At 72.6% G+C, this 115343-nt stretch carries 95 protein-coding genes, 1 tRNA gene and 2 pseudogenes (1 of these 98 running past the window's edge); 40 read left to right on the top strand and 58 right to left on the bottom strand.

What is annotated here, in order from left to right; all coding sequences use genetic code 11:
• The 6 genes from metG to ACWCQK_RS06135 all read right to left on the bottom strand — a co-directional run.
• Window positions 1–1496: the 5' portion of a methionine--tRNA ligase gene (gene metG, locus ACWCQK_RS06160; RefSeq protein ID WP_451152422.1), read on the bottom strand. It extends 232 nt beyond the left edge of the window; 1496 of the gene's 1728 nt are visible here — the first part of the coding sequence; it begins with the start codon at window positions 1494–1496; the stop codon falls past the left edge of the window.
• 149 nt (window positions 1497–1645) lie between these two features.
• Complete coding sequence (locus ACWCQK_RS06155) at window positions 1646–3334, bottom strand: VWA domain-containing protein (RefSeq protein WP_451152420.1); 1689 nt, start codon at window positions 3332–3334, stop codon at window positions 1646–1648.
• A 147-nt stretch (window positions 3335–3481) separates the two neighbouring features.
• Entirely contained in the window at window positions 3482–5425 is a 1944-nt protein-coding gene (locus ACWCQK_RS06150; RefSeq protein ID WP_451152418.1) for an FUSC family protein, read from the bottom strand.
• A 28-nt stretch (window positions 5426–5453) separates the two neighbouring features.
• A complete protein-coding gene (locus ACWCQK_RS06145) occupies window positions 5454–6452 on the bottom strand; it encodes an endonuclease/exonuclease/phosphatase family protein (protein WP_451152416.1) in 999 nt (332 codons plus the stop codon).
• A gap of 79 nt (window positions 6453–6531) precedes the next feature.
• Window positions 6532–7446, bottom strand: coding sequence for a hypothetical protein (locus ACWCQK_RS06140; protein ID WP_451152414.1), 915 nt, complete (start codon window positions 7444–7446; stop codon window positions 6532–6534).
• A gap of 186 nt (window positions 7447–7632) precedes the next feature.
• Window positions 7633–8058 (bottom strand): hypothetical protein, encoded by a 426-nt coding sequence (locus ACWCQK_RS06135; RefSeq protein ID WP_451152412.1) that lies wholly within the window; start codon window positions 8056–8058, stop codon window positions 7633–7635.
• A gap of 73 nt (window positions 8059–8131) precedes the next feature.
• Here ACWCQK_RS06135 and ACWCQK_RS06130 point away from each other — a divergent pair, with 73 nt between their 5' ends.
• Both ACWCQK_RS06130 and ACWCQK_RS06125 read left to right on the top strand, forming a co-directional pair.
• A complete protein-coding gene (locus tag ACWCQK_RS06130; protein ID WP_451152968.1) occupies window positions 8132–9379 on the top strand; it encodes a PP2C family protein-serine/threonine phosphatase in 1248 nt (415 codons plus the stop codon).
• 63 nt (window positions 9380–9442) lie between these two features.
• Window positions 9443–10504 (top strand): hypothetical protein, encoded by a 1062-nt coding sequence (locus ACWCQK_RS06125; protein WP_451152410.1) that lies wholly within the window; start codon window positions 9443–9445, stop codon window positions 10502–10504.
• 37 nt (window positions 10505–10541) lie between these two features.
• Here the strand turns inward: ACWCQK_RS06125 and ACWCQK_RS06120 are convergent, their stop codons facing one another.
• Window positions 10542–12542: an Ig-like domain repeat protein gene (locus ACWCQK_RS06120; protein WP_451152408.1), complete on the bottom strand. Its 2001-nt coding sequence runs from the start codon at window positions 12540–12542 to the stop codon at window positions 10542–10544.
• Between the two features lie 380 nt (window positions 12543–12922).
• On the opposite strand from ACWCQK_RS06120, the gene ACWCQK_RS06115 reads away from it, so the two are divergent.
• Entirely contained in the window at window positions 12923–14266 is a 1344-nt protein-coding gene (locus tag ACWCQK_RS06115) for a helix-turn-helix domain-containing protein (protein WP_451152406.1), read from the top strand.
• A 22-nt stretch (window positions 14267–14288) separates the two neighbouring features.
• On the opposite strand, the gene ACWCQK_RS06110 is transcribed toward ACWCQK_RS06115, so the two are convergent.
• Window positions 14289–15077, bottom strand: coding sequence for a hypothetical protein (locus ACWCQK_RS06110; protein WP_451152404.1), 789 nt, complete (start codon window positions 15075–15077; stop codon window positions 14289–14291).
• A gap of 290 nt (window positions 15078–15367) precedes the next feature.
• On the opposite strand from ACWCQK_RS06110, the gene ACWCQK_RS06105 reads away from it, so the two are divergent.
• The gene (locus tag ACWCQK_RS06105) at window positions 15368–16357 is read left to right on the top strand and encodes a nucleoside hydrolase (RefSeq protein WP_451152402.1); all 990 of its coding nucleotides are present in this window, start codon (window positions 15368–15370) and stop codon (window positions 16355–16357) included.
• 139 nt (window positions 16358–16496) lie between these two features.
• Here the strand turns inward: ACWCQK_RS06105 and ACWCQK_RS06100 are convergent, their stop codons facing one another.
• The gene (locus ACWCQK_RS06100) at window positions 16497–17423 is read right to left on the bottom strand and encodes an LAETG motif-containing sortase-dependent surface protein (RefSeq protein ID WP_451152400.1); all 927 of its coding nucleotides are present in this window, start codon (window positions 17421–17423) and stop codon (window positions 16497–16499) included.
• Between the two features lie 316 nt (window positions 17424–17739).
• Here ACWCQK_RS06100 and ACWCQK_RS06095 point away from each other — a divergent pair, with 316 nt between their 5' ends.
• On the top strand, window positions 17740–19389 hold the full coding sequence (locus ACWCQK_RS06095; protein ID WP_451152966.1) for a glycoside hydrolase family 13 protein: 1650 nt from the start codon (window positions 17740–17742) through the stop codon (window positions 19387–19389).
• Between the two features lie 27 nt (window positions 19390–19416).
• Here the strand turns inward: ACWCQK_RS06095 and ACWCQK_RS06090 are convergent, their stop codons facing one another.
• Window positions 19417–20127 (bottom strand): DUF4142 domain-containing protein, encoded by a 711-nt coding sequence (locus tag ACWCQK_RS06090; protein WP_451152964.1) that lies wholly within the window; start codon window positions 20125–20127, stop codon window positions 19417–19419.
• 260 nt (window positions 20128–20387) lie between these two features.
• Between ACWCQK_RS06090 and ACWCQK_RS06085 the strand changes: the two genes are divergently transcribed.
• Window positions 20388–21071, top strand: a complete 684-nt coding sequence (locus ACWCQK_RS06085; RefSeq protein WP_451152398.1) for a DUF6445 family protein — start codon at window positions 20388–20390, stop codon at window positions 21069–21071.
• Window positions 21072–21079: 8 nt separating this feature from the next.
• Here the strand turns inward: ACWCQK_RS06085 and ACWCQK_RS06080 are convergent, their stop codons facing one another.
• Window positions 21080–21595, bottom strand: coding sequence for a hypothetical protein (locus ACWCQK_RS06080; protein ID WP_451152396.1), 516 nt, complete (start codon window positions 21593–21595; stop codon window positions 21080–21082).
• Window positions 21596–21720: 125 nt separating this feature from the next.
• Window positions 21721–22176: a DUF7144 family membrane protein gene (locus ACWCQK_RS06075; RefSeq protein WP_451152394.1), complete on the bottom strand. Its 456-nt coding sequence runs from the start codon at window positions 22174–22176 to the stop codon at window positions 21721–21723.
• 188 nt (window positions 22177–22364) lie between these two features.
• Between ACWCQK_RS06075 and ACWCQK_RS06070 the strand changes: the two genes are divergently transcribed.
• The gene (locus tag ACWCQK_RS06070) at window positions 22365–23363 is read left to right on the top strand and encodes a M23 family metallopeptidase (RefSeq protein WP_451152392.1); all 999 of its coding nucleotides are present in this window, start codon (window positions 22365–22367) and stop codon (window positions 23361–23363) included.
• Window positions 23364–23396: 33 nt separating this feature from the next.
• Here the strand turns inward: ACWCQK_RS06070 and ACWCQK_RS06065 are convergent, their stop codons facing one another.
• The 3 genes from ACWCQK_RS06065 to ACWCQK_RS06055 form a co-directional block, all read right to left on the bottom strand.
• A complete protein-coding gene (locus ACWCQK_RS06065; RefSeq protein ID WP_451152962.1) occupies window positions 23397–24398 on the bottom strand; it encodes a glycoside hydrolase family 26 protein in 1002 nt (333 codons plus the stop codon).
• A gap of 176 nt (window positions 24399–24574) precedes the next feature.
• Window positions 24575–25948, bottom strand: a complete 1374-nt coding sequence (locus ACWCQK_RS06060; RefSeq protein WP_451152390.1) for a right-handed parallel beta-helix repeat-containing protein — start codon at window positions 25946–25948, stop codon at window positions 24575–24577.
• A gap of 90 nt (window positions 25949–26038) precedes the next feature.
• The gene (locus ACWCQK_RS06055) at window positions 26039–26368 is read right to left on the bottom strand and encodes a hypothetical protein (RefSeq protein ID WP_451152388.1); all 330 of its coding nucleotides are present in this window, start codon (window positions 26366–26368) and stop codon (window positions 26039–26041) included.
• A 209-nt stretch (window positions 26369–26577) separates the two neighbouring features.
• On the opposite strand from ACWCQK_RS06055, the gene ACWCQK_RS06050 reads away from it, so the two are divergent.
• On the top strand, window positions 26578–27198 hold the full coding sequence (locus ACWCQK_RS06050; RefSeq protein ID WP_451152386.1) for a hypothetical protein: 621 nt from the start codon (window positions 26578–26580) through the stop codon (window positions 27196–27198).
• A gap of 58 nt (window positions 27199–27256) precedes the next feature.
• Here the strand turns inward: ACWCQK_RS06050 and ACWCQK_RS06045 are convergent, their stop codons facing one another.
• From ACWCQK_RS06045 to ACWCQK_RS05965, 17 genes are all read right to left on the bottom strand, one after another.
• Entirely contained in the window at window positions 27257–27637 is a 381-nt protein-coding gene (locus ACWCQK_RS06045; protein ID WP_451152384.1) for a hypothetical protein, read from the bottom strand.
• 119 nt (window positions 27638–27756) lie between these two features.
• Window positions 27757–28008 carry an SCO5918 family protein gene (locus ACWCQK_RS06040; protein WP_385786204.1) on the bottom strand — a complete coding sequence of 84 codons (252 nt, stop codon included), beginning with the start codon at window positions 28006–28008 and terminating at the stop codon, window positions 27757–27759.
• 77 nt (window positions 28009–28085) lie between these two features.
• Window positions 28086–29690 carry a DEAD/DEAH box helicase gene (locus ACWCQK_RS06035; protein WP_451152382.1) on the bottom strand — a complete coding sequence of 535 codons (1605 nt, stop codon included), beginning with the start codon at window positions 29688–29690 and terminating at the stop codon, window positions 28086–28088.
• Between the two features lie 151 nt (window positions 29691–29841).
• Window positions 29842–30045 carry a cold-shock protein gene (locus tag ACWCQK_RS06030; RefSeq protein ID WP_385786210.1) on the bottom strand — a complete coding sequence of 68 codons (204 nt, stop codon included), beginning with the start codon at window positions 30043–30045 and terminating at the stop codon, window positions 29842–29844.
• Window positions 30046–30281: 236 nt separating this feature from the next.
• Window positions 30282–30629 (bottom strand): helix-turn-helix domain-containing protein, encoded by a 348-nt coding sequence (locus ACWCQK_RS06025; protein ID WP_451152380.1) that lies wholly within the window; start codon window positions 30627–30629, stop codon window positions 30282–30284.
• Between the two features lie 217 nt (window positions 30630–30846).
• A complete protein-coding gene (locus ACWCQK_RS06020) occupies window positions 30847–32247 on the bottom strand; it encodes an NADase-type glycan-binding domain-containing protein (RefSeq protein ID WP_451152378.1) in 1401 nt (466 codons plus the stop codon).
• Window positions 32244–32801, bottom strand: a complete 558-nt coding sequence (locus ACWCQK_RS06015; protein ID WP_451152376.1) for a phage tail protein — start codon at window positions 32799–32801, stop codon at window positions 32244–32246. The genes ACWCQK_RS06020 and ACWCQK_RS06015 overlap by 4 nt, the downstream gene beginning before the upstream one ends.
• Window positions 32798–34756 carry a putative baseplate assembly protein gene (locus tag ACWCQK_RS06010; RefSeq protein ID WP_451152374.1) on the bottom strand — a complete coding sequence of 653 codons (1959 nt, stop codon included), beginning with the start codon at window positions 34754–34756 and terminating at the stop codon, window positions 32798–32800. The genes ACWCQK_RS06015 and ACWCQK_RS06010 overlap by 4 nt, the downstream gene beginning before the upstream one ends.
• A complete protein-coding gene (locus ACWCQK_RS06005) occupies window positions 34756–35208 on the bottom strand; it encodes a GPW/gp25 family protein (RefSeq protein WP_451152372.1) in 453 nt (150 codons plus the stop codon). The genes ACWCQK_RS06010 and ACWCQK_RS06005 overlap by 1 nt, the downstream gene beginning before the upstream one ends.
• Window positions 35209–35245: 37 nt before the next feature.
• Window positions 35246–37147 carry a VgrG-related protein gene (locus ACWCQK_RS06000; protein ID WP_451152370.1) on the bottom strand — a complete coding sequence of 634 codons (1902 nt, stop codon included), beginning with the start codon at window positions 37145–37147 and terminating at the stop codon, window positions 35246–35248.
• Window positions 37147–37872, bottom strand: coding sequence for a CIS tube protein (locus tag ACWCQK_RS05995; RefSeq protein ID WP_451152368.1), 726 nt, complete (start codon window positions 37870–37872; stop codon window positions 37147–37149). Before ACWCQK_RS05995 ends, ACWCQK_RS06000 begins: the two co-directional genes overlap by 1 nt.
• Window positions 37873–37902: 30 nt before the next feature.
• Entirely contained in the window at window positions 37903–38328 is a 426-nt protein-coding gene (locus tag ACWCQK_RS05990) for a phage tail protein (RefSeq protein ID WP_385786234.1), read from the bottom strand.
• Between the two features lie 126 nt (window positions 38329–38454).
• Window positions 38455–42018 carry a hypothetical protein gene (locus tag ACWCQK_RS05985; protein WP_451152366.1) on the bottom strand — a complete coding sequence of 1188 codons (3564 nt, stop codon included), beginning with the start codon at window positions 42016–42018 and terminating at the stop codon, window positions 38455–38457.
• Between the two features lie 3 nt (window positions 42019–42021).
• Window positions 42022–42180, bottom strand: a complete 159-nt coding sequence (locus ACWCQK_RS05980) for a DUF6760 family protein (protein WP_451152364.1) — start codon at window positions 42178–42180, stop codon at window positions 42022–42024.
• Window positions 42177–42659 carry a hypothetical protein gene (locus ACWCQK_RS05975; protein ID WP_451152362.1) on the bottom strand — a complete coding sequence of 161 codons (483 nt, stop codon included), beginning with the start codon at window positions 42657–42659 and terminating at the stop codon, window positions 42177–42179. Before ACWCQK_RS05975 ends, ACWCQK_RS05980 begins: the two co-directional genes overlap by 4 nt.
• Window positions 42659–43102 (bottom strand): phage tail protein, encoded by a 444-nt coding sequence (locus tag ACWCQK_RS05970; protein WP_189715094.1) that lies wholly within the window; start codon window positions 43100–43102, stop codon window positions 42659–42661. Before ACWCQK_RS05970 ends, ACWCQK_RS05975 begins: the two co-directional genes overlap by 1 nt.
• Before the next feature lie 57 nt (window positions 43103–43159).
• Window positions 43160–44752: a phage tail sheath family protein gene (locus ACWCQK_RS05965; protein ID WP_451152360.1), complete on the bottom strand. Its 1593-nt coding sequence runs from the start codon at window positions 44750–44752 to the stop codon at window positions 43160–43162.
• Between the two features lie 222 nt (window positions 44753–44974).
• On the opposite strand from ACWCQK_RS05965, the gene ACWCQK_RS05960 reads away from it, so the two are divergent.
• Window positions 44975–46792, top strand: a complete 1818-nt coding sequence (locus ACWCQK_RS05960) for an eCIS core domain-containing protein (protein WP_451152358.1) — start codon at window positions 44975–44977, stop codon at window positions 46790–46792.
• A 160-nt stretch (window positions 46793–46952) separates the two neighbouring features.
• On the top strand, window positions 46953–48353 hold the full coding sequence (locus ACWCQK_RS05955) for a hydrolase (protein ID WP_451152356.1): 1401 nt from the start codon (window positions 46953–46955) through the stop codon (window positions 48351–48353).
• 42 nt (window positions 48354–48395) lie between these two features.
• On the opposite strand, the gene ACWCQK_RS05950 is transcribed toward ACWCQK_RS05955, so the two are convergent.
• The 3 genes from ACWCQK_RS05950 to ACWCQK_RS05940 form a co-directional block, all read right to left on the bottom strand.
• Window positions 48396–50426 (bottom strand): ATP-binding protein, encoded by a 2031-nt coding sequence (locus tag ACWCQK_RS05950; protein WP_451152354.1) that lies wholly within the window; start codon window positions 50424–50426, stop codon window positions 48396–48398.
• Entirely contained in the window at window positions 50423–51088 is a 666-nt protein-coding gene (locus ACWCQK_RS05945; protein ID WP_451152352.1) for a DUF4255 domain-containing protein, read from the bottom strand. Before ACWCQK_RS05945 ends, ACWCQK_RS05950 begins: the two co-directional genes overlap by 4 nt.
• Window positions 51089–51242: 154 nt before the next feature.
• The gene (locus ACWCQK_RS05940) at window positions 51243–51905 is read right to left on the bottom strand and encodes a helix-turn-helix transcriptional regulator (RefSeq protein WP_451152350.1); all 663 of its coding nucleotides are present in this window, start codon (window positions 51903–51905) and stop codon (window positions 51243–51245) included.
• 389 nt (window positions 51906–52294) lie between these two features.
• Here ACWCQK_RS05940 and ACWCQK_RS05935 point away from each other — a divergent pair, with 389 nt between their 5' ends.
• The 4 genes from ACWCQK_RS05935 (at window position 52295) to ACWCQK_RS05920 (ending at window position 56541) form a co-directional block, all read left to right on the top strand.
• Complete coding sequence (locus tag ACWCQK_RS05935) at window positions 52295–55120, top strand: AAA family ATPase (RefSeq protein WP_451152348.1); 2826 nt, start codon at window positions 52295–52297, stop codon at window positions 55118–55120.
• A gap of 258 nt (window positions 55121–55378) precedes the next feature.
• On the top strand, window positions 55379–55582 hold the full coding sequence (locus ACWCQK_RS05930) for a cold-shock protein (RefSeq protein WP_037915390.1): 204 nt from the start codon (window positions 55379–55381) through the stop codon (window positions 55580–55582).
• 381 nt (window positions 55583–55963) lie between these two features.
• The gene (locus tag ACWCQK_RS05925) at window positions 55964–56320 is read left to right on the top strand and encodes a PRC-barrel domain-containing protein (protein ID WP_451152345.1); all 357 of its coding nucleotides are present in this window, start codon (window positions 55964–55966) and stop codon (window positions 56318–56320) included.
• A gap of 47 nt (window positions 56321–56367) precedes the next feature.
• The gene (locus tag ACWCQK_RS05920; RefSeq protein WP_451152343.1) at window positions 56368–56541 is read left to right on the top strand and encodes a hypothetical protein; all 174 of its coding nucleotides are present in this window, start codon (window positions 56368–56370) and stop codon (window positions 56539–56541) included.
• 45 nt (window positions 56542–56586) lie between these two features.
• On the opposite strand, the gene ACWCQK_RS05915 is transcribed toward ACWCQK_RS05920, so the two are convergent.
• Complete coding sequence (locus ACWCQK_RS05915; RefSeq protein ID WP_451152341.1) at window positions 56587–57951, bottom strand: hypothetical protein; 1365 nt, start codon at window positions 57949–57951, stop codon at window positions 56587–56589.
• A gap of 114 nt (window positions 57952–58065) precedes the next feature.
• Between ACWCQK_RS05915 and ACWCQK_RS05910 the strand changes: the two genes are divergently transcribed.
• Window positions 58066–59370, top strand: a complete 1305-nt coding sequence (locus tag ACWCQK_RS05910; RefSeq protein ID WP_451152339.1) for a molybdopterin-dependent oxidoreductase — start codon at window positions 58066–58068, stop codon at window positions 59368–59370.
• Between the two features lie 319 nt (window positions 59371–59689).
• Here the strand turns inward: ACWCQK_RS05910 and ACWCQK_RS05905 are convergent, their stop codons facing one another.
• Genes ACWCQK_RS05905 through ACWCQK_RS05895 form a run of 3 tightly spaced genes read right to left on the bottom strand, consistent with a single transcriptional unit; the run spans window position 59690 to window position 61913 of the window.
• Complete coding sequence (locus ACWCQK_RS05905; protein ID WP_451152337.1) at window positions 59690–60544, bottom strand: class I SAM-dependent methyltransferase; 855 nt, start codon at window positions 60542–60544, stop codon at window positions 59690–59692.
• The gene (locus tag ACWCQK_RS05900) at window positions 60541–61158 is read right to left on the bottom strand and encodes a TIGR04282 family arsenosugar biosynthesis glycosyltransferase (RefSeq protein WP_451152335.1); all 618 of its coding nucleotides are present in this window, start codon (window positions 61156–61158) and stop codon (window positions 60541–60543) included. The genes ACWCQK_RS05905 and ACWCQK_RS05900 overlap by 4 nt, the downstream gene beginning before the upstream one ends.
• Window positions 61155–61913 carry a glycosyltransferase family 2 protein gene (locus ACWCQK_RS05895; protein ID WP_451152333.1) on the bottom strand — a complete coding sequence of 253 codons (759 nt, stop codon included), beginning with the start codon at window positions 61911–61913 and terminating at the stop codon, window positions 61155–61157. Before ACWCQK_RS05895 ends, ACWCQK_RS05900 begins: the two co-directional genes overlap by 4 nt.
• Before the next feature lie 112 nt (window positions 61914–62025).
• Here ACWCQK_RS05895 and ACWCQK_RS05890 point away from each other — a divergent pair, with 112 nt between their 5' ends.
• Window positions 62026–62871 (top strand): response regulator transcription factor, encoded by an 846-nt coding sequence (locus tag ACWCQK_RS05890; RefSeq protein ID WP_451152331.1) that lies wholly within the window; start codon window positions 62026–62028, stop codon window positions 62869–62871.
• 2 nt (window positions 62872–62873) lie between these two features.
• Complete coding sequence (locus ACWCQK_RS05885) at window positions 62874–63986, top strand: sensor histidine kinase (RefSeq protein WP_451152329.1); 1113 nt, start codon at window positions 62874–62876, stop codon at window positions 63984–63986.
• A gap of 146 nt (window positions 63987–64132) precedes the next feature.
• Here ACWCQK_RS05885 and ACWCQK_RS05880 read toward each other — a convergent pair whose 3' ends face one another.
• The 4 genes from ACWCQK_RS05880 to ACWCQK_RS05865 all read right to left on the bottom strand — a co-directional run bounded on the left by ACWCQK_RS05880 (window position 64133) and on the right by ACWCQK_RS05865 (window position 70106).
• Window positions 64133–65521: a TerD family protein gene (locus tag ACWCQK_RS05880; RefSeq protein ID WP_451152327.1), complete on the bottom strand. Its 1389-nt coding sequence runs from the start codon at window positions 65519–65521 to the stop codon at window positions 64133–64135.
• Between the two features lie 186 nt (window positions 65522–65707).
• Entirely contained in the window at window positions 65708–66799 is a 1092-nt protein-coding gene (locus ACWCQK_RS05875; protein WP_451152325.1) for a CU044_5270 family protein, read from the bottom strand.
• The gene (locus ACWCQK_RS05870) at window positions 66796–67485 is read right to left on the bottom strand and encodes an RNA polymerase sigma factor (RefSeq protein WP_451152323.1); all 690 of its coding nucleotides are present in this window, start codon (window positions 67483–67485) and stop codon (window positions 66796–66798) included. Before ACWCQK_RS05870 ends, ACWCQK_RS05875 begins: the two co-directional genes overlap by 4 nt.
• Before the next feature lie 230 nt (window positions 67486–67715).
• Window positions 67716–70106 (bottom strand): excinuclease ABC subunit UvrA, encoded by a 2391-nt coding sequence (locus tag ACWCQK_RS05865; RefSeq protein ID WP_451152321.1) that lies wholly within the window; start codon window positions 70104–70106, stop codon window positions 67716–67718.
• Between the two features lie 372 nt (window positions 70107–70478).
• Here ACWCQK_RS05865 and ACWCQK_RS05860 point away from each other — a divergent pair, with 372 nt between their 5' ends.
• Window positions 70479–71477, top strand: coding sequence for a sporulation protein (locus ACWCQK_RS05860; RefSeq protein ID WP_451152319.1), 999 nt, complete (start codon window positions 70479–70481; stop codon window positions 71475–71477).
• A gap of 31 nt (window positions 71478–71508) precedes the next feature.
• On the opposite strand, the gene ACWCQK_RS05855 is transcribed toward ACWCQK_RS05860, so the two are convergent.
• Window positions 71509–72561 (bottom strand): M48 family metalloprotease, encoded by a 1053-nt coding sequence (locus ACWCQK_RS05855; protein WP_451152317.1) that lies wholly within the window; start codon window positions 72559–72561, stop codon window positions 71509–71511.
• A gap of 138 nt (window positions 72562–72699) precedes the next feature.
• Window positions 72700–73068: pseudogene (locus tag ACWCQK_RS05850) on the bottom strand (BlaI/MecI/CopY family transcriptional regulator); the annotation flags it as partial.
• 364 nt (window positions 73069–73432) lie between these two features.
• Between ACWCQK_RS05850 and pstC the strand changes: the two are divergent.
• The 7 genes from pstC (at window position 73433) to pstB (ending at window position 84450) form a co-directional block, all read left to right on the top strand.
• Window positions 73433–74482: a phosphate ABC transporter permease subunit PstC gene (pstC, locus tag ACWCQK_RS05845; RefSeq protein ID WP_451152315.1), complete on the top strand. Its 1050-nt coding sequence runs from the start codon at window positions 73433–73435 to the stop codon at window positions 74480–74482.
• Between the two features lie 10 nt (window positions 74483–74492).
• The gene (gene pstA / locus ACWCQK_RS05840) at window positions 74493–75983 is read left to right on the top strand and encodes a phosphate ABC transporter permease PstA (RefSeq protein ID WP_451152313.1); all 1491 of its coding nucleotides are present in this window, start codon (window positions 74493–74495) and stop codon (window positions 75981–75983) included.
• Window positions 75983–77698, top strand: a complete 1716-nt coding sequence (gene pstS, locus ACWCQK_RS05835) for a phosphate ABC transporter substrate-binding protein PstS (RefSeq protein ID WP_451152311.1) — start codon at window positions 75983–75985, stop codon at window positions 77696–77698. Before pstA ends, pstS begins: the two co-directional genes overlap by 1 nt.
• The gene (locus ACWCQK_RS05830) at window positions 77695–80307 is read left to right on the top strand and encodes a hypothetical protein (protein WP_451152309.1); all 2613 of its coding nucleotides are present in this window, start codon (window positions 77695–77697) and stop codon (window positions 80305–80307) included. The genes pstS and ACWCQK_RS05830 overlap by 4 nt, the downstream gene beginning before the upstream one ends.
• 157 nt (window positions 80308–80464) lie before the next feature.
• Window positions 80465–82459, top strand: a complete 1995-nt coding sequence (locus tag ACWCQK_RS05825; protein WP_451152307.1) for an Ig-like domain repeat protein — start codon at window positions 80465–80467, stop codon at window positions 82457–82459.
• A gap of 189 nt (window positions 82460–82648) precedes the next feature.
• Window positions 82649–83557 carry a sortase gene (locus tag ACWCQK_RS05820; RefSeq protein WP_451152305.1) on the top strand — a complete coding sequence of 303 codons (909 nt, stop codon included), beginning with the start codon at window positions 82649–82651 and terminating at the stop codon, window positions 83555–83557.
• A gap of 98 nt (window positions 83558–83655) precedes the next feature.
• Window positions 83656–84450 carry a phosphate ABC transporter ATP-binding protein PstB gene (gene pstB, locus ACWCQK_RS05815; RefSeq protein ID WP_451152960.1) on the top strand — a complete coding sequence of 265 codons (795 nt, stop codon included), beginning with the start codon at window positions 83656–83658 and terminating at the stop codon, window positions 84448–84450.
• Window positions 84451–84516: 66 nt separating this feature from the next.
• On the opposite strand, the gene ACWCQK_RS05810 is transcribed toward pstB, so the two are convergent.
• A complete protein-coding gene (locus ACWCQK_RS05810) occupies window positions 84517–85206 on the bottom strand; it encodes a FadR/GntR family transcriptional regulator (protein ID WP_451152303.1) in 690 nt (229 codons plus the stop codon).
• A gap of 141 nt (window positions 85207–85347) precedes the next feature.
• On the opposite strand from ACWCQK_RS05810, the gene ACWCQK_RS05805 reads away from it, so the two are divergent.
• The 3 genes from ACWCQK_RS05805 to ACWCQK_RS05795 all read left to right on the top strand — a co-directional run bounded on the left by ACWCQK_RS05805 (window position 85348) and on the right by ACWCQK_RS05795 (window position 88497).
• Window positions 85348–86157, top strand: coding sequence for an ABC transporter ATP-binding protein (locus ACWCQK_RS05805; protein WP_451152301.1), 810 nt, complete (start codon window positions 85348–85350; stop codon window positions 86155–86157).
• 176 nt (window positions 86158–86333) lie between these two features.
• Entirely contained in the window at window positions 86334–87392 is a 1059-nt protein-coding gene (locus ACWCQK_RS05800) for a PucR family transcriptional regulator (protein ID WP_451152299.1), read from the top strand.
• Window positions 87393–87489: 97 nt separating this feature from the next.
• Complete coding sequence (locus ACWCQK_RS05795) at window positions 87490–88497, top strand: NAD-dependent epimerase/dehydratase family protein (RefSeq protein WP_451152297.1); 1008 nt, start codon at window positions 87490–87492, stop codon at window positions 88495–88497.
• Window positions 88498–88616: 119 nt separating this feature from the next.
• On the opposite strand, the gene ACWCQK_RS05790 is transcribed toward ACWCQK_RS05795, so the two are convergent.
• The 5 genes from ACWCQK_RS05790 to ACWCQK_RS05770 all read right to left on the bottom strand — a co-directional run bounded on the left by ACWCQK_RS05790 (window position 88617) and on the right by ACWCQK_RS05770 (window position 92540).
• Window positions 88617–89489, bottom strand: coding sequence for a hypothetical protein (locus ACWCQK_RS05790; protein ID WP_451152295.1), 873 nt, complete (start codon window positions 89487–89489; stop codon window positions 88617–88619).
• Between the two features lie 9 nt (window positions 89490–89498).
• Window positions 89499–90032 carry a SigE family RNA polymerase sigma factor gene (locus tag ACWCQK_RS05785; protein WP_451152293.1) on the bottom strand — a complete coding sequence of 178 codons (534 nt, stop codon included), beginning with the start codon at window positions 90030–90032 and terminating at the stop codon, window positions 89499–89501.
• A gap of 235 nt (window positions 90033–90267) precedes the next feature.
• Window positions 90268–91098 (bottom strand): hypothetical protein, encoded by an 831-nt coding sequence (locus tag ACWCQK_RS05780; protein ID WP_451152291.1) that lies wholly within the window; start codon window positions 91096–91098, stop codon window positions 90268–90270.
• A 303-nt stretch (window positions 91099–91401) separates the two neighbouring features.
• On the bottom strand, window positions 91402–92175 hold the full coding sequence (locus tag ACWCQK_RS05775) for a polysaccharide deacetylase family protein (protein ID WP_451152289.1): 774 nt from the start codon (window positions 92173–92175) through the stop codon (window positions 91402–91404).
• 92 nt (window positions 92176–92267) lie between these two features.
• The gene (locus ACWCQK_RS05770; protein WP_451152287.1) at window positions 92268–92540 is read right to left on the bottom strand and encodes a hypothetical protein; all 273 of its coding nucleotides are present in this window, start codon (window positions 92538–92540) and stop codon (window positions 92268–92270) included.
• Window positions 92541–92628: 88 nt separating this feature from the next.
• Here ACWCQK_RS05770 and ACWCQK_RS05765 point away from each other — a divergent pair, with 88 nt between their 5' ends.
• From ACWCQK_RS05765 to ACWCQK_RS05755, 3 genes are all read left to right on the top strand, one after another.
• Complete coding sequence (locus ACWCQK_RS05765) at window positions 92629–93099, top strand: VOC family protein (RefSeq protein ID WP_451152285.1); 471 nt, start codon at window positions 92629–92631, stop codon at window positions 93097–93099.
• A gap of 139 nt (window positions 93100–93238) precedes the next feature.
• Window positions 93239–94804, top strand: a complete 1566-nt coding sequence (locus ACWCQK_RS05760) for a hypothetical protein (RefSeq protein ID WP_451152283.1) — start codon at window positions 93239–93241, stop codon at window positions 94802–94804.
• A gap of 778 nt (window positions 94805–95582) precedes the next feature.
• Window positions 95583–95948 (top strand): hypothetical protein, encoded by a 366-nt coding sequence (locus ACWCQK_RS05755; protein WP_451152281.1) that lies wholly within the window; start codon window positions 95583–95585, stop codon window positions 95946–95948.
• A 104-nt stretch (window positions 95949–96052) separates the two neighbouring features.
• Here the strand turns inward: ACWCQK_RS05755 and ACWCQK_RS05750 are convergent, their stop codons facing one another.
• Complete coding sequence (locus ACWCQK_RS05750; protein ID WP_451152279.1) at window positions 96053–96352, bottom strand: hypothetical protein; 300 nt, start codon at window positions 96350–96352, stop codon at window positions 96053–96055.
• A 657-nt stretch (window positions 96353–97009) separates the two neighbouring features.
• Window positions 97010–97897, bottom strand: a complete 888-nt coding sequence (locus ACWCQK_RS05745) for a prohibitin family protein (RefSeq protein ID WP_451152277.1) — start codon at window positions 97895–97897, stop codon at window positions 97010–97012.
• A gap of 364 nt (window positions 97898–98261) precedes the next feature.
• Between ACWCQK_RS05745 and ACWCQK_RS05740 the strand changes: the two are divergent.
• A pseudogene (locus ACWCQK_RS05740) lies at window positions 98262–98471 on the top strand (tyrosine-type recombinase/integrase); the annotation flags it as partial.
• 49 nt (window positions 98472–98520) lie between these two features.
• Here the strand turns inward: ACWCQK_RS05740 and ACWCQK_RS05735 are convergent.
• A tRNA-Gly gene (locus ACWCQK_RS05735) sits at window positions 98521–98594 on the bottom strand.
• A gap of 582 nt (window positions 98595–99176) precedes the next feature.
• Between ACWCQK_RS05735 and dcd the strand changes: the two genes are divergently transcribed.
• Together dcd and ACWCQK_RS05725 are read left to right on the top strand one after the other, a co-directional pair.
• Window positions 99177–99752, top strand: a complete 576-nt coding sequence (dcd, locus tag ACWCQK_RS05730) for a dCTP deaminase (RefSeq protein ID WP_451152275.1) — start codon at window positions 99177–99179, stop codon at window positions 99750–99752.
• Window positions 99749–100264 carry a phosphoribosyltransferase gene (locus tag ACWCQK_RS05725; protein WP_451152273.1) on the top strand — a complete coding sequence of 172 codons (516 nt, stop codon included), beginning with the start codon at window positions 99749–99751 and terminating at the stop codon, window positions 100262–100264. Before dcd ends, ACWCQK_RS05725 begins: the two co-directional genes overlap by 4 nt.
• 105 nt (window positions 100265–100369) lie before the next feature.
• On the opposite strand, the gene ACWCQK_RS05720 is transcribed toward ACWCQK_RS05725, so the two are convergent.
• Both ACWCQK_RS05720 and ACWCQK_RS05715 read right to left on the bottom strand, forming a co-directional pair.
• A complete protein-coding gene (locus tag ACWCQK_RS05720) occupies window positions 100370–101407 on the bottom strand; it encodes a Yip1 family protein (protein WP_451152271.1) in 1038 nt (345 codons plus the stop codon).
• A 309-nt stretch (window positions 101408–101716) separates the two neighbouring features.
• Complete coding sequence (locus ACWCQK_RS05715) at window positions 101717–104008, bottom strand: (Fe-S)-binding protein (RefSeq protein WP_451152269.1); 2292 nt, start codon at window positions 104006–104008, stop codon at window positions 101717–101719.
• 195 nt (window positions 104009–104203) lie between these two features.
• On the opposite strand from ACWCQK_RS05715, the gene ACWCQK_RS05710 reads away from it, so the two are divergent.
• The 5 genes from ACWCQK_RS05710 to ACWCQK_RS05690 all read left to right on the top strand — a co-directional run bounded on the left by ACWCQK_RS05710 (window position 104204) and on the right by ACWCQK_RS05690 (window position 109491).
• Window positions 104204–105223 carry an MraY family glycosyltransferase gene (locus ACWCQK_RS05710; RefSeq protein ID WP_451152267.1) on the top strand — a complete coding sequence of 340 codons (1020 nt, stop codon included), beginning with the start codon at window positions 104204–104206 and terminating at the stop codon, window positions 105221–105223.
• A 94-nt stretch (window positions 105224–105317) separates the two neighbouring features.
• Window positions 105318–107162, top strand: coding sequence for a molecular chaperone DnaK (gene dnaK, locus ACWCQK_RS05705; protein WP_451152265.1), 1845 nt, complete (start codon window positions 105318–105320; stop codon window positions 107160–107162).
• Window positions 107159–107815 carry a nucleotide exchange factor GrpE gene (gene grpE, locus ACWCQK_RS05700; RefSeq protein ID WP_451152263.1) on the top strand — a complete coding sequence of 219 codons (657 nt, stop codon included), beginning with the start codon at window positions 107159–107161 and terminating at the stop codon, window positions 107813–107815. The genes dnaK and grpE overlap by 4 nt, the downstream gene beginning before the upstream one ends.
• Window positions 107816–107851: 36 nt before the next feature.
• Window positions 107852–109036, top strand: a complete 1185-nt coding sequence (gene dnaJ, locus ACWCQK_RS05695) for a molecular chaperone DnaJ (protein ID WP_451152261.1) — start codon at window positions 107852–107854, stop codon at window positions 109034–109036.
• Window positions 109037–109041: 5 nt separating this feature from the next.
• A complete protein-coding gene (locus tag ACWCQK_RS05690) occupies window positions 109042–109491 on the top strand; it encodes a heat shock protein transcriptional repressor HspR (protein ID WP_451152259.1) in 450 nt (149 codons plus the stop codon).
• Between the two features lie 85 nt (window positions 109492–109576).
• On the opposite strand, the gene ACWCQK_RS05685 is transcribed toward ACWCQK_RS05690, so the two are convergent.
• Both ACWCQK_RS05685 and ACWCQK_RS05680 read right to left on the bottom strand, forming a co-directional pair.
• Window positions 109577–111244: a fibronectin type III domain-containing protein gene (locus tag ACWCQK_RS05685; RefSeq protein ID WP_451152257.1), complete on the bottom strand. Its 1668-nt coding sequence runs from the start codon at window positions 111242–111244 to the stop codon at window positions 109577–109579.
• A gap of 44 nt (window positions 111245–111288) precedes the next feature.
• Entirely contained in the window at window positions 111289–113328 is a 2040-nt protein-coding gene (locus ACWCQK_RS05680) for a PA14 domain-containing protein (RefSeq protein ID WP_451152255.1), read from the bottom strand.
• Between the two features lie 306 nt (window positions 113329–113634).
• Here ACWCQK_RS05680 and ACWCQK_RS05675 point away from each other — a divergent pair, with 306 nt between their 5' ends.
• On the top strand, window positions 113635–114729 hold the full coding sequence (locus ACWCQK_RS05675) for a sugar ABC transporter substrate-binding protein (protein WP_451152253.1): 1095 nt from the start codon (window positions 113635–113637) through the stop codon (window positions 114727–114729).
• Window positions 114730–115343: the final 614 nt, after the last annotated feature.

Genomic DNA, 115343 nt, shown 5'->3' with positions numbered 1-115343 from the left:
ATCAGGTTCATCGCCGTGCGCAGCGTGAGGGCAGCGCCGTCCTTGTCCGTCTTGATCTCCAGCCAGGGGGCCTTCTCCTCCAGGTAGGAGTTGCCCGCCGACCACAGCGCACGCAGGGCGGCGGCGGCCTTGCGGAACTGGAGGGCCTCCATCTGGGTCTCGTACTCGGCCAGCAGACCCGCGATCTCCTCGCCGAGCCTGGTCTCCGCCTCGCCGGCCTGGGCGCCCGCCGGGACCTCCTCGCCGAAGCGCTTCTTGGAGAAGGACAGCACCCGGTTGACGAAGTTGCCCAGGGTGTCGGCCAGGTCCTTGTTCACCGTGGCCGTGAAGTGCTCCCAGGTGAAGGACGAGTCGTCCGACTCCGGGGCGTTGGCGATCAGGAAGTACCGCCAGTAGTCCGCCGGGAGGATGGCCAGCGCCTGGTCGGTGAAGACGCCCCGCTTCTGGGAGGTGGAGAACTTTCCGCCGTAGTACGTCAGCCAGTTGAAGGCCTTGACGTAGTCGACCTTCTTCCAGGGCTCGCGCACGCCCAGCTCGGTGGCGGGGAACATGACGGTGTGGAACGGGACGTTGTCCTTCGCCATGAACTCCGTGTAGCGGACGTCGGTGTCGACGTCGTACCACCAGGACTTCCAGTCGCGGGCCTCCTGGTCGGTGTCCCGCGCGGCGGCCGCCCACTCCTTGGTCGCGCCGATGTACTCGATCGGGGCGTCGAACCAGACGTAGAAGACCTTGCCCTCCGCCGCCAGTTCGGGCCAGGTGTCCGCCGGGACGGGGACGCCCCACTCCAGGTCACGGGTGATCGCGCGGTCGTGCAGGCCCTCGGTCAGCCACTTGCGGGCGATGGAGGAGGCCAGCTGCGGCCAGTCGTCCTCGTGGCGCGAGACCCAGGCCTCGACCTCGTGCTGGAGCTTGGACTGGAGCAGGAAGAGGTGCTTCGTCTCGCGGACCTCCAGGTCCGTCGAGCCGGAGATCGCGGAGCGCGGGTCGATCAGGTCCGTCGGGTCCAGGACGCGGGTGCAGTTCTCGCACTGGTCGCCGCGCGCCTTGTCGTAGCCGCAGTGCGGGCAGGTGCCCTCGACATAGCGGTCCGGCAGGAAGCGGCCGTCGGTCGGGGAGTACACCTGGCGGATCGCCCGCTCCTCGATGAAGCCGTTCTCGTTCAGCTTGCGGGCGAAGTGCTGTGTGATCTCGCGGTTCTCGGCGGACGAGCTGCGGCCGAAGTAGTCGAAGGACAGCGCGAAGCCGTCGTAGACCGCCTTCTGCGCGTCGTGCGCCTGCGCGCAGAACTCGTCGACCGGGAGGCCCTGCTCCTTCGCCGCGAGTTCGGCCGGGGTGCCGTGCTCGTCCGTCGCGCAGATGTAGAGGACGTCGTGGCCGCGCTGGCGGAGGTAGCGGGAGTACACGTCCGCCGGGAGCATGGACCCCACCATGTTGCCCAGGTGCTTGATCCCGTTGATGTACGGAAGGGCGCTGGTGATGAGGTGTCGAGCCATCGCGGGCTGCTCCCAAGTCGCTACGCGGAGTGACGATCGTGGTTCTGTGGTCGTCTGTGAACCTTGAAATCGTAGCCGACATGGGTAGGCCGCCCGCTTCCCGTTTTACAGGGTGGGAAGCGGGCGGCCGGTGCTCCGGGCTCATGGGGCTACGGGCGCCAGGTGGCCAGTACGCCTTCGTACAGCTCGGTGTCCGTGAGCTCGCGCGGGGTCGCGCCCGCGTGGAAGAAGGACGCGTTGGCGGCCTTCAGCTTGCGGAGGTAGTCGAACGCCTTGTTCTCCGGGTCGCCGAAGGCCACGAAGGAGAAGAACAGGGCGGGGTGGCTCTTCGCGGCGTCCGTGAGGGACTGGGTCGCGGGGGTCTTGGCGTCGGGGGCGCCGTCGGTCTGGAAGACGACGAGGGCGGGGTCCGTCGTGCCGGACTTCTCGTAGTGGGTGACGATCTCCTGCACGGCCGCGTGGTAGCTGGTACGGCCCATGCGGCCGAGGGAGGCGTGCAGCTCGTCGATCTTGTTCTCGGGGTCGGTGAGGGTGAGGTCGGCGGTGCCGTCCACTTCCGTGGAGAAGAAGACGACGTGGACCGTGGGGTCGGCGCCGCCGCCGAGGGCCGCCGCGAGGGCGAGGGTCTGGTCGGCGAGGGCCTGGGCGGAGCCGTCCTTGTAGTACGGACGCATGGAGGCGGAGCGGTCGAGTACGAGGTAGAGCCTCGCTCGGGTGCCGGTGAGGCCGCTCTTCGCGAGGGCGGCCGTGGCCGCTCTGTGGGCGGTGGCGAGGTGAGGTGCGGTGACCTCGGCTTCGCCGTCGGCGACCACGGGGTCGGTCTCCGGCGCTGCCGCCGGAACGACGGCGACCACGGGCTCGGCGTCGGCCGAGGGCTCGGCCTCCGTCTCCGCCTCTGTCGTCTCCGTCTCCGGCTCCGGCGCGATGTCTGCCGAGGGCTCGGACACGGGCTCCGGCTGCGGGGCGACGGCCGCCGCGACCGGCTCCGGAGTCTCGGCCACGGGCTCGGTCTCCGTCACGGGCTCGGGGTCGGGCTCGCTCACGGTCTCGGTCACGGACTCCGGCTCCGAGGCGGCGACGGCCGCCACCGGCTCCGTCTCCGGCTCCGCTTCGGCCACCGGTTCGGGAGCGGTCTCCGCCTCCGCCTCGGGGGTGACCTCGGCGGCGGGCTCTTCGGTGGCGGATCCCTCCGCCTGCGGCTGCTCAGCCGTGGGCTCGGGCTCCAGTTCGGGTGTGGTGTCGGCGGTCGGCTCCTCGGCGGCAGGTTCCGCCGTGGTCGCGGCCTCCGGCTCGGTCTCGGCCACCGTTTCGGCCACGACCTCGGCCTGCGGCTCTGCCTCAGCCACCGGCTCCGACGCCACCTCAGCCTCAGCCTCGGGCTCAGCCTCAGCCTCGGGTGCCGGCGCGGCCTCGGCCTCGGGCTCGGTCACCGTGTCAGCCTCGGCCACCGTCTCCGCTTCGGACTGGGCAGTCGTCTCCGCCTCGGTGACCGGTTCGGCCTCGGCGACCGTCTCCGTCTCGGCCACCGGCTCGACCTCGGCCTCGGTGACCGGCTTCGGCTCCGGTGTCTTCTCCTCCAGGGGGGCCGTTTCCGTGGGGTTCGGGGCGGTTTGCCTGGGGACCGTCACGTTGTCGAAGGCCGCCGACACCAGGTCGTGTTCGTCCTGTTCGGACGGGGTGCGGGGTTCGGGGACCTGGGCGGTCGCCGTGGTTTCCCGGTGTGGTTCCTGGGCGGGGACAGTCTCCTGCGAAGGAATCCGTTCCGCACCCTCTGCCTCGGCGGCACGATCTTTGCGTGTCCGACCGAATGCGTTCCGCAGGAGGTTCAGAATGCCCATGCGCGCAACCCTTCGCGTGAGTTGATGCCCGTCAATCCCTGGCCAGGACGGACACGTAAGGTTAGCGGCCACTGTTGGCGATCTTGGGCAGGGGCGGATTCGCGCCTACCGCACCCCATCGTGGCCGAGGCAGAACGTACCTTGCGCTCAATGCGGGGTCGCGATCGCCCGGGCCGCCGCCACTTCCTGGCGCAGTCCCTCCAGGACGCTGTCCTGCGGTCCGGCGAGGTCCGTGCGGACCGCGACCAGGGTCTCCGCTTCCCGGACGCCCTCGGACAATTCCCGCAGTTGCCGCGCGACCTGGGACACCTCGGCCGGTGACGGCGGCGCGCTGCCGTGCGCGACGCGGACCCGTGCCGCCGTCGTCGCGTCCACGATGCGTTCCACGGCGACGACCAGCGGCCACCAGGCCGCGGCGCGGCGGCCGGTGGGCGGCGGTTCGGTCAGCGCGCGCTGGAACTCCGTACGGACGACGGACAGGTCGCGGTAGAGACGGCGGCGCATCCGGGCGCCGGCGGCGGGGTCGGTGCTGTCGCGGAAGGCGCACTCGACATAGGCGGCGGTGTCGGCGACCGCGTCCGCCAGCCGGTCGCCGACGCGGGTGTGCCAGCTCTCCGGCCACAGCAGGTATCCGGCCACCAGCGCGATCGCGCAGCCCATCAGCGAGTCCGTCAGCCGGGGCAGGAGGAGAGCCGTGCCCAGGTGGTTGAGGATGTCGGAGAGGAGCAGGATCACCGGGGTGATGGCCGCCGTCTGATAGCCGTACCCGCGCGGGGTGAGGAGCGGGATCAGCGGCGCCAGCAGCATCATCGTCGGTACGTCCCACCAGCCGCGCGGCACCTCCGCCAGGACCGCCGCCGCGACCCCCAGTCCGGCCACCGTGCCCAGCGCGCGCAGCAGCGCCCGGGAGAAGACGGAGCCGAAGTCGGGCTTGAGGACGAAGGTGATGGTGAGGGCGACCCAGTAGGAGCGGGCGACCGGGACGACCGACACCAGTACCTGGGCGAGGCCGATGCACAGCGCGAGCCGCAGGCCGTAGCGCCAGGACGCGGCGGAGAGCGCGACGTTGCGGGCGGCCCGGGTGGCGCGGACGCGCAGGGCGGCGGGCCGGCCGAGTCGGTCGTCGGCGCCGCGCGGGTCCGCGTCCGGAGCGGCGACGACCTCGGCGGCGTGACGCAGGGCGTGCTCGATGGCCCGGCCGGTCTCGTCGGTCGGGACGGGGAGACCGAGCGCGATCGGTCCGGTGCGGCCCGTCTCCACCGCCCGGGCGAGGCGCAGGACGGCCCGGGGCACCTCCGGCGGGAGGGTCCCGCCGCTCTGGTGGGCGGCCGGGGCGGCCTCGACGACCGGGGTCATGGCGTTCAGCTGGGCCACCAGGCGGGTGAGTTCGGGGCTGTGGCCGTGTTGGCGGGTGCGGCGGGCGAGGACGACGTCGTACGACTGGTTCAGCGACCGGGTGACGGCATGCCGGGCCGTGTCGTACTCGCCGGGTACGGCGCTGCCGCTCGCGGCGAGCAGGGCGGCGACGTCGCGATACGTGCCGGCGACCGCGCCGCGCTCGGGCACCCCGGAGCGCATCGGCCAGGTGAGCAGGGCCAGCAGCAGGACGAGCAGGCCACCGCCGGTCATCAGGGCCGGGGCCAGCCGCCAGTCGCCGGGGAGGGGCAGGCCCGCGCCCACCACCGAGTTGAGGAGCAGGAGCAGGCCCGACACGGAGGCCACGGCGCCGATCGTCGAGATCATCCCGGAGACGAGCGCGAGGCCGGTGACGGTGGCGACGGTGAGCCAGCCGTGGCCGTGGACGAAGGTGCCCAGCGTGATGCCGACGGCGCCGAACAGCTGGGGGATCGCGATGTTGAGGATCCGCATGCGGTAGGCGTCCTCGGTGTCGCTGATGACGCCGGACAGGGCGCCCATGGAGGCGAGGGCGCCGTAGGCGGGCTGTCCGAGCGCGAGTCCCACGGCCAGCGGGAGGGACATCGCGACCGCGGCGCGGACGGCGGCGGAGCGGTTGGCGGGGGCGTACTGCGGTTGGAGGTTCCGGACCAGCCAGTCGGGCGGGGTGAGGCCGATGGGGAACTCTCGGGACATGCGCTCATTATGGGCGCCCGCCCGTGCGTCAGGCCTGGTGGAGGGTGATGTCGACGAGCAGCGCGCGGTGGTCGGTGTCGGGGAGGCCGAGGAATCGGGCGCGGTCCGCGGAGAAGTCCGCGGACACGAGGACGTGGTCGATCTGGGCGCCGACGGCCGGGGTGGTGGCGGCCGGCCAGCTGGGGGTGCGGCCGGCGCCGGCCAGGCGGGCGGCGTCGCGCAGGCCGGTGTCGAGGATGCGGCGGAAGGCGGCGTGGTCCTGGGAGGCGTTGAAGTCGCCGGCCAGGACGGTGGGTGTTCCGCCGCCGGCGGCGGCGAAGTCGCGCAGTCGGCCCAGTTCGCGGCGCCAGAGGCCGAGTTGGCCGGGGAGCGGCGGCATCGGGTGGGCGAGCTGGAGGCGTACGGCGTGGCCGCTCACGTCGGCGACGGCACCGGGCATGCCCATCGTGCCGGTGACCCCGCCGGTGCCCCGGAGGGGGAAGCGGCTGAGGAGGATCGATCCCGTGGAGCCGTCCGCCTCGACGGCCTGCCGGTAGGGGTAGCGGGAGCCGAAGGTGTCGTTCAGCGTCGCCTGGCAGGTGTACTCGCACTCCTGCACGAACACCACGTCGGGCCGCTCGCGCCGGACGGCTCCGACGAGCGCGCCGGTCGCCTGCCCGAACTCCACGTTCGAGGTCAGCACCCGCAACGAGACGACGGGGGCGCCGCCGGGCGCGCCGGTGCTCCCGTACGGCTCGATGCACCACCCCAGCAGCCCGAGCAGGACGGCGCCCCAGACCAGGCCGGTCCACCACCGGCCGAGCAGCGCGGGCAGCAGTGCGGCCACGGTGGGGACGAGCAGCCAGGGCAGGAAGGCGAGCAGCTGGGGCACCGGTGTGATCCCGTCGCTGTCGGCGAGCCGGCATCCGACGACCGCGCTCACCGCGGCGAGCGGCGGCCCGGCGCAGCCGATGCCGAACCGTCGCCGCCGGTGGCGCCGTGCGGGCGTGGCACCGCCGGTGGCCCACTGCGCGGTCGCGGTGTCCATATCCCGGCCTCCCGTCGAGTCGTTCGAGGGTCGATGTCCGGATCCTCCCTCGAGGACGGCGGCCGGGGCGCGAAGATTGTCAGACCCGGGCGCGGGTCGGCTCGCCGGGGTGGGCCGGGGCGGCCGCCTCCGAGGCGCGCCGGCGCCGGGCGCGCAGGAGGCGGGCGAGCCGGGCGGCGGCCGCCACCGTCAGCCCCAGGGCCAGCAGGAGCCACGCGGCCGTGCGGAGGGTGGAGGTGAGGGCGTCGTAGACCGCGCCGACGGCCGGGTGGGAGACCTCGTCGGGCAGGTCGGCCAGGGTCAGCCGGCGGCCGACGGCGACCGCGAGGATCAGCAGGGCGCCGCCGACGGCCGTACCGAGGGCGACCGCGGTGACCGCGCGGCGGCGGCGGACGGCGAGGGCGATGCCGGCGACGGCGAAGGCGCAGGCGGCGACGGGGAGCCAGAAGCCGGCGACCTCGAGCACGCCGTACCCCTTTCGGAGCCGGCCCAGGTCCTCGGCCGCGAGCACGGCGACCTCGGTGTGCTGGACCGGGATGCGGTTGGCGAGCGGCATGTGCTCGACGGCCAGACGGTGTTTGACCTGGGCGGTGACCGGGGCGAGGTCGACGGTGACGATCCGGTCGCGCTCGCCCCGCAGGGCGCGCAGGACGGCGTCGTGGGTGGCCCGGTTGCCCTCGTCCCAGGCCGCGCGGAAGGCGTCGGTGCGGGTGAACGAGCGCACCGCGTCGTGCACGAAGGGGGCCACCGTGCCCCGGAGCGGACGCACCGCGCTCCCCCGCCGGTCGACCTCGCGCATGATGCCGTCACCGACGGTGTCCGCCACCGCCTCGCGCACGTCCGGGTCGGCGGCGAGCGGTGCCATCGCGGTGACGTACCGGCCCGTGTCCGCGAGTCCGTACGCCGCCCAGGCCGCGAGCGTGCCGAACGGTGCCAGGAGGCACGCCAGCGCGATCAGCGCGGCGGACAGGGCGGCACGGAGTCGTGGGGACACGCTTCCAGGGAAGGCGCCGCGGGCCCGGTGCGCGAGCGGGGTGACTGCGGATGGGCGCACAGGTCGAGCCGAACGGGGACGCCGGACGGAGCCGGACGGCTTCGCCCCCGTCGCCCGGTGAGCGCAGGGACGAGGGAAACGTGTGGGCCCCGGCGGCAGCCGGGGCCCACACGCCGTCCAGGGGCGTCACAGGCGACGGCCCTCCGCGTCCTCGTGCGTGTAGTAGCGGTAGAACAGCACGGCGAACACGGCCACCGAGACCGCCAGCGACATGCCGACGGCGCGCAGGACGCTCGCGCCGGTCTGGCTGTACAGGAAGCCGAACGCGCCGCCCGCGAAGGCCGTCCACAGCAGGGCGTGCACCTCGCGCTTCATGTGCGGGGCGAGCGCGCGCACACCCATGTACAGCGCGATGAAGGCGATCACGGTCACGAAGCCGAACAGGAGGTTCCAACCCGTGATGGATCCGCCGCCGCGCCGGTTGGCCGCGGCCCAGTAGCCGTAGACGAGCCCGAGTGCGACGGGCACGGCCCAGTTCGCCATCTGGTGCGCCCGCGCACCGAGGATGTCCGGGGTTCCGCGCGTTCCCTGCGCGGGTGCCGCTTGAGCCATGAGAGCGCTCCTCTCTCTCGTCGCCCCCGCTACCAGGGCACACCTGGGGAGGGGCGTCGGCAAGTCGGCGGAGATGCAGCGGGCCCACCCCCATGTTTCGCTGGGCACCGTGAGGGACGGTGCCCGACGTCGGCGTGTACCCGTCCGCCATCCCCGGGCGGGGCGGCGGGACGGGGTGGACCGGCCCGAACTGCTGCGTGTGCGCGGGCACAGTGTCGCCTGGCTGCCGCCGCTGGTGCTGCTCGTCGGTATCGCGGTGGCCGACTTCAGGACCGGCGGGGAGTTCCGGACCATCTCCTGGATCGTGCTCGTGCCCGGCATCGCCGCCGCGATCTGCGGGGTGTGGGCCACGGCCGTGTTCGCGGTGCTCGCGGTCGTGACGTACCTCGTCGTGGACAGCGCCTGGCCGCACCAGTACCAGACCGGTGTGCCCGATCTGATCCTCGTCGTCACGGGCGGCATCCTCGCCGTCCTGGCCTGCGTGATCCGGATCCGGGGCGAGCGGCGGATGCTGCACATGATGCACATCGCCGAGACCACCCGGCGGACCGTGCTGCGCCCGCTGCCGCCGGGCTGGGGCGGCCTGGAGCACGCGGCCGCCTACCTCGCGGCCGACATCGAGGCCAGGGTCGGCGGCGACTTCTACGACATCCAGCCGGGACCGTACGGCACCCGGGTGCTGATCGGCGACGTGCAGGGCAAGGGGCTGTACGCGGTGGAGGTGGCGGCCGCGCTGCTGGGCACGTTCCGGGAGGCGGGGTACCACGAGGCCGACCTCGCGACGGTGGCCGCGCACCTGGAGACGCGGATGCTGCGCCACCGGGGGCGCACGGTGGCCCTCGGCCGGGACGACGCCGACCGGTTCGCCACCGCCGTGCTGCTCGGCTTCCCGGTGGCCGGGCCCCTGGTGGTGGAGATGGCCGTCTTCGGCCACGAGGCTCCGCTGGCCGTCGGGCCCGCGGGCGTGCGGGCCCTGCCGGACGGGGACGGGCTGCCGCTGGGTCTGCGGGACCTCGCCGGCGGTCGCGGGCCGACGGTGCGCCGGGTGCCGCTGGCGGCCGGTGAGACCCTGCTGCTGTTCACCGACGGAGTGACCGAGGCCCGGAACGCGGCCGGGGTGTTCTATCCGCTCGTCGACGAGGTGACCCGCGCGGTGGCCGCGGACCCGCGCACCGCCGGCCCCGCCCGCCTGGTCGCCCTCGTCCGGGACGGCACCCTGCGGCACAGCGGGGGGCGCCTCGTCGACGACACGACGGTCTTCGCCGTACGCCCGCGCACGACGGACGACGACACCACGGGACGGGGACGTTCGCCGTCCTGACACCCCCCTTTGCAGCCGCAGCGGTTACGGTGCTGCCGTAGGTGATCGACAGGGGGAGGGACCATGCCCGGAACCGTGCTGCTGCTCGCGGCCTCGCCCGTGGGCAAGGGATGTCTGGTGGACGCGGCGTCCGTGCTCCCCGTGCTCGCGGCCGTGCCGCCCGCCGTGCTGGCGGGGGCGGACACCGCGAACGTCGTCGAGCTGGCCGATCCGCTGGAGCCGCAGGCGGTGCTCACCCGGCTGCGCGCGGCCGCCGCGGCCCCCGGGCCGCTGACCGTGTTCGTGACCGGACAGCTCCAGCTCGACCGCCGTCAGCGCCTGCCCCATCTGGCGCTGGCGCGCACCACCCCGGCGACCGTGCGCTACACGGCGTTCCCCTGGCACTGGTTCCGGGAGGAGCTGCGGCTGCGCCCGCCCGGCGCGACGACGCTCGTGCTCGACCTGCACGCGGACGCGGAGACCTGGGAGCACCTGCGCACCGCGCCGCTCGACTGCGGGCCCAACCTCGCCGTCTACGGGCGGATCGCGCCGCCGCCGGCACGGCGGGCGGTGGCGGCGCCGACGTACATGAAGGCGGTCGCGACGATTCTGCGCAGCGGGCACCGGCCGGCGCTGGAGGAGCTGCACCGGCAGGCGTGGGCGAGGCTGACCGGCGAGGGCGAGCCGGGCGGTGTCGTGCTGACGGCGCACGCGCCGGTGACCGGTGATCCGCACGTCTCCATCACGGCCGCCGTGCAGTCCGGCAGGCACGCCGAGGCCGACGCGCTCGCCGCGCGCTGGGAGCAGGCCGCCGTGCTGGCACGGGGGGCGGCCTCCGACGACGCCCTGCACTGGGCCGAGGTCCGGGCGGACCTGGCGATGTTCGCGGGGGACGCGGAGCGCAGCTGCCGTACGTGGCTCATGGTGGCCGGGAGCCGGCTGGCGGCCGGGCAGGCGCCGGACGCCCCGGCGGTGGAGGCGGCCGTCGACCGGGCGCACCACCAGTGGGGGCGCATCCGCGACACGGCGCGGGCCCGGGAACTGGGGCCCGCGCTCGCGGAGTTGCGCGGCCGGGTGCCCGGCCGGCGCGAGGGTGCGCTGGGTCATGTGCAGCGGCAGCTGCACCAGTTGCAGGCGCAGGGGTGAAGGGACCAGAACGACCGGAACCCCCGCGCCCGCGGCATCACTTGGTGAAGGTGAAGTACTTCCAGCCGCCGTACGTCGTCGCGTTGACGTTGTCACCGGACGTGGTGTCGACGTAGTCGGCGCGCGCCCGGTAGCGGACACCGGTGGGCGGGGTGCCGGTCAGGACGACCGAGTCCTTGCCGTTGGAGGCGAGCGCCCAGTACTCGTGGTACGTGGTGTGCCAGGCGTTCTTGTAGAACTCCTGGATCTCCAGCTGGTACTTGCGGCCCTTGTACGCCGTCATCGTGGTGTTGACGACGGGGTCCTTGGACCGGTGGAAGTAGGCGTACGTCTCGTTCCACGCCCGTGCGGTGCGGTAGGCGCCGCTGAGGGACGACGAGACCTGCACCTTGGTGTAGACGGTGGAGGTGACCGACTTCGCCGCGTAGCGCGTGTCGCCCGTGAACTTCGCGGTGACCTTGGTGTCGCGGGTCAGGTGGAGGGCGGCGGTGAGGTTGCCCTTGGAGTCGACCGTGCCCTTTCTGACCAGGGCGTCGGGCTTGTCGGAGCCGTAGGGGTCGGCCCAGATCTCCACCGTGCGGTTCTTGTAGGTGGTGCCGAGGTGCGCGGTGAACGTCACGGCGCCGTTGTAGGCGTACACCTTGCCCGCGTTGTCGAGTGTCACCGTGGCCGCGGTCCTGGCGACGGACACGGAGTCCGAGGCGCTCGCGTCGGCGTGGTCGGCGTCGCCCGCGTAGGTGGCGGTGTACTTCACCGTGCCGCCGGCCGGCGGGGTGTCGGTGAGGGAGTACGAGCCGTCGGCGGCGACCGTGGCCGTGCCGAGCGCCTTGCCGGCCGGGGTCTCGTCGTCGGTGCGGGTGACGGCGACCTCGGTGCCCGCGGGGATCGCGGAGGGCGTGAGCGTCAGCTTGCCGGTGACGGTCAGCGCCTTGCCGCGGGTGCCGCTGGCCGGCGCGTCGGCCGTCAGCGTGGTGGCCGCTTTGGTGGGGTTGCCGTAGACGCGCAGCGAGTAGGCGTCCGCGTCGTCGCGGGACACCGCGAACAGCTTGCTGCCGTCCGGCGCCCAGGCCAGACCCCGCGCGGCGAGGGTGTCGGAGGCGCCGCCGCCGGTGCTGCTGCCGAACTCGTACTCGCGCAGCGGCAGGGAGGTGCCCGGCTTGAAGACGTGGACGTCCGGCTCGTACCAGGAGCTGGTGCCCGCCGCGATGTCGCCGTTCGGGGCGATGTCCACCGCGTTCGGGTACGTGGTCGTGACGTACTTGCCGTCCTTGGACAGGTCCGTGAGCTTGTAGACGGCCTGGTAGTACGGGGCGCCGCTGGCGGTGACCACGTCCTTGCCGTCCGGCGTGACCGCCATGTCCATGAGGTTGCCGCCGCCGGTGTCGCCCGGGTCGAAGGCGTACGCGGTCTGCGTCGGGGCGCCCGAGGAGACGTCGTACACCGCGAGGACGACCGGGCTCTGGCTCTCCGCGCCCGCGACGAGCGTGTCCGGGGCGGCGGCGGAGGCCTCCAGGATCGGCGCGGAGTACCAGGAGTTGACCGGGGCCTGGGCGAGGTGGACGACCGGGTCGGCGCCGGTGAGGTCGAGCGAGCCGATGTTGCCCTTGGTGGCGCCGCCGTAGCCGAACCACAGCTTGCCGCCGGCCTGGGCGAGGTACTGCGGGTCCGCGGTGCCGGTGGACCAGCGGTGGGCCTCGGTCGCGGTCGCGGTGTCGATGGCCACGATCGCGTCGGCGTCGCCCACGGCCGCGTAGAGGGTGGCGGAGTCGGCGGACAGTTCGAGGCCGCGGACTCCGGGCAGCGAGCCGACGGTCGCGACGACCGTGCCCGCGTAGTCGGTCACGACGACCTGACCGCTGGTCGGGTCACTGACGAAGACCCGGTGGTGGACCCCGTCGACGACCATGTCGCCGGTCGACCTCAGGGGCAGGAGAGTGGTGGAGTCGGCCGCTGCCGACCCCGCCCCGGTCGCGATCAGCGCGACGGAGCCGAAGAGGACGGCGAGTGCCGTCGCGACCGGAAGAGTGCGTCTGCGCACGGTGTTTCGAACCCCCCGGAACGAAAGTGGAATCAGAATGCGCAGATTAGGTCACGGTCCTGACATCAGGGTGAACTGGTCAGTAAGAGGCTGGTGAGAAGGGCGGGAGCGGTGCGGCGGGCGCGCCCGCGGGCGGCCTGACCACCCGCGGCCGTTCGTCCCCGGCCCGCGCCGGTCCCGCGTTCGCCGCGAGGATCAGGGCCACCGTGGCGAGCACGGCTGCGACGAAGCCCCTGGTGTATCGCGCGGATGTGCGTCCCTGCACGGCGACCTCGCAACGATGACAGTGAAGTGTTAAGCATGTTTAATTCGCGGTTTAACCTAGGGCGTGTCATGGTCGAACGGCAAGAGGTCCAGGGTCAGTTGGGAGCAGTCGGCGCGTGGGCGACAGAGACGAGCCCGAGGTCATCGGGCGCAGGGTGCAACGGCTGCGCAGTGAACAGGGACTGACACAGCGACAGTTGGCCGAGCCGACATACACCCCTGCCTACATCTCCACGCTGGAGGCAGGCCGGGTGCGGCCCTCCGACGAGGCGTTGCGGCACATCGCCGAGCGGCTCGGCGTGGACTTCGGGGAGCTGGCCACCGGGCGTTCGGCCCGGCTCGTCACCGACCTGCGGCTGCGGCTGACCGAGGCCCAGCGCACCCTGGCCACCGGCGACGCGGAGGAGGCGGCGCGGAGCTACTCCGTCCTGCTCGGGGAGGCGGAGGCGCAGGGGCTGGCCGAGGTGCAGGCGACCGCGCTGCTCGGACTCGGCGAGTGCGGGATCGAGACCGGCGACCTGGTCAGCGCCAGGGAGCACTTCGAGCGGGCGGAGGCGTGCCTCGCCGAGGACCCGCTGCCCGCGCGCGTTCCGGCGCTGCGCGGCCGGGCCCTCTCGCACTACCTGGCCGGTGAACTCCGCTACGCCGTCTACCTGCTGGAGTCCACCCTCGACGAGCTCAACCGCGGCGGACTGCACGATCCCGACGCGCTGCTCCTGCTGTACGCCTCCGCCATCGGGCCCTACATGGACATGGGCGCCCACGCGCGCGCCGCGCAGGCCGCCGAGTTCGCCCTCGCCCTCGCACCCCAGGTCGGCGATCCCGCGCTGGTCGCCCGGATGCACCGGTCGGTGGCCCGCACCCTGCTCGCCGAGGGCCGGATCGCCGAGGCCGACGCCTCGCTGGTCAAGGCCGCCGAGCTCTACCGGCAGCTGCAGATCAGGACCGAGCTCGCCAACTGCCACTGGATGCGCGGCTATGTCTCCGCGCAGAACGGCGACATGGAGCGGGCGGAGGGCGAGCTGCGCGAGGCGCTGGCCATGCTCGCCGCCAAGCGCGCCGCCCTCTACAGCAGTCAGGTCGCCGTCGAGCTCGCCGACGTCCTGCACCGACGAGGCAAGTCCGAGGAGGCCGCCGCCCTGCTGCGGGACGTCCTCGGCGACCTCTCGCCGGAGCGCGGCGCTGTGCACGCGGCGGGGGCGCACCGGCTGCTCGGCATCATCGCCGAGGACGCCCGCGACACCGAGGCGGCCGAGGAGCACTATGTGCGCGCCCTGAGCCTGCTGGAGCGGGCCGGAGCCGCCGGCGACCTGGCCGACCTGTGCCGGATGCTCGGCGATCTGCTGCGCCGCACCGGGCGGGTGGAGGCGGCCCTCGACGCGTACCGGACGGGGCTCGGACACCGCACGGCGCCCGGCACGACGACGCTGGGACCGGCGCCCGCGCAGCCGCCGCTCTGAGCCGTACGGGAGGCGGTGGGCGTCAGACCTGGGCCCGGCCCTGCCTGCGGACCTCCGCCAGGCGCTGGGCGCCGAGCTGCACGGCCGCCTGCGTGGCGTCGTTCGGCACGTCGCCCATGCCGCCGTTGGTGAGCGCGAACGCGTCCTCGCCGACCCGGACGACGGCCACGTCCAGGGAGAGGGTGATGGGGTCGGCGTCGAGCGTCTCGCCCTGCGGCCCGGTCACCGCGGTCACCGTCACCCGCAGGCCCTGCCGGGCGTCGCCGACCTCGGGCAGCGGCGCGTCGTAGGCCTGGACGTCCAGCACGGCGCCGGTCGTCGTCGTGGCCGTGAACCGCGCGCACTGTTGCGGCACGGTCTTCAGCCAGGCCAGCGCCTCGGTCACGGCTGCCTGCGGCTGGGCGGAGACCTGGTAGCGCAGCTGCGCCCCGTTGTCGGTGTCGTCGAGGCCGGTCACCGCGCGGGCCGGGGCGCCGAGGAGTTCGTCGGCGTAGAGCGAGTCCAGCAGCCGCTGGCACCCGGCCGCGGCGGTCGTCGCCTTCAGCAGGCCGTCCCGCCAGGTCGCCACGCCGATCGTCGGGATCCAGGGGCCGCCCAGGTCGGTGTCCGTGATGAGGGCGGCCGCGGCCTGGGCGTCGGTGAGGGCGGAGGAGGCGCCGGAGGCGTGCGCGGAGGGCGCGGGGGAGGCCGCGGAGGAGGGGGCGATGATCGGGGCGTGGGGCGCACCCTCGTCCGCGCTGAGACAGCCGGACGTCGACAGCAGCGTGGCGGCGCAGAGGGCGGAGGCGAGGGCGGTGCGGGCGCGGGACATCGGGATGCCTCCTGGGGTGCGACGAGGGGCCGTCCTCTCACGGCAACACCGGGGGTACGGGGGCACCAGCGCGGCGGGCCGTACGGGTGAGGCGGACCCGGGGACCCGGGGTCCGGGAGCGCGGCCGCCCGCCGGGGAACCCGACGCCGCGTACCGGGCGTGACACCCGCCCGCGCGGCCGGCCGCTCCGCTGGGCGGTGGGCGGGGGCCGGGGCAGGGGGTCGGTGCGGCGGGGAGGCTGCGTAGGGTCGGTCCGGTGGGTCTGTGCGGGCCCGGTGAGAGGAGCCTTGATGCCGAACGGGACCGTCCCCGTGATCATCGACTGCGACACCGGCGTCGACGACGCGCTGGCCCTGCTGTTCGCGGTGCGCCACCCCGGGATCGACCTGCGCGCGGTGACCTGCGTGGCCGGGAACACCGACGTGGACGGCGTGGTGCGCAACACCCTGACGGTGCTGGAGCGGGCGGGCGCCCCCGACATCCCGGTGGCGCGTGGCGCGCGGCGCCCGCTGGTCGAGCGGGTGCGCACCGCGCGGCACGTGCACGGGGCGGACGGCATGGGCGACCTGGGCCTGCCCGCGCCCACCCGGGCACCGGCCGACGTGGACGCGGTGACGCTGCTGCGCCGCGAGATCCTCGCCGCGCCGAGCCCGGTCACGCTGATCCCGACGGCACCGCTGACGAACATCGCGCTGCTGCTGCGCACGCATCCCGAGGTGACCCGCAACATCGAGCGGATCGTGTTCATGGGCGGCGCGGTGGCCACCGGCAACGCCACGCCGGTCGCCGAGTTCAACGTCTGGCACGACCCGGAGGCGGCGGCCGTGCTGCTGACCGCCGGGGTGCCGATCACCATGTACGGCCTGGACGTGTTCCAGCGGGTCGTCGTGCCCGGGGCCGACGTACGGCGGTTGCGCGCCAGTACGGAGCCGGGCGCCCGGCTGGCCGGCGACCTGCTGGCCCACCGGCCGTCGGGACCCGACCCCGACGGCACGGACGGCACGGACGGGGACGACCCGGCCGGTGGGCTCGGGGACGCGGGCGCGGTCTGCGCGGTCGCCGACCCGGGCGGGATCAGCACACGACTGCTGCCCGTCGAGGTCTGCCTCGCTCCCGGCCCGTCCCGCGGTCAGACGATCGTCGACCGCCGGCTGCGTGCCGGCGAGTCCGAGATCCACGAGGGCGCGCGTGAACAGGCCCTGGTGGACGTGGCGTTGGACGTCGACGTGGCGCGGTACGCGCGGCTGTGGCTGACCGCCGTGGAAGGCGCCCGGCAGTAGCGAGCCCGCCCGGCGGTAGGTGGCGAGCCCGTCCGGCCGCGGCGACCCGGCCCATGGCGGGCCGGGGCCGGGGCGGGCGCACGGACGCCCCGGCCCCTCGTGCTGCGGGGCCGGGGCGCTCGTGGTGGGTCCGGGAGGGTCAGGAACGCGCGGTGCGGCGGCGCTTCGTCGCCATGACGATCGCCGCGCCACCCGCCAGGAGGGCGGCGGCGCCGCCGACGATGACGCCGGTGCCGCTGCCGCCGCCGGTCTCGGCGAGGTCGTCGCCGTCGCCGTTCGGCGTGGTGGCCGGGGCGGTGGTCGACGCGGACGCGACCGGGGTGTCGGCCGGCTCGGACGGGGCCGGGGTGGTCTCGGTGGCCGGCGGGGTCGTCTCGTCCGCGGGCGGGGTGGCCGGCGGGGTGGAGGCGGCCGGGGTCGAGGGGGCCGGCGGCTCGGACTCGGTGGTGGTGCAGTCCTTCGTGCCGCCGTTCCAGGCCGCGATCAGCTTGTCCTTGATGACCGGTCGGTCCGGGCCCTTGGGCAGTTCGCCGTGCTCGAAGCCGTCCTTGGCGTCCACCTTGCCGTCGAACCTGACCGCGCCGCGGTAGAGGTCGATCTGCGCGAAGCAGCCCGCGTCGGGCACGGCGATGTCGAGGGTGTCGGACGCGCCCGGCTTGACGGTCACCGTGTCGAAGTCGGTGAAGACCTGCTCGCCGGAGGTGCGGAAGGTGGCGCCGTGGGCGAGGTAGGACGCGAGGGAGGCCGTGCAGGTGGACGCGTCACCGGCGGTGCGGACCGTGATGTGGACCTTGCCGTCCGCGGTGGGCTTGAGGTTCTGGTCGTCGACCCGGACGGAGTCGTAGAAGTTCGAGCCGTCGAGGGAGAACTGGCAGCGGTCGGTCCCGGTCTCCTTGCCCGCGCCGGTACCGGGCTTGTAGGTGCCGCCGTGCTTCCACCCGTCGCCGCCGGGCGTGCCGTGGGCCCAGGCGCCGGAGGCGGAGGCGACGGAGGCGGCACAGAGGGCGAGCGCCGCGGCGCCCGTCCCCAGCAGGCGGCGCGCGGCGATGTGTCTCGCTATGGACATGCGTATCCCATTCTTGGCGTGTGCATGGGGTCATGACTCAGTAGCCGAAGGATCGGGAACTGAAGAAACACTGGGCTCATTGGTCACATGCGCCACAGCGTGAGCCCATCGTGGATGTCGGCCCGGAACACTGTCAACCTGGGCCTACACAAAGGCCGTTCAGGCTTCGTCACATTTCCACCACACAAGGAATGGCTTCTTCCGGGCGGTGTGAACGTTCGCTTTCCGGGCAAGGTGGACAGGCTTCCGGGTGTCGCCCGACCACGCCCGTAAGCCCGTAAGCCCGTAAGCTCGCAAGGGAGACCGCGTGCCCGAACTGCCCGACCTCTCCTCCAGGAACCCCGACTGGTGGCGCCAGGCCGTCGTCTACCAGGTCTACCCCCGCAGCTTCGCCGACGCCGACGGGGACGGGCTCGGCGACCTCCGGGGCGTCACCGACCGCTTGGGCCATCTCGCCGCCCTCGGGGTCGACGCCCTCTGGCTCAGCCCCTTCTACCCTTCCGAACTCGCCGACGGCGGCTACGACGTCGCCGACCACCGCGACGTCGACCCGCGCCTGGGCACCCTGGACGACTTCGACGCCCTGGTGGCCGAGGCGCACCGGCTGGGCCTGAAGGTGATCGTCGACATCGTGCCCAACCACACCTCGCACCTGCACCCGTGGTTCCAGGAGGCGCTGCGCGCCGGCCCCGGATCCACCGCCCGCGGGCGGTACGTCTTCCACGACGGGCGCGGCGCGCACGGCGAACTCCCGCCCACCGACTGGCAGTCCGTCTTCGGTGGCAGCGCGTGGCGGCGGGTGCCGGACGGGCAGTGGTACCTGCACCTGTTCGCCGCCGAGCAGCCCGACCTGAACTGGGGGCACGACGAGGTCCGCGCCGACTTCCGCACCACCCTGCGGTTCTGGTCCGACCGGGGGGTCGACGGCTTCCGGGTCGATGTCGCGCACGCGCTCACCAAGGACCTCACCGAGCCGCTGCGGGACGTCGGAGCCGTCGGCGCGACCGGCGAGGAGGCCCTCGACCGCCTGCCGCCCGGCAGCCACCCGTACTACGACCGCGACGAGGTCCACGAGGTCTACCGCGACTGGCGCACGATCTTCGACGCTTACGCGCCGCCCCGCACGGCGGTCGCCGAGGCCTGGGTGCCGGGCGCCCGGCGCGCGCTGTACGCCCGCCCGGACGAACTGGGCCAGGCCTTCAACTTCGAGTACCTCCAGACCGGGTGGGACGCGGACGAACTGCGCGCGGTCATCACCGGCTCGCTCGCCACGGCCCACGCGGTCGGCGCCTCCGCCACCTGGGTGCTGTCCAACCACGACGTCGTACGGCACGCCTCGCGGCTGGCGCTCCCGCCGGGCACCGACGAGAACACCTGGCTGCTCGCGGGCGGCCACGCACCCGCCGTCGACCCGGACACCGGGCCGCGCCGGGCCCGGGCGGCGACCCTGCTGATGCTGGCGCTGCCCGGGTCGTCGTACCTCTACCAGGGGGAGGAACTCGGCCTGCCGGAGGTCGCCGACCTGCCCTTCGAGGTGCTCCAGGACCCCGTCTGGGAGCAGACGGGACACGTCCGCAAGGGCCGTGACGGATGCCGGGTACCGCTGCCGTGGACGACGACGGGTCCGTCGTACGGCTTCGGGGCGGGCGGCGCCTGGCTGCCGCAGCCGACGTCCTTCGCGGCGTACGCCGTCGCCGCCCAGGACGGGGTGGCGGGCTCGACCCTGGAGCTGTACCGCACGGCCCTGAGGCTGCGCCGCAAGCTGCTGGAGGGCGAGGACCTGACCTGGATCCGGGACACCCCGCCCGGGGTGCTGGCCTTCGCGCGCTCCGGGGGGTGGCGGTGTGTCACCAACCTGACGGACGCGCCCGTGCCGCTGCCGCCCGGGGAGACGCTGCTGAGCAGCGCGCCCCTGGCGGACGACGGACGGGCGCTGGGTCCGGACACCACCGTGTGGCTGGCGTAGCGCCGGGCGCGTGCCCCGGCGCGCGGCTCAGCCGCCCGTGGGCAGGGCGACCGGGGTGGAGGTGGCGTTCGGCGGCGGGGTGAGGATCACCTCCGGCTGTCCGACGGCCGGAGGCGGCGGGGTCATGTCGTCGGCGGGCAGCTTCGGCGGGGTGGTCTGCTGGAAGAGGGCCTGGTCGAAGTCGACCAGGCCGGTCTTCTCCATGACCGTGATGTGGTCCAGGACCGTGTTGTTGGCCTGGTCGGCCAGGGCGCGCACCAGCGTGTTCTTCGTCGTCGAGCGGATCTTGGCCACGGTGTTGAAGATCGAGCCGTGGGTGATGCGCAGGATGTTGGCGAAGTCGACGTCGAACTGCTTGCCGGTGTCCGCGCTCAACTGGTTGACGAACCCCTGCTGCTGCGGGCTCGCCACGTTGGGCAGCGCGATGTTCAGCATCGGGGCGATCTTCCGGCAGGTGGTGTCCAGCGCCGCGTGCCCGTCGATCAGGTGCTGACTCGCGGTGAGCACCGCCTTCGACTGGCCCTTCTGCAAGCCGATCTGGCCGACCGGGTACTCCCACAGGCCCGCCGCGCGCACCTTGACCACGAAGTCCCGGTCCGACTCCGTCAACGGTCCCCACTGGGTCTGGGCGATGACCCGTGTGGGCGAGCTCGACACCGTACTGAGACCCAGCATCGAGGGGTATGCCAGCGCGGCGAGTGTCAAGCTCAGGGCACCGCCTACGAAGACGGTTCCCATGGTGTTCCGCGAAAAGCGCACCGTGCCTCCTGCCCGGTCGGGGATGTCCACCGCCGGCAGGGCGGAGAACGGGTCGGACGCACTTCAGTACGGACGCGGGGCCGGTGACAACCTCTAGGTGAGGTAAAGAGATGGCAAAGATGATCGGTTCGACGGCATGTCGGGGCGGTCGCCGTTGACGAAGTGTTGACCGGTTCACGGGAGAGTCCAGACCGGTTCGCGGGAGAGTCCAGACGGGCCCCCGGCCTACATTCGGCCGCATGCCCCCACAGCCCCGGCGCGTCCCCACCACGCTCCCCGTCCTCCCCTACCGCAAGCCCACCGAGGGCCGCGACTACTGGGTACTGGACGACGTCCTGCCCGACGTCGACGCCGTGCGCGAGCGGTGCCTCGCCAAGGACGACTGGGTCAAGGGATACCCGTACACCTCGCAGACCTGGCCGGGGATGCGGACCGTGCCCGGCCTGGAGCCCGCTGAACTGGCCCGGGTGGAACGGCTGGTGCGTACGGCGACCGGGGCGAAGGAACTGTGGGTGCAGCGGGCGCCCGGCGGCGGCACCCTCGACCACAACTGCGTGCAGATGGTCGGGGAGGGCGAGAGCACGCCCCGGCCGCACACCGACTCCCGGGCGTTGTGCCGGTACGCCGCCGTGCTGTACCTCAACCCCGTTGTCCCGAAGGACTGCGGTACCAGTTTCTACCGGCAGTCGCTGCCGGGCGGCCGGCTCGGCGGCAACGTCGTCCAGGCCCCGCACAACAACCTCGTCGACGCGCTCGGCACCCGGTTCGTCGCGCCCGACGCCTTCGAGGAGGACGTACGGGTGGCGCACCGGTACAACCGGCTGCTGCTGTACAACGCCAACCTCGTGCACAGCGCGACCGGTTACGCCGGTACGACGGCGGCGGACAAGCGGATGACGGCCGTCTTCTTCTGGATGGCCTGACCGGCCGATCAGTACCGCAGCGCCTTGCCGACCTCCGCGCGCACCTCGCCGGACAGCTTGTGGGTGCTGCGCGCGGTGCCGCTGCCGGACCCGCCGGCCGCCACGTCGGAGACGGTGACGACGACCGTGTCGAGCAGTCCGCCGCCGGAGTTCCTGAAGACGACCTGGACGGCGAAGGACTTGGCGGAGTCCGTGGTGTTGCGCACCGTGAACCCGACCGTGGTGCGGCCGTCGGCGTCGGTGGCCGGATCCTCGAGGCGTACGTCGTCCTTGACGTCGATGCCGTCCTTGACCTCGTCGAGCCTGCGTCCCGCCTCCGCCGTCGCCGACGCGATCGCCTCCGAGGCCTGCGCGGCGATCGACGAGATCGCGGCCGTGGCCCGGGCGCCCGCCGACTCCAGGGCGGAGGCGGCCCTGCTCGTCGTCGACGACGTGCCGGCGTCGTCGGAACAGCCGGCCAGCGCGGTGGCCAGGACCGCTGTCAGTACCGCGCCCGTGACCCGGCGCGCCCGGTGACCGGCCATGTCTCCTCCAGCGTGCGATGTGTCGATGGGTGCGCCGCGTGCGATGTGCCGATGGGCGCGATGCGTCGATGCGTGCGCCGCGTTCCGTCCCGTGGTCCGGTCGGTCCCGCCCGTCCGGCCTCGGCTCAGGCGGTCCGGCTCCGTCCCTTCGGCTGGTACGCGGCGAGTGCCCAGATCACGAAGACGTCGATGGCGATCACGATGACCGACCAGATCGGCTGGTAGGGCAGGAACATGAAGTGGAAGATGATGCTCAGGGCGGCCAGCGCGATACCCGCGGCCCGCGCCCACGCGGCGCCCTTGAGGACGCCCGCGCCCACGATGACGCCCACGACGCCCACGATCAGCAGGATCCAGCCCCAGCCGGTGAGATTGATCTTGTAGACGTAGTCGTCGACCAGGGTGTAGACGTCGTCCTTCGCGATCGCGGAGATGCCCTCGAAGATGGCCAGGACACCGTTCAGCAGCATCAGGACACCCGCGAAGGCGACCCCGCCGGTGACCCAGCCGGTGTTCGCCGCGGTGCTCGGGGCGGATGTGCGGTGCGTGCTGTCCCACGTCGGCTGAGACTGCTGGGTCATGGCCGTACCTCGTCTCGTCTGGTCGTTCCCGTGCTTGCCGTCGTCCTTCGACCCTCCACCCGGACGGGTGACGCCACCACGGGGGTTGGACCGTACGGGTGGCCCGGACCGCCGCCGTTGGGCGGAACCTGGGGCGGGTGCGCCGCCGCCTCGCCGGACACGGCCGCCGGGCGCCCGACGATCGGACAATGCGACGAGACCGCCCCCGACGACTCCTGCTCCGCGCCGGCGTGGCCCTGGCCGCGCTGCTGGCCGCGCTTCTTCCGTTCGCCCCGAACGCCGGCGGCCGGGTGTCCGGCCCCGCCGACGACGGCCGCCCCGGGCCGGTCGGCCCCGGCCGGTCCCTGGACGCGTTCGACCGGCTGCTGCTCTCCGCGGCCCGGCAGACCGCGGCCCACGAGAAGGCCCGGGAACGTGCCGACCGGCTACGGGACGAGGTGACCCGCCTGCGCACGCGGGCGAAGGAGGCGCAGGACCCGGAAGAGGAGTCGCCGGGGCGGGGCGCCGGGACCGGCACCGGCGGGGACGAGGAGGCCGCGAACCCGGCGTCGTCCACGAGCGCGTACTCCGCGGCGAGCGACCCGTCGGCCGCCGATGCCGATCCCCGGGCCGCGCGCGCCGCCCTCGACGAGGCGGTCACCGAACTGCGCGCGGCCGAGCGCCGCCGTGCCGACATCCGCAGGAAGCTGTGGCGGTCGCTGGAGGCGGCCCAGCCCGGTATGGCCGGGCCCACGGCCGACTGCGCGCTGGGCCGGCTCAGCGGGAAGCCCCTTTCCGCCCCGTCCCGCTGGCGGACACCGACCAGCGACTACCGGCTGTCCGCCGGGTACGCGGCCGAGGGCGGTCACTGGCGGCACCGGCACACCGGCCAGGACTTCGCCGTCCCCACCGGCACCGCGGTGTACGCCGTCGGCCCCGGCACGGTCGCCTTCGCCACCTGCGGGGACGGATTCGGCAACCAGGTCGTGATCCGGCACCGCGACGGCTACTTCACCCAGTACGCGCACCTGTCCCGCATCAACGTACGGCCCGGCCAGAAGGTCGTCGCGGGCCAGCGCGTCGGAGCCTCCGGCGCCACCGGCAACGCCACCGGCCCGCATCTGCACTTCGAGGTGCGGGTCACCCCGTACCTGGGCTCCGCGGTGCCCCCGCTGACCTGGCTGCGACGGCACGGCGTACGGATGTGACGGAACGGCGTACGGATGTGACACCGCGCCGGGTCAGCGCGGGCGGTCCGGCGCTCCCAGCCGCGCGCGGTAGACGGCCGCCGCCCCGGGATTGCCGGGGCAGCGCCACACCCCGTGCGGGCAGTAGTCGCTGATGGTCTGGTAGAGCGGCCGCTGCCGGGCGAACCAGTCGAGCATGCCGCGCATGTACGCGGGGTTGTCGCCGTTGCGGTACAGCCCCCACTCGGGATACGAGACGGGCTTGCCGTGCGCCCGCGCGAACCGCACCTGCTCGCGCAGGCCGTAGGGCTCCGTCACCTGCTGGGAGAAGGACATCCCGCGGGGCTGGTCGTAGGCGTCCATGCCGATGATGTCGACGACGTCGTCACCCGGGTAGCAGCGGGTCCAGGGGACGGCGTCGCGGCCCCGGCTGGGGGTGAAGTCGAAGCGCAAGCGCCCTCCGGGCACGGACCGCATCGCGGTGACGGCACTCCTCCAGTACCGCCGCCACGCGGCCGGGTCGGGCCCGCAGCGGTGGGTGTAGGTGACGCCGTTCATCTCCCAGCCGAGCACGACGACCGTGTCCGGCACGCCGAGCCGGACCAGCCGCTCGGCCAGGGCGCGGAAGTGCCCGTCGTACTGCCCCGCGGCGCCGCGCCGCAGCTCGGTACGGACCGTGGCGTCGGGCAGGTGCGCCTCGGTCCGCTCCAGCATCGGCACGTTGAGCACGAACAGGCGGTCCGGGCGGGCCCTGCGCCAGTCCGCCCACAGCTCCAGATAGCCGGGGGCGCCCTCGATGTTGCTCCAGCGGTCCCCCGGCAGGTACACGTGCCCGACCCGCGGCGCCGACGTCCCCCCGAGCCACGCCTCGAGCTGCGCGACCCGGCGCACGCCGTCGGAGCCGTAGCCGACGTACGCGCCGAAGGCGGGCGGCGGTCCGGCCGTGGCCGGGGCGGCGGACGGTGCCCGCGGGGGGACGTCGGCGGGCCGGGCCAGCACGCTCAGCGTGGCCAGCAACGCGACGACGGCCAGACCGAGCAGCGGCCTGCGGTACATCCCGCCCAAGGCCACGAGGGCGCCTTTCTGCCGACGGGTTCCTGATGAACGGGGTCATGATGGCCCATGCCCGCGCCTCGTCGGGCCGCTCCGGGCCACGGACACCCGAACCGGTGAAGCGCGGGCCCGACCGCCGTGGTCCGGGCGGGATCAGTGGCGCCGTGGTACGGGCGTGATCAGTGGCTCGGTACGGCCTGGGCCGAGACCGGCAGGGCGAAGCTCTCCGGGGTGATCCGGCCCGGCAGGCCGACCGCCGGGACGGGTGGGGCGGTGGGGGCACGGGGCAGGTCGGGCTGGGGCGGCGGGTACGGGACGTCCTGGAAGGAGACGCCCGGGGGTGCCTGGACGGGCCGTGCGCGGCCGAGCGGTTCGCGCAGCAGCCCGGTGTCGGCCTCCGCGAGCGGGGGTTCACCGCAGCGGGTCCCGCTCGGCAGCCGCTCCGGGCTGGTCGTGGACTCCCCGTTGCCGCTGAAGCAGTTGCCCGCCGGGGCGCCGGTGCCGAGCACCAGATCGGTCCCGTTGCCTGCGACGCGGTTGTCGCGCACGGTGTTCTCGCGGGCCGGGTAGCCCTGGACGTCGCTCAGCAGCACCCCGGCCGCCAGGTTGCCGGTGACGAGGTTGCGCTCGACGACGTCACCGCGCCCGCCGCCCGCGTCGACGCCGATGCCGAAGCCGCCGTCGGCCTGTTCGGGACTCTCGGCGTCGTTGTTGTCGGTCAGGGCGTTGCCCGCGACGACCGCCCCGTGCTGCGGGCCGAGCGCCTCGGTGTCGTCGGAGCCGAGGGCGAGCCCGACGCGGTTGCGGGAGGCGCGGTTGCCCAGCACGTACAGCCGCTCGGAGGCGTTGGTGACCTCCACGCCGACCGCGTTGTGCTCGACCTGGTTGTGCCGTACCACCGTGTCGCAGGGGCGGCACCGGCCGACGTGGATGCCGGCGGCGCCCTGCCCGGAGGCGTAGGAGTGCTCGATGACCCCGGCGCGGGCGTCGAAGGCGTGGATGCCGTACAGGGCGTTGTTGTACGCGGTGACGTACGAGGCCCGGAAGCCGTTCAGCGGGGGGAACTTGACGGTGTCCAGCGGCGCGTAGGCCGCGCCGCCCCCGCGGCCGGTCCGTAGCCCTTCGTCGGTGACCCCGGTGAACAGCACCCCGTCGGCGAGGTGGTTGCGCACGGTGAGGTTCTCGACGACCGAGCCGGCGCCGGTGACGGTGATGCCGTTGGGGCGCCGGAACTCCCCGTCCACGACCACCGTCGAGCGCCGGGTGCCGCGCAGCACCACGCGCGGCTTGGCCACGGTGACGCTCTCCTGGTAGACGCCTGGGGAGACCAGCACCAGGCCGCCCGCCCGGACCTGGTCGACGGCGCTCTGGAGGGTGGGGGCGTCCTGCGGTACCCGCACGACCGCGGAGCCGCCCTGCGGCCCGCCCGAGCCCCACACGCCGACTCCGCCGCACCCCGAGGCCCCGACGGTCAGCAGCGCGGCGGGCACGGTGCGGGAGAGGGCCGTGCGCAGCCGTGGAAAGAGATGTTTTCGCGCGATGTCGAATGTCACGCTTGCAGATGTATCGTCCCCTTCGCCCCGATGACAGCACCTGCCTCCCGCGACACACCGCCGCGACGACGGCGAAGGGGCCGGTCCGGGTCAGTCCCGCGCCTGTCCGGGCGGCTCGTCGGTGTGCACGCGCCGGGCCTGGGAACGGCTGGTGACCAGCCAGGGCGACTCGGCGGGCGGTTCCCCGCCGACGTGCCCGGTGTCCACCGTCATATGGAGCAGGGTGCCTCGCCCGTCCAGCCCCGTGGGATAGCTGCGGGGCTCGTCGCAGCGGAAGTTCTCGCGCAGGAGCGAGGCGACCCGCCGCGCCACGTCGGGATGCGCGGCAATGATGCGGACCTCGGCGAGTCCGCTCATCGGGTCTTCGGGTACGTCCGGGATGCCGTCGACGCCCCCGATACGGACCGGCCACCAGTGCATGGCGTCACCTCCCCTCCACCGTACTCCCGCGCTTTCCCGCCCGGGATCCGCGCGGAACCGGGCGCGACGGGGCCGGATCCGGGCCGACGGCGCCGGAGTACCGTGAAGGGACCGAGGGTTACTCGCGCACCGGCCACGAAGCAGGTGCCGTTCTCGGCGATCGACGATGCCGGGGCGGGACGTCCGCACCCGGGGCAGGGATCGCCTCCATGACCGTCCACCCGACCGAACCCCGCGCCCGTCCGACGTGGCGGGAACGGGGCGAGTCGCCCCGGGAGGGGGAACGCGTCCGGCCGCTGAGCCGGCTCCAGGTCGAGGACCGGCTGGCGGAACTGGGCGACCTGTACGCGCGGACCTCGGGCGGTGACTTCCGGGAGGGGGACCTGGCCCGCGTCCTCTTCCCGCGCCGGCTCGCGGCCGATCTGCGGCGACCGGGTTTCGCCCTGCTGATCGCCGAGAACCCCGCCCTGGTGGCCTGCGCCTACGGCTTCTCCGTGGGCGGGGACCACCTGTGGCGGGAGAGCCTTCGCGGAGGTCTCCCGGAGGGACTTCTCCGGCTCGCCGCGGCCGGGCGGCTGTTCACCGTCGCCGAGATCCTCGTCCCGCCCCGGGTGCGTACGCACTACCAGAACCGGGACTGGAACCTCGCCCGGCGGCTCCAGAGACGGCTGCTCACCGACCACGCCGCCACGCTCGGCATCACCCTGGTCCGCCGTTCGGACCTGGTCACCCTCGACGCGCTGCGCTCCTGGGGCTGGCGCTGCCTGGAGGCGGACGGGTACGGGACCCTCCCGCAGGCCCCGTGCCGGGTACTGCTGCTGAGGCCCTGACCGACACCGGCGACAGGGCCTGCGGGGGGACGCGTCCGTCGGGGGGCGCGGGGAACGGCTACTGGTCCGAGTAGCCCATGTCCCCGATGGTCCAGGCGCTCACGTCGGCCAGCGCCACGCGGTACATACCGCCCGAGTCGGGGATGCCGAAGCTGCCCTGAAGGATGCGCGCGACATGGAAGTGCAGGTGGGTGGGCCGTCCGGGGCGCGGCGGACGCTCGGCGCCCTCGGCGTCGGACGGGGTGAAGGCCGAGGAGAAGTGGGCGAGGTGCTCGGAGTCCCGCAGGACCTCCGCGACCCGCTCGTTCCACAGGGACTCGGGGGCCAGCCGGCCCGTGATGACGGCGCCCGGGACCACCACCGTGAGCGACATACGACTGCTGTGTTCCGACTCCACCATCGCGGCAAGGCCGACAAGCAGATCATCAGGGTGTGACATGGGTGAGGAGCCTAGTCCAACGGGCCGGGATCGACCGGGACGAAACGACGCGTGAACAGCGACGGGCCGGCCGCTCCGGACGTACCGGAGGGGCCGGCCCGAGGCGGCCGGAGCGTGACTCAGCCCAGTTGTACGGTCGCCGAGTGGCAGGTGAAGCCGAGCCGGACCAGCGCCCGCTGCACCTCGGCCGCGGTGAAGTCCCGGCGGTCCTGCTTCGTGATCACTTCGCCGACCTGCTTGACCGGGTACACGCGGTCGCCGATGGTCACGGACACCACCCCCGCGACAGGTTCGGGCTGGATGCCCTGCATCGACTGTTCCACTTCGCTCTTGACCAGGTCGAACGGGAATCGGGCGATGACGCAGCGCATGATGCCTCCGCTGGATTGAAGGGGAAACGCCGAAACGGACTGATCTACGGGGTCGTACCGAGGTCGGTTCGGCCGGGTCAGCGACCGGTGCCCTGGGTGGAGGAGCGACCGCCGCCCTGAGCGGACGGGCGACCGCTGCCCTGGCCGGACGGGCGACCGCCGCCCTGGGCGGTGGCGGAGGAGGACGAACGGCGGCGGGCCTGGCCCGGCCGGCCGCGTCCACGGCTGCTCCGGCTGCCGTTTCCGCTTCCGTTGCCGTTCCCGCTCGCCGATCCGCTGCGGCGGGAGGTTCCCCCGCCCTGCGGGCGCTCGACGACCGGGGGCGCCAGCGTGACGGGCACGCCCGAGGGGGCCTGGGCACCGGTGATGCGGCTCAGTTCGGCCTCGCCCGAGTGGACCTTGGTGGTCTGCGGGGTGATCCCGGCGTCCACCATCAGGCGCGTCATGGCGCGGCGCTGGCTGGGCAGCACCAGCGTGACGACGGTGCCGGACTCGCCCGCGCGGGCCGTACGGCCGCCGCGGTGCAGGTAGTCCTTGTGGTCGCTGGGCGGGTCGACGTTGACGACGAGGTCGAGGTTGTCGACGTGGATGCCGCGGGCGGCGACGTTGGTGGCCACCAGCACCGTCACATGGCCGTCCTTGAACTGGGCCAGGGTGCGGGTGCGCTGGGGCTGGGACTTGCCTCCGTGCAGGGCCGCCGCGCGGACGCCGACGGCCAGCAGCTTCTTGGCCAGCCGGTCCGCCGCGTGCTTGGTGTCCAGGAACATGATCACTCGTCCGTCGCGGGCGGCGATCTCCGTGGTCGTGGCGTGCTTGTCGGCCTCGTCCACGTGCAGCACGTGGTGCTCCATCGTGGTGACGGCGCCCGCGGACGGGTCGACCGAGTGGACCACCGGGTCGTCGAGGTAACGGCGCACCAGAAGGTCGACGTTACGGTCCAGGGTGGCCGAGAACAGCATCCGCTGGCCCCCGGGACGGACCTGGTCGAGCAGGGCGGTGACCTGGGGCATGAAGCCCATGTCGGCCATCTGGTCGGCCTCGTCGAGGACGGTGATGGCGACCTGGTCCAGGGTGCAGTCGCCCCGGTCGATGAGGTCCTTGAGGCGGCCCGGCGTCGCGACGACGACCTCGGCTCCGCCGCGCAGGGCGCTGGCCTGACGGCCGATCGACATGCCGCCGACGACCGTGGCGAGCCGCAGCCGCAGCGCGCGGGCGTACGGGGTGAGCGCGTCGGTGACCTGCTGGGCCAGTTCCCGGGTGGGGACCAGGATCAGGGCGAGCGGCTGCCGGGATTCGGCCCGCTGTCCGTTGGTACGGGCCAGCAGGGCGAGACCGAAGGCGAGCGTCTTGCCCGAGCCCGTGCGGCCACGGCCCAGGACGTCCCGGCCGGCCAGCGAGTTCGGCAGCGTCGCCGCCTGGATCGGGAACGGCACGGTGACGCCCTCGGTGCCGAGCGCGGTCAGCAGGCGTTCGGGCATGTCGAGCTCGGCGAACGCCTCGACCGCGGGCAGTGCCTCGGTGCGGGTGACCGGGAGCGCGAACTCCGCGGGACGTGCCGGGGAAGCGGCGCCGCGGCCCTTGTGGCCGTTTCGCTGCCCATTCCGGGCGGCGGGGCCGGCCGAACGGGAAGAAGCGCCGCGGGAGCGGGTGGAGCTGTATTTCTTGCGAGCTGTGCGGTCCATTCAGAACCCTCCTCGATGCGGCACGTATCGAGGAATTCCGGTCGTCGGCGTCGAGCCGTACGAGGATTCGCAAGAATGAGCCGTAGAAAATGCAATGAGCTGGGGCCCGCACCCAAAAGTGCGGGCCCCAGCCACGTAGTACGCGTCAGCGTCAGGCGGGAGTGATGTTCTCGGCCTGCGGGCCCTTCTGGCCCTGCGTGACGTCGAAGTTCACCTTCTGGCCCTCCTGAAGCTCACGGAAGCCGGAGGTGGCGATGTTCGAGTAGTGGGCGAACACGTCAGCGCCGCCACCGTCCTGCTCGATGAAGCCAAAACCCTTTTCCGCGTTGAACCACTTCACGGTGCCAGATGCCATATTGAATCTCCCTTGGGGCAGTGCCCGGAATCCGCACCTTGCAGATCCGGAGTCGCAACGATGGCAAACAAAAAGAGTGCTCGTCGACGGAAGGTCGGGAGAGCACTCGAAGTCTCTGGTAACCAAAACTGCAACTGCTATCACGTTAGCACAGGTCGGGGCACACTGCCCATGGTGATTTGCGTGCGGGGCGCGAGGGTATTTCTACAGTCGCCGGTATAGATATCTGCCCCTTGTCAGGGGGCTTCCTCGGCGGCCGTGCTGTCGCCGGCCCGGCGGCGCATCGCCTCGTTCAGGCGGAGGGCCTCGTCGAGCTGGTCCTCGAGGATGATGATCCGGCAGGCGGCCTCGATGGGGGTCCCCTGGTCGACGAGCTCACGGGCGCGGGCGGCGATGCGCAGCTGGTAGCGGGTGTAGCGGCGGTGCCCCCCGTTCGAGCGGAGCGGGGTGATCAGCTTGGCCTCGCCGAGGGCCCGCAGGAAGGCCGGGGTGGTACCGAGCGCCGCGGCGGCCCGCCCCATGGTGTACGCGGGGTAGCCGTCGTCGTCGAGGTTGTCGATGCCGGGGGAGTTCTCGGCGGGCATGGCACCTTCGTCGCTAGAAACCTACCGCCACTGAAATCCAAACCTTACTGCCGCCACAACAGAGTATCCACCCGCCCCGGTGCGGGTGCTTTGTGCCGTTCTGTCTCGGTGTACGGCGGCGCCGTCGAGGTGGGTCGAGGTGGGTCGCCGTGGGGCGATGCGGTCGTGTTCGGGCCGCTCGTGGAGGAGTGGGCCCGGTGAGGGGCCCTGGGCGTCCTCAGGAGGAGTTGGCGCTCGACGGGCCGAAGAACTCGATCTCGGCGATGGAGATCTGCTTGCTCGCGGAGACCGCGTAGGCCGACTCGACGGTGAAGCGGACCTTGGTCACCCCGCCGATCCGGAAGGCACGGCGCTGGCCGCCCGCGGCCTGGTCCAGGGTGAGTTCCCGGGTCGTGGTCCTCCCGTCCTTCGTGGTGATCGTCGCCTTGAGGCGGTGCGGCAGTGCCGACTGGCTGAGCTGGTCGGGGCGGATGGAGACGCCCGGCGTGATGATCAGGTCGAGGAGCCGGGTCGGCTCGTCGAAGGTGGCCTCGATCCACTGGCCCTCGCCCGACTGCGAGACACCCGGACCCCACCAGGTGTTGTTGATCTTGTCGAAGGCGAGCTGCGGCTGGTGCCCCTGGTAGGAGCGTGAGGCCTGGATCCGGTCCGGGGCGACCGGGGCGCGCTTGGCGAAGTGGTCGCGGGTGGCCTGCACGGCGGCCGGTGCGTGGACACCGGCGAGCACCAGCAGGGTGAGGACGACGGCGGCCACCACCCAGGTCAGGACGCGGTCGAAGGTGCGGCGCAGCCGGGGGCGGTCGCCGGCCCACGGGGTGTCCCGGCTGCCGGGGTTCAGCAGGCGGCGCCACCAGGGGCGGTGGAGCTCCGGCGCCCGGTCGTCCCTGGCCATCGGCATCGCGCAGCGGGCGCAGAAGTGCCGGTCGGGCCGGTTGGGGGTGGCGCACCAGGGGCAGGGCACGCCGTTCTCGTCGCCGAGCGGGGGCCCGGGGGCGCGCACCTGGGGCCGGTCCGCGTCCGGCCGGCCCGGCAGCACCGGGGCGACCGACGGGACGGCGGCGGGCCGGTCCTCCGGGTCGGCCACGGGGACCAGGAGGGAGCGGGCCCGGGCGGCCATCGTGTCCCCCAGGGCGGCGGCCGGGGGCAGGGGCTCGGTGGGGGCGGTCTCGTCCGGTGCGGGTGCGGGTGCGGGTGCGGGGGTGGTGGGGCCGGTGGGAGGAGTGGGCCGTATGCCTGGGTCGCCCGGGCCCGACGCGTCGGCCGCGCCCGGAGTGTCACCGGCCGTGTCGCCCGCGCCCGGCGCCGCGGAGACGTCCCCCTGGGCCGCGTCCGCGTCCGCGTCCGTCGCCGTCCCGGCGGCCGGGTGCCGGCGGGGGCCGCCGTGGGGCCGTGCCTCGGCGGGCGGGAGGGTGGAGCCGTGACCGCCCACGGATCCGCCGCGCCCCGCCGCCCCCTCGAAACCGGTCGGTGAGGCCCCGCCGTCGTCCGCCGCCGCGCTGCCCGCCGCGGTGCGGGCCGGCGCCCGGTCCGTCCAGCTCAGTACGGCACCGCACGCGTCGCAGAACGACTGGCCCGGTTCCGCCCGGGTGCCGCACTCGGCGCAGTTCTGGGTGGTCATCTCTCCGGGGTCCTTTCGGCGACGGTCACCTTGACCGTGTAGGGCATGTGGGCGGGGCGGGCGGCCGCCACGAGGGCGTCCAGCCGGTGTTCGTCCGCGGGTCCCGGGTCGGGCAGCCGGACCGTGACGTGCAGACGGGGCCGCGGGTCACCGGGGACCGGGCCGAGCGGAGCGGCGCTCCAGGCGGCCGCGCCGCTCTCGGAGATCTCCGGCTCGACGCCGAAGGCCAGCCGCACGGCCTCGGCCAGCCCGCGCCGGGTCCCCCGCACCCGGTGCAGATACGCGGCGGCGGCCACGGCGGCCCGCAGCCGCGCCTCCGGTTCGGTGCCGTCGGTCTCGGCGCCGACCCAGCCGGCCAGCCAGCGGGTGAAGTCGACCGGGGCCAGCGCCGGGTCGAAGTAGGCGGGCAGACAGTCGAGGACGTTCAGGATCGGGGCGATCACCTCGTCGAGCCCGGCGACGAAACGCTGCGCGAGGTCGTCGTCGGCGAACACGGCGGGCAGCATCATCCCGATCGGGGCGGACGAGCCGAGCCCGTCGACGGAGCCCCTCACGCGCCGTCCCCGATCACCCGGACGCGGTGGTCGAAGGAGAAGACGAGCGACGGGGCGTCGAGGTCGATCCGGTCGGTCGCGTCGCCCCGCTTGCCCGTCAGCGGGTCGGCGGGGTGCAGGGTGACCTGGTCGACGAGTTCCACGCCCGGCACCCGTTGCAGCACCGCGAAGACCTCGCCCGACTGCACGGGCCGCCCGAACGGCCAGCCCCGCCCGTCCGCGCCGCCGGTCAGCGGGTCGAGGTGACGGTAGAGGGCGTCATGGGCCTGCCGGCGCACCCGGTCGGCGTCCACACCGCGGAAGGCGTGCACGGTGGCCACCACGGTGACGCCCTGGTAGTACGGCGGCCCGACCGCCAGCCGGGTCCCGATCAGGCGGCGTTCGTCCAGATGACGGGTGATGCGGTCCAGCAGGGCGTCCCCCGGCACGAGTTGCTCGAAGCGCAGCCGGCCGCCCGGGTCCGGGACCGCCTGCGGGACGACCAGGACCCGGACCGCGTAGGCGCCGTGCTCGCTCTCGTCGCCCTCCAGGCAGGTGATGCGGGCGGTCTCCGGAGCGGCCCGGCGGGCGAGCTCCTCGTAGTCGCGCAGGGTCACCGCACGCTCCTGGGCGCGCAGCGTGATCGGCGCGCGGGCCTTCGCCTCCTGCACCGTCTCGCCCTCGACCCCGCCGCGCGCGGCCTCGCGGTTGACGACCTCGGAGACGTACGGGACGGAGGTGCGCAGCACCCGGACGGCGCCGCGGGCCACGTTGCCCGCGCGGCCGCCGCCGACGCGGTAGCGGCGGGCGCGCAGCACGGCGCCCTTGGGGGCGACGGCGCCGTACTGGCGCAGGGTGCCGTCGGGTTCCCGTACGGACGGGCCGAAGGCGATCTCGCCGGTGGTGGCGTCGAGGGTCAGGTGCCGGTCGTCCGGGCCGGAGGCGGCGAAGTGCGGGACGACCTGCCAGTCCACCCAGCCGTCGCGCTCCGCGCTCTGCAGGAGGAGCGGCGGGGTGTCGCCGACGACCGGCGCGTGCGCGAGCCGCAGCCGCTGGCCCGGCAGGCCGGTGGACTCGCCCAGCGCCTCGTCGTACACGGTCTCGGCGTGCAGGGCCGGGGCGGTGCCGCCGACCGTGAACGCGTCGGCGGAGCGCACGGTCGGCGAGGTGGTGTAGAAGGGCTGGCCCGGCAGCGGCTCGGTGACCCGGCAGCGCAGCCAGCCCGCCTCCTGGCCGCCGGAGCGGGACAGCACGTGTCCGCCGGGCACGTGCAGCACGACCTCGCCGGGCCGGTTGAGGCCGCCCGTGCCGTCCCGGTCGACCTCGCAGCCGCGCCAGCCGTCCTCCGTCCACGCCTCCCACACCAGCGGCGGCTGGCGCGGGTCGACGCCGACACCGTCCACCCGGCTGTCCAGCTCCAGCGCCACCGCGCAGTGCGGTACGGCCGCGGTCAGCCCGAACAGCACGCAGTCGCCGGGCCGCGGTGCCTCCGCGAAGCACATCAGGTCCTTGCCCTCGGCGAGGTCGGTGGTCCGGTCGGTGACCGCGTCGCCCTCGTGCTGCACCACCAGGTGGCGCAGCGAGCAGGGCACGACGGACAGCCGGCGTTCGGTGGCGAAGACCACCGCCTCCTCGCTCTCGGTGCGCACGGTGGCGACCTCGGTGCCCACCGGCAGCAGCACGGGCTCCTCCTGCGGCGCCGACAGCCAGAACGTGACGTCCGTCCGGGCCGCCGAGGGCGGGAACAGGGTGATGCCGACCAGGTCCAGGAACGCCAGATGGTTCTTGTCCGGCACCCGGTTGAGCCGGTAGACGATCTGGTCGGCCATGTGCGCGACGGTCTCGACGAGGGTGACGCCGGGGTCGGACACGTTGTGGTCGGTCCACTCGGGCGCGCGCTGCTGGATGTAGCGCTTGGCGTCGTCGACGAACTGCTGGAAGCGGCGGTCGTCGAGGTCGGGGGAGGGCAGGGCCATCAGCGGTCGCTTTCGGGGGAGGTGCCGGGGACGCCGTCGGAGGCGGAACCGCCCGGCTCCTCGTGGGACGGGATGACGTAGAAGGGGAAGACGAGGCTGCGCGGGTTGTTGGTGCCGCGGATCGAGTAGCGGACGTCGATGTACAGCACGCCCTGCTCGGCGCCCGCGGTGACCTCCACGTCGTCGACCTCGATACGGGGCTCCCAGCGGTCGAGGCTGGTGTACACCTCGTGCTGGATGCGGCCCGCGGTGGCCTCGTTGACCGGGGCGAACACCAGGTCGTGGATGGCGCACCCGAACTCCGGGCGCATCGGCCGCTCGCCCGGCGCGGTCGCCAGCACCAGCCGGACGGCCTCCTCGACCTCGCGTTCGCCGCTGACCAGCGCGATGCCTCCGGTGGGCCCGATGCGCAGCGGGAACGCCCACCCGGATCCCACGAACTGTTCGGCCATCAGACGCCCACCGGCCCTTCCGTACGCTGCGGGACGGTCACATCGGCACCGGCTTCCCGTTGATGGTGACCACGCCCATGAGCGGGACGGTGACGGCGCGGATGCCCACGTTGGCGATGGAGTTGACCTGGACGCTGCCGCCCGCGCTGAGGCTCGCGGCGCCGACCGCCTTGAGGTTGAGGGCGCCCATGGCGTCCACGCTGACCGCGCCGGCCAGCGACTTGACGTTGACGATGCCGCGGCCCTCGATGCTGAGCGGTCCGCCGCTCTTGATGGTGAGCCGCCGGCCCGCGCTGAGCGTCAGGTCCGTGCCCGCCTCCACGGAGACCGACCTGGTGCCCGTGATGCTGACCGCGCCCTTGCTGTCGACGGTGATCTCGGTCTTCGTCCGGTCGAGGTTGATGACGAGCCGGTCGTCGCCGGAGGCCACCCGTACGCCCTGCTTGCGGCCGCCGGTCGTCTGGCTGAGCAGGTCCACGCGGTTGCCGTCCCGGTCGGACAGCGTGTGCCGGACCGCGCGGCGGCGGGCCCCGTCGTGCAGCGGCACGTCCTTCACCGGCGTCGGCCGGTCCTTGCCGTTGTAGAGACCGCCGATGACGTACGGGTGGTCGAGGGCGCCCCGGTCGAAGGCGACCAGGACCTCGTCGTCGACGTCCAGCGGGAAGATCGAGCCGCCGTCCTTGCCGCCCCACTGGACCACCCGCGTCCAGTCGCTGACATAGGTGTCGTCCAGCCACGGGAACCGGAGTTTGACCCGGCCCTGCTTGAGCGGGTCCAGGATGTCGGTGACCAGGGCGTTGGCCGTGCCGGGCAGCCGCAGTCCGTTGTCGGCGCCGCCGCCGGAGGCCAGCCCGTACAGCGAGCGCCACTGGCGTCCGCTGACGGTGACCCACGCCTCGTAGTGCTTGCCGTCTCCGAAGACGTGCCGTACGGAGGTGGCGGTGTACTTGCCCTCGAAGGGTGCGCCGACGTCGGCGAGGGTGACGGGCAGGCCCGGCCGCAGCTTCGGCGTGCCGCGCGCGACGACCTCCAGTTCGGCGAACGACGAGGTGACGTCGTCGGCGAGGGACTCGGCGGCGAACTTCACCTCCGACTGCCGGTCGTACGGCGTCTGCGCGTCGACCAGCCGGGCGGCCTTGAACTTGCCGGCCGCCGCGCCGGGCGTGGTCCCGATGCTGATGCCGGGGTTGTCGAGGGCGGGCGCGGTCGCGGTGAGCTGCTTCTTCGTGGTGACGTCCCAGCCGCGTGCCTCGACCGAGCCGACCTGCTCGGCGGCGGTCACCGCGGCCCGCAGCCGCAGGATGTCGGTGCCGGCCTCCAGCACGAACGGGCTCTTCTCGCCGGGTGTGCTGACCGGCGGGGCGCCGGACGCGGGGTCCGGCCGGACGAACTGGAACTTCCCCTTCGAGTCGATGGACATCACCATCTCGTTCTCGTCGGCGAGCCGCGCGAGGAAGTCCCAGTCGGTGACGTTGGCCTGGCTGATGAACTCGTACACCGTCCTCGTCGACTGGATCCGGCCGATCCGTACGCCGTCCTCGCCGGCGAGCTTGCGGACGATGTCGGAGGCGCTCTGGTTGCGGTACGCCGCCACCCGGCGCCGGCGCATCAGGCGGTGCCCGTGGTCGTAGCCGCGGATGACGGTGAACGTGCCGGTGCCGTCGTAGTCGGCCTCCAGACCGCACACCTCCCCGGTCAGCAACGGGTCGGCGGCGCCCTTGCCGTCGGCGACCGGCGCGAGCACCACCGGGGTCCCGAACGTCACGCCGAGCTTGCCGAGGAGCTGCCGGTAGGGGTCGCGGAAGGTCAGCCGGAACGCGGCGGGCACCCCGAGGCCCTGGTCGACCCAGCCGTCCACCAGCAGCGGGGCGAAGTCGGGCGGCAGCGGGCTGCCGCCCAGGGTGACCTGGATGACGCTGGAGTAGGCGGACTGCACCATCAGAAACGCACCTCCTCGGCGGCGGGCAGCACCAGTTCGACACCGGTGGGCAGGCGGGTGGGGTCGTCGATGCCGTTGGCCTCGGCGATCGCCCGCCACGCGGACGCCTCGCCGTACTCCCGCCAGGCCAGCGACTGGAGCGAGTCGCCCGCCACCACCCGGTGCACGCGCTGCGCGGTCAGCGCGCCCGAGGTCGGGTTCTGCCCCTTGGTCCGGCTGGGGATCTCGTGCAGCCGCACCTGGCAGGTGGCGCGGATCGGGACACCGGTCGTGCCGAACAGCGAGTAGTTCACTTCGACGCTGCTGACGTAGGAGGTGAAGCGGGCCGTGGAGAACGACCCCCACTGGAAGACCACCCAGGGCGGCGACGGCTGTTTCGCCGCGATGCTCTTCGTGGTGACCTCGCAGCACTCCAGCAGCGACTCCACCTTCTTCAGCACGGTGTTGCTGCCCGGCGCGGTGGAGGAGTCGAGGAAGATCTCCACGGTGAGCTCACGCGGCTCGGGCCCCATGAACTCCGGTACGGAGCCGTCCCGCACGGCCGCCGTCGGCGTCACCTTCCACTGGGCGCGGCGCCCCAGCGACAGCTGCGCCGGGTTGAAGTCGAACCCGAACGACCTGATCAGCCCGCCCGGCGTGGTGCTCGAACCGACCGGCGGCTCGTGGATCGCGAGTGTGGCGCGGACCAGACTCCTGCCCGCCCCGCCCTTGCTGCCCTTGGCCATGTTTCCTGTCCCTCCGCCCTTTCGCCCCGCTCAGTCGGTGAAGCCGTGGTGGGTGATCTCCAGGACCTCGTTGGCGACGCCCGGACTGGCCGGATCGAGGGAGGGCCCCTGCCAGCTGACCGGCAGGACGTCGATCAGCCCCCACCGGGCGACCTCGGAGCCGTCCGCGCGCAGCGCCGCGATCTGCGCGGTCGGCCGGGTCACGCCGGTGGTCACGGACGAGATCCACTTGGCGACCTTCGTGGTGTCCGGGGTGAGCGGGCGGGTCAGCCGGATCGTGGAGAACGTCACCCGGGACGGCAGCTGCCAGACGAACCCGTTGTTCCCGCCCTCCTGGCGGCGTTCGATCTCCACGGTGGACGACAGCCCCTCGCACCCGTTGAAGTAACCGAGGCTCTCCCCGTCGATGGTCAGGGTGAAGAAGATGGTGGAGCCCGGGTCGAGATCGCGGGACATCGAGTCGGCCTGGCCTTTCTGGAGACGGGGTGGCGGGGCGGAGTATCTGGCGGGGTCGTCCGCCGCGGTGGGTCCGGCGCGGTGCGGTCCGAGGCGGTGGGGTCCGGTGCGGTGGGTCCGCGGGGGTCAGTGGCGGGGGTCGCGGAGTCTGCCGACCCGTTCCCGGTCGAGGCGTAGCTCGGTGCGCAGCAGCCGGGTGATCCGGCCGGTCAGCCGGTGCGTCAGCTCGTCGAGCTGGAAGTCGGTCAGCGCCCGGGGGTCGAATGCGCCCCTCGGGACCTCCTCGTAGGCGGGCGGGGGCCCGCTCCCGGAGTACGGCGGGGGCGCCTCGCCCGGCCCGGACCGGGCACCGCTGCCGGAGCCCCCGTGTGCCGATGGGGTGCGCTGCACGGCGGCGGGCAGGGCCGGGGGTGTCCTGGGCACGGGCGTCGGCGTCGGTGGCGCGGTCGGTTGCGGGGGCGCGGGGTGGGGTGGCAGTGGGGTGCGCTGGACGAGGGGGGTGAGGAGGGCGGGGGTGCCGGTGGGTGCCCGACCCGGTGTCTCTGCCTCTGCCTGTGCCTGTGCCTGTGCCGGTGTGGGTGCGGCCGGGTGGTGTGGGCGGTGCGGCCGCGCGGCGGGCGTGGTGCGAGGCGGTGGTACGGCCGCCGACGTGCTCTGGAGGCGCTGGACGGCAGGCATTTCGGGCCGCGGCACGAACGGGGTGAGCGCCCTGGCGGGGGTCAGGGGGCGGCCGGACGCGGGCATCCGAGGAGACGTCTCCCCGGCCGACCCGGCGCCGAGCCGCCGCTCCGGGCCGGGCGTCGCCGGGGCGAGGGCTGTGGGGTGCGGAGGCGAGGCGGGCGCGGTGCCGCCGCCGGGGCGGGAGCCTGGCGCGGTGGTGCGCTGACCAGGGGGAGGGACTGAGGGGGGCACGGGGATTACAGGGGGCGCCGGAGACACGTGGGGCGCGGATGTCGGCGAGGCCTGCGACGGGCCGGAGAGGGTGCCGCGTCGTACGGGGGGCTGAGCGGGGCGCGCGAGGCGGGGGGCGGTGGGCGGTACGGGCGGCGGGCCGGGGGTGGTGGCGCTCCGCGCGTGGGGTCGGACGACCGGGAGCGCGGCCGGGACGGTTTCCGAGGGGGCGGAGCGCTGCGTGAGGGGTGGGGCGAGTGCGGGTAGGGCGGGGGCTGACGCGCTGGTGGATGAGGGCGTGGCGCGTTGCACGGGGGTCCGGGTGATCGGGGGCGTGGCCGAGGCGTTGGTGGTGGGGCCGGACGGGACGGCACCGGGGGCGGCGGCGCGCGGGGCGACGCTCGGCGGCGGCGCGGTCGCGGGGGTGCCGGTGCCCAGGGGCATGGCGCTTCGCACGGACGGCTGGGCGCCTCGGGGCGTGGCGGTGGTCGGGCCCGAGGGTGTCACGCGCTGACCGTGGGGCGTCTGCGCGGTGGCCGGTGCGGAGACGGCCGCGCGCGGCGCGGTGATCGGCTGCAAGGCGGTGGAAGGGCCTTGACCGGCAGGGCTCTGACCACCAGGACTTTGCCCGGCAGGGCTTTGGTCAGCGGGGCCGGGGGCCGTGGCGTGTGGGCCGGTGGGGCGGGATACCGGGGTCGTCCGGGAAGCGGGGGACGTCGGGTGGGCCGTGCTCGGCCGGGCGAGCAGCGGAGTCGCGTCCACGGGGCGCGCGGGGAGCGGCGCTCCGAGCAGCGGGCGGCGCGTCGGCCGCTCGGCGGACGGTGACGGCGAGGACGCGCCGGGAGCCGCGACGGCACCGCGTTGGACCGGCACGGGCGTCTGCCGCCGGGGTGCGCCGAGTGCGGGCCGCTGTGCGTTCGGCGGGGAAGTCGGCTGGTGTGCGGGGGTGTTGGAGGCCCGCTGGGCGCCGGTCGCAGGTGTCCCGGCCGCAGTGGGCCGGTCCGCGTGGGCGAGGGGTCCGGGAGGTGCGTCGAGCGTGGGCCGCTGGGTCCTTGGCCCGGAAGTCGGCTGCTGGACCGGGGTGTTGGAGGCCCGCTGGGCGCCGGTCGCAGGTGTCCCGGCCGCAGTGGGCCGGTCCGCGTGGGCGAGGGGTCCGGGAGGTGCGTCGAGCGTGGGCCGCTGGGTCCTTGGCCCGGAAGTCGGCTGCTGGACCGGGGTGTTGGCAGCCCGCTGGACGCCGGCCGAAGGTGTCCCGGCCGTCGTGGGCCGGTCCGCGTCGGCGAGGGGTCCGGGAGGCGCGTCGAGTGTGGGCCGCTGGGTGTTCGGCCCAAAAGTCGACTGCTGGGCCGGGGTGTTGACGCTCCGCTGGACTCCGATCGCAGGTGTCCCGGTCGTCGTGGGCCGGTCCGCTCCGGCGGGTCCGAGGGGGGCGCCGAGTGCGGGACGCCTGCCGCTCGGCTCGGAAGTCCGCCGGTGCGAGGGGGAGATGGCGGACAGGCCGGTGGGTGCGGACCCGTGGGGCGGCGTCGTGCCGCCCGTCTCCCCGGCGGGGTCGGCCCCGCGCGGGGCGTCGGCCGGCGGTCTCGCGGCCGTCGCCTGCCGGTCCGCGCCGGAACCGTGTCCGGGCGATGCCCCGGGCGCGGGCCGCTTCGTGCCCGGCGCGGACGTCGCGTGCGGCGGAACGGAGTGGGAGGCCTGGCCGAGGGCCGCGGGCATACCGGACGGCGCCGCGCCGCCCGGCTCCCCCGCGGAGTGCGCGGTCCGCTGGACGGTGGCAGGACGGGTCCCGGCCGTCCCGCCCGGCGCGGACCGGTCCGCGCCGGAAACGTGCCCGAAGGGTGCGCCGAGCGGGGTGCCGGCGGCTGGGTCGGCGGCTGCGCCGAGGGGCGCGCCGAGTCCCGGCCGGGGCGGGCCCACCTGCTGGACCCTCCGGGGTGGGGCCGGTGCGCTCTGCCCCGGGGGCGGGGGAGCGGACGGCCCGGGGGCGACCGTACGCCGTACGCTCTCCGGCCCGGCGGTACCGGCGGGTGGTGCGGACCCGCCGGAGTGGCTCGGTGCGCCTTCCCGGCCGGCCAGCGCCGCCGTCCGCTGCACGGCAGGCGCTTGTGGCCCGGCGGGGGCCGCGGCAGGCTCCGCGCCGCCGGAGCTGCCGCCGTCGGTGTCCCGGCCTCCGCGAGGAGCCTGGTCCGCCGTGCCGCCGCCCCCGTCGCTCGCCGCCCGCGCGGGCAGGACGCGGCGCTGCACCGGGGCCCCGGCCGACCGCGTCAGCGGGGCCGGAGCGGCCGGGCGGGGCTGGACCGGGGAGACGCGGATCCCGCGCGCGGCCGGGACGGGTGCCGTCGTCGGCGGCGCCGGAGCGGGCTCCGGTGTGGCCGACGGCAGGGTGCGGGAGGGCTGTTCGAGGCCCCAGGCCGGGGACCCGGTCGAGGAGAGCACGGTACCCACCAGTCCGCCCGGGGCGCCGTCGAGGACGGCGTGCGACAGGGTGCCGGTGAGGGTGGGGTTCTGCCAGGTGGCCAGCCGTCCCCCGAACCCCGGGTCCGCCACGCCCGCCGACGCGGAGGCGGCGGACACCCGCTGGATGGGCGGCAGTCCGGGCCAGCCCGCCGCCCGCGGGACGGCCCCGGCCATGGACGCCCGACCGGCACCCGACGCCCCGCCCGCCCCCGACGCGGCGGCACCGGACGCCTCGTCGACGCGCCCCGCCTCGTCGACGCGCCCCGCCTCGTCGACGCGTGACGTCCCGCCCGCCGTGGTGCCCGGCCGTCCGCCGCCCCGCAGTCGTTCCAGGAACCCCATGCCTCAGCCCTCCGCCCCGCCCCGCGTCACCAAGGACGCGATCCGGTCCGCGAAACGGCGCCGGTCGTGGTGTTCCAGGTCCAGGATCTCCGCCAGGCTCCAGTGGAAGTGGAAGGCGACGTACGCGATCTCCTCGTGCAGCCGGTCGGTCGCGTACGTCACGATTCCCCCAGGCGGCTCCCGCCGAGTTCCACCTCGAAGGGCTCCGAGCAGTGCGGGCACCGCACCGAGGCACGGGTGTGGCCCTCGGCGTTGACCTGGCGGTAGAAGTCCTGGAGGAACGCCAGGTCGGAGGCGAACATGTTCTCCACGATCCCGTCGTGCACCAGGGCCAGCGTGCCCAGCCGGGTGATGACCCGGCCCAGCAGCACCACCGACAGATAAGCGGGGTTCTCCTGGACCCGGATGTCCCGCAGCGGCACCAGCTCGTCGCGGGCCGTCGCCAGCCGCATCACACCGTGGCGGTGGACCGTGCCCGACTCGTCGACGTAGCCGCGCGGCAGTTCGAAGGGGAACTCCGTCTGAAGGCGCTGCGCGACCGGTGCGGGCGCGGGCGCCGGCGCCGGCGCGGCGGCGGGGACCGGAGCGGTCTCCCGCTCCTCGCCCACCGGTGCCGCCGCCCGTACAGCCGAACGCCGCATTACTCGATGACCAGTTCTTCGAACGTGATCGTCACGGTCTCGGTCAGCGCCGCGGCCTCGCCGGCCTTCACCGTGCTGGTGTCGATCTTGCTGCACCAGGCGTTGCGCATGTTGTACCGCTTGACCGGGTTGTTCTGGTAGTCCATCACCATGATCGTGGCGTTCTTGCGGGCGGTGCCCATCACGCCGTTGATCGACTCGGTGATCCACTGGTTGAACGCGGCGGACTGCGTCATACCGCGCACGACCGTGCAGGTGCCCGCCTTCTTCACGCCCGGCAGCTTCTTGGTGACCGGCTTGCCCTGCGCGGAGACCTGCTGGTACTCGATGACGTCCTGTTCCAGGCTGAGGCCGCTGACCTCGGCGAGGTACTCGACCATCACGCCGTCGATCTGGAGGCCGAAATTATGTGAGGTGAGGGCGTCACCCGGCTGGAGACTCATGTGTTCGCTGTCCTTCTGAGGGTTCTTGACTGCCTACGCTGAAGCCGGCGCCGCGGCCTACTCCTCCAGCTCCCCGCTGCCGCTGGAGAACTGGGCCAGCCGGAAGATCACGAACTCGGCCGGCTTGACCGGCGCGATGCCGATCTCGCAGACGACCCGGCCGACGTCGACCGACTCCTGCGGGTTGGTCTCCTCGTCGCACTTGACGTAGAACGCCTCCTCGGGCCGGGCGCCGAAGAGGGCGCCGTTGCGCCACTCGTTGACCAGGAAGGCCGAGACGTTGCGCCGGATGCGGGCCCACAGCGCGTGGTCGTTCGGCTCGAACACCACCCACTGGGTGCCGATCAGGATCGACTCCTCCAGGTAGTTGAAGTACCGGCGGACGTTCAGATAGCGCCAGGCCGGGTCGGAGGCCAGGGTGCGGGCGCCCCAGACGCGGATGCCGCGGCCCGGGAAGGCGCGGATGCAGTTGACCCCGATGGGGTTCAGCAGGTCCTGCTCACCGCGGGTGATCTGGATCTCCAGGTCGACCGCGCCGCGCACGACCTCGTTGGCGGGTGCCTTGTGCACCCCGCGCTCGGAGTCGTTGCGCGCCCAGACCCCGGCGACGTGGCCGCTCGGCGGAATCAGCCGGGACTGGCCGGAGGCCGGGTCGAAGGCCTTGATCCAGGGGTAGTAGAGGGCCGCGTACTTGGAGTCGTAACCGGCCGTCTCCTGGCGCCAGACACGGATCTGGCGGGCGTTCAGACCGGGCGGCGGGTCGATGACCGCGACCCGGTCGCCCATCAGCTCGCAGTGCGCGATCAGACCGAGCTGGACCGCCTTGACGGCCTCCAGGTCGATCGCGCCGCGCTGGTAGGCGGCCATCAGGTCGGGCACGGCCACCATGGACACCTCGTCGACGGCCTCCAGGCCGCCGAACCCGGTGCGGTCGGCGCTGTCGCCGAGGTACTGCGCCGGGCCGGGCTGCGCGGCCGAGGTCCCGCCGGCGGGCGGTACGGCGGGCGCGGCGGCCGGCGCGGTCAGGGTCACCGTCTGGTTGTCCGGGCGGGCCAGCTGCGCCGCCGGGGCCGCCTCGGTCACGGCGATGAGCTGGGAACGCTCCTTGACCTGGGTGACGACGTAGCCGCGGCTGCCCTTCTTGGCGCTCACGTCGAACGTCTCGACGGCCTTGTCGCCGTCCTTGACGACCAGCCTGAACCGCTCCGCCGGACCCTCGCCCTCCGCGTCGGCGACCTCCACGGTCAGGGGGCCCGCCCGGCCGGCCGCGGTGGCCGTGACGGTGAACGTGCCGAGCTGCTTCGGCTCACCGGCGGGCAGTTCGGCCGGCGTGGCCGAGCCGGTCACCGCACCGGGTGAGGCGTCCTCGCCGGAGACACCGGCGGGCGCGCCGCCGACACGGACGACGTACGCCGCGGAGCCGCCGTTGTTGAAGAAGCCGTAGACGGAGTGCGCCAGGTAGTACCCGGCCGTGAAGTCACCGAAGGCCGCCACGTACTGCGTCCAGTTGGTCACCAGGGTCGGCTCGTTCAGCGGGCCGGTCGGCGCGAGCCCGACGAAGGCCGCCACCGAGGTACCCACCCCCTCGATCGGACGCGAGCCGCTGGCCACCTCCTCGACGTATACACCGGGCGACAGGTAGGACGGCATGCTCTGCTCTCCTCGGGGTACGAGTCAGGTCGTCTCCCACCGTCACGCGCGCGGGGCGCCGGCCGAAATGTCCTGCGGTGCCGTACCGGGGGCATTCCCGTTGCCCTCAGGGGCACGGCGCACGCGTTGCCCCCGGAACTGCCCCCGAGTCCCTTCCCCCGCTGCGGCCTGTCCCGGCACGCTGGTCGGCCGACGTGTATCCACCCGCCGAGGGGAGCGCCCGTGCGCGCGCAGGACAACGACAACGACCGCGGCACCGGCCGGTCGGCGCCCGCCCGTACGGGCGCACGGCCCGCGCTCGCCGGGCCCGCCGCCGCGCTGCTGGCGCTTCAGCGCACGGCGGGCAACGCGGCGGTGTCGCGGGCGGTGGAGGAGGAACGTCACCAGCACGACGCCGGGTGCGGTCACCAGCCGGCGGTGCAGCGCCGCTCCCTGGTGCACGAGGTGCTGCGCTCCCCCGGGCAGCCGATGGACGGGTCGCTGCAGAACGAGATGGAAGCCCGCTTCCAAGGCGCGGACTTCAGCGGCGTGCGCGTCCACTCCGACGCGGTCGCGCAGCGCTCCGCCCTGGAGATCCGGGCCAAGGCGTACACCTCCGGCACGCACGTGGTCGACGGCGGCGGGATGTCCAAGGAGGACTGGGCGCACGAGCTGACCCACTACCTGGACCAGCAGGCCGGTCCGGTGCCCGGCCGGGACAACGGCTCGGGCCTGAACGTCTCCGACCCGGCGGACTCCGGCGAACGGCACGCGGTGGACAACGCCCGACGGGTGATGAGCGGACCGGCACCGATCCAGCGAACGGCGACGGCGGGTGGGACGGAGCGGCGGCTCGCGCACGACCACGGGGTGCGGTACGACCACGAGGTCCCGGGCGGTCACGAGGTGTCCGTCGGCCGGGCGGCCGAGGCGGCCCGCGCACCGGCCGTGCAACGGTCCCCGTCGTCGGCCTCGCAGAGCAGCGGGCGGGTGTCCAAGAGCAAGTCCTCCGCGAGCGGCAAGGGCCGGGCCAAGCGCGCCCCGAAGGCGGCGACCGTGGCCGCGGAGCTCGCCGCGCAACTCACCCATCTGGGCTGGGTGTCGCACGGCGGGGCACAGAGCCTCACCCTGCACAAGCCGGTCCCGTCGGCGGACGCGCCGGACCACGCGCAGCCGGACAAGCTGAGGGGCACGGCCCGGGACCAGCTGTACGCCGGCACCGACAATCTGCGCAGGTCCCGTACCTACACGGACGACGAACGCACCAGGCAGGCACTGCGCTGGATCTCCACCGTCGCCCTGAACTACCTCCAGGACAAGCAGCCCGAGGAGGTCCAGGCGGCGGTGTCCAGGGGGCAGACGGAGACCGACCCGGACGCCATGCAGGTGGACGGCGCCGATATCCAGGAACAGGTCCGCCTGTACATCTCCTCCAACCGGAACGCCGCCAACGAGGTGCTGCGCGATCTGCAAGCGGGCAAGGAGTCCGGCAAGGAGTTCGTCGCGGCCATGGTGGAGCGGATCACCGCGAGCACGGACCGCGAGCAGCGGCACAGGAACAAGCTGAACCGCCGCATTCTGCGCAAGGACGACATCGGGACGATCCCGCAGGCGTTCTGGGAGATCGTCGAGGCGCTCAGCGGCCCGGTGGCCGTGCCGGAGCGGGTGGACGGCGCCAAGGACGGTCTGCACGCCGAGCGCCGCATCTACGCCTCCGCCCCGGAGGGCAGCGTCACACCGCAGCGCATCGCCGGCGTGAAGCGCCCCTGCATGGCCTGCTACCTGTCCCTCTACCAGGGCACCTCCCTGAAGCCCGGCCCCTATTGGCCGAGCAAGGCCGCCAACATCGACCTCGACAACTACGCGCACGGTCAGGTCGCGCCCCTGGCCGCCGAGATCGACCGGATCGCCACCGCGGCGGGCGGTACCCACGCCACGCTCGTGGACTGCGGCGGCGAGGTCTGCGCGGCGACCTGGGCCTACGACACCGACTCCGACTCGCCGGCCTCCAACAGCAGCGACGAGGAGAGCGGTCCGGTGCCGGCGGAGGCCGGCCGCTGACCACGTGACGCGAGCGCCGGGGACCCGGAACCGGAAGCCCGGGAACAGGAGACCCGGCGTGCCCGGGGCCGGGCGGCGCACCCACGAGTGCCCGTTCAGGCAGCGACCGTACCCCCGCGACTCCTGACCCGGCCCGCGCACCGCGACTAGCGTCCGTTCCGTGAGCCTGTGGACCTCCCTCGAACCCGCCTCCGCCACCGTCGATCCGGGCGCGAGCACGCGCGTACGGCTGCGGGTGCGCAACACCGGTGACGTCGTCGACGAGTACCGCTTCGAACCGGTGGGCGCGATCGCGCCCTGGACGAGAGTCGAGCCGCAGACGCTGCGGCTGTATCCGGGGACGACGGGCACGGTGGAGCTGACGTTCGCGCCGCCGCGCACGCCGGACGCCACGGCGGGCCCGAACCCGTACGCGGTGCGGATCACGCCGACCGAGCATCCCGAGGCGGTCACGGTCCCCGAGGGGAACCTGACGGTCACGCCGTTCAGCGAGGTGCGGGCCGAACTCGTCCCGCCGACCGTGAAGGGCCGCTTCCGCGGGCGGCCGAGGCTCGCGGTGGACAACCTCGGCAACACCAAGGTCACCGCGTCACTGAGCGGGAGCGACACCGGTGACCGGCTGTCGTACGAGATCCAGCCCGGCAGTGTCCAGATCGAGCCGGGCCGGGCGGTGTTCGTGAACGCGACGCTGCGCCCCCGGCGGATCATCTGGTTCGGCTCCAAGGAGGAGCAGCCGTACACGGTGGCGGTACGGCGGTCGGGGGCCCCGGGGATGGAGGTGGAAGGCACCTTCGTGCAGCGCGGGTTCCTGCCGCGCTGGCTGGCCACCGCCCTCGGCATGACGCTGGCACTGGCCATCGCGTTCGTGATGATCTGGCTCGCCTACAAGCCGCAGGTGCGTACCGCGGCCACGGAGAAACTCCAGGAGGCGGCCGTCAGCACCCTCCCGCCGCCCAGCCCCACGGCCGTGGCCACGACCCCGCCGGCGACGCCCGCGCAGGAACCCGTGAGCGCGCCCCCGGCGCCGGCCGAGACCAAGGCCGAGGGCGGCGGCGGTGGCGGCGGTGGCGGTGGAGCCCCCGCGCCGAAGAAGCCGCCGGTGGTGACCGCGGCCACGGCGGTGCAGAAGCTCGCCGCCCGCAGCGCCGGCCGGCACATCTGCTACCGCGCCTATGTGGCGGACCACGGCTGGCAGGACCCGGTGTGCGACGGCGCCGAGGCCGGCACGGTGGGCAAGGGCCTGCCGATCAAGGCGATCGACATCGCGGTGTCCGGGACCAAGGGCACGACGGGCAACGGCGCCTACGCGGTCGGCGGCTGGAAGACGAAGTGGTCGTCGGCGGCCGACGGGATCGACATGTACCTCGGCAGCCTCAAGGAGGCGGACTCGCCGCTCCAGGGCTTCACCATCAGCGTGGTCGACGGCTCCGTCTGCCAGAACACCCATGTGGCGGACCGGGGCTGGATGGGCCTGGGCTGCACCCAGCCCGGCAAGTGGATGTACGCCGGCAGCCCCATGGAACAGGGCCACCAGCTGGAGGCGTTCCGCCTCACCGTGTGAGGCTCCCCGAGGATCCTGCCCACGGGAGAGCGGCCTCGCCCGCTACCAGCCCGCCTCGCCCGGGACCAGCCGGCCGGCCTTGCGGTACTCGCGGCGGGCGCCCTCCATCAGGTCCTCCCCGCCGACCGGTTCGCCCCGACCCGCGGCGAGGTAGGCGGCGGTGACCACCGCGCTGCGGATCGAGCCGCCGGCCAGCTCGAACTGCCGGGCCGGTGGCCCCGGGTCGACGCCGTCGGCGCACGGGACGTGGGACAGCCCGTGCCGCCACAGCGCCAGGCGCTGCCCGGCGTCCGGGAACGGGAAGTCGACGACCAGGTCCAGGCGCCGGGTGAACGCCTCGTCGATGTTGCCGCGCAGGTTGGTGGTCAGCAGCGCGATGCCGTCGAACGACTCCAGCCGCTGGAGCAGATAGGCGCTCTCCATGTTGGCGTACCGGTCGTGGGCGTCCTTGACCTCCGAGCGCTTGCCGAAGACCGCGTCGGCCTCGTCGAAGAGGAGCACGGCGTCCGTGCGGTCGGCCTCGGTGAAGATGCGTTCGAGGTTCTTCTCGGTCTCGCCGACGTACTTGTCGACGATCGACGAGAGCTGCACGACGTACAGATCGAGGCCCAGTTCGGCGGCGACGACCTCGGCGGACAGGGTCTTGCCGGTGCCGGACTCGCCCGCGAACAGGCCGAGGACCCCCCGGCCGCGGCCGCCGCCCGCGCTGAGCCGCCAGTCGCCGAGCACCCGGTCGCGGTGGCGGGCCCGCAGGGCGAGTTCGTGCAGCTGGGCCAGCGGCCGCTCGGGCAGCACCAGGTCGGGCCAGCCGACCGCGGGCCGGATCCGCCGGGCGTGCCGTTCCAGGCCGGAGGCCGACTGCTGCCGGGCGGCCAGCCGCACATGGTCCGCGGTCAGGCCGGTGCCCTCGAAGGCGGCGAGGGAGAGCGCGCCGTGCGCCGCCCGCCGGACCTGGTCGGCGCCGAGCCGGTAGGGGGCCACGGCGGTGGCCAGGTCGAATCCGGCGGACCGCGGGCCCAGCGCCGCCGACCAGACGGAAGCGCCGCCCGCCCGGCGGCGCGGTGCCTCCAGGACCAGCGGGTCGCGCACGCACCAGTGCGGGTCGTAGGGGCGGGGGTCCGTCAGCAGGACGGTGACGTCCGCCGACTCCGTGACCAGCGCTTCGACCAGGGGGCCCGGTTGTTCCGGCAGGCCGGACAGGACGACGGCGCGGCCGCCGAGCCGGGCCTCGCGCAGCAGATCGGGCACGTGTTCCCGCGGGCCCGCGAAGCGCAGCGCCTCGACGCCCGCCAGGCGCAGGGCCGCCGTGATCACGGCGAGGCCGTCGCCCTCCCGGTGCTCGCGCAGATAGCCGGTGAGCGGACCGCCGCGCAGCAGGCCGGCCAGCCGGCGCACGAAGTCCTCCTCGGCCGCCTCCCGGGCGGCCGGGGGCTCGGGCAGCGGACGCAGCAGTCCGAGGAGAGCGGCGTCCGGGGTGTCGTCGCCGAGCAGATGTCCGGCCAGCCGGTCTGGCACTCGCAACGAACGGCTGAGGAAGGGGCGTTCGGGCTCCTCCACCTCCAGCAGGCCGAGCGCGCGCAGCGGCGCCGAAGGGTGGAACCGGGCGCGTCCGGCGGCCCGGTGCGCGGGCAGGCCGCACAGGTCGAGGGCGAGCCCGATGGTGGCCCGGCGTCTGCCGACGTCGTCGTTGAGGTAGCCGTAGAGCGGCTCGAAGGAGCGGTCGAGGTCCGGGGCGAGGGCGACGAGCAGGATCGCGGTGTCCGGTGCGGACAGCTCGAGCCGGGCGGCCAGCGCGGCCAGCCGGTCGCCGGGCCCGACCGCGGCCCGGCCGGTGCCGGTGCCCTGCCCGGCGGGCTCGGGCGCGGGTGTGGTGCCGGTGCGCAGCAGATGCCGTACGGCTTCCTCGGACACGTACAGGCCGCGCAGCGGGTCCCCGGCGGTGGGGTCCCCGGCGGACCGCTGCTCGACCAGCTCGGCGACCCGTTCGCGCAGCCCGCCGAGCCGTTCGGCCAGCGGACGGGACGGGTCGTGGGCGCCCTCGTCGGGACGGGTCCCCGGGTCCGGGGCGGTCACGGCTGGGCCGGGGGCTTCCGGCGGGCGGCGCGGGCCGCGGCCAGCTGGTGGGGGCGGTGGGCGCGTTCCGCGGACTCGGGCGGGGTGCCGTCCATGCCGTGCACGCGGACCGCGGCGCCCTCCGTGACCGGCGGCCCGGCGTCGTACTCCGGGAAGGCGGGGAAGGGCGCGGTCACCACCAGGTCCAGGGAGGGCTTGAGTTCGCCGCCCAGCGCGGACCAGATCTCGGCGAGGGAACGGGACTCGGACTGGATGCCCGCCACCGTCAGCGGCACGGCGAGACCCAACGCACCGAGGGAACCGGGCAGTTCGTCCGCGGCCAGCAGTTCGCGCGGCAGGAGCGTCGCCAACACCGCCGACAGCAGCCGGTGTTCGTCCTGCGGGGTCTTGGTCCAGGCGGTGACCAGGTACGACAGCCGGAACCAGCGGGGCGGTTGACGGCGGCGGACCACCACGTCCCGGTCGTCGCGCACGGACATCTGCCCGCGCTGGCGACGGTGCACGTCCTCGCGGATGTCGTACAAGTAGGTGTTGACCACCGGGGCGTTGCGCCGGGCCGCCCAGTCGCGGGTGGGCGCCTCGAAGGACACGTCGATGCCGGAGCCGGCCAGCGCGCCGCCGCCGATCAGGCCCTTGAGGACCTCGTCCACCTCGTGGATCACCGTCGTGCTCCCGCCCTGCCGTGCCGCCGGTCGGCGCCGCTCGCCGCCGCCCGCTGTCGATCGTGCCCGCTGCGCCGCGCGGACCGCAGGCGCGCCGGGGTCGGCGGCCGGGCAGGCGTGCTGCCCGCGTGTCCGCCTTCGATTGCCCGTTCGGTCAGATGTAGCCTTCCCGCAGGGCATAGGCGACGGCGTGCGCACGGTTGCGCAGATGCAGCCGTGTGGTGAGGCCGTGCATCACGTTCTTGACGGTGCGTTCGGAGTAGGACAGCTTGCTGGCGATTTCTCCGGTGTCGAGGCCCTCGGCGACCATCCGCAGGACGTCCACCTCCCGGGGCGCGAGCCCCAGCGAAGGCGCCCCGGGCCGGCCCGCCGCGCCCCGGTGCAGGGTTCCCACCTGGCTGATGAGCCGGCCGAGCAGGTCGGAGGGCAGATCGCCGTCGCCGCGCGCGGCGGCGACGACCGCCTGCGCCAGCCGGTGCGCGGTGGCCTCACGGCGCCAGACGATGGCCCCGACACCGCACTCGATGACGTCGAGCAGTTCGTTCTCGCGGATCACGCCCACGACGAGCACGGCACGGACACCCTCGCCGCGCAGGAGGCGGCGCAGCCGGGTCAGCGCGGCCTCGTCGAGGGTGTCCTCGATCAGCAGGGCCACCGTGCCGGGGCCGGACTCCTCGCGGAGTTCGATCCGCGGATGCCGGCGCAGCTGGCTGACCGCGCCCTCGCGGGAGATCGGGTCCGGGGCGGTCACCACGACCGGAATCCGGCGTCCGCCGCCGGCGGTGTCGCCGTCTGTCGTCGCGAGTGAGCTGAGCAAGCGTTTCCCCCATGTTCACGGGCCCTCGTCCGACGGTGGCCGGTGGCTGAAGGGCGTACTCCACACTTCTGCGACCTATGGGGCGTGCGCAATCGTGGAACACCACGAGGCGGACCACGAGACCAGCGCCGCCAGCGCCCCCACGAAGGCCGCCGCAACCCGGTATCACAGCAGGTCAGCGCGGTGCGCACCGATCCTGGCGCGGACCGGGACCACGGTCGGCGCCCGCCGTGAGCCGCGCCACAGCGCCGCCCGCGCGCGGCCGTGCGAGCCCCCGTACGGCCCCCGCGTCCGCACGTCACGCGTGCGACGCGTCACGTCACGTCACCACGACCCCCGCCGCCGCGTCCTTCCTACCGGGTGCGCCCCATCCACCACAGGAGGCAGCCATGACCGGACCGCTGCGTGAACGCGACGACGCGCACAGCCTGCTCTCGTCCGAGATCGAACGCGCCGTCTCCGGCAGCGGCCGGCTCGTCCTGCTGCGCGGGGCCACGGGCACCGGCCGCACCGCGGTGCTGGAGGCCGCCGCCGCGCGGGCGGCCGACCGCGGGCTGCGCGTGCTGCGGGTGCGCTGCTCCCCCGAGGACACCGTCGTCCCGCTGTCCACGGTCCTCCACCTCCTCGGTCCCGTACCGGAGTTCGCGGACCTCGACGTGGCGCCCGGCGCGGACGACCGGGGCAGCGCGGCCCGGCTGTGGCGCCTGCTGCGCTCGTACGCGGAGCGGTCCCCGGTGCTGATGGCCGTGGACGACGTCCACCTCGCCGACGGCCCCTCGCGCCGCTGGCTGGTCGAGGCGGCCCGCCACGTCGACCGATTACCGGTCCTGCTGGTGGCCACCGAGCGCAGCCAGTACGACATCGACCCCCGGCCGGCGGGCCTCACCCACGCCCTCTCCGCGCCCCTCGTCCATCCGCACACCCTGTCCCCGCTCACCGACGAGGCGTCGGCACACCTGGTGCGCGCCGCCTTCCCCACGGCCCCGGCCGCCTGGACCGCGGACTGTGTACGGGCCGGGGCCGGCAGCCCGCTGCTGCTGCGCGCCCTGCTGGACGACCTGGGCGGCGCCCCGCCCCCGGCCGCCGTCCCGCGGACGTGCGCCGCGCTGTACCCGGGGGCGTACCCGGCGGCCGTCTCCTGGTGGCTGGACAGCGCCGGACCCGCCACGGCCGAGGTGGCACGGGTCCTGGCCGCCCTGGAACAGACGCGTCGGCCGGAACCCGCCGACGGCCTGGCCGCGCTGCTCGCCGAGACGGCCGGGGCCGACCCCGCGCGGGTGACCGGCTGGCTCACCGCGATGACCCGGCTCGGCCTGCTGCGGCCGGACTCCGCCGGACGTCCGCGGTACGCGCATCCGCTGCTGCGCGACGCGGTGCTCACCGGCTGGCCTGCCGGGCGCCGGCAGGCGGTCCACCGGTCGGCGGCGCGGGCGATGCTGCGGCGCGGCGACCGGGTGGAGGCGGTGGCCGGGCAGCTGCTGGGCAGTTCGCCCGTCGGCCTGCCGTGGGCGCTGCGCGTGCTCCAGGACGCCGTGACCGTCGCCGTGCGCGAGGGCCGGCCCGGGGACGCCGTCGGCTACCTCCGCCGCGCCCTGGACGAGCCGCTGCCGGACGATCTGCGCCAGCGGCTGCTCACCGAACTGGGCTCGCTGGAGTACGCGGAAGCCGACGCCGGTGCGGGCATCCCGCGCCTGGCCGAGGCGTTGCACCTGCCGGCCGAACCGCGCGACCAGGTGCGTACGGCCCTCGCCCTCGGTACGGCGCTGACCGGCCGGGGCGAGGTCCGCACGGCCGTGGAGGTGCTGCGCCGGCTGGAGAGCGGGCTGACCGCGCACCCCGACCTCGTCCGTACCGTGCAGACCGCCTCCACCCTGCTGTCGGACCGGGACGAGACGGAGCGTCAGGAGGCGTACCGGTGGCTGAGCGACACCGCCGACCGCTCCCCGGAACTCGTCGGCGTCACCGGACAGGCCCTGCTGGTGCGGTACGCGGCCTCGGCCGGGGCCAGCTCGGCCCGGGCGGCGATGCGGCGGCTGCGGGCACTGCTGGCGGAGCCCGCCGATCCGCTGGCCGAGCCCTTCCTGCTGGGCACGGCCGCCGCCGTCGCGCAGTGGGCCGACGAACTCGACGAGGCGCAACGGCTCGTCGAACGGGGTCTGGCCGGGCAGCGCCTCTCCCTGCTGCATCCGATGGAGCAGGCGCTGCTGGACGTACGGACCGACGTCCTCGCCGCCCGCGGAGCGTACGGCCGGCTCCTGGCCGACCGGGCCGACCGGGCTGCCGGGGCCCACCGCGCCGACGGAGCGGACCGGTCCGACCGCCCCGGCCGCCTCGCGCGGGCCACCCCGGCGTACGGCGCCGGTCCGTCCAACGAGGACGCGCACGTCCTGATCGCCCTGGTCGAGACCGGCCGCGTCGAGGAGGCGCGGCGGCTCGCGGACGGCCTCGACCTGCGGGAGGCGCCGGACTCCTGGGAGCTGAACCGCTTCCTGCACGCGCGGGGTGTGCTGCGCCTCGCCGAGGGGGACCCCGCGAGCGCCCTGCACGACTTCCTCGAATGCGGCCGGCGGCAGTCGGCGCGCGCGGTGGTCAGTCCGGTCGTCACGCCGTGGCGGTCGGCGGCGGCGGAGTGCCGGCTGGCGCTGGGCGACCCTCGGGAGGCGCTGGCGCTGGCGACGGAGGAGCTGCGGCTCGCGCGGGTGTGGGACACCCCGCGCACGGTGGGCCGGGCGCTGCGCGTGCTGGGCCTGGCGACCGGCGGGCGGCGCGGCCTCGAACTGGCGCGGGACGCCGTCGACGTCCTGCGGGAGTCCCCGGACGGCGTCGAGTTGGTCTCCGCGCTGCTCGCGCAGGGGCGGCAGCTCGTCACCGCCGGGGAGCGGGCGCGCGGCCGGGACTGTCTGCGGGAGGCCGCCGAACGGGCCGAACGGCTGGGCGCCGTACGCCTGCGCGCGCACGCGCAGGAGGCACTGCGGGCGGGCGGTGGCCGGCGTCCCGCCGCGGCGCTCACCGGCTCCGGCTCGCTCACCGGCAGCGAGCGCCGGATCGCCGAACTGGCCGCCGAGGGCCGCACGAACCTGGAGATAGCCGACCTGCTGCATGTGGCCCGGCGTACCGTCGAGACCCATCTGACGAGTGCCTACCGCAAGCTCGGCATCCGCAGCCGCAGGGACCTGCGGGCGGCGCTGGGAGCGGCCGGTGACCTGACGGCCTGACGGCCTGACGGCGGCACAGACGCGTATCTGTGGCCGCGGAAATAGATATTCGGACAATTGCCGGGAAGAGTTCATCGCCCGATGGGGTATGTCGCGGCAATGTCACCTGGCCGTTCACCGCTCCCGTGCTACGGTTGACGGCAGTTGCAGTTGTGGTTCCCAAAAAGTGGCCGGTTCTTCCGGACGGGGCAATCATCACAGCGGCGTGGGGTTCGCACAGTGCGGACCTCCGGGTAGTGTCCCGTAAGGAGAATTGACATGGCTACTGGCACCGTGAAGTGGTTCAACGCGGAAAAGGGCTTCGGCTTCATCGAGCAGGACGGCGGCGGCGCCGACGTCTTCGCCCACTACTCGAACATCGCCACCCAGGGCTTCCGTGAGCTTCAGGAAGGCCAGAAGGTGAGCTTCGACGTGACGCAGGGCCAGAAGGGCCCGCAGGCCGAGAACATCGTTCCCGCCTGACACGCGCACACATAATTCACGACTCGGGTCCGCACCTTCGGGTGCGGACCCGAGTCGTTTGTTATTACCGGGCATCCCGGATTCCTCCGCCGTCCGGTTAATGCGCGGCGCCGGCGGCCGCGCCCACGGTCGTTGCCGACTTCGGTACGTTTCGTTCTCGCGGTGCCCCGTTCGGCTCATTCCGGCCGGGAATTATTCCGGGCCCCGGCACGTTGGAGCGCCGCGCCCGGACACACGAGGGACACCGCGTCCCCGACGGCCGGGCCGTGGCCGCCGCGCGCCTGGCGTGGCGGGGCCGTCCGGACGGCGTAGTCGTCCGCTGCTCTGAAATCCGGCATCGGGGGCACGATAGAAGGGCACCCCGGAGCTGGGAGGTCAGAGATGTTCGAGGCGGACGACATCCGCGAGTGGCGTGGACACGACGTGGTCGACCCGAAGGACCACAAGCTGGGCACCCTGGAGTCGGTCTACGTGGACACCGCGACCGACGCACCCTTCTTCGCGACGGTCACCATGGGCCTGCCCACCCGCCGCCGTCTGGTCTTCGTCCCGCTCGTCGGCGCCACCGTGGGTCCGGGCTATCTGAAGGTCGTCCACCCCAAGAACCTGGTCAAGCAGGCTCCCTCGATCGACACCGACGGCGTGCTGGCCGCCGAGGACGAGCCGGCCGTCTTCACGCACTACGGACTGGAGTACAGCGCGGGGGCCGGAGGCGAACGGCGCCTCGCCCGCCGCTGACCCGAGGACCGCAACCGGGAGGGCCGCACGCGGTCCGAGGAGGTCGGATGAGGCTGTTCCTGCTCCTGATCATCGTGGCGATCGTCCTGGGCATCATCGGGTTCGCCGTGCACGGTCTTTTCTATCTGCTGGTCATCGGCGCCCTCGTCCTGGCCGTCGACCTCGTCTACGGGGCGCTGCGGCTCCACCGGGGTGGCAGACACCACCGCCGGGTGCGCTGAGGTCCGGGCCGCCCCGGCCCGGTCACGGCGGCGGCCCGTCCGCCGTCACCAGCCGGTCAGCAGCAGGTGGTTGACGAGCAGGGCGAGGACGGCCTGCGCGGCGAGCCAGCCACGCGGGCGGGTGAGGAAGGCACAGGCCGGGAGCAGCCACAGCGCGAACGGCAGCCAGATGCGTTCCGTCTCCGCCTTGCTCATCCCGGACAGGTCGGCGACGAGCAGCGCGAGCAGGGCGGACAGCACGAGCACGGCGAGGCGGCCCCCGGCGGCGTCGGGGACGTCCGGCCGCTGCCGGGAGCCGCGCCGCAGGCGCAGGAGCGTGACGCCGGCCCGGTCCAGGCCCGCCGCCGTCGCGAGGCCGACGACGACCACGGTGCAGGCCAGGTTCGCCCACACCCAGTAGCCGTACGGCCGGGTGCCGCCGACTCCTTCGTAGTAGCGCCTGACCAGCAGGTGGTAGGCCTCCCACCAGTCGAAGCCGGCCAGGGTGAACACGAGGGGGACGACGGCGAGTCCGGCGAGGAGGGACAGCGCGGGCAGCGGCCGGCCCCAGGACCGGACCCGGTCGCGCGTCACCACCAGCACGCTCGCGCCGATCAGCGCGAACAGCGTCAGCCCGTACGAGAGATAGCAGGTCAGGCCGAACAGCAGGCCCGCGCCGAACGCGCAGAACCGGGTCCGGTGTCCGGTCACGGCGAGCGCGAGCAGCGCCACCGACCAGGCGGCGACCGCCGAGAAGTACCCGTCGGCCGAGGCACCCACCCACACCGCCGCCGGTGCCATGACGAGGAACGGCGCCGCCCGCCGGGCGAGGGACTCGTCGGCCAGCACCCGTACCGCCACCAGCACCGCCACGCACGCCGAGGTGCCGACGGTGATGCACCAGGTTCCGGCCCAGCCCCCGCCGCCCAGACCGATCCGGTCGAGCAGGACGAAGGTCACCGTCGCGCCCGGCGGGTGCCCGGCGATGTGCGCGGGCCAGGGGGCGGGGTCGCCGCTCAGGATGTGGTGGTCGAAGTCGCGCAGGGCGGCCGGGATGTCCTGGAAGCGGTCGATGACCCGCAGGTACTCGTTGCGCGTGGTGAGGCGGTCCGCGACGCCCCGCCGCCAGCCGTCCACGAGGGCGAGCGACCACGTCCAGGCCAGTGCCGTGCCCCAGGCCGTGACGAGCAGCGCCCGCCAGCGCAGCCGGGCGGCCACCGCCGGCCCGTACGCCACCACCGCGACGGCGATCGCGACGGCGGCCGGGGTGCCCGGCCCGACGTGCGGGTCCCAGGAGGCGAACAGCGGCGGCCAGTCGACGAACAGCGTGTGGTGGGCCTGCTGGATGTGGCGGCCGATCAGGACGGCCGCCACGACGAGGAGGACGGCGGCCAGGGCGGCGCGCGGAGCGCGTGGGTGAGCGGGGATCACGCCGGGAACGCTAGGGCGAACGGCGGCCCACGTGGCCGTACCCGGCCGGGACGTCAGCGTTTCGTCATGAGTCGCGTGCCGTCCCGGGGCCCGGTCCCGGCCTACCGTCGGAACATGCGCGACCTACGGCTCGACCGACGGTTCCCCTCATCGCCGCGTTTCTGGCGCAGTTCCGTGCGCGGCCCCTGGTTCACCTCCGTGCTGGGCATCGTCCTGCTCGGCGGGATCACGGTGCTGTTCGTGACGGGGCTGCTGTCGTACGCCGCCTACAACCCGGATCTGTCGCCGGTGAACGACCAGACCCCGGACAAGGGGATCCTGGGCTTCTACCTGTTCTCCTGGCCGACCGGCCCGGTCTGGCTGTACCGGTTCACCCAGGGCACGCACGTCACGCTCGGCATCACGCTCGTCCCCGTACTCCTGGCGAAGCTGTGGTCGGTCGTGCCCAGGCTGTTCGCGCTGCCGCCCGCCCGCTCCCTCGCCCACGCGCTGGAGCGGTTGTCGCTGCTCCTGCTGGTGGGCGGCGCGCTCTTCGAGTTCACCACCGGAGTGCTCAACATCCAGCTCGACTACGTCTTCCCCGGTTCGTTCTATCCCCTGCACTTCTACGGGGCCTGGGTGTTCTTCGCCGCCTTCGTCGCGCACGCCGTGCTGAAGACGCCCGCGGCGCTCCGCAATCTGCGCGGGCTGCGTGACGGGGAGGAAGAGGAAGAGAGGGAGGAGAAGGACGAGAAGGACGAGAAGGATGCGGGGCAGGGGGCCGGGGAGAGCAGTCTGGCCGCCCCGGATCCCGCCGCGCCCACCGTGTCCCGGCGCGGGGCCCTGGAGTTGGTGGGCGGCGGGTCCCTGCTGCTGTTCGCCACGACGGTCGGACAGAGCGTCGGCGGTCCGCTGCGGGAGACCGCCCTCCTCGCGCCGCACGGCGGTGGCGAACCGGGCGGCGGTCCCGGCGGCTTCGGGATCAACAAGACGGCCGGGTACGCGGGCATCGACGCGCGCGAGACGAGCGGCGACGTCTGGCGACTGGTCGTCGCGGGCCGCGGCGGCCCGGTCCGGCTGAGCCGTGCGGATCTGCTGGCACTCCCGCTGCACAGCTCGTCGTTGCCGATCGCCTGCGTGGAGGGGTGGTCGACGGCCGACCAGTGGTGGCGGGGCGTGCGGCTGCGGGATCTCGCCGCGCTCGTCGGGTACGACGACCCGCCGGACGTGCTCGTGGAGTCCCTCCAGCGGCACGGCGCCTTCCGCCGGGCCGCCCTGAGCGCCGGCCAGGTGGGCGACCCGCTCTCGCTCCTCGCCCTGTTCGTCAACGGCGAGGACCTGACCCCCGACCACGGCTACCCGGCACGGATCATCGTGCCCGCGGCCCCCGGTGTGCTCGCCACCAAGTGGGTGGCCCGGATGACGTTCGGAGACCTGTGATGCCCGCCCCGCGACCTGCCCGGTTCACGGTCGGCGGTCCGCTGCGACTGCTGCTGCTCGCCTGCTCGTTCGCGCTCGCCGGGTACGCGGGGGCGCGGCTGCTCGCGGGCGACTGGTTCCAGGTGGCGCTGTGGTTCGTCGGCGCGGCGCTGCTGCACGACCTGGTGCTGCTGCCGCTGTACACGCTGGCGGACCGAGCCCTGGCCGGGGCGGCGGGCCGCGCTCGCGCCCACGTCGGTTACGTACGGGTGCCCGCCGTCCTCTCCGGCCTGCTGCTGCTCGTGTGGTTCCCGCTGATCAGCGGGCAGGTGTCGGAGCGCTACGCGTCCGCCACCGGCCGGCCGGACGTCGGCTTCGCGGCCCGCTGGCTGCTGATCACGGCCGTACTGTTCGGCTGTTCGGCGCTGCTGCTGGTGCTGCGGCTGCGCAGGACGGCGAAGGAGCGGCCCCCCGCGGTCCACTGACCCTCGGCGTGCCAGCCCGCCCGTGCCGCGTGCCGCAGCAGCGCCCGGGTGCCGAGGCGGGCCCAGGGGAAGGGGTCGCCGCCGTGGGCGCCGGAGAGCGGGACGATCCGGACGTCGGCGCGCTCGTCGACGTCCACCGGTACCGTCTCCGCGATCAACAAGCCGCCAGGGGTGACGAGTTGGGCGACCCGGCCGAGGAGCGCCCCGGGGTCGCCGCCGATGCCGAGGTTGCCGTCCAGGAGCAGGACGGTGCCCCAGCGGCCCTCGCCGGGGAGCGGTTCGAAGACGGAGCGGCGCAGCGCCCGCCCGCCGAGGCGGACGGTGCGGTCGACGGCTGCCTCGCTGACGTCGATGCCGAGAGCCGGGCGGCCGCGGCCGCTCAGGGCGGCCACCAGCCGGCCGGGCCCGCATCCGACGTCCAGGACGGTCCCCTCGCAGCGTTCCACCACCGCCAGGTCCGCCGCGTCCGCCTCCGCGCACCAGCGCTCCACCTCCAGCGGCAGCAGCCAACCGTCGGTGCGGCGCAGGAAGAGGGGGCCGTGACCGGCGTTCAGGGCGTCGGCGTAGGCGGCGGCACCCCAGGAGGGCGGCGCGTCGGCGAGCAGGCCGAGCGGCCCACGCCCCGGACCGGCCCCCTCGGCGGTCGCGGTGGCCGCCGAGGGCGCCGTCTCGCGTGAGCGTGAGCGTGCGTGTGCGCGTGAGGTGCTCATCGGCCGGTGACCGCCTCGAGCCGGGCCAGCTCCGCGGCGAAACGGCTGCCGGGCGCCGACGCGGCGACGGCCTGGGCGTCCCGGGCGGTGTCCACGTCCCGCAGCGACGGCAGATCACGTACCCGCAGTCCCGCCGCGACGAGCCGTTCGCGCTGTACGGCGCCGGTCGTAGGCGTCGACATCGGCACCCCGCGCAGCAGAGCGGGGTCGGGGTCGGCGAGGCCCAGCGCCCAGAAACCGCCGTCCTCGGCCGGTCCGAAGCAGGCGCCGCAGTCGGTGAAGTCGACGGTGAGCAGCTCGGGGGTCACCTGGGGGGTGTCCATGCCGATCAGCAGGGCCGGGCCGGCGCAGCCGGCGAAGGCCGCGGCCAGCCGCTCGTCGAGGCCGCCCGCGCACTGCGCCACGACGTCGAACCCGGGCGGCAGCCACGGACCCGGCCGCCCCTCCAGGACCAGCACGCGGCGCCGCGCGGGCGTCGCCGCCACGGCGCGCAGGGTGTCCACGAGGGCCGCCTCGGCGAGCTGCGCGGCCTCCCGGGGTGTGAACGGCGGCGTGAGCCGGGTCTTCACCCGCCCCGGCAGCGGCTCCTTGGCGATGACGAGAAGGGTGGTCACTGGGGGTTTCCTCCTTGAGGAGAGGAGAGGGGGCCGGACGCGGCGCGGTCCGGGGCCGGGGGTCCGTCCGGGCGGGGCAGCGGCGGCTCGGCCAGGACGCGGCTCATGTCCCGGACCGCCTGCCAGGTGCCGCGCCAGGTGCCGGTCACCTTCGAGGCGCCGGTACGCGGCAGGTAGGGCACGTCGTGTTCGGTGACGCGCCAGCCCGCGTCGGCGGCCCGGACCACCATCTGGAGGGGGTAGCCGCTGCGGCGGTCGGTGAGGCCGAGGCCGAGCAGGGGGACGCGGCGGGCGGCCCGCAGGGGGCCGAGGTCGCGCAGGCGCAGGCCGGTGCGGCGGCGCAGCATCCGCGCCAGGGCGAGGTTGCCGGCCCGGGCGTGCGCGGGCCAGCTGCCCCGGCCGCTCGGGCGGCGCCGCCCGAGCACGAGGTCGGCCTCGCCCGCGCGGACCTCGTGGACGAACGGCACGAGCAGCGACGGGTCGAGCGAGGCGTCGCAGTCGCAGAAGCACACGATGTCGGCGGTGGCGGCGGTCAGTCCCGCGTGGCAGGCGGCGCCGAAGCCGCGGCGCGGCTCGTGCACGACGCTCGCGCCGAGTCCGCGGGCGAGTTCGGCCGAGCCGTCCGTGGAGCCGTTGTCCACGACGAGGGCACGCCAGCCGGCCGGGATACGGCCCAGCACCCAGGGCAGGGCACCGGCCTCGTTCAGGCAGGGGAGGACCACATCGACGTCGGCTGGGGGGTGAAAGGTCGTCACGCTCGTCACCCTACGGACGGGAAAGCCGCATATCGGGCGCCGGCTTCTTACGAAACACGGACGTCGGAGGCGGCGGGGGACGCCGGCGGCGGCGCGGTGCGAGGCTGTCGGAATGGAACAACAGCCGTACGAGCCGACGCGGGCCCGGGGAGCCAGGGTCCTGGTCGTCGATGACGATCCCACCGTCGCCGAGGTCGTCTCCGGCTATCTCGACCGCGCCGGATACGTCGTGGACCGCGCCGGGGACGGACCGTCCGCACTGGCCCGAGCCGCCGCGCACCGGCCCGACCTGGTGGTGCTGGACCTGATGCTGCCCGGCATCGACGGCCTGGAGGTCTGCCGGCGGATCCGGGAGCGCGACCCCGTGCCGGTCATCATGCTCACCGCGCGGGGCGACGAGGACGACCGGATCCTGGGCCTGGAGGTGGGCGCGGACGACTACGTGACGAAGCCGTTCAGCCCCCGGGAGCTGGTGCTGCGGGTGGAGTCGGTGCTGCGCCGCACCCGGCCCGCCGGGCCGGTCGCCGAGGTGCGCACGGTGGGCACGGCCGGTCTGACCGCGGACCCGGCCGCCCGGCGCGCCACCAAGAACGGCGTCGAACTCGCCCTCACCCTGCGCGAGTTCGACCTGCTCGTCTTCTTCCTGCGCCACCCCGGCCGGGCGTTCGGCCGGGAGGACCTGATGCGCGAGGTCTGGGGCTGGGACTTCGGCGATCTCTCGACCGTCACGGTCCACGTCCGGCGGCTGCGCGGCAAGATCGAGCACGATCCGGCCCGGCCCCGGCTGATCCAGACGGTGTGGGGCGTGGGCTACCGCTTCGAGGAGACGGCTGTCGAGACGGCGGTGGGGACGGCGGTGGAGACCGCAGGCGAGACGGCGGTGGAGACGGTGGTCCCGGCCGACGGCGGCACCGGCGCCGGGTTCGCGCCCGTCGCCTCGGGTGTGAGGGAGGTCTGAGCGTGCGCGACATCCTGTTGATCGCTCTGTTCGCCTTTCTCGGGGCCGGTGCGGCCGGGGTGCTCGGCGCGGCCGTGCTGTGGCTGATCCGGCGACGGTCGCTGACCGCGTCGCTCGCCGTCGTCGCCGCCGTGGCGGTGACCGCGATGCTCGCCGGGACGCTGGCCGTGGCCTGGGCGATGTTCCTGTCCGGGCACGACCTGACCGTGGTGACGACGGTCGTCGCGATGGCGGCGGTCGTGTCCTTCGCGACGGCCCTGCTGCTGGGCCGCTGGGTGGTCGCCCGCAGCCGCGCGCTCACGCTCGCCGCCCGGTCCTTCGGCGACGGCGGCGACTTCGCCGCTCCCGTCGGCGCGGCCACCGCCGAACTCGACGCGCTCAGCCGCGAACTGGCCGCGACCAGCGCGAAGCTCGCCGAGTCCCGCGACCGGGAACGGGCCCTGGAGTCCTCCCGGCGGGAACTCGTCGCCTGGATCTCGCACGACCTGCGCACCCCGTTGGCGGGCCTGCGCGCGATGTCCGAGGCGCTGGAGGACGGGGTCGCCGCCGACCCGGACCGCTATCTGCGCCAGATCCGCACCGAGGTCGAGCGGCTCAACGACATGGTCGGCGACCTGTTCGAGCTGTCCCGCATCCACGCCGGCGCCCTCGCCCTGTCCACGTCCCGTATGTCGCTGTACGACCTCGTCGACGACGCCCTCGCGGGAGTCGACCCGCTCGCCCGGGAACACGGCGTACGGCTCGTCGGCGACCGCGTCGAACCGGTGCCGGTGGAGGTGGACGGCCGGGAGATGAGCCGGGTCCTGGGGAATCTGCTCGTCAACGCGATCCGCCGGACACCGGCCGACGGCACGGTCGCGGTGGCGGCCGAGCGGTCGCCCGACGGCGTGGTCCTGTCCGTCACGGACGGCTGCGGCGGCATCCCCGAGGAGGACCTCCCGCGCGTCTTCGACACCGGCTGGCGCGGCACGCACGCGCGGACCCCGCCGGCCGGCGCGGGCCTCGGCCTCGCCATCGTCCGCGGCATCGTCGAGGCGCACCAGGGCCGGGCCGCCGTACGCAACATCCCGGGCGGCTGCCGCTTCGAGGTGACCCTGCCTGCGGCCCGGGCATAGACCCGGGCGGGCGGGCGGAGTGCGGGGCCCTCGCCGGTGTCAGGTGGACGGGTCGGCCATCACCTCGGCGGAACTGGGGCGTCTGCGCGGGCGTATGCCCTGTCGGCCGTCGTCGTCGCGCACAGTGGACCGGACCGAGACGTCGGTCAACGCCTCTTGAATTCCACCGGTCCCGCGTTCATCTCGATGGCTCCGTCCGGATGGAGGACCGGGCGCCGTTCGGTCATACGGGCGCTGTAGGCCTCGACATGGCGGATCTCCGCCCCGTCGTCCGCGGTGAAGTCGACGAGGGCGATCGCCACCCAGTAGCGGGTCTTGGTGTTCTCGAAGAGCGGGACGGTGACGGTGGAGCCTCGCCCGTCGGTGAGAACGACCTTCGCACCGAAGCTGCGGAAGGAGCCGAAGCCGTTGCTGACCGCGGAGTACGCGCAGAGGAGCACGTAGCCCTGCTGGTCGGGGCGAACGATACGGAGGGATTCACGGCCCGGCACCCGTGAATCCCCGTCGAGGCGAATGTAGGGGTGGTTCTTCACCGAGCCGAGGCGCTTGTAGTAGACGACGTCGGCACCCTTGCCCTTCTTCGCCGTTGCCGCGGCTTGAGCGGGTGCCGCTTCGGGCCGCAGCGGCTCGCCCTGAGCGACGTGGCCGGACTTGACGGCAGTCCCGGGTGCCGTCTTTCCACGCAGGGCTTTCCTGGCGGGCACGAACAGGGCGTACAGGTCGAGGTCGGCGCCGCGCTTGCGACGCTGCGCGCTTCCGCCGTCCCACTCCAGGGAGGCTGTGACCACCAACTCCCGGTCGTTCTTGTCCAGGCCCATCGAGACCTGGCTGCCCTTGTCCAAGCTGATCTTGCCGAGTGGGGGCTTGCGCAGGTTCGTCCCGCTCACGGTGGGGGACACCGTCGTGACGGGCTCGGGGGCCGTTGCGGTGACCGGCCTGGGGTCCGCCGTTGTCGTGGTGCCGGGTGCGGACGTGACGTCTTCTGTGTCGGACGGGTGGGCCGCGGAGGGGTCCTGGGGGTGCTCCACCTGGATCCCGAAGTCGGTTGCGAGGCCGGCCAGACCGTCGGCGTAGCCCTGGCCGATGGCACGGAGCTTCCATACCGGGCCCCGGCGGTACAGCTCCACCAGGAGTACGGCGCGTTCACCGTCGGTGAGGGCGGGCGGGCGGAAGCTGAGTGGCTCGCCTCCGTGCTGGGCGGCACGTACCAGCACCTCTTTCACGTCACGGAAGGTGCGCGTCGCATCGTCGGGGTCGCAACTGCCGACCAGGACGATCCGATCCACCTCCGTCGGCAGAGCGGCCGTATCCACCTCGACGCGCTCCGGACCTTCGGCGTCCGCCGCGTGGTGCCGGACCGCACCGGACTCGGCGGAGGGCTGGTTGTAGAAGACCAGGTCGTCGTCGGACCTGACCTTGCCGTCCGCGGCCACGAGCAGTCCGCTGAGGTCGACCGGATCTCCCACGGTGCGCAACTCGACGGTGATGCGCCCCGAGTTCATCGCCGTGTTCTCACCCTTACGGAGCTCCGGCATGCCCCCACCCCCCACAGCGTCCCCACAGCACTTTCGTGCCACCGTGTCACATCGGGTCGCGAACAGAAGGGGTTTCGCCAAGCGCCCCTTCCGACGTCTCCTTGTGCGGGTCTGACATGTTTCACGTGAAACCCCCGGGTCGGGGACCCGGGGGTTCGTCGTCCGTCGTGGGTGAGGCCTGGGCGGTCAGCCGGCCTGTGACGGGGTCTGCTTCATGCCGTCGACGACGGCACGGTTCAGGATGGCGCTGGTGAAGGTCACCGTGCCCGGCTTGATCAGGGCGTCCTCACCGCTGTTCTCCCGGATCTGGACGGAGCGCTCGCCGAGGTAGACGTGGGTCTTCCGGTCGAAGATCCATTCCTCGCGCTCGCCGCTGGTCTCGTCGAGCCGGGCCACCGCCACCCCGTGCCGGCCCGCCGCGTCCACCGCGTCCTGGACGACGACCACGCCGGGGATCTTCTCGGCGGCCTTGAACAGCGCCGAGTAGAGCTCGGCGGGCGGGTAGCTCTCCCCGAGCAGGTCCCCGATGGTGGTGAACGCCTCCTGGTCGGGGGAGTTGCCGTGCCCCTTCGTCTCCTTGTAGATCTTGGCCAGCAGTTCGTCGGGGTCGGTGGTGAGCTTGGTCAGGTAGTCGTACGACGGATTGTTCAGGAACGCCTGGGGCGTGTTGCCCTGCTCGTCGGGCAGGCTCAGGGTCTCGCCCTCGGCGCTGTCGTTGACCGCGGGGTCGATCAGCCAGCCCTTGGTGCCGTCCGGCGACTTCCACACCTGGCGGAGGTGCACGACATGGCTGGCCACGGTGCTCTTGTCGTCGTCGGTCCGCACGAAGGTGTCGGCGGCCTTGGACTCGATGTAGATGTACTGGCCGGGCTTGACGACCGGGTGGGACGTGTCGGCGGCCGCCAGCGAGATCTGGTCGAGCAGCTGGGGTACGCCGGAGGTGGTCGCGGTGCCGATCCGCGTGGTCATGGCCGGCCCGGTGGCGAGACCGCCGTCCTCGCCCCCGCCGGACGTCACGATCCCGGTGACGACCGCCGCCGCCAGGACGGCGGCCATGGCGGGCAGCGCGATCGCCGGGCGCGGCAGCCGCAGTCGCCGGGTCGGCGCGGTGGCCGCCGTCGCCGTACGCTCCGCCTGCTGTGTGTCGTGGATCTGGGCCATCAGACGCTCCCTGTGGAACTGGTGACGACCCGTCGGCAGGTCGCGCGCTGTCCGGGACAGGAGCTCTGCGCTCTCATCCCACTCGGCCGGGTTCTGCCGGGACGTGTCCGCGTTCATCGGTTTCCTTCCTGCACGGGCCGGATCGCGTTGGTGTGATCGCCTCTTATCTGTCGGGCGACGAAGCCGCCTTCCCGGATCCCGCGCACTTTTTTCGGCGCCGTTCCGGGAGCCGGGCGGACCGTCGCGGCGGCAGGGCGCGCCGCTTCGGCCTCGGCCAGCGCGCGCAGCTTCTTGCGGGCCCGGGAGAGCCGGGAGGCGACCGTGCCGACGGGGATCCCGAGGGCTTCCGCCGCGGCCTCGTAGTCCAGGCCCTCGCCCAGGCAGAGGGTGATGACCTCGCGTTCCGGCCGACGCAGCGCGGCCAGCGCGGTGAGCGCCGTCGCGAGCCGCCGCCGGTCGTCGACCCGGTCGGCGACCTCGTCGGCATGGTCGGCCACCGAGAGTTCGGCCGCCGCGGCGGCGTTGGCCGCCGCCCGGTAGCGCCGGTTGCTCCGGTACTGGTTGCGTGCCGTGTTGGTGGCGATGCCCAGCAGCCAGGGCCGCAGGGAGCCGCCCTCGGGATCGACCCGCTCGCGCAGCCGCCACGCCTCCATGAAGGTGGCCGCCATCACATCCTCGGCCGTCGACCAGTCGGCGGTCAGTCGGAAGGCATGGTTGTAGACAGCGCGGGCGTAGCTGTCGAAGAGCTCCGCGAACGCGCTCGATTCCCCGGCCCGTACCCGGGTACGCAGATGAGTGCTCACCTCAATGAGCTGTCCGGCACCCCAGGCCGACTTCCCGTGACCTGCGCCACACTTGCCACACTCGTCATCCTGGCCACACTCGCCATGCTCGCACTTCCCGGATCCTGCTCGTCCGGGGCCTGCTCGTCCGGGACCTGCGTGCGGTCGTGCCTGCGTGCGGTCGTGCCTTCGTGTCCGTGCCGTCGGCATCCCCGGGGTCACCGTCCCGGGGATGCCGTGAACGGGGCCGGTCAGGCGCGGACGTAGGCCGCGAGGTGTTCGCCGGTGAGGGTCGAGCGGGCGGCGACGAGGTCGGCCGGTGTGCCCTCGAAGACGATCCGGCCGCCGTCGTGGCCCGCGCCGGGACCGAGGTCGATGATCCAGTCGGCGTGCGCCATGACCGCCTGGTGGTGTTCGACGACGATGACCGACTTGCCGGCGTCCACGAGGCGGTCGAGCAGACCGAGCAACTGCTCGACATCGGCGAGGTGCAGGCCGGTGGTCGGCTCGTCGAGGACGTAGACGCCGCCCTTGTCGCCCATGCGCGTGGCCAGCTTGAGCCGTTGCCGCTCGCCGCCGGACAGCGTGGTGAGCGGCTGTCCGAGGGTGAGGTAGCCGAGCCCGACGTCGACGAGCCGGTCGAGGATGGCGTGGGCGGCCGGTGTGCGTGCCTCGCCGCCGCCGAAGAACTCCTCGGCCTCGGTCACCGACATGGCGAGGACCTCGCTGATGTCACGGCCACCGAGGTGGTACTCCAGCACTGCCGCCTGGAACCGCTTGCCCTCGCACTCCTCGCAGGTGGTGGCGACGCCCGCCATCATCGCCAGGTCGGTGTAGACGACGCCGGCGCCGTTGCAGGTGGGGCAGGCGCCCTCGGAGTTGGCACTGAACAGCGCGGGCTTGACGCCGTTGACCTTGGCGAACGCCTTGCGGATGGGTTCGAGCAGTCCCGTGTACGTCGCCGGGTTGCTCCGCCGCGAGCCGCGGATCGGGGTCTGGTCGACCGAGACCACCTGCGCGTCGGCCGGGATCGAGCCGTGCACGAGCGAGCTCTTGCCGGAGCCGGCGACACCGGTGACGACGGCGAGCACGCCGAGCGGGATGTCGACGTCGACGTCCTGGAGGTTGTGCGCCGTCGCGCCGCGGATCTCCAGCGTCCCGGTGGGCTTGCGCACCGACTCCTTGAGGGAGGCCCGGTCGTCGAAGTGCCGGCCGGTGACGGTGCCGCCCGCCCGCAGTCCCTCGACGGTGCCCTCGAAGCACACGGTGCCGCCCGCCGCGCCGGCGCCGGGGCCGAGGTCGACGACATGGTCGGCGATCGCGATCGTCTCCGGCTTGTGCTCCACGACCAGCACCGTGTTGCCCTTGTCCCGCAGCCGCAGCAGCAGGTCGTTCATCCGCTGGATGTCGTGCGGGTGCAGGCCGATGGTGGGCTCGTCGAAGACGTACGTGACGTCGGTGAGCGAGGAGCCGAGGTGGCGGATCATCTTGACGCGTTGTGCCTCACCACCGGACAGCGTGCCCGCGGGCCGGTCCAGCGAGAGATAGCCGAGGCCGATCTCCACGAACGACTCCAGGGTCTGCTGGAGGGACGCGAGCAGCGGCGCCACCGACGACTCGTGCAGCGCGCGCACCCAGGCGGCCAGGTCGCTGATCTGCATCGCGCAGGCGTCCGCGATGCTGATCCCGGCGATCTTCGACGAGCGGGCCGCCTCGGTGAGCCGGGTGCCCTCGCAGTCGGGGCAGACGGTGAAGGTGACCGCGCGCTCCACGAACGCCCTGATGTGCGGCTGCATCGCCTCCTTGTCCTTGGCGAGCATCGACTTCTGGACCCGCGGGATCAGCCCCTCGTAGGTCATGTTGATGCCCGCGATCTTCATCCGGGTCGGTTCGAGGTACAGGAAGGCGTGCAGTTCCTTCTTCGTGTACTTGCGGATCGGCTTGTCCGGGTCGACGAGGCCCGACTCGGTGTACAGCCGGTAGTTCCAGCCGCCGGACTTGTAGCCCGGGATGCTGAGCGCGTCCTCGTTGAGCGACTTGGACTCGTCGTAGAGCTGGGTGAGGTCGATGTCGGTGACCGAGCCCCGGCCCTCGCAGCGCGGGCACATGCCGCCGGTGATGCTGAAGGAGCGCCGCTCCTTCACCTTCTGCCCGCCGCGTTCCACGGTGACCGCGCCCGCTCCGCTGATCGAGGCGACGTTGAAGGAGAACGCCTTGGGCGAGCCGATGTGCGGCTGCCCGAGCCGGCTGAAGAGGATGCGCAGCATCGCGTTGGCGTCGGTGACGGTGCCGACCGTGGAGCGCGGGTCGGCGCCGATCCGCTGCTGGTCGACGATGATCGCGGTCGTCAGGCCGTCGAGCACGTCGACCTCGGGCCGCGCCAGCGTCGGCATGAAGCCCTGCACGAAGGCGCTGTACGTCTCGTTGATCAGCCGCTGCGACTCCGCGGCGATCGTGTCGAACACCAGCGAGCTCTTGCCCGACCCGGAGACACCGGTGAACACCGTGAGCCGGCGCTTCGGGATCTCGACGCTGACGTCCTTGAGGTTGTTCTCGCGCGCGCCGTGCACACGGATCAGATCGTGGCTGTCGGCGCCGTGCAGCTCAGGCGACCGCGTGTCCGGCCTCCGGGCCTTGCTCATCGTGTCTCCATCTGTGAGAGCGGGGCCGCCTTCGCGGTCTCCCTCCGGCGGAACGGTACGTCCGGTCGACCTCCGTCGGCGCGATCGCTCGTCGCGGCGACGGTCTCCTGTCCACCCGACCGGCCCTCGCCGAGGGGCCGGCCCTCGCAGCCAGGCTAGGCGTGCTCCGGCGACCGGCGCTTCTCCGATACTGCTCGATCGCCGCTCGATCGCCACTCCATTGCCACTCCATCGCTCCGCGGCTCGTCGCCGCTCGTCCGGACCGGCTTGGGAACTTCTTTACCTGGTGGGGTAGTTCTGCTGGTGGCGGCCGACACGAGCGGTGTCAGGCCGCGGAGCGACACGTGCGATCAGTGAAGGAGCGACACCGGCATGGTGTTCAAACGGCTGCTCGGGGCCATCGGCGTAGGCGGCCCCTCGGTGGACACGGTGGTGGACGAAGCCGCCGTGCGGCCCGGCGGTGTGCTGTCCGGGCAGGTGTGGGTCCAGGGCGGCGACGCTGCCGTCGACATCGAGCACATCACCCTGGAACTCGTGGCCCGGGTCGAGACCGAGCACGAGGACGGTGAGAGCGAGGGCTTCGTCGTCTTCGAGCGGTTCTCCGTGGGCGGCGGGTTCCGGCTCGGTGAGGAGGAGCGGCGCGGTGTTCCCTTCGAGGTGACGCTGCCGTGGGAGACGCCGATCAGCGAGCTGTACGGGCAGCCGCTGGGCATCGTGCTCGGGGTGCGCACCGAGGTCGCCGTGGCCGGGGCGAGGGACAGGGGCGACCTGGACCCGCTCGCGGTGCGGCCGTTGCCCGTGCAGGAGGCGGTCCTCGAAGCGCTGGGGCAACTGGGCTTCGGCTTCAGGTCCGCGGACCTCGAGTACGGGCGCATCGGCGGTACGGGCCAGCGGCTGCCCTTCTATCAGGAGATCGAGCTCACTCCGGCGCCGCGGTACGCGCACGCCGTCAACGAGATCGAGGTGACCTTCCTGGCCGGTCCGGCGGGCATGGAGGTGGTCATGGAGGCCGACGGGCGCGGCGGCCCCCTCTCCGGCGGCCACGACACGCTGAACGTCTTCAGCGTCGGTCACGGCGACGTCCACGGCCGGGACTGGAACACCGAGGTCGACGGCTGGATCCGGCAACTCGTCGAGCGGCGGACGGCGTACGGCCACCAGGACCCGTACGCCGGCGGGCACGGGTACGACGAGCATCGCCATCACGACGGCCGCCACTCCGGACCCGGGGTCGGCACCGCGGTCGCGGCCGGTGCGGCGGGGCTGGCGGTCGGAGTGGTCGGCGGGATGGTCGCGGCCGAGGTCGTCGACGAGATCGGTGACTTCTTCGAGGGCGACGACGAGGGAGACGACGAGGGCGCGGAGGACTAGGGGACTGGGCGACCGCTTCGGCCGAGGTGTTCTACAGGGGCGTGGCCGCCTTGAGGATCAGGAACATCGTGACCGCGGAGGCCGCCGAGGACATCGCGGACAGGGCGGCGCCGGTGGCCGCGGTCCAGGCGGCCACGCCCACGGTGGTGAACAGGGGCGGCCAGGCGCGGGCGGCCGGTGCCGGGCCGAGCAGGGCGGCGACGCGGCGCGGCACCGGACCCGGCGCGGCGGCGAGGGACGCCAGCGTCGGGACCGGCGAAGGGCGGGACATGAGGCCCGCCTTGGCGACCGCGCGGGCCGCCACCCGACGGTCGCCGACCGCCCCGGCCGCCTCCTCGTCGGCCCAGCGCTCCACGGTGTAGGTGACGGCGGTGCCCAGCGGTCGCAGGAACGGGTTCGCGCGGGCCGCCAGTCCGGCCAGCAGCAGATGACGGTGGTGGCGGCCGGTGAGATGGGCGCGTTCATGGGCGAACAGCACGCGCCGCTCGCGGGAGTCGAGCCCGGCGAGCATCCCGGTGGAGACCACGACCCGGCCCGGCCGCCCACGTGCTCGCCCATGTGCCGATGCCCTTGACGGTTCACGTGCCGGTGCCCGGGCCGGTTCACGTGTCCGCCCGAGCACACGCCCGAACACGCCTGCGAGCCCGCGTCCGTGGGACCGCCCGGGCAGCGTGTGGGCGTACGGCAGCCGGTCCGGGAGGACGGCGACCTCGGTGGCCGGCAGCCCCCGCAGCGCGCGCAGCGCACGGCGTCGCACCCGGTGGTGGCGTACGAGCAGGATGGCGCAGGCGAGGGCCGCCGCCGCGAGCGCGCACACCGCGCCCTTGCCCACCACCTCGTCGTGCGGCACGGCCGCGCGGACCTCCGGATCGGCCCAGGTGTCCGGCAGGGGATTGCCGGGGAGTTGGGCGGTGCCGACGATGGCGAGCAGCCCCAGGCACAGGGTGCTGCACAGGCCCAGGACCGCGGCGACGGCGGCCAGCAGACGGGTCGCCAGGCGCGGATGCAGCCGGTGTTCGGCCAGGCGGGCGATCGGCCACGCCGTCAGCGGCAGGACGAGCGGGAGGAACACGAACACACCCACGGCTCAGCCCGCCCGGCCCTCACCCGGGCCGCCCCGGTCGTCGTCCCGGCGTTCGGCTCGGAGCGCGTCCTGGGCGTCTTGGGCGGCCTGGGCGTCCCGGTCGGCATGGCCGGCATGGTCGGCGTGGAGGTCGGCGTCCCCCGTCTCCTGGAGCAGCCTGCGCAGCAGTTCCTCGTCGCCGGGCGGGAGGCCGGAGACGAAACTCGCCAGTACCGCGCCGCGGTCGGACTCGCTGTCCAGGACGCGTCGCATGCGATGGGCGGCGAGCCCGGCCTCGTCCGCGGCCGCCGTCCAGGCGAACGACCGGCCCGCCCGCTCCCGGGTGACCGCGCCCTTGGCCTGAAGCCGGGTCAGAATCGTCATGACGGTGGTGTAGGCGAGGGTGCCGCCGAGGCGTTCGCGTACCCAGCCCGCCGGTACGGGTTCCGGCGCCGTCCGCAGCGCGGAAAGCACCTGGGCCTCCAACTCGCCCTGCCCGCGCCTGCGTCCGGGGGCGTCCGACCGCACCCTGTCGTCCTCGTCGCGGCCGCCACCGCGGTCACCCCTGCCACCGCCGCCCCCGTCGTCCCCGTGTCGCTCCACCACGCTGCCTCCCTGACCCGGCGCGTCGTACGCCTCCCGCCCGTCGTGCGTCTCGACGACCGTCCATCGTAGTGAGCCCCTCCCCCCGCCCTCACAGGGGAGAGCGGGGGGGAGGCGACAGGAGCGAAGGACGCCTCCACAAGCCCACCACCCAAATGACATGAACCATTCACTCAGCATCCACAATCGACGCGCCGGAACGACAGGATCCAGCCATTGACTCTCCCCTCGTGGCTGCCGATCGGTGCCATATGGGGAGATGTGAGTTCCGGGTGAGGGGCGTACGTACGTGGAGTCCGGTCAGGAAGAGCCCGACAGAGCCGAATCCGACAGACCCGTGGCCGTGGTGCCGCGCGTCGCGGACGATGTTCCCCGGCGGCCCGCCACCGGGCGCGGACTCGGTGACGGGATCTTCCGGTTCCAGTTGACGGCCGCGGGCGTCATGGTGCTCGCCCTCATGGCGGGCGTCGGCCTGTTCCTGCTGCAGAACGCCTTCCAGGCGCTGCGCGTGATGGGTCCGGCCTTCCTCACCACCGAGGAATGGCAGCCGGACGTCCACCAGTTCGGCATCGCGGCGATCATCACCGGGACGCTCCTCATCGCTCTCGTGGCCGTGGCCCTGTCGGTGCCGCTGGCCATCGGAACCGCGCTGTTCATCTCCGACGTGGCCCCGCGCCGGCTCCGTTACACCCTCATCACCCTGGTCGACCTGATGGCCGCCGTCCCCTCGGTGGTCTACGGGCTCTGGGGGCTGTTCTTCCTCCAGGGACACGTGATCGGACTGTCCCGGTGGCTCTCCGACTGGCTCGGCTGGATCCCACTGTTCACCGTGGACGGCACCCATCCCGGCGACCCGCTCGCCACCGACAGCGTCTACACCGCCTCCACCTTCGTCGCCGGAATCGTCGTCGCGCTGATGGTCACGCCGATCCAGTGCTCGGTGATGCGCGAGGTGTTCGCGCAGGCCCCGGCGGGCGAGCGCGAGGGCGCGTACGCGCTCGGCGCCACCCGTTGGGGGATGATCCGCGCGGTCGTCCTGCCGTACGGCAAGGGCGGCATCATCGGCGGCACGATGCTGGGCCTCGGCCGGGCGCTCGGCGAGACGATCGCCGTCTACCTGATCATCTCGCCGGTCTTCGTCATCCAGCCGCACATCCTCCAGACCGGTTCCAACTCGGTCTCCTCGCTGATCGCCCTGCACTACGGCGACTCGTCGCCCTTCGGCATGTCGGCGCTGATGGCGGCGGGCCTGACGCTGTTCCTGCTGACCCTGGCGGTCAACTTCACCGCCTCCTCCATCGCGGCCCGCTCCCGCTCCGGCGCCCAGAGCGACGTCTGAGAGGCCTGACATGACCATCGTGGAACAGTCCCAGCTCACGCCTGCCGCAGCGGTCCCGCTCGGTACCGGCGTGCCCCCCGTGGCCGTCGAACTCCCGGACCAGCCCCGGCGGGTCGGCGGAGCCACCCGCTCCGGGGTCCTGTCGCTGTGGGGCGCCGCCCTCTCGGGGCTGTGCGTGACCGAGCTGCTGTTCGGTGAACTCGCCCCGCTGTCAGGCGCGTTGGGCTTCACCGTCGTCGCGTACCTGTCGTCCCTCCTCATCTACGCCGTGCTCATCGGGCTGGAGGAGAACCGCCAGGCCGTATGGGACCGCGTGATGACCGTCGTGCTGTGGACGGTGGCACTGCTGCTGTTCTCGGCGCTCGTCCTCGTCGTCGGGTTCACCGCCTGGCGCGGGCGCGAGGCCCTGCCGCACCTCAACTTCTTCACCCAGGACATGCAGGCGGCCGGCCCGCTGGACCCGCTCAGCAACGGCGGCATCACCCACGCGATGCTCGGCTCGCTCATCATGATCACGATCGCTCTCGTGATCACCGTCCCGCTCGGGCTCGCCACCGCGGTCTACCTCAACCAGATACCGGGCCGCTTCTCCCGGCTGGTGCGCACCATCGTCGAGGCGATGACCGCGCTGCCGTCGATCGTGGCCGGTCTGACGGTGTTCGCCGTGTTCATCCTCAACCTCGGCATGCAGAAGTCCGGTCTGGCGGCGGGCCTCGCGATCAGCGTGATGATGCTGCCGATCGTGATCCGGGCGGCGGACGTGGTGCTGCGGCTGGTGCCGGGCACGCTGAACGAGGCCGCGGAGGCGCTGGGCGCGCCGCGCTGGCGGACGGTGTGGCACGTGGTGCTGCCGACGGCCCGTTCCGGCCTCGCCACCTCGGTCATCCTCGGCACCGCCCGAGGCATCGGCGAGACCTCGCCGGTCCTGCTCACCGCGGGCTTCACGGCCGGGCTGAACGCGGACCCGACGAGCGGGCCGATGATCTCGCTGCCGCTCGCGGTCTTCAACTTCGTCAAGTCGCCCGAGCCCACGATGATCTCCCGCGGGTTCGGCGCGGCCACGGTGCTGATGGCGCTGGTGCTGATCATGTTCGTGATCGCCCGGATCATCGGCGGTCGCGGGCCCGGCCAGCAGAACCGCCGCCAGGCTCGCCGGGCCGCCCGGGCCTCGCGCCGCGACGTCGTCCGGATGGCCGAACTGCACGCGCCCGGGCTGTCGCTCTTCAAGGACGCGCCCGCATCGGACCAGGCCGTACACGTCGAGGACGCCCGTCCCGTCGAGGACGCGCCCCCCGTCGAGGACACGCTCCCGTCGCAGCGCCCCGCAGAGGCCGAGGACGCCCCGCAGGTCGAGGACGCCACCGACGTCCAGGACTCCCGGCCCCCCGAGGACCCCGCGCCCGCCGACGCCGGCGACCACGGCGCGAGCAGCGCCACCCCCGCCAAGCCCCTTCCCGCCCCCGGACACAACCCCGTCGAGGACACCGGAGAGACCGACTGATGCTCAGCCACTTCATCCCCCGACTCCGGCGCCTGCGCGCGTCGGCGACCCTCGGCGCGGTGTTCGGCGTGCTCGTCGCGCTGCTGGCCGGCCCGCTGGCCGCGCCCGCCGCGGCCGACAGCTACACGCCGATCTCCGGAGCGGGTTCCACCTGGGCGGAGAACGCCGTCGCCGAATGGCGCCGGGCCGTCAACCAGTACGGCATGCGGATCTCGTACGCCGGAAACGGATCGTCCGACGGCCGCCGGCAGTTCCTCAGCGGCACCGTCGACTTCGCGGTCTCCGACATCCCGTTCCAGACCCACCCGACGGACGGCTCGGCGGCCGAACGGCCGGGCGCGGGATCGTACGCGTACATGCCGATCGTGGCCGGCGGCACCGTCTTCATGTACCACCTGACGGTCAACGGCAAGCGGGTGACGAACCTGCGGCTCTCCGGCGACGTCGTCACGAAGATCTTCACCGGAGCGGTCAAGAGCTGGGACGACCCGGTGATCAAGGCCGACAACCCGGGGGTACAGCTGCCGCACCGCACCATCGTCCCGGTGGTGCGCTCGGACGGCTCCGGCTCCACGGCCCAGTTCACGATGTGGATGGCCGACCAGCACAAGTCGCTGTGGCAGTCCTACTGCGGCAAGGTCGGCCGCGCCAAGGCCTGCGGACAGACCTCGAACTACCCGACTCTGCCCGGCATGATCGCCCAGTCCGGCGACCTCGGCGTGGCGGGATACGTGGCCCAGAACTACGGTGAGGGCGCCATCGGGTACGTCAACTACTCGTACGCGCTCAACGCGCACTACCCGGTCGCCAAGGTCCTCAACCACGCGGGCTACTACACCGAGCCCACCCCGCGGAACGTCGCGGTGTCGCTGCTCAAGGCGAAGATCAACACCAACAAGAGCTCCGCGGACTACCTCACGCAGCAGCTCAAGGGTGTGTACACCGACTCCGACAAGCGCAACTATCCGCTGTCCAGCTACTCGTACATGATCCTGCCGCTGAAGGTGCAGGGCACCTTCACCAAGGCCAAGGGCAAGACGCTCGGCGCGTTCTCCTACTACTTCATGTGCCAGGGCCAGCAGCGGGCGCCCCAGCTCGGCTACTCGCCGCTGCCGATCAACCTGGTGAAGGCGGGCTTCGACCAGATCCGCCGGATCCCGGGCGTGCAGACGAAGAACGTCAATCTCAAGGGCTGCAACAACCCCACCTTCAGCGCCGACGGCCACAACAAGCTCGCCGAGACCGCGCCCTACCCGAAGGCCTGTGACAAGAAGGGCGCCGCGCCCTGCACCTCGGGCAGCGGTGGCGCCAAGTCCAACGGCACCGGCGGTGGTTCGGGCGGCACGTCCGGCGGCTCGGCCTCCGGCGGCGCGGCCGCGGGCGGCGCCTCGGGCGGGAGCGACGGCGGTACGACCGGCGCGGGTGGCACGACCGGCGGCGCACAGGCGTCCGTCGACCCCGACACCGGACAGACCCTCTCGCCCGGCGGCAACTCCTCCGGCGGTTCCGGCGGCGGCGCGTCCGTCGACGACACGATCGCCCTCGCCCAGCCGGTCACCGTGGCCGCCGAGCACGGCTGGACCAGCACGCAGACGCTGATGCTGCTGGCCGCGTTCCTGGTGCTCGGTCTGGTGCTGCTGCCCTCGCTGGTGTCCCGGCTGATCGCCGGCGCCCGTGGCGCGGACGACCGTGTCGGCGACGGGAGTGCGCGATGAAGCGCCTGCGCAACATCCTCGCCCGGGTGGTCGCCGGCGCCGCGGTCGGCGCCCTCGCCGGACTCGCCGTCGCCCAGTCGGCGCCCAGCGCCACCGCCGCGGACGCCCCGGCCTCCGCCGTCACCGTCTCCGGACGCGGCGAGTTCAAGGACATGAAGTTCACGGTGAGCCAGACCAAGCGGCTCACCAGCCAGGCGATCACCGTGAGTTGGGAACACGGCGCCCCGAGCACCTTCGCGGGCACGCTGTTCAACACCGACTTCGTGCAGATCATGCAGTGCTGGGGCGACGACGACGGCACCGTGCCGTCCAACCCCGGCCCGTCGCGCACCCAGTGCCAGTACGGCGCCTCCCCGACCACCGACCGGGGCAGCTGGCCCGGCAACGAGTACGACGACACCCGCAAGGTCTTCTACAGCGCCGACCCCACCAACTACGGCCAGGACGACCGGTACGGCGCCGCCGGCGTGAACGGCCTCGGCGAGGTCCCCTTCAAGTCCGTCGACGGCACGCTGATCACCAGCGGAACCCAGAACAACGCCTTCTTCAACCGCAACACCACCAACGAGGTCGACTTCGCCCGCACCAGCGCCGACGGCAGCGGCAAGGAGTACTTCGAGGTACAGACCGCCAACGAGGCCCCGCACCTCGGCTGCGGCATGCCGGTCAAGACCGGTGGCGTCACCAAGCCCCGCTCCTGCTGGCTGGTGATCGTCCCGCAGGGCCACCTCGACCTCGACGGCAAGCCGTACGCGGACCACAGCATCGTCAACGCGGGCTCCCCGGTCTCCTCCACCAACTGGAAGAACCGCATCGCGGTCAAGCTCGACTTCAACTCGGTCGGCACCAACTGCGCGCTGGGCTCCGACGAGCGCCCCACCACCGGCAGTGAGCTCGCCGCCGACGCCATGACCAGCTGGCAGGCGGCCCTGTGCCCGACCGGCAAGGTCTTCGGCTACACCGAGTACGGCGAGCCCGACACCCGCGCCCGGCTCGCCTCGGACGGCTCCACCGGGCTGGCCTTCACCACCCGCGCCCTGGGCGCCGACGAGGGCACCACCGCCCCGCCCGGCACCACCACCTACGCGCCGGTCGCGCTGTCCGGGACCGTCATCGGCTTCACGATCGAACGCAGGCCCCGCGCCGGGGCGCCCGAGGACATCCGCAAGCAGGCCGGCACCAAGGTCGAATCGATCGACCTGAGCCCCCGCCTGGTCGCCAAGCTGCTCACCGAGTCGTACCGCAACTCCCCCTGGGGCGCGGTGATCGGCGGGACGCCCAGCAAGAAGTACGGGTGGGCCAAGAACAACCCGGCGGGCCTGGCGAGCGACCCCGACTTCATCGCGCTCAACCCCCAGTTCGCGTATCTGTCGGTCGCCGAGACCCCGGCCACGGACACCGACCTGGTCACCTCGCTCGGCCACACCGACACCGCCCGCGCGCTGTGGCAGTGGGTCCTGTCCGACACGGACGCCCGGCAGTTCCTCGCCGGGGTGTCCGACGACTGGGGCATGCGGGTGAACCCGTACTACTCCACCAACGCGGACCTGAACCCCACCCACACCGCCTTCGACCCGGCGCACACCGACGACTACCCGAAGAACGACCCCTGGTGCACGATCCCGCCGGGCACCGACGCCACCCTCCAGCAGTGCATGATCGACTTCCACCCGTACGTGGACGACCTGCACGCCGGAGCCCTGCACACCCGGCGCGCGGACACCCTGTGGAAGTCGAGCTGGGACGCGCTGGCCAACCCGCCCGCGTTCAAGAGCCCCGGCCCGCAGACGGTCGGTTCCCGGTTCATGATCACTGTGACCGACGCGGCGTCCGCCGCCCGCTACGGGCTGCAGACCGCCCGGCTGCGCAACGCGGCGGGACGCTTCGTCGCCCCCTCCACCGCCTCCCTGACCGCCGCCGCGGCGAGCGCGTCCGGGGCCGGCGCCCCGGAGATCGACCCGGGCAAGGCCACCGCCAAGGGCGCCTACCCGCTGTCCCAGCTCGTCTACGCGGCCGTACGGCCCGGCTCGCTGAAGGCCGACGCCCGCCAGGACTACGCGGCACTGCTGCGGTACGCGGCCGGCGCCGGCCAGGTCAGCGGCGCCGACCCGGGCCGCCTGCCGGTCGGCTACGCCCCGCTGTCGAAGACGCTGCGGCAGCACGCGGTGAAGGCCGCCGACGCCCTGGCCGACTACACCGCCCCGGCCGGCTCGGGCTCCGGCGACACCGGAGGCGACGGCGGGACGTCCGGTTCCGGCGGCGCCACGGGCGGCGGGGACACCGGCGGCGGCACGGACGGCGGCACCACGACGTCCGGCACGGACGGCGGCACGAGCGCCACGCCCGTCGGCAAGCCGTCGTACGACGGTGGCCTGGCCGTACGGACCACGGCCGCCGGCAACACCCCGGCCGACCCGGCGAACTCCCTGCGCTACGCCGTCCCGGTCGGTGCCGCACTCGGTGCGGCCGCCGCCCTGGGCGCCCCCTTCGCGGGCGGCGGCCGGCTTCGGCTGCCGCTGCGGATGCCGCTGCCGGGAGGCCGCACCGTCACCCTCGTACCGGAACTCACACTGCCGGAACGGCTGCGCAGGATCCTGCCGCCGCGGTGACACCCCGGAGCCCGCACGGGCTCCCCACAGACGGCCGCCCGCCCCGAAAGGCAGTCGGGGCGGACGGCTCGTACCACCCTGCCAGATCCTCCCCGAGCTCTCGGCTCCGTCCGAGCAGTGGGGTGGCCCCCGTCGCACAATCATCAGGAGATTCTCCATGCGCAGAACGCGCTCTACGGCGGCCCTGGTCGCCGCAGCAGTGGTGGCCGGCGGCCTGGCTCTCGCGAGCCCGGTGTATGCCGACCCCACCCCCGCCGGCACCTACCGCACGCTCGTGGGCGTGGGCTCCGACACCACGCAGGACGTGCTCAACGCCCTCGCCGGTGACTTGGTGAACGGCACGAGCTACAGCGACAAGGCCGTGAAGTCCGAGAGTGGCGCGGGCATCGCCTCCTACGACGCGATCGAGCCCGGGACCGGCTCGACCACGTCGTCCATCCAGACCCGTCAGGCGGGCCCGTCCTTCCTGCGCCCGAACGGCTCCGGCAAGGGCCGTCTGGCGCTGAGCCAGGCGCTGACCGGCGACAAGTACCCGGACAGCTCCGGTGTCACCATCAAGGGCCAGGTCGACTTCGCCCGCTCCTCCAGTGGTCCGAGCACCTCCGGCAGCGCGCTGACCTACATCCCGTTCGCCCGGGACGCCGTCGGTGTCGCGGTCAAGGGCTCCGCCCTGGACAACCTGACCGTCGACGACCTGCACGACATCTACGCCGGCACGACCACCGTGTTCAAGGGTCAGACCGTGCACCCGAAGATCCCGCAGGCCGGCTCCGGCACGCGCAAGTTCTTCCTGGGCGCCATCGGCCTCACCGACGCCACGATCTCCCCCAGCATCCCGACGGTCCAGGAGAACCAGGCCGACAACGTCATCACCGAGGACGGCGCGCTGGTGCCGTTCTCCGTGGGCAGCTGGATCGCCCAGAACAACGACGTCGCCCCCGACCACAGCAAGCAGGCGGCCGCCGCCGGCGGTCACCTGGCCAGCGTCCAGCTGCCCGGTGACACCGGCCCCACCACCCCGGTGACGACGGTCAACGGCAACCTCGCCCCGGTCAACGGCTACTACGAGAACGCGACCTTCGGCCGCGACGTCTACAACGTCGTCCCGACCCGCGCGATCGACCCGACCAGCATCTTCTTCGACAAGGACCTCTACGACGTCTTCGTCACCAGCGGCAGCCACACCGCCGCGATGGCGTCCGACACCGCCGAGAAGGTCATCGCGGACTTCGGCTTCGTGAACGAGCTCTACAACGGCTCGATCAACCCGGCCAAGCACGCCAAGCTCGGCGGCCTGGAGGAGTCGGGCATCGACACCTCGGTGCCGGCCAAGCCCGTCCTGAAGGCCACCCTCGGCGACGCGAGCGTCAAGCTCAACTGGACCGCTCCGGCCCCCACCGGCCTGCCGCTCACCGACTACCGGGTCACGCTGACCGGCTCGGACGGCGCCGTCGTGGCCACCAAGGACGTCCCGGCCACCACCACGTCGTACTCCTTCACCAACCTGGCGAACGGCACCTACACGGCCACCGTCTCCGGCGCCAACCTCAACGGCACGGGCGCGGGCGCCACCTGGACCGGTGCGGTCCGCTACTCCAGCACCACGAAGGCCAGCGTCGCCGCCACCGCCTACGGCAAGGCGCCCAAGGTCTCCGTCACCGTCACCGGCACGCACGGGTCCGTCCCGTCCGGCAAGGTCACGGTCAAGGAGGGCGCCACCACCCTCGGCACCGCCACCCTGAGCAGCACCGGCAAGGCGACCGTCACCCTGTCGGCCCACCTCAAGGTCGCCACCCACGCGCTGACCGTCTCCTTCGGCGGCAGCACCAAGCTCAACACCTCCTCGGCGTCCGTGTCGCTGAAGGTCACCAAGGCGACGCCGTCGGTCAGCGTCTCCGCGCCGACCTCGGTCAAGCACACCGCCCGTGGCAAGGTCACCGTCCGGGTCGCCGCGACCGGCACGACCCCGGGCGGCACCGTCCGCATCTACGAGGGCAGCCGCGTCATCGCCACCGGCACGCTGAGCGGCGGCAAGGTGACCATCACCCTGCCGAAGCTGAGCCGCGCTCGTCACACCCTGCACGCGTACTACGCGGGCTCGACGACGGTGAACACCCGCAACGGTGTGAACTTCACCATCAAGTCCACCTGATCAGCACCCTGTTGATCGTCGTCTGACCTGCCGGGGAGAGCGCGGACACCGCGGTCTCCCCGGCAGGCAGGCGTCACCACGAACCACCGCACACGTCGTGCGCCTCGTACACGTCGTGCGTCTCGCACACCTTGTGCACCTCGTACACCCAGCACTTCCAGCACACTTCCAGCGAAGGAGGCGGGCCCCGTGACGGTCGCCGTACAGACACCCCTCGCACCGGTCCAGGCCCTGCCGCGCGCGCGGAGCATCACCGCCGTCCGCCACCTCGCCCGAGGCGGTCTGCTGAGCGTCGCCGCCCTGCTGCTCGGCATCACCGTGCAACTGCTGCTGCTCAGCGGCGCACAGGAACACTCCGCACAGCAGGCCGCGTTCGACCAGCTGCGCAACCAACTCGCCCTGGGCACCGCCCCCGTCGCCCAGACCGACCAGGAGGGTCATCTGCACGCGCCGGGCACGCCCATGGCGCTGCTGAAGATCCCCTCCCTCGGTGTCCAGCAGGTCGTCCTGGAGGGCACCGACTCCTCCGTCATGACCGACGGACCCGGACACCGCCGGGACACCCCCCTGCCGGGCCAGTCCGGCACCAGCGTGCTGCTGGGCCGGGCCGACGCGTACGGCGGCCCGTTCGGGCGGCTGGCCGAGCTCGCCGAGGGCGACAGGATCACGGTGGTCACCGGACAGGGCAAGGCGACGTACGAGGTCATCGGCACCCGGCGGGCCGGAGACCCGGCGCCCGCCTCGGTGGCCGCGGGTGCGGGCCGACTGGTCCTGATCACCGCCACCGGCCCCCACTACATGCCGAACGGTCTGCTGCGCGTGGACGCCGACCTGATCTCCGCGCCCTTCCAGACGCCGGCGGCCGTCATCCGGTCCGGCACGCTGCCGGCGGCCGAACAGCCGCTGGCCCGCCCGGCCGGAGTGCCCTGGGCGCTGGTGATGTGGCTCCAGGCGCTGCTGGCCGCCGCGGTCGCCGCGGTATGGGCGTGGCACCGCTGGGGCCGGCAGCAGACCTGGATCGTCTTCGCGCCGGTCGTCGCGGTCCTGGGGCTCCAGGTCGCCACCCGCACCACCGAACTCCTGCCCAACCTCCTGTGACCGACCGCCCTTCGAGCTCCACCGTGAACTCGCGAACCGAGGTACCCGCCGTGACCGACACGCTCAACTCCCCCGCCGACACCGTCGTCCTGCCCCCGCTGTCCGGGGCGTCCCCGGCTCCCGCGACGCTCGAGGCCCGCGCGGTCTCGGCCTGGTTCGGCACCCGCAAGGTCCTCGAGCAGGTCTCCCTGACCATGCCGGCCGGGCAGGTCACCGCCCTGATCGGCCCCTCGGGCTGCGGCAAGTCGACGTTCCTGCGCACGCTCAACCGGATGCACGAGCTGATCCCGGCGGCGCAGATGGCGGGCGAGGTCCTCTTCGAGGGCGACGACATCTACGGGCCGGGACGGCGGCTGACGGACGCCCGTCGGCGCATCGGCATGGTCTTCCAGAAGCCGAACCCGTTCCCCGTCATGTCGATCTACGACAACGTGGTGGCGGGCCTGAAGCTGACGGGCACGCGGGTGTCCCGCCGGGAGAAGGACGAGCTGGTCGAGGAGTCCCTGACCCGGGCCGGCCTGTGGAAGGAGGTCAGGGACCGGCTGCGGCAGCCCGGTGGCGCCCTCTCCGGCGGTCAGCAGCAGCGTCTGTGCATCGCGCGGGCCCTCGCCGTGCGTCCCCGGGTGCTGCTGATGGATGAGCCCTGCTCGGCGCTGGACCCGACCTCCACCCGCCGCGTCGAGGAGACGATCCACGAGCTCGCCGACCAGGTGACCATCGTGATCGTCACCCACAACATGCAGCAGGCGGCCCGTGTCTCCCGGCAGTGCGCCTTCTTCCTCGCCGAACAGGGCACCCCGGGCGGGATCGTCGAGCACGGCCCGACCGAGCAGATCTTCGGCACCCCCGAGGACCCGCGCACCGCGGACTACGTGGCGGGCCGCTTCGGCTGATCCACACGGTGGCTGCGGCTGCGGCCGCGGTCACCGTCACGGGTCATGGCCGCGCCCGCGGACCTGTCACAAGGAGTGGAGCTGGGCGAGGGTGCGGCGGAGTTCCTCCCGCAGGGTGCGGCCCGCCGCCTCGGCGTCCTTGCGGGTGACGGCGGCGACCAGCTCGGCGTGCGTGGCGTCGCCGTGGTGGGGATCGTCCGCGCGCAGCCCCAGCAGCTCGACGAGGTCGGTCAGGCCGCGCCGCAGCACGGGTACGAACTCGGTGAACAGCCCGGTCAGTACCGGGTTGTGGGCGGCGGCGACCAGGGCCGCGTGCAGCGCGATGTCGGCGTCGACGAACTCGGCGTCGCCCGCGCTCCCGGCGGCGCGGCGACCGGCCAGGGCCGCGTCCAGGGCCGTGAGATCGTCGTCGGTGCGCCGCTGGGCCGCCAGCCGGACGGCCTCGACCTCGACGAGCATCCGGACCTCGTAGACGTCGGTGACGGCCGCCCGGCGCAGACGGGTGGACCAGTCCTCGTCCGGCCGGGTCGCTATGACGAAGACACCCGAACCCTGCCGCGCCCGCACCAGTCCGGCCCCGGCCAGCGCGCGCAGCGCCTCCCGGACGGTCGACCGGCCCACGCCGAGGGACTTGGCCAGGGTGGTCTCGCCGGGCAGTTTCGTCCCCACCGTCCAGTCGCCGCCCGTGATCTGCGCGCGCAGCCGCTCGGTGGCCTGCTCGACCAGCGGGGAGGGACGCAGGGCATCCAGTGGCATCGGAGATCCGCCTTTCCCTGACTCCTCAGGTTGTCTGAGGAGTGCCCGGGTGGTTACCGTACCCGGCATGTCGCCGCGCAAGCCAACTCCCCCGGGCCGCTGCCACCATGTGGCCTCCTCCCTCGTGATCGGGGCCTGATCGTGGACACGGTTCCGGTCCTGCGGGTGTCGGACGTGGACGTCGTCCGCGACGGCGACCCGATCCTGCGCGAGGTGTCGCTCACCGTGCGGGCCGGTGAGCACTGGGCCCTGCTCGGCGCCAACGGCGCGGGCAAGAGCACCCTGCTCGGTCTCCTCGGCGCCCTCGCCCACCCCACCCGCGGCACGGTGGAGGTCCTGGGGCACCGGCTGGGCCGGGTCGACCTGCGCCAACTGCGCTCCCACGTCGGTCACGTCGACCCGCGGCACGCGCCGAACTCGCCCCTCAGGGTCCGGGACGTCGTCCTGACCGGCCTGACCAACACCGTCGAGCGCGTCCCGCGCTGGAGCCCGACGCCCGAACAGAGCGCGGCGGCCGACCGGTTGATCGGTCTGCTGGGTCTGGCCGACCGGCGGGAGGCCCGCTGGCCGACGCTCTCCCAGGGGGAGCGGGGCCGTGCCCTGATCGCCCGGGCCCTGATGCCCAGCCCCCGGCTGCTGCTGCTCGACGAGCCCGCCACCGGTCTCGACGTCGGCGGCCGTGAGCAACTCATCGAGCGGATCGACGCGTTGCAGCACACCTACCCCGCGCTCGCCTCGGTCCTGGTCACCCACCACCTGGAGGAACTTCCCCCCGGGACGACCCATGTGCTGCTGCTGCGCGACGGGCGGTGCCTGGCCTCCGGCCCCGCCGCCGAGGTCCTCACGAGCGACCAGGTCAGCGAGTGCTTCGGCCATCCCGTGCGACTCAGCCGGGCCGACGGCCGATGGAGCGTACGGGCCGGACGCCGCGCCGGGGCACCTCTCGGCTGAGAGCGCGGGCTGCCAGCGTCCCCGCGCCCCGGCGCCCCGAGTGCTCCCGCGCCCCCGCGCCCCGACGTTCCCCCGTCCCGGTGTCCGGGCGGGAGAGCGTGGCGGTGTTCACTGGGGTCTGCCGGCTGGTCGGCGTCAGGGAAACGTCGCCGGCGCGTCAAGAAAACGGGGGCGGGATGGCGGATCACGACATACCCGAGCACTATCTGGACGGCTACGCCCGGCTTCTGGCGGACGCCGCGGCCACCGGCCGCCGTCTGACCCGAGCCGAGGTCGAGTCACGGCGCGCGCTGGGCGAGCGGGCCGCCGTGTCGGGCCACGGACTGCGCGCCCTGGTCGGCGCGCATCTGGCCGCCACCCGCGCCGCCTGGCCCGGCACCCCCGGCTCGGCCGACAGCGCCCTGGCGGCGATGCATCAGGTCGTCGACGCCTTCGTCGAGGGCTACGAGCGCGCCCAGCGCGTCGCCGTACGGCAGGAGGAGGCCGCCCGGCGCCAGTTCATCGACGACCTGCTCTACGGACGCAGCGACCTGGGCCGCCTCGCCGAGCGCGCCGAACGCTTCGGCCTGCGCCTCTCCCACACGTACGCCGTCGCCGTCGTCCGCGGACCGGTCGCGTACGACGAAGGGGACCCGGCCGCCCGCCGGGTGGAGCACGCGATCATGGCCCGCTTCGGGGCCCGCAGCATCCTGTTCACCACGAAGGACGGCCGGATGCTGTGCGTCGCGCCGGGCGACCAGGACGAGGTGCTCACCCACTTCGCCCGGCAGGCGCACGCGGCGACGGACGGCGGACAGGTCGCGATCGGCCGCGCCCGGCCCGGCGCGGGCGGAGTCGTCCACTCCTACGAGGAGGCGCTCAACACCCTCGACCTGGCCGAGCGGCTCCAGCTCGACGACCCCGTCCTGCGCGCCGCCGACCTCCTGGTCTACCCGGTGCTCACCCGTGACCGGGAGGCCATGGCCGACCTCGTCCTCGAGACCCTCAGCCCGCTCACCACCGCCCGCGGCGGCGCCCAGCCCCTGCTGGACACCCTCACCGCCTACTTCGACTCCGGCTGCGTCGCCGCCGAGGCAGCCCGGCGCCTGTCCCTGAGCGTGCGCGCCCTGACCTACCGGCTGGCCCGCATCCACCAGCTCACCGGCATCGACCCGACGTCCCCGACCCACCGTTACACGCTCCAGACCGCCGTCATCGGGGCCCGCATCCTCGACTGGCCGGCCAAGGACTTCTGAGGACCGCCCGGGGCTTCGCCGCGGCGGGTCTTACGGACCCGTGACGTGTCCGGCGTGGCGATGGAGCGGCGCGGGTCGGGGACCTAGCGTGCGAGCCATGCGTGTACTGGTCACCGGCGGTGCCGGGTTCATCGGGTCCCATGTCGTGGAGGCGCTGGCGGAACACGGGCACGAGCCCGTCGTGTTCGACGTGCGCGCGGCGCCGGACGCGGACGTCCGCGACGCGGCGGCGGTCGCCCGTGCGCTGTCCGGGGTGGACGCCGTGTGCCACCAGGCGGCGCTGGTCGGGCTCGGTGACGGCTTCGCCGACGCGGCGGAGTACGTCTCCCGCAACGACCTCGGCACCGCCGTGCTGCTCACGGCCATGGCCGACGCGGGGGTACGGCGGCTCGTGCTGGCCGGGTCGATGGTCGTCTACGGGGAGGGGCGCTACCTGTGCGCGCGGCACGAGGTGGTGCGGCCGGGACCGCGGGCCGTCGCCGACCTGGCGGCCGGGCGGTTCGAACCGCGGTGCCCGCACTGCGGTGACACGCTGACACCGGGCCTGGTCGGCGAGGACGCGCCGGCGGACCCGCGCAGCGTGTACGCGACCACCAAGCTCGCCCAGGAACACCTGGCCGCCGCGTGGGCCCGCGCGACCGACGGCTCGGCCGTGTCGCTGCGCTACCACAACGTGTACGGGCCCCGGATGCCGCGCGACACCCCGTACGCCGGCGTCGCCTCCTTCTTCCGCTCCGCGCTCGCCCGCGGCGAGGCACCGCGCGTCTACGAGGACGGCGCCCAGCGCCGGGACTTCGTGCACGTGCGGGACGTGGCCGCGGCCAATGTGGCCGCGCTCACGGCACCGCCCCGGGAGGGCACGCTGACCGCGTACAACACCGGCAGCGGTGAACCGCACACCGTCGGCGAGATGGCACGCACCCTCGCGAGCGCCTACGGCGGCCCCGAACCCGTCGTCACCGGCGAGTACCGCCTCGGCGACGTACGCCACATCACCGCGGATCCGTCCCGGCTGCACGCCGAACTGGGCTGGAAGGCAAGGGTCGGATTCCAGGAGGGGATGCGCGAGTTCGCCCGGGCCGGCCTGCGCGGGACCGCTCCCTAGCCACGGCGCCGTACGAGATGGACCACGCGGACGCGCGGATGACCGGAGTCGCGGACGCACGGTACCGCCCCTCCCGCGCTCCGCACGGGTGGGGCGGTACCGGCACGCACGCCCCGCTCTCAGCCGCCCACGGTGGTGGTCTGCTTCTTCTGCATCGGGTGCGTGTCGGCGTACCGCACCAGGTCGAGGAAGCGGGAGTCGCCGACAGCCGCGAGCAGTTCGTCAGTGGTGACGGGGGCGGAGGCCTTGGCGTTCCCGTCCGGGTAGACGGCGAGTCCGATGTCACTGTGCCCGTAGCGGAAACGGACCGAGGTGGCCATGGTCTCGGGCGAAGGGGTGGGCACGCGGAGCGAGGTGGCCTTGATGCCGCCTGGCAGCATGGCCTGCTGACAGCTTCCGCCCTTGTCGGCAAGAACGGCGGAGGGGCAGGGACCCGGGTCCGGGCTGTCGCCGGTGGGCCGTACGGAGAAGATGACGGTGAACACCTTCCCGTCTTCGGTTTGGCCCTGGTACTCCGACACGTTGAGGTCGACCGGCCGGATCAGGCCGACAGAGTCCGGCAGCAGTTTGTCGAGGAGGACAGCGGCCTGTTGCTGGAACCGCGCTCGCCGTTCCTGCTCGGTGGGGGGCAGGTTGGCCATGGACCGTTCGTCGTCGCTCGTGGGTTCGATGTGGACCGGCGTGCGGTAGGGCTCCGGTGTGTGGTCCGGTTCGGGTGACTCGTGTGGGGAGGGTGTGCCGCTCGTGGCAGGACGGACCGTCGTGGGTGAGCCCCCGACGGAAAGCGTCAGGGAGCCGAAGACCACGGCCCCGGCCGCACAGGCGATCCCGGCGGCGATCGCGAGACGGGCACGTGCCCTGCGGCGTCGGCCCTGGGCGACCGCGGCGGGCACCAAGTCGTGCAACGGGGGCAGTTCCGCGGCTGCGCTTTCCATCGCGTCCCTGACGAGCAGAGCGCTGTGGCGGGCTTCCTCGGTGATGTTTTCCTCCATGACGGTTCCTCAGCTCCCCGTGGCGTAGATGTGGGCCTCGCCCAGCCGGGCGCGCAGCTTTGCCAGGGAACGTGAGCACTGGTTCTTGACCGTGGACTCGCTGCACTTCAAGAGCGCGGCGACGGACTCGACGCTCTGGTCCTCCCAGTACCGCAGCACGACCATGGCGCGGGCCCTGGGCGGCAACTCGGCCAGTGCCGACATGAGCGTCACCCGCAGATCGGCCTGGTCCGCCGAGGGCCGGGGTCCGGGACGGGAATGGGCCAGCAACTCCCGCAGGCCACCCCGTCGTTCGGCCAGGTAGGTGCGGGCCAGCACGGTCCTCGCGTAGGCCTCGACGTGGTCGGCGGCACTCGCCGTGCGCCAGTGCTGGAACATCTTGGCAAGCGTGGTCTGCGTCAGGTCCCGGGCCGTGTCCGGGTCCCCGCACAGCAGGTACGCGGTCCGGTACAACCGTCTCTGACTCGCCTGCGCGAAGGCTTCGAAGCCCGCCGGCGCGCGGGATCCCCGCGACGCTTCGGAGCCTCGGCCGATGTCCGGCATGTGCTCTCCTCTCCGGGCCCGGTCAAGGGGCCCTACCCTGTCACCCCTCTTCAGAGCGCTGCCGCACCGTAAAGGTTGAAACCGAATTCCCCCGGTCCCGGCCAAAGCCGCCGACCGGCCGCGACCCGAAGGCACCCGTCGGGCCGCCGCACCGCACCGCGCTCCGCCCACCGGGCCGGACAGCGGAGAACCCCCGGGTCACCGATCCGGGGGTCCTCGTGGGGCGGGCGACGGCTCAGTGGTCGTCGCGGATGCTGGTCGCGATGCCGTTGCTGATCACGACCTCGGCGCTGAAGCCCTTCTTGGCGGCCGACTCCAGTTCGGCCTCGGTGCACTCGGTGCCGTCCTGGCCGCCCTCGCCCGTGTCCGTGTCACCGCAGATGTCGTCGTACCCCCGGATCTCGGTGTCCTCGGCGACGAGGAACTGCTGCTCGACGCCCTTCATGTCGGAGACCGTGTACTTGCCGGGAGCCAGGTAGGAGACATTGCCGAACCAGGTGCCGTTGACGCCCTTGCCCTTGTTGATCCCGTCGATGACGGAATCAGGGGAGCCGGAGCCGGAGTCGGACCCCGCGTCGGAGCCGGAACCGGAGTCGGACCCCGCGTCGGAGCCGGAACCGGTGTCCTCCCGGGCGGCCCGTCGCTCGGTCACCAGGGTCGCGACGCCGTTCTTCATCTCCACGTCGGCGCCCACGGCGGCCTTCTTGGCGGCCGCCTCCAACTGGTCCAGCGTGCAGGGCGCGTCCACCTTGGACCCCGCCGCGCCGCATATCGTGCCGACGCCGTAGACCTCGGTGTCGTCCGCCACCAGGAACTGTTGGTCGTCCCCGCCCGGTACGGACACGATGTACTTGCCCGGGGCGAGATAGGTGACCTCGCCGTTCTTGAACGAGCCGCTGACACCCTTGGCGTTCCTGGCGTCCGACGCCTTCTCCGCGACCGCCGCCGCGCCGGCTCCGCCGCTGCCGGACGAGCTGTCGTCGGTGCCGTTCTGGCACGCCGTCATCAGCAGCCCGGCGGTGATCGCGGCGGTGGCGAGGACGGCCTTGCGCAGGTGGCGGTTCATCACGGGAATTTCCTTCCGGGACGGGTGGTGGGAAGCCGGCCGTGTCCGGGCGCCGGTATCCCGCTCTGTGCCGACTATGAGGGACCCCGGAGCCCGCAGGTCACGCCCGTCTTGCCTTCAGGACACCGCGGTGGCACAGCCGTGACACGGCAACACATCGGCTGCGGGTGAGGCTCGCGTACGAGGTACTTCGCGTCGGGGATCAAGGCCGTCCGCCGCACCCCGGTGACGGCGGGCGACGGCCCCACCCGGTGTCGGGTACGTGCTTCGGTGAACCGCGGATCCCCGTACGACCGCGCTGACTCAGCGCACGGGAAACCCGAAGGAGTAGCCCTGCTCCTTGAGCCAGGGCAGGACGCGGCGCAGCGCTTCGACGGTCTGGGAGCGGTCGCCCCCCGCGTCGTGGAAGAGGAGCGTCGGCCCGTTGGGGAGTTCCCGCTCGACGGTGGCGACGATGGCGTCCGTGCCCGGCCGCTCGAAGTCCTTGGTGTCCACGTTCCAGCCGAGCGGGCGCATGCCCCGGGAAGCGGCGAGCTTGCGGCTGTCGGGGGTGAAGGCGCCGCCGGGGGCCCGGTAGTACATCGGCCGTACGCCCCCGGACGCCTCGGTGATCATGCGTTCGGCGTCGAGTATCTGCTGTGACCGGTAGGCCGGGGTCTTCTTGTCCATGGCGGTGTCGTGGGACACCGTGTGGTCGCACAGCCGGTGCCCGGCCGCGACCACCTGCTTCACGAGGTCCGGGTGGGCCTGAGCCTGCGTCCCCACCATGCAGAACGTGGCCTTCACCCCGTACTCCCTCAGCACGTCCAGGACTTGAGGGGTCCACACGGGGTCGGGACCGTCGTCGATGGTGATGTTGACGCCGCGCGGCCCCTTGTCCGAGGCGTGCGCGATGGTCAACGCGACCGCCTTGACGTCACCGCCCGGCCTGACCGTCGCGGTCGCCTTCGGCGCCGGGTCGCTCACCGCGTCGGCCTGCGCGGTCCACACCGAGGCACCGACGGCGAGCACCGTCACCCCGAGTGCCGCCCCGACCACCTTCGCGTACCAACCCCGCGCTCCGCCGTGCCGCGCCATGTCCGCCCCGCTTTCGCACCATGCCCCGTGGACCACCGGCCGCCTCGCGACCACTTGGCAGGACGAAGGACGGCACCCACGGGATCCGTCCGTTACCGATCACGGACAATCCCGGGGAAGTTCACGGACAACGGAGCCGAACAGAGCCCGACCGGATCACCACGTCCTCCGTTCGGCACGGAAGGCGACGTCGCCACCGTCACCGCGCCGGCCGTCGCGAGCAGCGCGGCGACCACCGCGTCCGTGCCGGTCACCTGGTCGGCGAAGACCGCGGGCGTGAAGCGGGGAGCCGGCGTCGGCACACCGATGATTTCCGCCCGCCGGGCCGGTCTGTCAGTACGTACGCCATCGAGCCATCGAGCCACCGAGCCACCGAGCCACCGAGCCACCGAGGCATCGAGGCATCGAGGCATCGAGGCATGAAGCCACCGAGCCACCGACTGGAGACCCACCATGACGAATCCCGCACAGCCCGGCCGCATGCTGTTCGTGAACATCCCCGTGGCGGACCTCGAACTCAGCAAGGCGTTCTTCGCCAAGCTCGGGTTCGGCTTCAACCCGCGGTTCACCGACGAGACCTCCGCCTGCATGCCGGTCGGCGAGCACGCCTTCGTCATGCTGCTCAGCCGCGAGAAGTTCGCGGAGTTCGCGAAGCTGCCGATGGCCGACCCGACCACCCACACGCTGGCGCTGTACTGCTTCAGCGTGGCGTCCCGCGACGAGGTCGACACGGTCAGCGCCGCCGCACTCGCGGCGGGCGGCTCCGAGGCGGATGGCGCCGAGGACTACGGCTTCATGTACTCACGCAGCTTCTACGACCTCGACGGCCACGGCTGGCAGGTCATGTGGATGGACCCGGCAGCGGTGGAGCAGGGCCCCGAGGCGTTCGCGGCCTCCACGCGGGACGCCGACACCCCGGCCTGACCCACCACCGCGCAGGCACGTGGGACACCGGACGCCGACGACCCTCCGGCCGATCGCCACGCCTTCATGGCCATGTCCGTGACATGGCTAGGATGGCCCGACCTCGGGGTTCGAGGGGGGATAGATGAGGGTGATGAGGGTGCGACGAAGAACGCTCGCTTTCGTCGGTGTGGCCGCGTTGGTGCCGCTGGTCGCCTCCGCCACTTCCGTGCAGGCGGCGTCGGCCTCACTGGCCGTCACCACGCTGGGGCGGAGCGGCGGCAAGGTCTCGACGACGGTCACCATCGTCGCCGTGCCGTCCGGGCAGAGCTACAGCGTCACGTCCGGCAAGCGGATCAGCCTGCCGGCGGGGCGCTACATCGCGATGACCGACATCTACGAGAGTCGCTCTGACGGTCGGAGCACCGACACCGTCGGCGCGATCGTCGTCAAGGTCTCGGGCAGCACGTCGGTGACGCTCGACGCGCGCAAGGGCAAGGCCGTCAAGGTGTCGCTCGACACGCCCGCCGACGTGACCGGCCCGGCGCGGATCAGCGCGCGGGTGTGCGCCGCCGTCAGCAACATGCCCTCCGCCTACAGCGCGGACGCCTGGAACGACGCGGGAGCCCTCTACGCCATCCCGAACTCCTCCAAGCTGCTGCAGTTCGGGTACATGGCGCAGTGGTCGGGCAACGACAGCTATGTCGCCGTGAAGAACACCACGGGCATCCCGGCCGCGCCCGGCGGGTCGTTCAAGCGGGCGAACATGGCGACGATGCGCTTCTCGGTACGCGGCGGTACGCAGATGGCCCGCCAGAACAGCACCGCGCTCCAGGCGCAGCCGAAGGTCGACGACTGCACGACCGACCTGATGGCCGGCGTCCACGACGACAACGCACCGTACAGCGCCACCGCCCATGTGACTCCCGGGACCTGGCAGCCGCGCGACGACATCCACGCGAGCAACGGCGACCACGTGGGCGGCGGTTTCCCTCAGGCCAGGACGCTGAAGGCGGGGCAGAGCGCCACCCAGTCCTTCGGCCGGGCCGTGTGGAGCCCGCTGCACTATCTGCCGACGGTCTGGCAGAAGTCCGTCTACTTCATCCCGGACGCCCTGATCGGTGACCCCGACGTGGGCATCAGCGGGGCCGACCCGACGAAGGAGACGGTGGTCCTGTCCAAGGGAAGCACCACCGTCAAGAAGAAGACCCTGACCAACTGGGGCGATGGCGACTCCGCGTTCTCCGCCCGCATCTCCTCGGCCGGCTGGTACCGCCTGACCGTCGACGCGCGTCGCTACCGTCCGGGCATCACCTTCCCCGCCGACATGCTGTCGTCGCGCACCACCCTCGACTGGCGCTTCAAGGCCGACCCGGCCAAGCCGGCCGTCGCGTCCGTCTTCCTGACCCGCTTCCTGCCCGCGGGGCTGAACACCCACAACCAGGCCGCACCGAACAGCACCACGAGGGTCGACGTGAGTGCCGTACGCGGCTCCCAGAACCCTGACGCGAAGTTCACCAAGGTGACCGCCAAGACCGTCCGGGTCTGGTCCTCCGCCGACGGCGGCAAGACCTGGAAGGCGGCGACGGTCAAGCACGTCGGCTCGACCTGGCAGGCGTCTGTGCACAACCCGGCCCAAGGCGCCGTCGCCCTGCGCTCCGAGGTGACCGACTCCGCCGGGGGCCGCTCGGTGCAGACGGTGTACCGCGCGTACGCCATCGGCTGAGCCCGCCACCACCGTCACGGAGAAAGGACGCCCGCACACCGACGCGGGCGTCCGCTCCGGCTGGGGCACAGGCAGCGGGAGCCCGTCAGACGTCGCTGTCAGGCGCGTGCGAGGCGCGCTGCCGACGGCGCTCGACCAAGTCACCGATCAGCAGAGCGCTCCAGAAGACTGCAAAAAGTGCGCTCGGCACCCGAAGGTAGATGGAGCTCCCGCTGCTCGCGGCGGTCCAGACACATCCGACTATCACCAGCAGGACGTACGCCGGACTCTCAAGCGGGGTATGTCTCCTGGCCATCGCTCCCCAACCTCGTCGGCGAACCTCTTCCTCCGTCACCGCGGACAGGAGGCCTCGGGCGTCGTGGTGACCGCGCCGAGGTTGATGTCTCGCGGCACACGGGCCCGTTGATGGTGAACGTAGCGCACCACGGCGTTCCTCCTCCGCACGCGCCGGCCGGGACGGACGCAGCACTCACTCTGTACATCGTGCGCCCCTCGGTAAACCGGCCACTCTTCTCGGCCCGATACCGATGTGCGCCATCGGCCGCCCGCTCGCACGGCATCGCCGGAACCATCACTTCAACGCCAGGCTCGGGGATGCCCGGTCGACTTCGGAGCCTCGCGACGCCGGCCGAGGCGCATGGATCACCGCCTCCCACCCACTAACTGAGCTCACAGACGGCCCGGTTCTGGACCTCGCAGATCCTGTGGCGGTGATGTGCACTGCCGAGGAAGGGGCCGACATTCCCTCCCCTGACCTGGGCCGATACCATCCCGCGTCATGAGACGATCAGTGATCGCCCTGGTGAGTGCGGGGGCGGCAGTTGTGCTCGCGGGCGGTGGGTACGCCATAGGCGCGGGCAGTCACAACGGCGCGACCGTGAAGTGCGAACAGACCACGCGGGAATTCGCGAAGCGCTCCGATCAGCTCAAGAAGCAGGTGCAGGGCGAAGATGACCGCTGGCAAGTGGTCACAGCGCAGACCGAGATCCTGGCCGTGGTCGTGAAGCAGAACCCGACCTGTTTTGATGCCGGGACGCGCTCGGCTGCGGAGGTCGTCCAGCGGCTTTCCGGGGGAGAGCAGGACGCGGTCAGGTGCGAGTTGATCGGCATCAAAGCCGGAGAGTGTTCGGTCCAGGCTTCCTGACAGCGGCGGACGGCTTGTGCGGCGACGCCTTGGGCCGGTGTCGGTTGCTGTACTTCGCTGCTGTACGGAGCGGTGATGTGTTCCCGACCCGGAGACCGTTGCCGTCATCCGAGGGTGCGCAGACCACGCTTCCGAAGCATCCAGAAGGCCAGGGCCGCCACGGTGAAGATCAGCACGAAGTTGAGAGCGTCCACGATCATGGCGACGGAGTAGGGCGCGTGCAGCAGGTGCGGCACCTTGGCACCGATCAACTCCACACCCATGAGCAGGGGGAGCCAGGCTGCGAAGAAGCGCCTGCTCTGATCGGGACTCGCTCCCTTCCGGACCTTGGTCCGTTCCCACCACCAGCCGCCGAGACTCGCGAGGACCAGCACGCACCCCAGCGCTACCACGGACCATTCCATGAAGCCGAGCATCACATCTCCTCATCGATCAGCGGGGATTCTCCTCTCGCGGGTGACAGCGGGCAATGGTCCAACCGGGCCGCTGTCGGACGCGCGAGGATCTTCCGCGGTGTTGATCCACCAGCATTCCGATGACGAGCGGCAACGGGACGTGGCGGCCGGGCTCGACGACATGCTGCGCACCCCGCCCGTCGGTCCGGACAACAAAGAACCCCCGGGTCTCGTGGACCTGAGGGTTTCGCCTGGAGCGGGTGACGAGAATCGAACTCGCGTGGCGCGTCGCGGTTCTGAACACCGCCGGGGAGTTCGATCCACCCCGGGCCTGACTGGGTTGTCCGGCTGATCGGCCCAGCTCCACCAGACGTGCCGACGAGTACACCTCCACAGCGAACGGCAGGGCCGCCGGCCGTCGTCCTCCCTCTAGGAGAGGACGAAGCCGCCGGACGCCATGGGCCGGCCGCAGTCGGACGGTGCAGATGGGCACTGGTCATGAGGGACCAAGAAGCACCCATCGCACCACGAGGTACACCGTGCCGAAGAGGACGAAGCCGCCCCCGCCGATCGAGGACGGCTCCAGCCTGAGGACGCCGGCACTCCTGCCTTACCGCGCTATCGGCGAGGCCTGCCCGCGATCCCCAAGCGCTGCCTGCGGCGGCCTCAGTTCTTGCTGCTGTCCACGATGACCGGCGTGCCGTTCGAGCCTGTACCGCACGGCACCGCGTACACCGGGTTGGCCTTCGCGGCTTCCTTGTATGCCTCCAGACACTGGTTGTACAGCACCCTGTCGCTCAGCGACTTCTCGATGATCTTGTTGGCGCGGGCGATGCCCTCCGCCTCGATCCGCTTGCGCTCCGCCTCCGCCTTGGCCGTACGCGCCGCCTCGGTGGTCCGCTCGGTGGCCTGCTCCTGCTGGATCTTCTTGTCGATCTGGCCCTGCAGCTTCTCCGATGGCCTCACATTGCGCAGGTTGACGGAGGTGACGTCGATCCCGCGCGGTGCCAGGCGCTTCCTGATGAGGTCGGCGATCTCCGAGCCGATCTGCTCGCGTGCGGAGGCGTAGCCCTCCTCACTGGTGTGCTTCGCGAAGACGTTGCGGATGATCTCGCGGCTGTCCGGAACCACCTGCCGCTCCTCGACGGCTTCCTCGCTGCCCGCCAGTCGGTACAGCTCGACCGCCTTGGTCGGCATCACTGCCCACTTGATGGTGACGTCCACGTACAGCACACCGCCCTGCGAGGAGCGAACCTCGACCACGTCCTTGTTGTTGAGGTTGAGGTCCACCGGGCGGGTGGAGAAGGCCGTGACGTCGGTGAACGGTGACTTGAAGTGGATGCCCGAGGTCAGCGGCGTGCCGATCTTGCCGAAGGTCACCGGCACACCGACCTCGGAGGCGCTCACGACATGGACGCAGGCGAAGGTGCCTGCCAGCACGCCCGCCACGGCACTGAGCGCCGCCCCGAGCTTCCAGCCTGGGGTGGTGCGGCCGCGGCCGACGAGAAAGAGCACCACTGCGGCTATCAGCAGCAGGATGGACAGCACGAACACAGGTATCCCCCTCCGGGAAAGTTTCCGCGCCGCCTGGGGCGCGGCCCGGCGCATCGTAGCGACCTCGGGTGACGGGCCGTATGCGGCCCGGATCAACCAAGAACCGCGGAGCCCCGTGAGCCTCAGTGAGCGGAGGACCGATGGCAGTTGGCGTGCGCAGGCGACGATGCCCTCACCTGGTGCGACCGTGAGCATGCGAAAGGGCCAGTGGAGGAGTTCGACACCGCCGGGGACGATCGACTGTTCGCCAACGAGCGTGGGGGAGTGGTCACTTCCACGAGGTACTGGCGTGTGGGGGACGAAACGCGGCACCTGGCGCTCACGCCGGAACGGGCAGCGTCACCGCCGACCGCTCGTCCCTTCGTCCACCCGTTCCGGTGCGACCCTGAAGGACACCATGGTGCGGGCCGGGCAGTCCTCCGAGGAGGCGGCGCTGATCTCTCAGCACTCCGACGACGAGCGACAGGAAGAGGTCGCCGCCGGCCTCGACGCCACCGTCCGTAAGGCTCGGGCCGCGGCCGCCGAGAAGGGGCACGGCCAGCGTTCTGGCACGGATCTGGCACGCGACATCTGATCACGGCGGACAGCAAAAAGGCCCGGGTCTATGACCTGGGCCTTCGTCGTGGAGCGGGTGACGAGAATCGAACTCGCGCTCTCAGCTTGGGAAGCTGATGTTCTACCATTAAACTACACCCGCGTAAGACGCCGGTTGAGCCGGTGTCCGAATGCTCGCTCACTCTACCTCATCGCAGGCCCCCGGCGCTGAAGCCGAGGGGCCCGCGCGCGTCTCAGGGGAGTGACGGGGCTGCGGGGGGCGGGAGTTGGGGCGTACGGTGGGGGTGTGGGAGAGGGTCCGGGCGGGGCCGGAGCGCCGCCTGGAGAGTCGTCCCTTTCATCCCGTAATGTGGCTTTCGTCGTCAGGGCATCCCAGCCAGACGCGGCTCTTTGGGGAAGGGACTCTAGGACTTGATGGAGCGCACCGTCGTCCGATGTGCCGATGGGCACGTGTTCAGCACCACTTCGTTCCCGATGCAGCAGGCCGAGCGACTCGGTCCCGGGCGGCTCGTCCGGTGTCCGCGGTGTGCGCGGCTCCGTAGCGTCGTGCCCGTGAGTCTCGAGAAGCAGACGCAGCGGCAGTGACGGGCGAGGGGGCGGGAGCGGCCGGCCGCGGTCGGCGAATCGTTCTCGCACCCGCCGGGCCCCCGGGTCGGAGCGTGTGACAGGCGCGCGGAGACGCCACGATTGTGGTGGGTCCGCGCGCCTTGCGTATCCTCGGGGCGTGCTTCTCTCAGACAAGGACATCCGGGCCGAGATCGACGCCGGGCGAGTACGGATCGATCCCTACGACGAATCGATGGTTCAGCCGTCGAGTATCGACGTGCGCCTCGACCGACTGTTCCGCGTGTTCGAGAACCACCGGTACCCCCACATCGACCCCTCCGTCGAGCAGGCCGACCTCACACGGCTCGTGGAGCCCGAGGGGGACGAGCCGTTCATTCTTCATCCCGGGGAGTTCGTGCTCGCCAGCACGTACGAGGTCATCTCGCTACCCGACGACCTCGCGTCCCGGCTGGAGGGCAAGAGCTCGCTCGGGCGCCTCGGGCTCGTCACGCACTCCACCGCCGGCTTCATCGACCCCGGCTTCTCGGGGCACGTGACGCTGGAGCTCTCCAATCTCGCGACCCTTCCCATCAAGCTGTGGCCGGGGATGAAGATCGGGCAGCTGTGCATGTTCCGGCTCAGCTCGCCGGCCGAGTCCCCGTACGGCAGCGAGCGGTACGGGTCCCGCTACCAGGGTCAGCGTGGACCGACCGCCTCCCGGTCCTACCTCAACTTCCACAGGACGCAGGTATGAGCGCCGAGGGAACACGAGAGAACCTCACCTACGAGCAGTTCGGCGTCGCCGTGCGCGAGCTCGCGCAGGCGGTCGCCGACGACGGGTACGAGCCCGACATCGTGCTGTCCATCGCCCGAGGCGGCGTCTTCGTGGCCGGCGGCCTCGCCTACGCCCTCGACTGCAAGAACCTGCACCTCGTGAACGTCGAGTTCTACACGGGTGTGGGCCAGACGCTCGAGATGCCGGTGATGCTGGCGCCCGTCCCGAACGTCATCGACTTCACCGACAAGAAGGTGCTGATCGCCGACGACGTGGCCGACACGGGCAGGACCCTCAAGCTCGTGTACGACTTCTGCCTCGACCACGTGGCCGAGGTGCGCTCCGCGGTGATCTACGAGAAGTCGCAGAGCCTCGTCAAGTGCGAGTACGTGTGGAAGCGCACCGACGACTGGATCAACTTCCCGTGGAGTGTCCTGCCCGTCGTACGTAAGCCGGGTGAGCCGGTCACTCCCTCGCGGGAAGCTCTCTGACCCGCCGCTCACGAGAAGATCCCCGGTCCTGATGGACCGGGGATCTTCGTTTGCGCCACAGCGCGGTACTCGCGGTACTCGCGGTACTCACGCGCTCGTGCCGCTCTAGAACGTGCCCAGCTTCACGATCGACAGCAGGGCGATCAGCTGGATCGCCGACGCGCCCAGCGCCTTCGGCCAGGGCAGGTCGTGGGAGCGGCGGACCATCAGGGTCAGCAGCGCACCGGCCGCCACCCAGGTCGCCCAGCCCACGAGCTGGACGAAGGTCGCGTCGCCGCCGAAGAACATCGCGAGGACCAGGCGGGGCGTGTCCGTCAGCGACATGATCAGCATCGACAGGCCGACCGTGGGCTGCCACGCGCCGTCGCCGCCGAGCTGGCGGGCCACGGTGTGGGTGACCACGCCCAGGACGAAGGCGCTGATCACCATCGCCACGGCCGTCGTCAGGACGATCGGGATGGCGTTGGAGAGGGTGGCGTTGATGGCGTCCTCGCGGGCGCCGTCGAAGCCGAAGACCGCGATCAGGCCGTAGAGGAACGTCACGATCAGGGCGGGGCCCCACATCGTGTAGTCGCGCATCCGCAGGAAGGTCTGGTCGGGGGCCGCCACGATGCCCTTCAGCAGGTCCTTCCAGTGCAGGGGCGGCCCGACCGGAGCCGACGGGGCCGCTGAGCCCGCGTGGTAGGTGTCGCCCTGGTTGTAGGGCGCCTGGTCGCCGACCGCGAAGGCCTGGGTGTGCCCCGGGTTGTTCGCCGCGTACGGGTCGTGCGCGGCGCCCGGTCCCTGGCCGTACGGATCGGCGCCGCCGAAGTACTCCGGCTCGTCACCGGGCCGCCCGTCGTGACCGCCGCCGTTCGCGTGCGGCCACTGGCCACCGCCACCGCCACCGTGCGGCGGCTGCTGGCCACCCCGGTACTGCGGTTGCTGCGGGTACGGCTGCTGAGGCGCCGACGGGTAGCCGTACGACGGCCCCTGGGGCGCCTGCCCGTACGGAGGGTTGTGCGGTCGCGCTTGCGGGGCACGGTTGTCCCGGCCGCCGCGTCCGATCCTGAATCCAGCCACGCCTTCGAACGTACCTGGTCCCACGCGATGACGTACGGGGCCTGGGCTTTCGGGCCCGGCTTTGCTGCTGAGCTGTGACATCCCCTAAGGGGAGTCAGGGGGTGACTTCCGCGCGGGCAGAGGCGGGAGGGGGAGGACGGCGACGGAGAGGGGGCGGGGGCCTTGCGTATCGCGAACCGTTTCGCGAACGGTTTCGCGAACGAGATCGGGAGGGGTCTCGCGTACGGGATCACAGGGTCAGGAACGGCCTCGCGAAGGGCCTCGCGAACGGACCGGGGCGCCCGAGGCCGCACACCCCGACGCCCCCGCCCCCGGCCGGCCTCGGGAAACGCCTGCGCCCCCCGACCCAGGAGCGGGTCGGAGGGCGCAGGAAGGTGCCGTACGGCCGGCTCACTTCACCGGCTGCGGCTCCGGCTCGTGTTCCGACTCCGACTGGCCCGCCGGGGGCTCGTCGTCGACCGGGGTCCGGACGGAGTCCAGGAGGAGCTGGGCGACGTCCACGACCTGGATGGACTCCTTGGCCTTGCCCTCGTTCTTCTTGCCGTTGACCGAGTCGGTGAGCATGACCAGGCAGAACGGGCAGGCGGTGGAGACGATGTCGGGGTTGAGGGAGAGGGCCTCGTCGACGCGCTCGTTGTTGATGCGCTTGCCGATCCGCTCCTCCATCCACATCCGCGCGCCGCCCGCGCCGCAGCAGAAGCCGCGTTCCTTGTGGCGGTGCATCTCCTCGTTCCTGAGGCCCGGGACGCTGGCGATGATCTCGCGCGGCGGCGTGTAGATCTTGTTGTGTCGGCCCAGGTAGCAGGGGTCGTGGTAGGTGATGATGCCCTCGACCGGCGTGACCGGGACGAGCTTGCCCTCGTCGACCAGGTGCTGGAGCAGCTGGGTGTGGTGGATGACCTCGTAGTCGCCGCCGAGCTGCGGGTATTCGTTGCCGATGGTGTTGAGGCAGTGCGGGCAGGTCGCGACGATCTTCTTCGCCGACCTCGGCTTGCGCGACTCCTCGGTGACCTTGCCGTCGTCGTCGAGTTCCTCGCCGAACGCCGTGTTCAGGGCCATGACGTTCTCCATGCCGAGCTCCTGGAACAGGGGCTCGTTGCCCAGGCGGCGGGCGGAGTCGCCGGTGCACTTCTCGTCACCGCCCATGATCGCGAACTTGACGCCCGCGATGTGCAGCAGTTCGGCGAACGCCTTCGTGGTCTTCTTCGCGCGGTCCTCCAGGGCGCCCGCGCAGCCGACCCAGTACAGGTACTCGACCTCGGTCAGGTCCTCGATGTCGCGGCCGACGACCGGCACCTCGAAGTCGAGTTCCTTCGTCCACTCCAGGCGCTGCTTCTTGGCCAGGCCCCAGGGGTTGCCCTTCTTCTCCAGGTTCTTGAGCATCGTGCCCGCCTCGGACGGGAAGGACGACTCGATCATCACCTGGTAGCGGCGCATGTCGACGATGTGGTCGATGTGCTCGATGTCCACCGGGCACTGCTCGACGCAGGCGCCGCAGGTGGTGCAGGACCACAGGACGTCGGGGTCGATGACGCCGTTCTCCTCGGCCGTGCCGATGAGGGGCCGCTCGGCCTCCGCCAGCGCCGCCGCGGGCACCTCGGCCAGCTGCTCCTGCGACGCCTTCTCCTCGCCCTCCATGGTCTTGCCGCCGCCGGCCAGCAGGTAGGGGGCCTTGGCGTGCGCGTGGTCGCGCAGCGACATGATCAGCAGCTTCGGGGAGAGCGGCTTGCCCGTGTTCCAGGCCGGGCACTGCGACTGGCAGCGTCCGCACTCGGTGCAGGTGGAGAAGTCCAGCAGGCCCTTCCAGGAGAACTGCTCGACCTGGGAGACACCGAACACGTCGTCGTCACCGGGGTCGGTGAAGTCGATCGGCTTGCCGCCCGACGTCATCGGCAGCAGGGCGCCCAGGGCCGTCCCGCCCTTCGCGTCCCGCTTGAACCAGATGTTCGGGAACGCCAGAAAGCGGTGCCAGGCGACGCCCATGTTGGTGTTCAGCGACACCACGATCATCCAGATGAAGGAGACGCTGATCTTGATCATGGCGACCAGGTAGACCAGGTTCTGGAGGGTCGTGACGCTCAGGCCCTTGAAGGCCAGGACCAGCGGGTACGAGGCGAAGTAACCGGCTTCGTAGCTCTCGACGTGGTGCAGGGCGCCCTCGAGGCCGCGCAGGGTGTAGATGGCCAGGCCGATGGTGAGGATGACGTACTCGACGAAGTACGCCTGTCCGGACTTGGAGCCGGCGAAGCGGGACTTGCGGCCCGGACGCGAGGGCAGGTTCAGCAGCCGGATCGCCATCAGGACGAGGATGCCGAGGATGGTCATCACACCGATGAACTCGGTGTACATCTCGAACGGCAGGAAGTCGCCGATGAGGGGCAGCGTCCAGTCGGCCTGGAAGAGCTGTCCGAAGGCCTGCGCCAGGGTCGGGGGCAGCGTCAGGAAGCCGACGGCCACGAACCAGTGGGCCACGCCGACGATGCCCCAGCGGTTCATCCGGGTGTGACCGAGGAACTCCCGGACCAGCGTCACGCTGCGCTGGTAGGGGTTGTCGGTCCGACTCCCGGCGGGGGCCGGCTGCCCCAGCTTGAAGTACCGGACGAACTGACCGATGGCGCGTGCCAGCAGCGCCACGCCGACCACGGTCAGGACCAGCGACACGATGATCGCGGCGAGTTGCATTTCGGGGCTCCTCGGGCCTGCGAGGGTTTCTCGAGCGAGATTACTAAGCGGTAACTTATGCAGTCCGTCTGAGACTACCCGCATCCTCCGCCGCACTGTAGCCAGCCGCTCGGTGATCTGTGTCGCTGAGGGTTGCCTCAGAATCCGATCGTGTTATTCGTACCAAATAGGTACATTTACCTCTAATTTATATCCGTGCTCTACGGGATCGCCGCTGCCGCCGCCGCTCTGCTGCTCACCGCCCTCCTCACATCGCTGCTCCGAACGCCCGCCCGCCGCCTCGGCATCGTCGACCGGCGGCGCCAGCGGCCGGTGCCGCTGCTCGGGGGAGCGGCCGTCGTGCTCGTCACCTGCGCCGTCGCGGCGGCGGGGGACTGGACGGGCGTCGCCCGGCTGGGCGACGGGGTCGGCCGGCTGCTCGTCGCGGGCGCCGCGGTCGCCGCGCTCGGGCTGGTCGGTGACGCGTGGCGGCTGAAGACGCGGTTCCTGGTCGTCGGTACGGCGGTGGCGGCGGCCTGCGTGGTGCCGTACGGCGAGACGGGGGTGCCCGGCGGGCTGCTCGCCGTGGGCTGGGTCGTCTGGGTGGCGCTCGCCTTCAGGGGGCTCGACCACGGCGACGGGCTCGCGGGCACCGTCGGGGTGGTCACCGCCTTCGGAGTGGGCGCCTGCGCCGCCGCGGAGGTCATGGACGGGCTCGCGGTGCTGCTCAGCGTGTTCGCCGCCGCGCTGACCGGGTTCCTCATGCACAACTGGCATCCCGCGCGGGTCGGCCTCGGTGCCTGCGGGTCGCTGTTCACGGGCTTCGTGCTCGCCTCGGCCGCGCTGCTCACCCGGACCGGGTACGGGCTCGTGCCCAGCGCGGGGGTGCTGTTCGCGCTCACGGCGATCGCGAGCGCCGACGCCGTCCTGGTGGTCCTGGCGCGCCGGATCGCCGGGCGGCCGCTGCTGCGCCGGGGGCCCGACCATCTCGGCCACCGGCTGCGGCGGCGCGGGCTCACCGCGCAGGGGGCGACCGTGGTGCTCGGTGCCGGGGCCTTCTCGGCGGTGCTCGTCGGGGTGCTGGTGCACACCGGATGGATCGGTGCGCAGGCCGTGCTCTGGGTGGCGGGAGCGGCGCTGCTCGGCGTGCTCGGGGTGTTGCGCCTCTCTGTGCGCGGCCCGCGACGGTCCGCGTCGGCGCAGGTCAGGCCCCAGTTGCGCGTAAGGAACGGATAAGAGTTGAGTCGCCATGACTCAGCTCTGTTGACCACGGGCCGGGTCTCGTGCACACTTGAGTCCGTTCCACTCAAGTCAGCTGGAGGAAATCACCATGGCACGTGCGGTCGGCATCGACCTGGGCACGACTAACTCCGTCGTCAGCGTTCTGGAGGGCGGCGAGCCCACCGTCATCACCAACGCCGAGGGTGCCCGGACCACGCCGTCCGTCGTCGCCTTCGCGAAGAACGGTGAGGTGCTCGTCGGCGAGGTCGCCAAGCGCCAGGCGGTCACGAACGTGGACCGGACCATCCGGTCCGTCAAGCGCCACATGGGCACGGACTGGAAGATCGAGCTCGACGGCAAGAGCTTCAACCCGCAGCAGATGAGCGCGTTCATCCTGCAGAAGCTGAAGCGTGACGCCGAGGCGTACCTGGGCGAGAAGGTCGCGGACGCGGTCATCACCGTCCCGGCGTACTTCAACGACTCCGAGCGCCAGGCGACGAAGGAAGCCGGCGAGATCGCCGGTCTCAACGTCCTTCGCATCGTCAACGAGCCCACCGCGGCCGCGCTGGCGTACGGCCTCGACAAGGACGACCAGACGATCCTCGTCTTCGACCTCGGTGGCGGCACCTTCGACGTGTCCCTCCTGGAGATCGGCGACGGCGTCGTCGAGGTGAAGGCCACCAACGGCGACAACCACCTCGGTGGTGACGACTGGGACCAGCGTGTCGTCGACTACCTGGTGCAGCAGTTCAGGTCCGGTCACGGCGTGGACCTCGCCAAGGACAAGATGGCCCTCCAGCGTCTGCGCGAGGCTGCCGAGAAGGCCAAGATCGAGCTGTCCTCGTCCACCGAGACCTCGATCAACCTGCCCTACATCACCGCCTCCGCCGAGGGCCCGCTGCACCTGGACGAGAAGCTCACCCGGGCTCAGTTCCAGCAGCTGACGGCCGACCTGCTGGAGCGCTGCAAGACCCCGTTCCACAACGTCATCAAGGACGCCGGCATCCAGCTCGGCGAGATCGACCACGTCGTTCTCGTCGGCGGCTCCACCCGTATGCCCGCCGTCGCCGAGCTCGTCAAGGAGCTGACCGGCGGCAACGAGGCCAACAAGGGTGTGAACCCGGACGAGGTCGTCGCCATCGGCGCCGCGCTCCAGGCCGGTGTCCTCAAGGGCGAGGTCAAGGACGTCCTGCTCCTCGACGTCACCCCGCTGTCCCTCGGTATCGAGACCAAGGGCGGCATCATGACGAAGCTCATCGAGCGGAACACGACGATCCCGACCAAGCGGTCCGAGATCTTCACCACCGCCGAGGACAACCAGCCGTCCGTGCAGATCCAGGTCTACCAGGGCGAGCGCGAGATCGCGGCGTACAACAAGAAGCTCGGGATGTTCGAGCTGACCGGCCTGCCGCCGGCCCCGCGTGGTGTCCCGCAGATCGAGGTCGCCTTCGACATCGACGCCAACGGCATCATGCACGTCACGGCGAAGGACCTCGGCACCGGCAAGGAGCAGAAGATGACCGTCACCGGCGGCTCCTCGCTGCCGAAGGACGAGGTCGACCGCATGCGCCAGGAGGCCGAGAAGTACGCGGAGGAGGACCACGCCCGCCGCGAGGCGGCCGAGGCCCGCAACCAGGGCGAGCAGCTCGTCTACCAGACCGAGAAGTTCCTCAAGGACAACGAGGACAAGGTCCCGGGCGAGATCAAGGCCGAGGTCGAGGCGTCGGTCGAGGAGCTCAAGGCCGCGCTCAAGGGCGAGGACACCGCCGAGATCCGTACCGCCACGGAGAAGGTGGCCGCCGTCTCCCAGAAGCTGGGCCAGGCCATGTACGCCGACGCCCAGGCCGCGCAGGCCGCCGGTGGCGCGTCCGCCGGTGCCGGTGAGGGCAGGGCCGACGACGACGTCGTGGACGCCGAGATCGTGGACGACGAGCGCAAGGACGGTGCCGCGTGACGGAGGAGACCCCGGGCTTCGAGGAGAAGCCCGACGTCCCTTCCGGCGCGACCTCTGACGACGCCGAGCCGAAGGCCGCCGCCCCCTCCGCGGAGGGGGCGGCGGCCCCGGCCGGGGACGCGAACCACACCACCGCTCTGGTGGCCCAGCTGGACCAGGTGCGTACGGCGCTCGGCGAGCGCACGGCGGACCTCCAGCGGCTCCAGGCGGAGTATCAGAACTACCGCCGTCGGGTGGAGCGCGACCGGATCGCGGTCAAGGAGATCGCGATCGCGAACCTCCTGACCGAGCTCATGCCCACGCTGGACGACATCGGCCGCGCCCGGGAGCACGGCGAACTCGTCGGCGGATTCAAGTCCGTCGCGGAGTCGCTGGAGACCGTCGCGGCGAAGATGGGCCTTCAGCAGTTCGGCAAGGAGGGCGAGCCCTTCGACCCGACGATCCACGAAGCCCTGATGCACAGTTACGCGCCGGACGTCACCGAGACGACCTGCGTGGCGATCCTGCAGCCCGGGTACCGGATCGGCGAGCGCACCATCCGCCCCGCGCGGGTGGCCGTGGCCGAACCCCAGCCGGGCGCACAGGCGGTCAAGGCCGAGGACTCGGCCGAGACGGCCGACGACAAGGAGAGCGGTGGCCCGGACGAGGGCTGACGCCGGCGGCGGGGCGAGGAAGGAGGGACGTCGAGGATGAGTACCAAGGACTTCATCGAGAAGGACTACTACAAGGTTCTCGGCGTCCCCAAGGACGCCACCGAGGCCGAGATCAAGAAGGCGTACCGCAAGCTCGCCCGCGAGTTCCACCCGGACGCCAACAAGGGCAACACCAAGGCGGAGGAGCGCTTCAAGGAGATCTCCGAGGCGAACGACATCCTCGGTGACCCCAAGAAGCGCAAGGAGTACGACGAGGCCCGCGCGCTCTTCGGCAACGGCGGCTTCCGCCCGGGGCCGGGCGCGGGCGGCGGCAACTTCAACTTCGACCTGGGCGACCTCTTCGGAGGCGGCGCCCAGCAAGGCGGCGGCGGGGCCGGCGGCTTCGGCGGCGGTATCGGTGACGTCTTCGGCGGACTGTTCAACCGGGGTGGCGCGGGCACCGGCACGCGCACCCAGCCCCGGCGCGGCCAGGACATCGACACCGAGGTCACGCTGAGCTTCACGGAGGCGATCGAGGGCGCGACGGTCCCGTTGCGGATGACCTCGCAGCAGCCGTGCAAGGCCTGTTCCGGCACCGGCGACAAGAACGGCACCCCGCGGGTGTGCCCGACCTGCGTCGGCACCGGCCAGGTGGCGCGGGGTTCCGGTGGCGGGTTCTCGCTGACGGACCCCTGCCCGGACTGCAAGGGCCGCGGTCTGATCGCCGAGCACCCCTGCCTGGAGTGCAAGGGCAGCGGCCGCGCCAAGTCCTCGCGGACCATGCAGGTCCGCATCCCGGCGGGCGTCACCGACGGGCAGCGGATCCGGCTGCGCGGCAAGGGCGCGCCCGGCGAGCGGGGCGGCCCCGCGGGCGACCTGTACGTGGTGGTGCACGTCGACTCCCACCCGGTGTTCGGCCGCAAGGACGACAACCTCACCGTCACCGTCCCGGTGACGTTCACGGAGGCGACGCTCGGCGGCGAGGTGCGGGTACCGACCCTCGGCGGCCCGCCGGTGACGCTGAAGCTGCCACCGGGCACCCCGAACGGCCGCACGATGCGCGCCCGCGGCAAGGGCGCGGTCCGCAAGGACGGCACCCGCGGCGACCTGTTGGTCACCGTCGAGGTGAGTGTTCCGAAGGACCTGTCGGGGAAGGCTCGTGACGCACTGGAGGCGTATCGCGAGGCGACCGCGGGTGAGGACCCGCGGGAGGAGCTGTTCGAGGCCGCGAAGGGAGCTTGAGAGTGATGGACGGCCGCCGGCGTAACCCGTACGAACTGACCGAGGAGACCCCGGTCTACGTCATCTCGGTGGCGGCCCAGCTCTCCGGCCTGCATCCGCAGACGCTGCGCCAGTACGACCGGCTGGGCCTGGTCTCCCCGGACCGCACCGCGGGACGGGGCCGGCGGTACTCGGCCCGTGACATCGAACTGCTGCGTACCGTCCAGCAGTTGTCGCAGACCGAGGGCATCAACCTGGCCGGCATCAAGCGCATCATCGAACTGGAGAACCAGGTCGCCGCGCTCCAGTCCCGGGTCGCGGAGATGGAGGCGGCGCTGGACGGCGCGGCCGCCACGATGCGCCAGCGGGAGGCCGCGGTGCACGCCTCCTACCGGCGGGACCTGGTCCCGTACCAGGAGGTCCAGCAGACGAGCGCGCTGGTGGTGTGGCGGCCGAAGCGGCAGCAGTCCGACTGACCGGCCGGTACCCCGCCGATCCAGGAGAGGCCCGGAGGTTCAGCAGAACCTCCGGGCCTCTCCTGTGCGCTGTGTCCCGCGCGGTTCAGCGACCGACGAAGAAGTCGACGGTCGTGCTCCGCTCGCTCTGGCGCCCGTAGGCGTCCACGGCGGTGACGGTGGCCGTGCACGGGCCGTTGTAGGGCGAGGTCCAGCTGATGGCGCCGGTGGTGGACAGCGAGGTGCCGCTCGACCCGCAGGCGCCGCTGATCTCCCAGGAGTAGCCCCGCAGCACCCGGTCCTCGTCACCCGTGCCGGGCGCGGCCGTGACCTGGATGGGCGAGCGCAGGGGTGCCCCCGAGGAGACCAGGGTCAGCAGCGGTGCGGCGGGTCCGGTCGCGGTGGCCGGGGAGAGCCGGTCGACGACCGCCTGCGCCGAGGGGACCGACTCCGCGCCGGTGCCGTCGACGGTGGTGACGAGGTAGTACGCCGTGCCGCGCGGCGCGGACGTGTCGTCGTAGGAGGACGCCGTGGCGTCGGGGGCGCCGATCAGGGACCAGCCGCCGGTGGCGGACGTGCGGCGGTAGACGCGGAAGCCGGAGACGTCCTGCGCGCCGGGGTCCGAGCTCCAGACGACGGACGTCGACGCGTCGGACGGCGTGCCCTGGACCCCGCTCGGGGCGGGCAGGGCCGAAGCGGCGGGGAGGGTGACCGTGACCGGCAGGGAGGCCGGTCCGACGTTCATCGCGGTGTCGACGGCCCGCACGGTGTACCGGTACGCCGTGCCCGGCTCCGCCAGGACATCCGTGTACGACGTCCCGAACACCGTCTCCGGGCCGTCCAGGTCCTGCCGGCCCTCCGGCGCCCCCCACACCTCGTAGTGGTGGACGTCCTTCGCCGAAGACGCCTGCCAGAAGAGGGAGTTGCCCGCTGTGGTGCCGAGCGCCGTCAGGCCGGTGACCTGCGCCGGCGCGGTCCGGTCCACGGTGACGACGGTCCGGTCCACCGAGCCGGCCGACTCGTTGCCCGCCTTGTCGTAGGCCCGGACCTGGTACACGTACGTCTCGCCGGTCGGCGGCAGGGCCGCGTCGGTGTACGAGGCGGCCGTGGTGGACGCCAGCCGGGTCCAGGCGGTGGCCGCACCGGACGCCGGACGCCGGTAGACCCGGTACCCCGCGAGGTCCATCTCCTGGTTCTTCGCCCAGGTGAGCCGGGCCGCGCCGGTCGCCTGGGTGTACGTCAGGGCGGGGGCCGCCGGGGCGAGCGGCTTCACCTTGTCGACGCTCGCGGACGTGCGGGGCGTGTAGGCGAACTTGACGTTGGCGTTGCCGGTCCAGTTCACGTAGTCGACGCGGACGGTGTGGCGGCCCTTGGGCAGGGTGAGGTTGACGGCCTTGGACGTCGTGGTCGAGCCGTTCTTCCAGAGGTCGACCTTGCGGGAGTTGTCGACGTAGACGCGGATGCCGTCCTGGGCGGCGACCGAGAGGGTGAAGGGGCCGCCCGAGCCGAAGTCGCGGGTGACGCTCCAGCGGACCGCGAAGTTGTTCGTCGGCAGGCCGGAGGTCGGGGCCTTGGCGCCCCACTTCTCGTCGATCGCGCTGTCGCAGTCGGTCTTCTTCGCCGTGCCCGAGAAGGTGGTGTTCGCGAAGAACTGCCGCTTGTACACCGGTGAGGTACAGCTGACGGCCGCCGACGCGGGGGCGGCGACGGCCGTGAACAGGCCCGCGGTGGTGGCGAGGACGACCGTGGTGGCCGTGAGGGTGCTGGTTCTCATCTTCGTTCTCTTGCTCGTTCTTGTGCTTGTTCTTGTGCTTGTTCTCATGCGGGGCGCGGGAGGGACGCGGCCCAGTCGACGTTGGAGAAGGCTTCCGTGCCGTCCGGCGCGACGACCGAGAGCACGTAGTGGTTGGTCGTGCCGGTCGGCGCGTCCAGGTCCAGGTACCGGGTGGTCGTGGGGGCCAGGGGCACGTCGGTCAGACGGGCCCACCGTCCGGCCGCGCGGTCCCAGCGGTAGACGTGGACGCCGAGGGAGTCGGCCGCTTCGCAGTCGATCGAGAGGATGCCGGCGCCCGTGGAGGTGGCGTCGCTGTAGAGCCAGCAGGGCGCGGTCTCGGCCGGGATCTCCGAGGGCGTGAGGTCGAGCTGGGTGACGTCGGTCCCGGTGATGGTGGGACTCCACTCGCCGCCGATCTCGTCCTCGTACGTCAGGGAGTTGCCGTAGCGGTCGACGGCGACGACGAAGTAGGTCCGGCTGTCGCCGTGCGCCCCGTACGGGCCGTCGAGGTACTCGCTGGTGCCGGCGTCGACCTCGGCCACGAACTCGTGGGTGCCCGCGTACGGGCCGCGCCGGTAGATCCAGTACTCGTCCAGGTCGGCCACCGTGGCGTCGTCCCAGTCGAGCTTGACGCCGTACTCGAGGGGTTCGGCGTGCAGGCCCGTGACGGGCGGCGGCGGGACCTCGTCGCCCGAGGTGGTGATGGTGACCTCGGCGGAACCGGTGGACCACAGGCCCGCGGTGTTCTGGCGGTGCAGCTTGTAGTGGTACGTCTCGCCGTGCCGTACGTCGTTGTCGTGGCAGCTGCGGATCGTGTTGCCGTCCGCGTCGGTGCTGGTCCGGGGCGTGTTGCAGCGGGCGAGCGTCCACTGGCGGGAGCCGTCCGCGGAGGCCGCCGAACGGTAGACCCGGTAGTCGGCCGTGTCGCCGCCCGCGGGCTCCTTCCAGGTGACCTGCACACCCCAGTCGGTCGAGGAGAGGGTCACGCCGGACGGCACGGTGATGGTCGGCGTCGCCTGCGCGATCGCGGAGTCCGCGGTGTTCCCGGCCGTGTCGACCGCGCTGACCTTGTACTCGTACACCTTGCCGTACTGCACCGGGCTGTGCCGGTAGCCGGTGGCGGTGGTCTCGGTGAGCAGGGTGTAGCGGGACGCCGAGGCCAGCTTGCCGTAGACCTGGTAGCGGACCGCGTCCGCCGACGCCGTCCAGGACAGGTCGTTGGCGTCCTGCGTGGCCGTGGCGGTCAGGACCGGCGTGCCGGGCGGGGTGACGTCGGGGGAGGGGACGGGTCCCTTGCTCGCCGCGCCCGTCGACTCGTTGCCGGCCTTGTCGTAGGCGCGGACCTGGTAGTAGTACTTCTGGCCCGTGCACGGCGGGCGGTCGCCGAAGGCGAGCTGGGTGGTCGTGCCGACCTTCGTCCAGGTGCTCGTGCCCTCGGCCTGACGGTAGATCCGGTAGCCGGCGAGGTCCATCTCCTGGTTGCGCGCCCACACCAGGTACGCGACCACCTCGGTCGGCGACTCCGGGACGTAGTCCCACGTGACACCGGCCGGCGTACGCGGCCGGACCTTGTCGACGGTCGCCGAGGTGTTGGGCGCGTAGGCCAGCTTGACGTTCGCCGAGCCCGTCCAGTTGACGTAGTCCACGCGCAGGGTGTGCTTGCCCGCCGGGATCGTGACGTTGACGGTCTTCTTCGTCGTGGTCGAGCCGTTCTTCCAGAGGTCGACCTTGCGGGAGTTGTCGACGTAGACGCGGATGCCGTCCTGGGCGGCGACCGCGAGGGTGAAGGGGCCGCCGGAGCCGAAGTCGCGGGTGACGCTCCAGCGGACCGCGAAGTTGTTCGTCGGCAGGCCGGAGGCCGGGGCCTTGGCACCCCAGTTCTCGTCGATCACGCTGTCGCAGTCGGTCCGCTTCGGGGTGCCCGAGAAAGCGGTGTTCGCGTAGAACTGCCGTTTGTACACCGGTGAGGCGCAGTTCGTCGCGGCAACGGCGGGGACGGCGGCGGTGGTGAGGAGGCCGCCGGCGGTGGCGAGCACGACGGCGGTGGCGGTCGCCGTGGACGTGCGTCGTCTGGCTGGGTTCATTCGGTCCTCTGGTCGGGATCGGCACGGGAGTTCTGTTCCGTCGGGATCACGACTCGCGAAGAGTGGGATTGGTTGTACGGATCTTTGCCTACGCGTGAACTCCCCTTGGGTGGAGGGTCCGTGGCGAGCGCCTGGAGGCGTGTTCGCAGCGTGTTCACGAGCGGCTTCGGGCTAAGCGGAGCGTGATGTTGCTATCTCGTTAAGTAGTTCTGCTTGACGGCGATGGTTGCCGACGCGTTGGCTTTTCAGACACCTGGGTCACCATGTCGCACCCATGTCCGGAACACACCTGAAGTGAGTCCCCGAATGCGTCGTATCGCCATATCCGTGGCCGCGTCCACGATGACCCTCTCGCTGGCCGGTTGCGGCATGCTCGACGCGACGGGGGGCACCGACGACGCAAGCCCGAGGAAGGGCAACGACATCACGGTCGGTGTGCTGCTGCCGGAGAAGAAGAACACGCGCTACGAGTTGTTCGACTACCCCATCATCAAGAAGAAGGTCGCCTCCCTCACCAACAACGAGGGCAGGACGGTGTACTCCAACGCCGGTCAGGACGCGGACGAGCAGGCGACCCAGATGCAGAGGATGATCGACGACAAGGTCGACGTCATCCTGCTGGACGCCGTCGACTCGCACGCCATCGCGGGCATGGTGCAGAAGGCCAAGGACGCGAGCATCCCGGTCATCGCCTACGACCGGCTCGCCGAGGGCCCGATCGACGCGTACGTCTCCTTCGACAACGAGCTCGTCGGTGAGGTGCAGGGGCGCACCCTGGCCGAGAGTCTGAGCTCCACCAAGAAGATCGTCATGGTCAACGGTTCGCCCACCGACCCGAACGCCAAGCAGTTCAAGGAGGGCGCGCTCTCCGAACTCAACGGCAAGGTGACCATCGCCGAGACGTTCGACATCAAGGACTGGAGCCCGGAGCTGGCCCAGGCCAACATGACGAAGGCGATCGACAAGATCGGCAAGGACAACATCGCCGGCGTCTACTCCGCCAACGACGCCATGGCGAGCGGCATCATCAAGGCCCTGGAGGCCGCGGGTGTCTCCGAACTGCCGCCGATCACCGGCCAGGACGCCGAACTCGCGGCGGTGCAGCGCATCATCGCCGACGAGCAGTTCATGAGCGTCTACAAGTCGTACCCGGAGGAGGCCGAGGCCGCCGCGGAGATGGCCGTCGCCAAGGTCCAGGGGCACGACATCCAGTTCGACGCGCTCACCTCGGACAAGGTCGACAGCCCCACGAACAGCAAGATCCCCGCGCAGCTCGTGACCGTCGTCGCCCTGACGAAGACGAACATCGAGGAGACGGTCGTCGCGGACGGCATCTACAAGGTGTCCGACATCTGCACCGAGAAGTACAAGGCGGCCTGCACGGCGCTCGGCCTGAAGTAGCCGGGGGACACGCGGCCGGGAGGGACCGTCCTCACCAGCCCATGAGCGGTTTCACCGGGATGAGCACACCGTCGGCGGCGTGCTCGACCGGGGCGCTGTTCATGAAGCCGGCCGCGTCGGCCGGCGACGCCCGCCAGGCGCCGGCGCGCGACGACGTACGTGTGGAACTCGGGGGACCCGTTCTCCACCCGCGGCCGGACGGCGCAGAACCGGCCGTCCGGCTGTCCCTCGCTGTGCGAACCGGCGACGGCCGTCAGGCCGCAGCGCAGGGACAGCGGGGTGAAGGTGAGATGCCCGTCCCGGCAGGCCCGGGAGGGCCGCTGTGAGGCCGTGGCGGGCGAGGGCGCGGCCCGGACTCCCGCCGCCGCCCGCGCAGCCCGCGAGGGCCGGTGTCAGCGCGGCCAGTGCCGTCATCGCCGGCGCCGTCGGCACACGCCCCGTCCGCATGGCCGCATTCTCGGGCGCCCCGCACGGTGAGGGGAGGGGGGTACGGCACTCCGGTACGGCCGTGCCGGCGCCCCGCCGACCGTGCTCGCCGTCTGCCTGCCGCACCCGTCGCCGTGCCCGCCGTGCCCGACGCGGCGGTCGTCCGTCGCCGTCCGCCGCTCCGCCCG

It is taken from the genome of Streptomyces sp. NPDC002306 (genome assembly GCF_053593435.1).
This window is presented reverse-complemented; position numbering and strand designations above follow the sequence as displayed.

Bases quoted from the DNA above. Each gene is read 5' to 3' on its own strand.
- ACWCQK_RS05755 (WP_451152281.1), top strand. From the start codon at position 95,583: ATGAGACGATCAGTGATCGCCCTGGTGAGTGCGGGGGCGGCAGTTGTG.
- ACWCQK_RS05925 (WP_451152345.1), top strand. From the start codon at position 55,964: ATGTTCGAGGCGGACGACATCCGCGAGTGGCGTGGACACGACGTGGTC.
- ACWCQK_RS05990 (WP_385786234.1), bottom strand. From the start codon at position 38,328: ATGTCCCGCGATCTCGACCCGGGCTCCACCATCTTCTTCACCCTGACC.
- ACWCQK_RS06035 (WP_451152382.1), bottom strand. From the start codon at position 29,690: ATGGACCGCACAGCTCGCAAGAAATACAGCTCCACCCGCTCCCGCGGC.
- ACWCQK_RS06070 (WP_451152392.1), top strand. From the start codon at position 22,365: ATGCGACGAGACCGCCCCCGACGACTCCTGCTCCGCGCCGGCGTGGCC.
- ACWCQK_RS05780 (WP_451152291.1), bottom strand. From the start codon at position 91,098: ATGAACCGCCACCTGCGCAAGGCCGTCCTCGCCACCGCCGCGATCACC.
- ACWCQK_RS05775 (WP_451152289.1), bottom strand. From the start codon at position 92,175: ATGGCGCGGCACGGCGGAGCGCGGGGTTGGTACGCGAAGGTGGTCGGG.
- ACWCQK_RS06050 (WP_451152386.1), top strand. From the start codon at position 26,578: ATGACCGTCCACCCGACCGAACCCCGCGCCCGTCCGACGTGGCGGGAA.
- ACWCQK_RS06145 (WP_451152416.1), bottom strand. From the start codon at position 6,452: ATGGACACCGCGACCGCGCAGTGGGCCACCGGCGGTGCCACGCCCGCA.
- ACWCQK_RS06085 (WP_451152398.1), top strand. From the start codon at position 20,388: ATGCCCCCACAGCCCCGGCGCGTCCCCACCACGCTCCCCGTCCTCCCC.
- ACWCQK_RS06155 (WP_451152420.1), bottom strand. From the start codon at position 3,334: ATGGGCATTCTGAACCTCCTGCGGAACGCATTCGGTCGGACACGCAAA.
- ACWCQK_RS05995 (WP_451152368.1), bottom strand. From the start codon at position 37,872: ATGGCCAAGGGCAGCAAGGGCGGGGCGGGCAGGAGTCTGGTCCGCGCC.
- ACWCQK_RS05675 (WP_451152253.1), top strand. From the start codon at position 113,635: ATGCGTCGTATCGCCATATCCGTGGCCGCGTCCACGATGACCCTCTCG.
- ACWCQK_RS05725 (WP_451152273.1), top strand. From the start codon at position 99,749: ATGAGCGCCGAGGGAACACGAGAGAACCTCACCTACGAGCAGTTCGGC.
- ACWCQK_RS05715 (WP_451152269.1), bottom strand. From the start codon at position 104,008: ATGCAACTCGCCGCGATCATCGTGTCGCTGGTCCTGACCGTGGTCGGC.
- ACWCQK_RS06010 (WP_451152374.1), bottom strand. From the start codon at position 34,756: ATGGCCCTGCCCTCCCCCGACCTCGACGACCGCCGCTTCCAGCAGTTC.
- ACWCQK_RS05765 (WP_451152285.1), top strand. From the start codon at position 92,629: ATGACGAATCCCGCACAGCCCGGCCGCATGCTGTTCGTGAACATCCCC.
- ACWCQK_RS05905 (WP_451152337.1), bottom strand. From the start codon at position 60,544: ATGAGCACCTCACGCGCACACGCACGCTCACGCTCACGCGAGACGGCG.
- ACWCQK_RS05685 (WP_451152257.1), bottom strand. From the start codon at position 111,244: ATGAGAACCAGCACCCTCACGGCCACCACGGTCGTCCTCGCCACCACC.
- ACWCQK_RS05825 (WP_451152307.1), top strand. From the start codon at position 80,465: ATGCGCAGAACGCGCTCTACGGCGGCCCTGGTCGCCGCAGCAGTGGTG.
- ACWCQK_RS05810 (WP_451152303.1), bottom strand. From the start codon at position 85,206: ATGCCACTGGATGCCCTGCGTCCCTCCCCGCTGGTCGAGCAGGCCACC.
- ACWCQK_RS05750 (WP_451152279.1), bottom strand. From the start codon at position 96,352: ATGGAATGGTCCGTGGTAGCGCTGGGGTGCGTGCTGGTCCTCGCGAGT.
- pstA (WP_451152313.1), top strand. From the start codon at position 74,493: ATGACCATCGTGGAACAGTCCCAGCTCACGCCTGCCGCAGCGGTCCCG.
- ACWCQK_RS06125 (WP_451152410.1), top strand. From the start codon at position 9,443: ATGCCCGGAACCGTGCTGCTGCTCGCGGCCTCGCCCGTGGGCAAGGGA.
- ACWCQK_RS06075 (WP_451152394.1), bottom strand. From the start codon at position 22,176: ATGACCCAGCAGTCTCAGCCGACGTGGGACAGCACGCACCGCACATCC.
- ACWCQK_RS05930 (WP_037915390.1), top strand. From the start codon at position 55,379: ATGGCTACTGGCACCGTGAAGTGGTTCAACGCGGAAAAGGGCTTCGGC.
- ACWCQK_RS05965 (WP_451152360.1), bottom strand. From the start codon at position 44,752: ATGCCGTCCTACCTGTCGCCCGGTGTATACGTCGAGGAGGTGGCCAGC.
- ACWCQK_RS06005 (WP_451152372.1), bottom strand. From the start codon at position 35,208: ATGGCCGAACAGTTCGTGGGATCCGGGTGGGCGTTCCCGCTGCGCATC.
- ACWCQK_RS05830 (WP_451152309.1), top strand. From the start codon at position 77,695: ATGAAGCGCCTGCGCAACATCCTCGCCCGGGTGGTCGCCGGCGCCGCG.
- dnaK (WP_451152265.1), top strand. From the start codon at position 105,318: ATGGCACGTGCGGTCGGCATCGACCTGGGCACGACTAACTCCGTCGTC.
- ACWCQK_RS06000 (WP_451152370.1), bottom strand. From the start codon at position 37,147: ATGGTGCAGTCCGCCTACTCCAGCGTCATCCAGGTCACCCTGGGCGGC.
- ACWCQK_RS05680 (WP_451152255.1), bottom strand. From the start codon at position 113,328: ATGAACCCAGCCAGACGACGCACGTCCACGGCGACCGCCACCGCCGTC.
- ACWCQK_RS06045 (WP_451152384.1), bottom strand. From the start codon at position 27,637: ATGTCACACCCTGATGATCTGCTTGTCGGCCTTGCCGCGATGGTGGAG.
- ACWCQK_RS06105 (WP_451152402.1), top strand. From the start codon at position 15,368: ATGCCGAACGGGACCGTCCCCGTGATCATCGACTGCGACACCGGCGTC.
- dnaJ (WP_451152261.1), top strand. From the start codon at position 107,852: ATGAGTACCAAGGACTTCATCGAGAAGGACTACTACAAGGTTCTCGGC.
- ACWCQK_RS06055 (WP_451152388.1), bottom strand. From the start codon at position 26,368: ATGCACTGGTGGCCGGTCCGTATCGGGGGCGTCGACGGCATCCCGGAC.
- ACWCQK_RS05790 (WP_451152295.1), bottom strand. From the start codon at position 89,489: ATGGAGGAAAACATCACCGAGGAAGCCCGCCACAGCGCTCTGCTCGTC.
- ACWCQK_RS05975 (WP_451152362.1), bottom strand. From the start codon at position 42,659: ATGCGGCGTTCGGCTGTACGGGCGGCGGCACCGGTGGGCGAGGAGCGG.
- ACWCQK_RS06040 (WP_385786204.1), bottom strand. From the start codon at position 28,008: ATGCGCTGCGTCATCGCCCGATTCCCGTTCGACCTGGTCAAGAGCGAA.
- ACWCQK_RS06150 (WP_451152418.1), bottom strand. From the start codon at position 5,425: ATGTCCCGAGAGTTCCCCATCGGCCTCACCCCGCCCGACTGGCTGGTC.
- ACWCQK_RS05720 (WP_451152271.1), bottom strand. From the start codon at position 101,407: ATGTCACAGCTCAGCAGCAAAGCCGGGCCCGAAAGCCCAGGCCCCGTA.
- ACWCQK_RS05800 (WP_451152299.1), top strand. From the start codon at position 86,334: ATGGCGGATCACGACATACCCGAGCACTATCTGGACGGCTACGCCCGG.
- ACWCQK_RS06025 (WP_451152380.1), bottom strand. From the start codon at position 30,629: ATGCCCGCCGAGAACTCCCCCGGCATCGACAACCTCGACGACGACGGC.
- ACWCQK_RS06090 (WP_451152964.1), bottom strand. From the start codon at position 20,127: ATGGGAACCGTCTTCGTAGGCGGTGCCCTGAGCTTGACACTCGCCGCG.
- ACWCQK_RS05910 (WP_451152339.1), top strand. From the start codon at position 58,066: ATGCGCGACCTACGGCTCGACCGACGGTTCCCCTCATCGCCGCGTTTC.
- ACWCQK_RS06065 (WP_451152962.1), bottom strand. From the start codon at position 24,398: ATGTACCGCAGGCCGCTGCTCGGTCTGGCCGTCGTCGCGTTGCTGGCC.
- pstS (WP_451152311.1), top strand. From the start codon at position 75,983: ATGCTCAGCCACTTCATCCCCCGACTCCGGCGCCTGCGCGCGTCGGCG.
- ACWCQK_RS05795 (WP_451152297.1), top strand. From the start codon at position 87,490: ATGCGTGTACTGGTCACCGGCGGTGCCGGGTTCATCGGGTCCCATGTC.
- ACWCQK_RS06135 (WP_451152412.1), bottom strand. From the start codon at position 8,058: ATGGCTCAAGCGGCACCCGCGCAGGGAACGCGCGGAACCCCGGACATC.
- ACWCQK_RS05785 (WP_451152293.1), bottom strand. From the start codon at position 90,032: ATGCCGGACATCGGCCGAGGCTCCGAAGCGTCGCGGGGATCCCGCGCG.
- ACWCQK_RS06110 (WP_451152404.1), bottom strand. From the start codon at position 15,077: ATGTCCCGCGCCCGCACCGCCCTCGCCTCCGCCCTCTGCGCCGCCACG.
- ACWCQK_RS05935 (WP_451152348.1), top strand. From the start codon at position 52,295: ATGACCGGACCGCTGCGTGAACGCGACGACGCGCACAGCCTGCTCTCG.
- ACWCQK_RS05890 (WP_451152331.1), top strand. From the start codon at position 62,026: ATGGAACAACAGCCGTACGAGCCGACGCGGGCCCGGGGAGCCAGGGTC.
- ACWCQK_RS06100 (WP_451152400.1), bottom strand. From the start codon at position 17,423: ATGTCCATAGCGAGACACATCGCCGCGCGCCGCCTGCTGGGGACGGGC.
- ACWCQK_RS05970 (WP_189715094.1), bottom strand. From the start codon at position 43,102: ATGAGTCTCCAGCCGGGTGACGCCCTCACCTCACATAATTTCGGCCTC.
- ACWCQK_RS06020 (WP_451152378.1), bottom strand. From the start codon at position 32,247: ATGACCACCCAGAACTGCGCCGAGTGCGGCACCCGGGCGGAACCGGGC.
- ACWCQK_RS06080 (WP_451152396.1), bottom strand. From the start codon at position 21,595: ATGGCCGGTCACCGGGCGCGCCGGGTCACGGGCGCGGTACTGACAGCG.
- ACWCQK_RS05920 (WP_451152343.1), top strand. From the start codon at position 56,368: ATGAGGCTGTTCCTGCTCCTGATCATCGTGGCGATCGTCCTGGGCATC.
- ACWCQK_RS06130 (WP_451152968.1), top strand. From the start codon at position 8,132: ATGCAGCGGGCCCACCCCCATGTTTCGCTGGGCACCGTGAGGGACGGT.
- ACWCQK_RS06030 (WP_385786210.1), bottom strand. From the start codon at position 30,045: ATGGCATCTGGCACCGTGAAGTGGTTCAACGCGGAAAAGGGTTTTGGC.
- ACWCQK_RS05860 (WP_451152319.1), top strand. From the start codon at position 70,479: ATGGTGTTCAAACGGCTGCTCGGGGCCATCGGCGTAGGCGGCCCCTCG.
- ACWCQK_RS05865 (WP_451152321.1), bottom strand. From the start codon at position 70,106: ATGAGCAAGGCCCGGAGGCCGGACACGCGGTCGCCTGAGCTGCACGGC.
- ACWCQK_RS05985 (WP_451152366.1), bottom strand. From the start codon at position 42,018: ATGGGGTTCCTGGAACGACTGCGGGGCGGCGGACGGCCGGGCACCACG.
- ACWCQK_RS05875 (WP_451152325.1), bottom strand. From the start codon at position 66,799: ATGAACGCGGACACGTCCCGGCAGAACCCGGCCGAGTGGGATGAGAGC.
- ACWCQK_RS05880 (WP_451152327.1), bottom strand. From the start codon at position 65,521: ATGCCGGAGCTCCGTAAGGGTGAGAACACGGCGATGAACTCGGGGCGC.
- ACWCQK_RS05690 (WP_451152259.1), top strand. From the start codon at position 109,042: ATGGACGGCCGCCGGCGTAACCCGTACGAACTGACCGAGGAGACCCCG.